This is a genomic window from Rhodococcus sp. BP-316 (assembly GCF_019836105.1).
GTDB lineage: Bacteria > Actinomycetota > Actinomycetes > Mycobacteriales > Mycobacteriaceae > Rhodococcoides.
In genome coordinates this window covers 173,015-288,357 of sequence record NZ_JABUEE010000004.1, presented here as the reverse complement: position 1 = coordinate 288,357, position 115,343 = coordinate 173,015, and the positions used below count along the sequence as shown (strand labels likewise).

The 115,343-nt window shown below is 69.2% G+C and carries 105 protein-coding genes, 3 tRNA genes and 2 pseudogenes (2 of these 110 running past the window's edge); 75 read left to right on the top strand and 35 right to left on the bottom strand.

The window, feature by feature from the left end:
* Positions 1-382, top strand: the 3' end of a protein-coding gene (locus HQ312_RS09895; protein WP_222638471.1) for an acyl-CoA desaturase. 830 nt of this gene lie to the left of the window's left edge; only the last 382 of its 1,212 coding nucleotides appear in the window; the start codon falls outside the window, past its left edge; the stop codon is at positions 380-382.
* An 11-nt stretch (positions 383-393) separates the two neighbouring features.
* Positions 394-642, top strand: coding sequence for a hypothetical protein (locus HQ312_RS09890; protein ID WP_027505620.1), 249 nt, complete (start codon positions 394-396; stop codon positions 640-642).
* A gap of 174 nt (positions 643-816) precedes the next feature.
* Here the strand turns inward: HQ312_RS09890 and HQ312_RS09885 are convergent, their stop codons facing one another.
* Positions 817-1,023, bottom strand: a complete 207-nt coding sequence (locus tag HQ312_RS09885; RefSeq protein WP_261769331.1) for a PASTA domain-containing protein — start codon at positions 1,021-1,023, stop codon at positions 817-819.
* On the opposite strand from HQ312_RS09885, the gene HQ312_RS09880 reads away from it, so the two are divergent.
* Complete coding sequence (locus HQ312_RS09880; protein ID WP_222638609.1) at positions 1,022-1,264, top strand: hypothetical protein; 243 nt, start codon at positions 1,022-1,024, stop codon at positions 1,262-1,264. The two genes, HQ312_RS09885 and HQ312_RS09880, sit on opposite strands and share 2 nt — an antisense overlap.
* Before the next feature lie 34 nt (positions 1,265-1,298).
* On the opposite strand, the gene HQ312_RS09875 is transcribed toward HQ312_RS09880, so the two are convergent.
* The gene (locus HQ312_RS09875) at positions 1,299-1,958 is read right to left on the bottom strand and encodes an excalibur calcium-binding domain-containing protein (RefSeq protein WP_222638470.1); all 660 of its coding nucleotides are present in this window, start codon (positions 1,956-1,958) and stop codon (positions 1,299-1,301) included.
* Positions 1,959-2,199: 241 nt separating this feature from the next.
* Between HQ312_RS09875 and HQ312_RS09870 the strand changes: the two genes are divergently transcribed.
* Entirely contained in the window at positions 2,200-3,378 is a 1,179-nt protein-coding gene (locus tag HQ312_RS09870) for a winged helix DNA-binding domain-containing protein (RefSeq protein ID WP_222638469.1), read from the top strand.
* Here the strand turns inward: HQ312_RS09870 and HQ312_RS09865 are convergent.
* Entirely contained in the window at positions 3,367-4,143 is a 777-nt protein-coding gene (locus HQ312_RS09865; RefSeq protein WP_027505622.1) for a LuxR C-terminal-related transcriptional regulator, read from the bottom strand. The genes HQ312_RS09870 and HQ312_RS09865 overlap by 12 nt on opposite strands.
* A gap of 66 nt (positions 4,144-4,209) precedes the next feature.
* Between HQ312_RS09865 and HQ312_RS09860 the strand changes: the two genes are divergently transcribed.
* On the top strand, positions 4,210-5,775 hold the full coding sequence (locus tag HQ312_RS09860) for an AMP-binding protein (protein WP_222638468.1): 1,566 nt from the start codon (positions 4,210-4,212) through the stop codon (positions 5,773-5,775).
* On the opposite strand, the gene HQ312_RS09855 is transcribed toward HQ312_RS09860, so the two are convergent.
* Positions 5,739-6,158: a DUF732 domain-containing protein gene (locus HQ312_RS09855; protein ID WP_222638467.1), complete on the bottom strand. Its 420-nt coding sequence runs from the start codon at positions 6,156-6,158 to the stop codon at positions 5,739-5,741. The two genes, HQ312_RS09860 and HQ312_RS09855, sit on opposite strands and share 37 nt — an antisense overlap.
* 40 nt (positions 6,159-6,198) lie before the next feature.
* Between HQ312_RS09855 and HQ312_RS09850 the strand changes: the two genes are divergently transcribed.
* Positions 6,199-6,837 carry a YoaK family protein gene (locus tag HQ312_RS09850; protein ID WP_027505624.1) on the top strand — a complete coding sequence of 213 codons (639 nt, stop codon included), beginning with the start codon at positions 6,199-6,201 and terminating at the stop codon, positions 6,835-6,837.
* A 6-nt stretch (positions 6,838-6,843) separates the two neighbouring features.
* Here the strand turns inward: HQ312_RS09850 and HQ312_RS09845 are convergent.
* Positions 6,844-6,919 (bottom strand) — tRNA-Arg (locus HQ312_RS09845).
* A 114-nt stretch (positions 6,920-7,033) separates the two neighbouring features.
* Between HQ312_RS09845 and HQ312_RS09840 the strand changes: the two genes are divergently transcribed.
* Together HQ312_RS09840 and HQ312_RS09835 are read left to right on the top strand one after the other, a co-directional pair.
* Entirely contained in the window at positions 7,034-8,125 is a 1,092-nt protein-coding gene (locus HQ312_RS09840) for an XdhC/CoxI family protein (protein ID WP_261782225.1), read from the top strand.
* Positions 8,126-8,272: 147 nt separating this feature from the next.
* The gene (locus HQ312_RS09835) at positions 8,273-10,309 is read left to right on the top strand and encodes a cytochrome c oxidase assembly protein (RefSeq protein ID WP_056445944.1); all 2,037 of its coding nucleotides are present in this window, start codon (positions 8,273-8,275) and stop codon (positions 10,307-10,309) included.
* Here the strand turns inward: HQ312_RS09835 and HQ312_RS09830 are convergent.
* Positions 10,306-10,707 (bottom strand): GtrA family protein, encoded by a 402-nt coding sequence (locus HQ312_RS09830; protein ID WP_155957030.1) that lies wholly within the window; start codon positions 10,705-10,707, stop codon positions 10,306-10,308. The two genes, HQ312_RS09835 and HQ312_RS09830, sit on opposite strands and share 4 nt — an antisense overlap.
* A gap of 47 nt (positions 10,708-10,754) precedes the next feature.
* A complete protein-coding gene (locus tag HQ312_RS09825) occupies positions 10,755-11,417 on the bottom strand; it encodes a TetR/AcrR family transcriptional regulator (protein ID WP_222630196.1) in 663 nt (220 codons plus the stop codon).
* Between the two features lie 125 nt (positions 11,418-11,542).
* On the opposite strand from HQ312_RS09825, the gene HQ312_RS09820 reads away from it, so the two are divergent.
* Positions 11,543-13,081, top strand: coding sequence for an MFS transporter (locus HQ312_RS09820; RefSeq protein ID WP_056445939.1), 1,539 nt, complete (start codon positions 11,543-11,545; stop codon positions 13,079-13,081).
* Between the two features lie 36 nt (positions 13,082-13,117).
* Here the strand turns inward: HQ312_RS09820 and HQ312_RS09815 are convergent, their stop codons facing one another.
* Positions 13,118-13,558 (bottom strand): MarR family winged helix-turn-helix transcriptional regulator, encoded by a 441-nt coding sequence (locus tag HQ312_RS09815; RefSeq protein WP_027505630.1) that lies wholly within the window; start codon positions 13,556-13,558, stop codon positions 13,118-13,120.
* A 73-nt stretch (positions 13,559-13,631) separates the two neighbouring features.
* On the opposite strand from HQ312_RS09815, the gene HQ312_RS09810 reads away from it, so the two are divergent.
* The 6 genes from HQ312_RS09810 to HQ312_RS09785 all read left to right on the top strand — a co-directional run bounded on the left by HQ312_RS09810 (position 13,632) and on the right by HQ312_RS09785 (position 24,033).
* Entirely contained in the window at positions 13,632-15,446 is a 1,815-nt protein-coding gene (locus HQ312_RS09810; protein WP_222638465.1) for an ABC transporter ATP-binding protein, read from the top strand.
* 137 nt (positions 15,447-15,583) lie between these two features.
* The gene (ssb, locus tag HQ312_RS09805) at positions 15,584-16,030 is read left to right on the top strand and encodes a single-stranded DNA-binding protein (protein WP_222638464.1); all 447 of its coding nucleotides are present in this window, start codon (positions 15,584-15,586) and stop codon (positions 16,028-16,030) included.
* A gap of 142 nt (positions 16,031-16,172) precedes the next feature.
* Positions 16,173-17,852 carry an energy-dependent translational throttle protein EttA gene (gene ettA / locus HQ312_RS09800; RefSeq protein WP_027505632.1) on the top strand — a complete coding sequence of 560 codons (1,680 nt, stop codon included), beginning with the start codon at positions 16,173-16,175 and terminating at the stop codon, positions 17,850-17,852.
* A 154-nt stretch (positions 17,853-18,006) separates the two neighbouring features.
* Entirely contained in the window at positions 18,007-22,872 is a 4,866-nt protein-coding gene (locus HQ312_RS09795; protein ID WP_222638463.1) for an NAD-glutamate dehydrogenase, read from the top strand.
* 61 nt (positions 22,873-22,933) lie between these two features.
* On the top strand, positions 22,934-23,365 hold the full coding sequence (locus HQ312_RS09790; RefSeq protein WP_027505634.1) for a thioesterase family protein: 432 nt from the start codon (positions 22,934-22,936) through the stop codon (positions 23,363-23,365).
* Positions 23,362-24,033 (top strand): hypothetical protein, encoded by a 672-nt coding sequence (locus HQ312_RS09785; RefSeq protein ID WP_374198289.1) that lies wholly within the window; start codon positions 23,362-23,364, stop codon positions 24,031-24,033. Before HQ312_RS09790 ends, HQ312_RS09785 begins: the two co-directional genes overlap by 4 nt.
* Before the next feature lie 21 nt (positions 24,034-24,054).
* Here HQ312_RS09785 and HQ312_RS09780 read toward each other — a convergent pair whose 3' ends face one another.
* Positions 24,055-25,668, bottom strand: coding sequence for a glycoside hydrolase family 13 protein (locus tag HQ312_RS09780; RefSeq protein WP_308123862.1), 1,614 nt, complete (start codon positions 25,666-25,668; stop codon positions 24,055-24,057).
* Positions 25,669-25,915: 247 nt separating this feature from the next.
* Here HQ312_RS09780 and HQ312_RS09775 point away from each other — a divergent pair, with 247 nt between their 5' ends.
* The gene (locus HQ312_RS09775; RefSeq protein ID WP_222630235.1) at positions 25,916-26,347 is read left to right on the top strand and encodes a cupin domain-containing protein; all 432 of its coding nucleotides are present in this window, start codon (positions 25,916-25,918) and stop codon (positions 26,345-26,347) included.
* A gap of 10 nt (positions 26,348-26,357) precedes the next feature.
* On the opposite strand, the gene HQ312_RS09770 is transcribed toward HQ312_RS09775, so the two are convergent.
* Both HQ312_RS09770 and HQ312_RS09765 read right to left on the bottom strand, forming a co-directional pair.
* Positions 26,358-26,753, bottom strand: coding sequence for a globin (locus HQ312_RS09770; protein ID WP_222630239.1), 396 nt, complete (start codon positions 26,751-26,753; stop codon positions 26,358-26,360).
* Between the two features lie 20 nt (positions 26,754-26,773).
* Positions 26,774-27,727, bottom strand: a complete 954-nt coding sequence (locus HQ312_RS09765) for a mechanosensitive ion channel family protein (protein ID WP_222638461.1) — start codon at positions 27,725-27,727, stop codon at positions 26,774-26,776.
* A 236-nt stretch (positions 27,728-27,963) separates the two neighbouring features.
* Between HQ312_RS09765 and HQ312_RS09760 the strand changes: the two genes are divergently transcribed.
* From HQ312_RS09760 to HQ312_RS09750, 3 genes are read left to right on the top strand one after another with little or no spacing between them, the layout of a single operon-like run.
* Positions 27,964-28,686, top strand: a complete 723-nt coding sequence (locus HQ312_RS09760) for an HNH endonuclease (RefSeq protein ID WP_231476311.1) — start codon at positions 27,964-27,966, stop codon at positions 28,684-28,686.
* A 24-nt stretch (positions 28,687-28,710) separates the two neighbouring features.
* On the top strand, positions 28,711-28,980 hold the full coding sequence (locus tag HQ312_RS09755) for a hypothetical protein (RefSeq protein WP_027505641.1): 270 nt from the start codon (positions 28,711-28,713) through the stop codon (positions 28,978-28,980).
* Positions 28,967-29,449: a DUF5130 family protein gene (locus tag HQ312_RS09750; protein WP_222638460.1), complete on the top strand. Its 483-nt coding sequence runs from the start codon at positions 28,967-28,969 to the stop codon at positions 29,447-29,449. The genes HQ312_RS09755 and HQ312_RS09750 overlap by 14 nt, the downstream gene beginning before the upstream one ends.
* Before the next feature lie 82 nt (positions 29,450-29,531).
* Here HQ312_RS09750 and pepN read toward each other — a convergent pair whose 3' ends face one another.
* Positions 29,532-32,114, bottom strand: coding sequence for an aminopeptidase N (gene pepN / locus HQ312_RS09745; RefSeq protein ID WP_222638459.1), 2,583 nt, complete (start codon positions 32,112-32,114; stop codon positions 29,532-29,534).
* 188 nt (positions 32,115-32,302) lie between these two features.
* Here pepN and HQ312_RS09740 point away from each other — a divergent pair, with 188 nt between their 5' ends.
* Positions 32,303-32,914: a DsbA family protein gene (locus HQ312_RS09740; protein ID WP_222638458.1), complete on the top strand. Its 612-nt coding sequence runs from the start codon at positions 32,303-32,305 to the stop codon at positions 32,912-32,914.
* 39 nt (positions 32,915-32,953) lie between these two features.
* Here HQ312_RS09740 and HQ312_RS09735 read toward each other — a convergent pair whose 3' ends face one another.
* Entirely contained in the window at positions 32,954-33,664 is a 711-nt protein-coding gene (locus tag HQ312_RS09735) for a DUF429 domain-containing protein (RefSeq protein ID WP_231476312.1), read from the bottom strand.
* Positions 33,665-33,680: 16 nt separating this feature from the next.
* Between HQ312_RS09735 and HQ312_RS09730 the strand changes: the two genes are divergently transcribed.
* Both HQ312_RS09730 and HQ312_RS09725 read left to right on the top strand, forming a co-directional pair.
* Positions 33,681-34,178, top strand: a complete 498-nt coding sequence (locus HQ312_RS09730; RefSeq protein ID WP_027505646.1) for a ribose-5-phosphate isomerase — start codon at positions 33,681-33,683, stop codon at positions 34,176-34,178.
* A gap of 39 nt (positions 34,179-34,217) precedes the next feature.
* Positions 34,218-35,015: an Fpg/Nei family DNA glycosylase gene (locus HQ312_RS09725; RefSeq protein ID WP_027505647.1), complete on the top strand. Its 798-nt coding sequence runs from the start codon at positions 34,218-34,220 to the stop codon at positions 35,013-35,015.
* 112 nt (positions 35,016-35,127) lie between these two features.
* Here the strand turns inward: HQ312_RS09725 and HQ312_RS09720 are convergent, their stop codons facing one another.
* From HQ312_RS09720 to HQ312_RS09705, 4 genes are all read right to left on the bottom strand, one after another.
* Positions 35,128-35,943, bottom strand: coding sequence for a hypothetical protein (locus HQ312_RS09720; protein ID WP_027505648.1), 816 nt, complete (start codon positions 35,941-35,943; stop codon positions 35,128-35,130).
* Between the two features lie 37 nt (positions 35,944-35,980).
* Positions 35,981-36,997, bottom strand: a complete 1,017-nt coding sequence (locus HQ312_RS09715) for an iron-containing redox enzyme family protein (protein ID WP_056446359.1) — start codon at positions 36,995-36,997, stop codon at positions 35,981-35,983.
* A gap of 18 nt (positions 36,998-37,015) precedes the next feature.
* Positions 37,016-38,350, bottom strand: a complete 1,335-nt coding sequence (locus HQ312_RS09710; RefSeq protein WP_222630268.1) for an EAL domain-containing protein — start codon at positions 38,348-38,350, stop codon at positions 37,016-37,018.
* Between the two features lie 88 nt (positions 38,351-38,438).
* Entirely contained in the window at positions 38,439-39,272 is an 834-nt protein-coding gene (locus HQ312_RS09705) for a universal stress protein (protein WP_222638457.1), read from the bottom strand.
* A gap of 229 nt (positions 39,273-39,501) precedes the next feature.
* Between HQ312_RS09705 and HQ312_RS09700 the strand changes: the two genes are divergently transcribed.
* Complete coding sequence (locus tag HQ312_RS09700; RefSeq protein WP_051613329.1) at positions 39,502-39,918, top strand: STAS domain-containing protein; 417 nt, start codon at positions 39,502-39,504, stop codon at positions 39,916-39,918.
* Between the two features lie 58 nt (positions 39,919-39,976).
* On the opposite strand, the gene HQ312_RS09695 is transcribed toward HQ312_RS09700, so the two are convergent.
* Positions 39,977-40,047: transfer RNA gene (locus HQ312_RS09695), tRNA-Gly, on the bottom strand.
* 192 nt (positions 40,048-40,239) lie between these two features.
* Between HQ312_RS09695 and HQ312_RS09690 the strand changes: the two genes are divergently transcribed.
* From HQ312_RS09690 to HQ312_RS09665, 6 genes are all read left to right on the top strand, one after another.
* Positions 40,240-40,313, top strand: a tRNA-Pro gene (locus tag HQ312_RS09690).
* Positions 40,314-40,428: 115 nt separating this feature from the next.
* The gene (gene tig, locus HQ312_RS09685; protein ID WP_222638456.1) at positions 40,429-41,847 is read left to right on the top strand and encodes a trigger factor; all 1,419 of its coding nucleotides are present in this window, start codon (positions 40,429-40,431) and stop codon (positions 41,845-41,847) included.
* Positions 41,848-42,088: 241 nt separating this feature from the next.
* Complete coding sequence (locus tag HQ312_RS09680) at positions 42,089-42,685, top strand: ATP-dependent Clp protease proteolytic subunit (RefSeq protein ID WP_051613384.1); 597 nt, start codon at positions 42,089-42,091, stop codon at positions 42,683-42,685.
* A 79-nt stretch (positions 42,686-42,764) separates the two neighbouring features.
* Positions 42,765-43,430 carry an ATP-dependent Clp protease proteolytic subunit gene (locus tag HQ312_RS09675; RefSeq protein WP_027505653.1) on the top strand — a complete coding sequence of 222 codons (666 nt, stop codon included), beginning with the start codon at positions 42,765-42,767 and terminating at the stop codon, positions 43,428-43,430.
* 225 nt (positions 43,431-43,655) lie between these two features.
* Entirely contained in the window at positions 43,656-44,936 is a 1,281-nt protein-coding gene (gene clpX, locus HQ312_RS09670; protein WP_222638455.1) for an ATP-dependent Clp protease ATP-binding subunit ClpX, read from the top strand.
* A 76-nt stretch (positions 44,937-45,012) separates the two neighbouring features.
* A complete protein-coding gene (locus tag HQ312_RS09665) occupies positions 45,013-45,282 on the top strand; it encodes a SelT/SelW/SelH family protein (RefSeq protein WP_027505655.1) in 270 nt (89 codons plus the stop codon).
* Here the strand turns inward: HQ312_RS09665 and HQ312_RS09660 are convergent.
* Together HQ312_RS09660 and HQ312_RS09655 are read right to left on the bottom strand one after the other, a co-directional pair.
* A complete protein-coding gene (locus HQ312_RS09660) occupies positions 45,279-46,487 on the bottom strand; it encodes an acetyl-CoA C-acetyltransferase (RefSeq protein WP_222638454.1) in 1,209 nt (402 codons plus the stop codon). The genes HQ312_RS09665 and HQ312_RS09660 overlap by 4 nt on opposite strands.
* A 45-nt stretch (positions 46,488-46,532) precedes the next feature.
* Complete coding sequence (locus tag HQ312_RS09655; protein WP_222638453.1) at positions 46,533-47,354, bottom strand: IclR family transcriptional regulator C-terminal domain-containing protein; 822 nt, start codon at positions 47,352-47,354, stop codon at positions 46,533-46,535.
* Between the two features lie 107 nt (positions 47,355-47,461).
* Here HQ312_RS09655 and HQ312_RS09650 point away from each other — a divergent pair, with 107 nt between their 5' ends.
* The 3 genes and pseudogenes from HQ312_RS09650 to HQ312_RS09640 all read left to right on the top strand — a co-directional run bounded on the left by HQ312_RS09650 (position 47,462) and on the right by HQ312_RS09640 (position 50,253).
* Positions 47,462-48,208 (top strand): CoA transferase subunit A, encoded by a 747-nt coding sequence (locus tag HQ312_RS09650; protein WP_037185784.1) that lies wholly within the window; start codon positions 47,462-47,464, stop codon positions 48,206-48,208.
* The gene (locus HQ312_RS09645; protein WP_056445900.1) at positions 48,205-48,849 is read left to right on the top strand and encodes a CoA transferase subunit B; all 645 of its coding nucleotides are present in this window, start codon (positions 48,205-48,207) and stop codon (positions 48,847-48,849) included. Before HQ312_RS09650 ends, HQ312_RS09645 begins: the two co-directional genes overlap by 4 nt.
* 18 nt (positions 48,850-48,867) lie before the next feature.
* A pseudogene (locus HQ312_RS09640) lies at positions 48,868-50,253 on the top strand (amino acid permease).
* Here HQ312_RS09640 and fdhD read toward each other — a convergent pair.
* Complete coding sequence (fdhD, locus tag HQ312_RS09635) at positions 50,222-51,070, bottom strand: formate dehydrogenase accessory sulfurtransferase FdhD (RefSeq protein WP_027505660.1); 849 nt, start codon at positions 51,068-51,070, stop codon at positions 50,222-50,224. The pseudogene HQ312_RS09640 and the gene fdhD overlap by 32 nt on opposite strands.
* A 164-nt stretch (positions 51,071-51,234) precedes the next feature.
* On the opposite strand from fdhD, the gene HQ312_RS09630 reads away from it, so the two are divergent.
* The 14 genes from HQ312_RS09630 to proB all read left to right on the top strand — a co-directional run bounded on the left by HQ312_RS09630 (position 51,235) and on the right by proB (position 69,072).
* A complete protein-coding gene (locus tag HQ312_RS09630) occupies positions 51,235-52,224 on the top strand; it encodes an iron-siderophore ABC transporter substrate-binding protein (RefSeq protein ID WP_156380558.1) in 990 nt (329 codons plus the stop codon).
* A gap of 40 nt (positions 52,225-52,264) precedes the next feature.
* Positions 52,265-52,645, top strand: coding sequence for a dimethylamine monooxygenase subunit DmmA family protein (locus HQ312_RS09625; protein WP_222638452.1), 381 nt, complete (start codon positions 52,265-52,267; stop codon positions 52,643-52,645).
* Positions 52,642-53,562: a PDR/VanB family oxidoreductase gene (locus HQ312_RS09620; RefSeq protein ID WP_222638451.1), complete on the top strand. Its 921-nt coding sequence runs from the start codon at positions 52,642-52,644 to the stop codon at positions 53,560-53,562. Before HQ312_RS09625 ends, HQ312_RS09620 begins: the two co-directional genes overlap by 4 nt.
* Entirely contained in the window at positions 53,559-54,530 is a 972-nt protein-coding gene (locus HQ312_RS09615) for a DUF3445 domain-containing protein (RefSeq protein WP_222630312.1), read from the top strand. Before HQ312_RS09620 ends, HQ312_RS09615 begins: the two co-directional genes overlap by 4 nt.
* Before the next feature lie 18 nt (positions 54,531-54,548).
* Positions 54,549-56,603, top strand: coding sequence for an alpha/beta fold hydrolase (locus tag HQ312_RS09610; protein WP_222638450.1), 2,055 nt, complete (start codon positions 54,549-54,551; stop codon positions 56,601-56,603).
* 9 nt (positions 56,604-56,612) lie between these two features.
* Entirely contained in the window at positions 56,613-59,264 is a 2,652-nt protein-coding gene (locus HQ312_RS09605; protein ID WP_222638449.1) for a valine--tRNA ligase, read from the top strand.
* 29 nt (positions 59,265-59,293) lie between these two features.
* Entirely contained in the window at positions 59,294-60,697 is a 1,404-nt protein-coding gene (locus HQ312_RS09600) for a glutamate ligase domain-containing protein (protein WP_027505664.1), read from the top strand.
* Positions 60,694-61,092 carry a DUF4233 domain-containing protein gene (locus tag HQ312_RS09595; protein ID WP_027505665.1) on the top strand — a complete coding sequence of 133 codons (399 nt, stop codon included), beginning with the start codon at positions 60,694-60,696 and terminating at the stop codon, positions 61,090-61,092. Before HQ312_RS09600 ends, HQ312_RS09595 begins: the two co-directional genes overlap by 4 nt.
* 46 nt (positions 61,093-61,138) lie before the next feature.
* A complete protein-coding gene (gene ndk, locus HQ312_RS09590) occupies positions 61,139-61,552 on the top strand; it encodes a nucleoside-diphosphate kinase (RefSeq protein WP_056445877.1) in 414 nt (137 codons plus the stop codon).
* 433 nt (positions 61,553-61,985) lie between these two features.
* Positions 61,986-65,387, top strand: a complete 3,402-nt coding sequence (locus HQ312_RS09585) for a translation initiation factor IF-2 N-terminal domain-containing protein (RefSeq protein WP_222638448.1) — start codon at positions 61,986-61,988, stop codon at positions 65,385-65,387.
* 247 nt (positions 65,388-65,634) lie between these two features.
* A complete protein-coding gene (rplU, locus tag HQ312_RS09580; protein WP_027505669.1) occupies positions 65,635-65,946 on the top strand; it encodes a 50S ribosomal protein L21 in 312 nt (103 codons plus the stop codon).
* A 104-nt stretch (positions 65,947-66,050) separates the two neighbouring features.
* Positions 66,051-66,314 carry a 50S ribosomal protein L27 gene (rpmA, locus tag HQ312_RS09575; protein WP_027505670.1) on the top strand — a complete coding sequence of 88 codons (264 nt, stop codon included), beginning with the start codon at positions 66,051-66,053 and terminating at the stop codon, positions 66,312-66,314.
* 188 nt (positions 66,315-66,502) lie between these two features.
* Positions 66,503-67,954, top strand: a complete 1,452-nt coding sequence (obgE, locus tag HQ312_RS09570; RefSeq protein WP_027505671.1) for a GTPase ObgE — start codon at positions 66,503-66,505, stop codon at positions 67,952-67,954.
* Positions 67,951-69,072 carry a glutamate 5-kinase gene (gene proB / locus HQ312_RS09565; protein ID WP_222638447.1) on the top strand — a complete coding sequence of 374 codons (1,122 nt, stop codon included), beginning with the start codon at positions 67,951-67,953 and terminating at the stop codon, positions 69,070-69,072. Before obgE ends, proB begins: the two co-directional genes overlap by 4 nt.
* Before the next feature lie 8 nt (positions 69,073-69,080).
* On the opposite strand, the gene HQ312_RS09560 is transcribed toward proB, so the two are convergent.
* From HQ312_RS09560 to ectA, 5 genes and pseudogenes are all read right to left on the bottom strand, one after another.
* Positions 69,081-70,259, bottom strand: a complete 1,179-nt coding sequence (locus tag HQ312_RS09560) for an MFS transporter (RefSeq protein WP_222638446.1) — start codon at positions 70,257-70,259, stop codon at positions 69,081-69,083.
* The gene (locus HQ312_RS09555; protein WP_027505673.1) at positions 70,256-71,035 is read right to left on the bottom strand and encodes a Sir2 family NAD-dependent protein deacetylase; all 780 of its coding nucleotides are present in this window, start codon (positions 71,033-71,035) and stop codon (positions 70,256-70,258) included. The genes HQ312_RS09560 and HQ312_RS09555 overlap by 4 nt, the downstream gene beginning before the upstream one ends.
* Positions 71,036-71,241: 206 nt before the next feature.
* Positions 71,242-71,640, bottom strand: a complete 399-nt coding sequence (locus tag HQ312_RS09550; RefSeq protein ID WP_027505674.1) for an ectoine synthase — start codon at positions 71,638-71,640, stop codon at positions 71,242-71,244.
* A gap of 43 nt (positions 71,641-71,683) precedes the next feature.
* Positions 71,684-72,964 carry a diaminobutyrate--2-oxoglutarate transaminase gene (gene ectB / locus HQ312_RS09545; protein WP_261782220.1) on the bottom strand — a complete coding sequence of 427 codons (1,281 nt, stop codon included), beginning with the start codon at positions 72,962-72,964 and terminating at the stop codon, positions 71,684-71,686.
* A gap of 60 nt (positions 72,965-73,024) precedes the next feature.
* Positions 73,025-73,528: pseudogene (gene ectA / locus HQ312_RS21885) on the bottom strand (diaminobutyrate acetyltransferase); the annotation flags it as partial.
* A 320-nt stretch (positions 73,529-73,848) separates the two neighbouring features.
* Between ectA and HQ312_RS09540 the strand changes: the two are divergent.
* Positions 73,849-75,390 carry a hypothetical protein gene (locus tag HQ312_RS09540; protein ID WP_222638444.1) on the top strand — a complete coding sequence of 514 codons (1,542 nt, stop codon included), beginning with the start codon at positions 73,849-73,851 and terminating at the stop codon, positions 75,388-75,390.
* 66 nt (positions 75,391-75,456) lie between these two features.
* Positions 75,457-76,101, top strand: coding sequence for an SDR family oxidoreductase (locus HQ312_RS09535; protein ID WP_222638443.1), 645 nt, complete (start codon positions 75,457-75,459; stop codon positions 76,099-76,101).
* On the opposite strand, the gene HQ312_RS09530 is transcribed toward HQ312_RS09535, so the two are convergent.
* From HQ312_RS09530 to HQ312_RS09515, 4 genes are all read right to left on the bottom strand, one after another.
* On the bottom strand, positions 76,084-77,832 hold the full coding sequence (locus HQ312_RS09530) for an ABC transporter ATP-binding protein (protein WP_222638442.1): 1,749 nt from the start codon (positions 77,830-77,832) through the stop codon (positions 76,084-76,086). The genes HQ312_RS09535 and HQ312_RS09530 overlap by 18 nt on opposite strands.
* Before the next feature lie 102 nt (positions 77,833-77,934).
* Complete coding sequence (locus HQ312_RS09525) at positions 77,935-80,022, bottom strand: RecQ family ATP-dependent DNA helicase (protein ID WP_222638441.1); 2,088 nt, start codon at positions 80,020-80,022, stop codon at positions 77,935-77,937.
* Positions 80,019-80,912 (bottom strand): ribokinase, encoded by an 894-nt coding sequence (locus HQ312_RS09520; RefSeq protein WP_222638440.1) that lies wholly within the window; start codon positions 80,910-80,912, stop codon positions 80,019-80,021. The genes HQ312_RS09525 and HQ312_RS09520 overlap by 4 nt, the downstream gene beginning before the upstream one ends.
* A gap of 11 nt (positions 80,913-80,923) precedes the next feature.
* Entirely contained in the window at positions 80,924-81,676 is a 753-nt protein-coding gene (locus HQ312_RS09515) for an aspartate/glutamate racemase family protein (RefSeq protein WP_027505679.1), read from the bottom strand.
* Between the two features lie 139 nt (positions 81,677-81,815).
* Between HQ312_RS09515 and HQ312_RS09510 the strand changes: the two genes are divergently transcribed.
* From HQ312_RS09510 to HQ312_RS09465, 10 genes are all read left to right on the top strand, one after another.
* Positions 81,816-82,229, top strand: coding sequence for a gamma-glutamylcyclotransferase (locus HQ312_RS09510; protein WP_222638439.1), 414 nt, complete (start codon positions 81,816-81,818; stop codon positions 82,227-82,229).
* A 3-nt stretch (positions 82,230-82,232) separates the two neighbouring features.
* Positions 82,233-83,294 carry an allantoicase gene (gene alc / locus HQ312_RS09505; protein ID WP_222638438.1) on the top strand — a complete coding sequence of 354 codons (1,062 nt, stop codon included), beginning with the start codon at positions 82,233-82,235 and terminating at the stop codon, positions 83,292-83,294.
* Positions 83,291-84,640, top strand: coding sequence for an allantoinase AllB (gene allB / locus HQ312_RS09500; protein WP_222638437.1), 1,350 nt, complete (start codon positions 83,291-83,293; stop codon positions 84,638-84,640). Before alc ends, allB begins: the two co-directional genes overlap by 4 nt.
* A gap of 45 nt (positions 84,641-84,685) precedes the next feature.
* Positions 84,686-86,002, top strand: a complete 1,317-nt coding sequence (locus HQ312_RS09495) for an aspartate aminotransferase family protein (RefSeq protein ID WP_222638436.1) — start codon at positions 84,686-84,688, stop codon at positions 86,000-86,002.
* A complete protein-coding gene (locus HQ312_RS09490; protein ID WP_222638435.1) occupies positions 85,999-87,477 on the top strand; it encodes an NAD-dependent succinate-semialdehyde dehydrogenase in 1,479 nt (492 codons plus the stop codon). Before HQ312_RS09495 ends, HQ312_RS09490 begins: the two co-directional genes overlap by 4 nt.
* Positions 87,474-88,160, top strand: coding sequence for a GntR family transcriptional regulator (locus HQ312_RS09485; RefSeq protein ID WP_222638434.1), 687 nt, complete (start codon positions 87,474-87,476; stop codon positions 88,158-88,160). The genes HQ312_RS09490 and HQ312_RS09485 overlap by 4 nt, the downstream gene beginning before the upstream one ends.
* A gap of 82 nt (positions 88,161-88,242) precedes the next feature.
* The gene (locus tag HQ312_RS09480; RefSeq protein WP_027505686.1) at positions 88,243-89,427 is read left to right on the top strand and encodes a Xaa-Pro peptidase family protein; all 1,185 of its coding nucleotides are present in this window, start codon (positions 88,243-88,245) and stop codon (positions 89,425-89,427) included.
* 5 nt (positions 89,428-89,432) lie between these two features.
* Positions 89,433-90,659: a PLP-dependent aminotransferase family protein gene (locus HQ312_RS09475; protein WP_027505687.1), complete on the top strand. Its 1,227-nt coding sequence runs from the start codon at positions 89,433-89,435 to the stop codon at positions 90,657-90,659.
* A complete protein-coding gene (locus tag HQ312_RS09470; RefSeq protein WP_222638433.1) occupies positions 90,656-91,858 on the top strand; it encodes a M20 family metallopeptidase in 1,203 nt (400 codons plus the stop codon). Before HQ312_RS09475 ends, HQ312_RS09470 begins: the two co-directional genes overlap by 4 nt.
* The gene (locus HQ312_RS09465) at positions 91,855-92,841 is read left to right on the top strand and encodes a D-2-hydroxyacid dehydrogenase (protein ID WP_222638432.1); all 987 of its coding nucleotides are present in this window, start codon (positions 91,855-91,857) and stop codon (positions 92,839-92,841) included. Before HQ312_RS09470 ends, HQ312_RS09465 begins: the two co-directional genes overlap by 4 nt.
* On the opposite strand, the gene HQ312_RS09460 is transcribed toward HQ312_RS09465, so the two are convergent.
* The gene (locus HQ312_RS09460; protein ID WP_222638431.1) at positions 92,776-94,122 is read right to left on the bottom strand and encodes a DUF3533 domain-containing protein; all 1,347 of its coding nucleotides are present in this window, start codon (positions 94,120-94,122) and stop codon (positions 92,776-92,778) included. The two genes, HQ312_RS09465 and HQ312_RS09460, sit on opposite strands and share 66 nt — an antisense overlap.
* Positions 94,123-94,197: 75 nt before the next feature.
* Between HQ312_RS09460 and HQ312_RS09455 the strand changes: the two genes are divergently transcribed.
* A complete protein-coding gene (locus HQ312_RS09455) occupies positions 94,198-94,848 on the top strand; it encodes a TetR/AcrR family transcriptional regulator (RefSeq protein ID WP_222631545.1) in 651 nt (216 codons plus the stop codon).
* Positions 94,849-94,882: 34 nt separating this feature from the next.
* Here HQ312_RS09455 and HQ312_RS09450 read toward each other — a convergent pair whose 3' ends face one another.
* Positions 94,883-95,986, bottom strand: a complete 1,104-nt coding sequence (locus HQ312_RS09450; RefSeq protein WP_027505691.1) for an NADH:flavin oxidoreductase/NADH oxidase — start codon at positions 95,984-95,986, stop codon at positions 94,883-94,885.
* Positions 95,987-96,142: 156 nt separating this feature from the next.
* Between HQ312_RS09450 and HQ312_RS09445 the strand changes: the two genes are divergently transcribed.
* The 10 genes from HQ312_RS09445 (at position 96,143) to holA (ending at position 105,726) form a co-directional block, all read left to right on the top strand.
* The gene (locus HQ312_RS09445; protein WP_222638430.1) at positions 96,143-97,420 is read left to right on the top strand and encodes a glutamate-5-semialdehyde dehydrogenase; all 1,278 of its coding nucleotides are present in this window, start codon (positions 96,143-96,145) and stop codon (positions 97,418-97,420) included.
* A 19-nt stretch (positions 97,421-97,439) separates the two neighbouring features.
* Positions 97,440-98,357: a MoxR family ATPase gene (locus HQ312_RS09440; RefSeq protein ID WP_222638596.1), complete on the top strand. Its 918-nt coding sequence runs from the start codon at positions 97,440-97,442 to the stop codon at positions 98,355-98,357.
* Between the two features lie 3 nt (positions 98,358-98,360).
* Entirely contained in the window at positions 98,361-99,803 is a 1,443-nt protein-coding gene (locus HQ312_RS09435; RefSeq protein ID WP_222638429.1) for a VWA domain-containing protein, read from the top strand.
* A 58-nt stretch (positions 99,804-99,861) separates the two neighbouring features.
* Positions 99,862-100,608, top strand: coding sequence for a nicotinate-nucleotide adenylyltransferase (gene nadD, locus HQ312_RS09430; protein ID WP_268788579.1), 747 nt, complete (start codon positions 99,862-99,864; stop codon positions 100,606-100,608).
* Positions 100,605-101,060 carry a ribosome silencing factor gene (gene rsfS / locus HQ312_RS09425; RefSeq protein ID WP_051613344.1) on the top strand — a complete coding sequence of 152 codons (456 nt, stop codon included), beginning with the start codon at positions 100,605-100,607 and terminating at the stop codon, positions 101,058-101,060. Before nadD ends, rsfS begins: the two co-directional genes overlap by 4 nt.
* Positions 101,057-101,698 carry a histidine phosphatase family protein gene (locus HQ312_RS09420; protein ID WP_222630364.1) on the top strand — a complete coding sequence of 214 codons (642 nt, stop codon included), beginning with the start codon at positions 101,057-101,059 and terminating at the stop codon, positions 101,696-101,698. The genes rsfS and HQ312_RS09420 overlap by 4 nt, the downstream gene beginning before the upstream one ends.
* Positions 101,698-102,420, top strand: coding sequence for a diglucosylglycerate octanoyltransferase (gene octT / locus HQ312_RS09415; RefSeq protein WP_027505697.1), 723 nt, complete (start codon positions 101,698-101,700; stop codon positions 102,418-102,420). Before HQ312_RS09420 ends, octT begins: the two co-directional genes overlap by 1 nt.
* Before the next feature lie 77 nt (positions 102,421-102,497).
* Positions 102,498-103,217 (top strand): ComEA family DNA-binding protein, encoded by a 720-nt coding sequence (locus tag HQ312_RS09410; protein ID WP_222638428.1) that lies wholly within the window; start codon positions 102,498-102,500, stop codon positions 103,215-103,217.
* Entirely contained in the window at positions 103,214-104,740 is a 1,527-nt protein-coding gene (locus HQ312_RS22200; RefSeq protein WP_222638427.1) for a ComEC/Rec2 family competence protein, read from the top strand. The genes HQ312_RS09410 and HQ312_RS22200 overlap by 4 nt, the downstream gene beginning before the upstream one ends.
* Entirely contained in the window at positions 104,737-105,726 is a 990-nt protein-coding gene (holA, locus tag HQ312_RS09400) for a DNA polymerase III subunit delta (RefSeq protein WP_027505699.1), read from the top strand. Before HQ312_RS22200 ends, holA begins: the two co-directional genes overlap by 4 nt.
* 137 nt (positions 105,727-105,863) lie before the next feature.
* Here the strand turns inward: holA and rpsT are convergent, their stop codons facing one another.
* The gene (gene rpsT / locus HQ312_RS09395; RefSeq protein ID WP_027505700.1) at positions 105,864-106,124 is read right to left on the bottom strand and encodes a 30S ribosomal protein S20; all 261 of its coding nucleotides are present in this window, start codon (positions 106,122-106,124) and stop codon (positions 105,864-105,866) included.
* 266 nt (positions 106,125-106,390) lie between these two features.
* On the opposite strand from rpsT, the gene HQ312_RS09390 reads away from it, so the two are divergent.
* The 3 genes from HQ312_RS09390 to HQ312_RS09380 are packed head-to-tail and all read left to right on the top strand — an operon-like array spanning position 106,391 to position 109,865.
* A complete protein-coding gene (locus tag HQ312_RS09390; protein WP_197027785.1) occupies positions 106,391-108,055 on the top strand; it encodes a circularly permuted type 2 ATP-grasp protein in 1,665 nt (554 codons plus the stop codon).
* Complete coding sequence (locus HQ312_RS09385) at positions 108,055-109,026, top strand: alpha-E domain-containing protein (protein WP_027505702.1); 972 nt, start codon at positions 108,055-108,057, stop codon at positions 109,024-109,026. Before HQ312_RS09390 ends, HQ312_RS09385 begins: the two co-directional genes overlap by 1 nt.
* 8 nt (positions 109,027-109,034) lie before the next feature.
* Complete coding sequence (locus tag HQ312_RS09380; protein WP_082544533.1) at positions 109,035-109,865, top strand: transglutaminase family protein; 831 nt, start codon at positions 109,035-109,037, stop codon at positions 109,863-109,865.
* On the opposite strand, the gene HQ312_RS22195 is transcribed toward HQ312_RS09380, so the two are convergent.
* Positions 109,849-111,282, bottom strand: coding sequence for an ATP-binding protein (locus HQ312_RS22195; protein ID WP_222638426.1), 1,434 nt, complete (start codon positions 111,280-111,282; stop codon positions 109,849-109,851). The genes HQ312_RS09380 and HQ312_RS22195 overlap by 17 nt on opposite strands.
* A 191-nt stretch (positions 111,283-111,473) precedes the next feature.
* Between HQ312_RS22195 and HQ312_RS09370 the strand changes: the two genes are divergently transcribed.
* Positions 111,474-111,893 (top strand): hypothetical protein, encoded by a 420-nt coding sequence (locus HQ312_RS09370; protein WP_056445809.1) that lies wholly within the window; start codon positions 111,474-111,476, stop codon positions 111,891-111,893.
* Between the two features lie 7 nt (positions 111,894-111,900).
* Here the strand turns inward: HQ312_RS09370 and HQ312_RS09365 are convergent, their stop codons facing one another.
* Entirely contained in the window at positions 111,901-112,482 is a 582-nt protein-coding gene (locus HQ312_RS09365; protein ID WP_222638425.1) for a type II toxin-antitoxin system PemK/MazF family toxin, read from the bottom strand.
* 106 nt (positions 112,483-112,588) lie between these two features.
* On the opposite strand from HQ312_RS09365, the gene HQ312_RS09360 reads away from it, so the two are divergent.
* Positions 112,589-113,617, top strand: coding sequence for an iron-siderophore ABC transporter substrate-binding protein (locus tag HQ312_RS09360; RefSeq protein WP_200933839.1), 1,029 nt, complete (start codon positions 112,589-112,591; stop codon positions 113,615-113,617).
* A gap of 69 nt (positions 113,618-113,686) precedes the next feature.
* Positions 113,687-115,343, top strand: partial view of a translation elongation factor 4 gene (lepA, locus tag HQ312_RS09355; RefSeq protein ID WP_269320095.1) — the 5' portion only. Its footprint extends 230 nt past the window's final position; 1,657 of the gene's 1,887 nt are visible here — the first part of the coding sequence; its start codon is at positions 113,687-113,689; its stop codon lies beyond the right edge, outside the window.

Here is a 115,343-nt window from a genome sequence, read left to right as displayed (position 1 = left end):
CTGCGGCCACTTCCCGACGGGCGTGCAGACGTTCACCGTCGAGGAGACCGCGCAGGAGACCCGCGGCCAGTGGTACGTGCGTCAGATGCTCGGCTCCGCGAACATCGAGGGTGGCGACCTGTTCCACATCATGTCCGGCAACCTCTCGCACCAGATCGAGCACCACCTCTTCCCCGACCTGCCCGCGCACCGCTACCCGCAGATCGCGCCCGAGGTCAAGGCGCTCTGTGAGGAGTACGGCCTTCCGTACAACACTGGTGGCTTCTTCCATCAGATCGGTACTGTGTGGGGCAAGATCTTCCGACTCGCCCTTCCTGACCGTTTCACCGGTGTGGACAAGGTGACCGGTGTGATCATCGAGCGCGAAAAAGCTGCAGCCTGAGAGGTAGTGCCATGGTCGGCAAGTTCGAACGCAACAAGGACACCGTGCAGGAACTGACCGAGTCCGCGGCGACCCACGTCGGACGCATCGCGGTCATCATCGCCACGGCAGTCCGCGACGTCACCCGCGAGATCGGTGACCTCGTCACCGACGGCATCGAGATGAGGGAAGCGTCGCGCCGGGCACAGTCCGACACGCGCACCTTCGAGGTGATCGAGGGGGACTTCGAGGAATCGTCCAGGCGGTCGAACGGTCGCTGACCCGGAGCCTCACAAACGGCGCCGCACCCATGACGGGTGCGGCGCCGTTGTCGTATGGGGTGCCGGCTCGGTCGTTGCCGTTGCGCTCTGCGGTGGCCGGGCGCAGCGCGCGGTGGAGCGCGCAGGGTGTGGAGTGCGCGGAGCGACGGGCGGTGCGCGCGGTGGTGGGTTCCGTCAGGAACAGTCGCCCGGTTCGCCGAGCTTCACCACCGACAACACCGCTTCCCCCTCGGTGACCAGTGCGCCCGGCTCCGGGCTTTGTGCCACCACCGACCAGTTCGCGTCGAGGACCTGATTCCTGCCGGCGCCGGTCGCATCGTCGCTTCTGGAGTAGAAGACCCCGGCGGCTTGGATCAGATCTTGAGCGTCCTGCAAGTTCATGCAGACCACCGCCGGCATGGATGCCGGCGCTGCCACAGGTGCGGGAGCTGGAGCAGATGTGACCACTGCGGGAGGTTCCGCCACCGCTGAAGTAGTGGCCGGTACGCGTGACGCTGTCGCTTCAACGGTGACCGTCTCTGTCGATGTTTCGACCGTGGTGGTGGTTCCGGAGTCGCTTTCGCTGCCGCACGCCGTGATCATCAGTGCCGAAATCGCCGTGAACGCAAGCACTGCCGCGTGACCACGCCTCGAAGGCCGTCTCGTCCTGTCGAGTGTCATCGCGTCGGCTCGCAGCCGACACCGTCGTTGTCGCGATCGAGCCCGGCGCGGTAGCCGGGCTGACCGCGCAGCACGGGTGCTGCGCCACGTGCTCGAGCATCGTCGCAATTCTCGTAGTAGACGCCGCTCGGCTGAGGTGCTGCCTGCGGACGGGGTTGCGGTGCCGGGGTACCGCAGTTCGCCGACCACAAGCCTGCACCGACCTGGCGAGCGCCGTTCTCGGCATCTCGAATTTCCGCGGAGCGCGACACCTCTCCGCTCGCCCTTGCGGCGCCGGCGCGGGTGGCTTCCACGTTGTGATTCCACCCGTCCACGCGAACTATGTAGGCGGGAAGCTCTCCAGAGGCGTCGGCACCGCCGAGTGACGGATCGACGATCACGGCGACGAGCTGCCGCTCGAGTGCGGATCGCGCGAAGTCCCGCGACTGGGGTCCGTAGCATTCGTTCAGCTCGGGAGCGTCAGCTCCTGCGATTCGCACGGTGATCGCACCGCGGGTCACGTCGACGACGCGAACAGAGTCGCCGTCGACGACCTCGGTCACGAACGCGGACGGAAGGGTCGGAGCAGGATCGGCCGACGCGGGCGCGGCTGCTGCAAGGGCGACGACGACGGCGCCGCAGGACACCACGCCGACACCGGCAATAAAGCGCTTCATTGAGGGACCTCGGTCTAAGGGGGTGTTTAAGAACGGCTGATAGTAACCAGACCGCGGGGTTCGAGAGGATGCTTTCGCGAGGTTTGCGACTTTGCCGGGCGCAGCGCGCGGTGGAGCGCGCAGGGTGTGGAGGGCGCGGAGCGACGGGCGGTGCGCGCGGTGAGCACCCCCGGAGCGGAGCCCAAACGGAGCAACGCGCGGCTTGGGTGCGCACGGCGGCGGGGTCGGTCACACTGTCCCGATGAAGGTGACGGACGAGGAGCGGCGCAAGATCCTGGTGCACCGGCATGCCGTGGGTCTGGGGTCGTCGCTGACGCCCGAGGACGTGGTCCAGCGCATCGTCGCGCTCCACGCCACGGATGCGGCGAGCGTGTCGTTGCAGGTTCTGGCGCGATCGACCACCGCGACCCTGGACGACGTGCGCGACGCTCTGTACACCCGCCGCTCGCTGGTGCGGGTCATGGCGATGCGCCGCACCCTTTTCGTCATCGACAAGCAGTTCATGCCCGTCGTGCAGTCCGGTTCGAGCGCCGGGGTGGCCAGAACCCTGAGAACGCGTCTGGCGAAGCAACTCTCGACCCTGCCCACCGACCCGGTGATCGATGATGTGCCGGCGTTCCTCGACCATCTCGAGTCGGGTGTCGATGCGGCACTGGCTGCGTCGGGCACCGCGACGGGAGCCGAGTTGTCCACCGCCGTACCGGAACTGCGCACCGCGTTCCTCCCGACCACGGACAAGAAGTACGACGTCCGTCGCTACGTGACGTCGTCGCTGCTGACGTTGCTGTCGGCGGAGGGGCGCATCGTGCGCGTGGAACCGCGGGGGAACTGGACCTCGCGCCACCACACGTGGGCACCGGTGAGCGCGTGGTGGCCCGACGGTGTGCCGCCGATCGAGGAGGCGGATGCGCGAGTTCGCCTGGCGCGCACCTGGCTGGAGGCGTTCGGTCCGGCGACTCCCGAGGACCTCCAGTGGTGGACCGGATGGAACAAGGGTCACACCGTCAAAGCCCTCGCCGCTCTCGACGTCGAGGAGGTCGAGCTGTCGTCGGGTGGGGGAATCATGCTGCGCGGCAGCGACATCAGCGGTGCCGACGGGGGTGTGGCGCTGCTGCCCGCGCTGGATCCGACGCCGATGGGGTGGAAGGATCGGCGATGGTTCCTGCCGGACGAGTACCGACCGGATCTGTTCGACACGTTCGGCAACGTCGGCCCCACGGTGTGGTCGAACGGCCGGGTGGTCGGCGGTTGGGCCGTACGCGGCGCCGGTGAGGTGGTGTTCCGGTTGTTCGAGAAGGCCGACGAGGAGCAGGTCGCGGCGGAAGCTGTACGTCTCGAGGCCCATCTCGACGGCGCGTCCATCACCCCGACCTTTCCGACTCCGCTCGAGAAGGCGCTGCGGACAGGATCAGGGAACTAGGCCTGCACGCCGGGCGGCGTGCGCGGCTTCGTGTCTGGTCGACGCGTCGAGCTTGGCCATGATCGACTTCATGTAGCTCTTGACTGTGGACACGGTGAGGCCGAGCTCCTCGGCGATGGCGATGTTCGACCGGCCCAGCGCCACCAGCGACAACACGTCCCGTTCGCGGGCCGTCACGTGCGGAGCGGACGGTATCGGTGCGGCGGGTTCCAGGAAGGCGCGCATCGAGTCGAGCACGGACGTGAGCTCGGGTGCGTCCGACCGTGCCGCGACCGCCCGCAGCCGCGTGTACGTCTGACGGACGTCCTCGCGCAGCCGGTCGGCATCGCGCCGCGCCTCGTCGACGGCGAGGTCCTGGCCCAGAACCCCCGCTTCGAGGGTCAGCACGTCGAGCACGCGATCCCCGATGTGGCCGGCCGTGTGCATCGCGCCGTAGAGCACGCCGACGGCTGTCCGCCCGACGACGACGGGGGCGGCGATCATGGCGCGCAGGCCCTCGGCGGAGATGATGGCGTCGTATCGGTGGCTGATCTTCGGAGTCCGCATGTAGTCGTCGAGCGCGACGGTGCGATTGACCTGCAACACCTTGCCGCCGAGACCGTGACCTGCCTCGAGTTCGACACCGTCGAGCGCCCCGACGGACTGCCCGGCGAAATGGCGCAGCGTCAATCGCCGTCCCGCGGTCATGACTCCGCCGAAAGCGAGCGTGACGCCCGAACCGGCGCGCAACCGGTCCACGGCGGCGTCGAAATGTGTGTCGATCATGGTCTCCGTCTTCCTACCCTCTTCGGAGGGTATCGGGCCGCGAGTGTTCCGCGCCACACTCTCACCATGACGACCTTGACCGACGATGTCGCACGCCTGCTGGCGACCTACGGATCCGCCGACGCCGACCTCGCCGCCCTGCTGTGCGACGACCACGACCCGGCGGCGATCGCGTTCACCTTCATCGAAGGCGATCTCACGGCGCGCGACCTCACCTACGGCGAGCTGCACGAGCTGTCGGCGCGATTCGCGACGGGCCTCGCCGAGATGGGCGTCGGCCGGGGTGACCGCGTGGGAGTGTTGATGAGCAAGCGGCTCGAACTGGTCGTCGCCCTGCTCGGGCTCTGGCGACTCGGCGCGGTGCACGTCCCGCTGTTCACCGCCTTCGCTACTCCGGCGATCGCGATGCGCGTCGAGGCCGCGCAGGCGCGCGTCGTCATCACCGAGACCGACCAGCGCGAGAAGCTCGACTCGATCGAGGGCATCACGGTGATCGAGACGGGGGAGGGCTTCGACGCTCTGGTTCGTGAGCACGAGCCGATGGCGGCCTCGGTGGCCGTGGGCGGCGACGGTGTGATGATCCAGCTCTTCACCAGCGGCACGACGGGAAAGCCGAAGGGCGTGCCGGTGCCCGTGTCGGCGCTGGCGTCGTTCGTCGCCTACATGACCTACGGCCTGGACGTGTCCGAGGACGACGTCTTCTGGAACGCCGCCGACCCCGGCTGGGCCTACGGGCTCTACTACGCCATTCTCGGCCCGATGGCGATGGGCCGTCGCAGCCTGATGCTGCATGCCGGCTTCACCCCCGCGCTCACGGTCGCGGTGATGCAGAAGTTCGAGGTCACCAACTTCGCGGCGGCGCCGACGGTGTACCGGAGCCTGAGCAAGGACCCGTCGGTCGGTGGCATCACGTTGCGACGGGCGTCGTCGGCGGGGGAGCCGCTGACGCCGGACGTTCTGGTGTGGTCGGAGTCGGCGCTCGGCGTGCCGGTGCGTGATCACTATGGCCAGACCGAGCACGGGATGGTCATCGTCAACGCCTGGCACGACGCGGTGCGTGAGCCGCTGATCCCGGGGTCGATGGGAAAGCCGTTGCCGGGCTTCACCGCCGGAGTCGTCGAGGATCAGATCGGCTTCGAGGTGGCGGGCAGCCCGCTGATGTGGTTCACCGGATACGTCGACGCTCCCGACAAGACAGCCGAACGGTTCACCGACGACGGGTCCTGGTACCTGACGGGCGATGCCGGACGCATCGAGAACGGCTCCTACTTCTTCTCCGCGCGTAACGACGACGTCATCGTCATGGCCGGCTACCGGATCGGGCCCTTCGACGTCGAAAGCGTTCTCGTGGAACACCCGTCGGTCATGGATGTGGCGGTGGTGGGCCAACCCGACGACATCCGCGGAGAGGTGATCGAGGCGTACGTCGTTCTGGCGGAGGGCGTCTCGGGTACCGCCGAGTTGGAGTCCGAGCTGCAGCAGCTGGTGAAGTCCAACTTCGCCGCGCACGCCTACCCGCGCACGGTGCACTTCGTCGACGCACTGCCCAAGACGCCCAGCGGCAAGGTGCAGCGCTTCCTGCTGCGCCGGAGCCGTCAGCCGGGCAGCAGCGCTCGGAACTCGGGGCAGTAGGCGCCGATCGCGGTACCGACGATGGCGCCCGCGGCGCTCTCGTCCCATTTGCCGCGGCTGCCCGTCGTGACGGCGTCCACCTCGGCGATCACCGGCTGCCCCTGCTGCAGTTCGGCGCAGATGCCGCGTCCGAGAATCTTCATCGTCTCCGGGTCGGTGTACTCGATGGCGCCACTGTCCAACCCTGCGATGAAGAGGTCGTCCGCGGCGACGGCCTCGGGCCCCGTCGGCACGGAGGGACCGGCCACCGACGGCGTGCTGGGCGCCTCGGACGTCGAGGTCGCCGGAGCCGGGTCGTCGGCCGGGGGTGTCGCCGGGTCACCGCCGCACCCCGCCACGCTCAGAGTCGCGAGGAGGAGAAGGGTAGCGGTGCGGCGGGTCACCGGTGCGACGTTACCGCTCTCATGGTGATCCAATGACCGCGTGAAGCGCACCCACGACCGCCGCCGCGATGCCCACGTGGCGCTGGGTCTCGCCGCTGTGGCGGGCTTCGTCGACGCCGTCGGCTTCCTCGCTCTCGGCGGCTTCTTCGTCTCCTTCATGACGGGCAACACCACTCGGGCGGCCGTCGAACTCACTGCGGGACATCTCGGTGCGGCGTCCGTCGGGCTCGTGGTGATCGTGTCGTTCGTGGGCGGGGTCGTCACCGGGTCGCTCGTCGGCGACCTCGCCGGCCGGCGTCGTAAGACCGTCGTCCTCCTGCTCGTCGCGGTACTGCTGGCGGCGGCCGGCGTCGTGCACCTCGGCGGCGGCGCCACCCTGGTGTCCGCACTGATCGTGGCCGCAGCGATGGGCGCCGAGAACGCGGTGTTCGAGCGGGACGGCGGCATCAGCCTCACGTACATGACCGGGACGCTCGTGACCATGGCACGCACGATCGCCGCTCGGATCCAGGGGCGCAGCTCGGAATCCTGGGTCCGCCCGTTGTTGATGTGGGCTGCGCTCGCGGGCGGAGCGATTCTCGGCGCCGCGGCCTTCGCGATCGTCGGACTCGGCGCACCCGTGGTGGCGCTGATCGCGGTGCTCGTGGCTGCCGTCGTCGTCTTCTCGATGGGCGAATGAGCGCCGTGGTGCCCCCGGCAGGATTCGAACCTGCGACCAAGGGATTAGAAGGCCCTTGCTCTATCCCCTGAGCTACGGAGGCGTGCATCGGTGTCCGATGCGCCGTCGAGTGTAGCGAGGCGCTGCGCCCTGCCCGGGCCGGAGGTGCGGCTTAGACTTCTCGCTCCGAGGGAAGGCAGCAGGCGTGCAGGACGTGATGGACCAGGTGCTCGCGGCGTGGCGCGCGGGGGAGTCCGTGGGCGTGGGCACCGTGGTGCGCACGTTCCGATCGGCACCGCGTCCGCCGGGTGCGTCGATGGCTGTGCTCGCGGACGGCAGAGTCGTCGGGTCGGTGTCCGGTGGCTGCGTCGAGGGCGCGGTGTACGAGGCCGCGCAGAACGGTGAGGCGGGTCTGCATCGCTACGGAGTCAGCGACGACGATGCGTTCGCGGTGGGTCTGACCTGCGGGGGCATCCTCGACGTCTTCGTCGAGACCGTGTCCCGATCCTCCTTTCCGGAGCTCGGTGCGGTGGCGTCGGCGATCGCGGAGCACCGGCCGGTCGCGGTGGCCACTGTCATCGAGCACCCCGATGCTGCGCGGGTCGGTTCTCGCCTGGTCGTCGACCCGGTGGCGGCGTCCGGCACGCTCGGGTCGCCCCGCGCGAATGCCGCGGTGATCGACGACGCCCGTGGTCTTCTCGAAGCGGGCCGCACCGATGTCCTGCACTACGGCCCCGACGGTCAGCGGCGTGGCGAGGGAATGACGGTGTTCGTGAACTCCTTCGCTCCCCGTGCTCGCATGATCGTGTTCGGTGCGATCGACTTCGCGTCGGCGGTGGCGCGTCAGGGTGCGCTGCTCGGCTATCGCGTGACCGTCTGCGATGCGCGGCCGGTGTTCACGACACCCGAGCGATTCCCGACGGCCGACGAGGTGGTCGTCGAGTGGCCGCACCGGTATCTCGGGCGACTGCAGGCCGAGGGTGAGATCGACGAGCGCACCGTGATCTGCGTACTGACCCACGACCCCAAGTTCGACGTGCCGCTGCTCGAGGTGGCGTTGCGGCTGCCCCGCGTCGGCTACGTGGGTGCGATGGGGTCGCGGCGAACCCACGACGATCGGGTCGCGAGACTGCGCGAGGTGGGAATCGGCGACGACGAGCTCGCGCGACTGTCGTCCCCGATAGGGCTCGACCTCGGCGCCCGGACACCGGAGGAGACGGCGGTGTCGATCGCGGCGGAGATCGTCGCGAGGCGGTGGGGCGGGAACGGACGGCCGCTGGGGGAGCGCGAGGGACGCATTCACCACTGACGCCCCTCGCGAGTACGTCCGAACTGCTGCTGCAGCACGGAGGATCACGACGTTTCCGGCGTACTCGCCGGAGGGGGTGACGTGTGAGTTGCGCGTCTACTACGTCCCGTAGGTGCTGCGATGCCGGTCACCTCCTACCCTGGAGGTATGGCAACGACTGAGGCACCGCGTTCCGCGACCGCGGAACCGGACGGTGGGGCGCGACGAGCCGGATCGGCAGGCGTGTTCGCGAGTGCCGGACTGATCGCCGCGGTGGTGGCCGGCCTGATCGTCGCGCTGTCCGCATCGCAGGCGTTGGTCCTGCTCGGCATCCCGGATCCGGGTCCGGTGACGACGTACGGTCTGCCCGCTGTGCGCGCGCTCGGGGAGGTCGCCGCCGTCATCGCCGTGGGCTCTCTGCTGCTCGCAGCCTTCCTCGTGCCGCCGCAGAGATCGGGCGTCCTCGACATCGACGGCTATCGCGCGCTGCGCACCGCGTCGTCGGCGGCAATCGTGTGGGCGGCCTGCGCGATCGTGCTGGTGCCGCTGACCCTCTCGGACACGTCCGGTCAGCCGGTGTCCGAGGCGCTGCGTCCCGAGAACCTGTGGTCGGGCCTGTCGCAGATCGAGTTGGCCCGCGCGTGGCAGTGGACCGCGATCATCGCGATCGTGCTCGCACTCGGGACACGTGCCGTGCTGCGGTGGTCGTGGACGCCGATCCTGCTGGTGGTCGCGCTCGGCTCGCTCATGCCTCTCGCACTGTCGGGGCACTCGTCGTCCGGTGGATCGCACGACGTCGCCACCAACAGCCTCATCCTGCATCTTCTCGCCGCGTCGCTCTGGGCGGGCGGACTGTTCGCCGTCCTGGCGCACGCCCGTCGCGCCGGCGCGCACACCGATGTCGCGGCGCGGCGCTTCTCCGCGGTCGCCACGGTGGCGTTCGTGGTCATGGGTGTCAGTGGAGTGGTCAACGCCTTCGTCCGCGTCGAGCCCGCAGATCTGTTCGACACCACCTACGGCCGACTCGTACTCGCCAAGGTCGTCGCCCTGGTCGTCCTCGGCGTGTTCGGCTACACCCAGCGTCGACGCGCCCTGCCCGCGCTCGCCGCGGACCCGACGTCGCGCGCGAATCTCGTGCGTTTCGCCGGTGCCGAGGTACTGGTCTTCGCGGCCACGATCGGGCTCGCGGTCGGACTCTCCCGGACACCGCCCCCGCTGGGGAGCGCTCGGGAGCTGACGCTCACCGAGGCGGAATTGGGATACGACCTCACCGCGCCCCCGAGCCTCGGGCGTTTCCTCTTCGACTGGCGGTTCGACCTGATCTTCGGCACCGCCGCCGTCGTCATGGCCGTCGTCTACCTCCTCGGCGTTCGTCGACTGCGGGCCCGTGGCGACGCGTGGCCGGTGGGTCGCACGATCGCCTGGGTCCTGGGCTGCGCGACGCTGCTGTTCGCGACGTCGTCGGGTGTCTACCGCTACTCGATGGCGATGTTCAGCGTGCACATGGGCTCGCACATGGTGCTGTCGATGCTCACCCCGGTGCTGCTCGCGCTCGGCGGCGGCGTGACCCTGGCCCTACGGGTGCTGCCTGCGGCCGGCCGGGACGGTGTGCCGGGACCGCGCGAGTGGATCCTCGAGGCCCTGCACAGCCCGGTGTCCCGGTTCCTCACCCAGCCACTGGTCGCGGCCGTCATCTTCGTGGGTGGCTTCTACGCGCTCTACCTCGGCGGCATCTACGGCGCGACCGTCGACTCGCACGGCGCCCACCTGCTGATGAACGCTCACTTCCTGCTGAGCGGCTACCTGTTCTACTGGGTCGTCATCGGCGTCGATCCGGCACCGCGTCGACTGTCGCCCGTGACCAAGCTGGCGATGGTGTTCGGATCGCTGCCGTTCCATGCCTTCTTCGGTATCGCGCTGATGAGCACCGAGACGGTGATGGGCCAGACCTTCTTCCGCGGCCTGTCGCTGCCGTGGAACTCCGACCTCCTGGCCGATCAGCGACTCGGCGGCGGCATCGCGTGGGCGACGGGCGAGATCCCGCTGATCCTCGTCATGCTGGCGTTGCTGGTGCAGTGGTCCAACACGGACCGGAAGGAAGCGGTCCGCACGGACCGGGCGGCCGATCGCGACGACGGTGCGGACCTCGCGGCGCACAACGCGATGTTCGCGGAGCTGGCGCGCCGCGAGCGTGAGCGCAGTTAGAAGACCAGACCGCGCAGGGCGAGGAAGCGGAGTCCGCCGACGAGGGCGGTGACTCCGACCAGGATCAGGGCCGACAACGCGGCGCCGGCGGTCGGCAGTGCGACGTCGAGCGCGGTCAGCGCTGCGGTGCTGGCGCCCAGACCGATGAGTGCCAGTCCGCCGCCCTCCCACTGCGCGGTGAACCAGCCCACCCGATCGGCGGCGTGGAACGTGAGACGGCGGTGCAGTTCGTTGGCGAGAACGGTCGACGCCACTGCTCCGACGGCATTGGCCACGATGGAACCCTCGCTGTGCATCGCGACGAACACGGCGACGTAGAGGACGTTGCTGAGCCCGCCGACCAGTGCGAAGCGGACCAACTGGGGGAACGCTCCGTCACTTCGCAGCGCCACCAGCATCGGATGCCCGGGGTGCGAGGGAAGCACGGGGGAGACCACGTTGTCGATCACGACGCCCTCCCGTGCAATCTGCTCTTGACGCTGACGATCTCGTCCGGTGTCAGCGCTCGACCCGGCAGGGGCACCGACCGATCCGGCACCGCCGCGAGGGAATCGATCACCAGGGCGAAATAGCGTCGCCAGTTGTCCTCGTCCACCTCGTCTGCAACCTCGGCGCCGGCCACGATCATCCGCACCAGGGTGAAGAGGTCGCCGGGCTGCACGTCCGGGCGGAGCTTCCCGGCCTTCTGGGCGCGCTGGATGAGAGTGTTGATGGTCGGTTCGAGCTTGGACCGGACTGCCGCGATGCGGTCGAGGCCGTCGTCGCACCCGAGGACGACGTGACCGAGACCACGGTCCGCGGCCATGTGTCGACACATGAATTCGAAGAAATCGACCATCGCAGCCCAGGGATCGTCGGCCTCCGCGGCCACCTCTGCGCGGCTGAGCACGTCGACCAGACGCTGCTCGAGGATGCCGTCGATGAGTTCCTGCTTGTTGGCGAACCGCCGGTACACGGTGCCCACACCCACCCCGGCGCGCGCAGCGACATCGTCGAGCGTGATCTCGAGACCCTTGCGTGCCAACAACTCTCGCGCACAGTCGATGATCTTGAGCTTGTTCCGCTCGGCGTCCGCTCGAAGCGGCTTCGCCGCTGTGGTGGGTTTCACAGTCCGTTTCGTCCTGGTTCGTCGGTTAACCGGAGGGCATACCTCCGCATCGCTGCTATCGTCTTGCTATCCGGAGCGTACGCCTCCGTATAGCTCCATTTCACGCCGTACCGAAGCGAGGATCAATGTCTTCCACCACATCCGACGTCGGAAACGTCCAACCGACGATTCGGTCGAGCGCGCACGACGCGCCCGACCGCACTCGCTGGCTCATCCTGGGCGTACTCGGCCTGGCCCAGCTGATGGTCGTACTCGACGCGACCGTCGTGAACATCGCGCTTCCCGCCGCACAGCTCGATCTCGGCTTCGACAACGCGGACCGCTCGTGGGTGGTCACCTCCTACGCTCTGGCATTCGGCAGCCTCCTGCTGCTCGGTGGTCGACTCAGTGACCTCTTCGGTCGCCGCACCACGTTCCTCGTGGGACTCGTCGGCTTCGCGGTGATGTCCGCCGTCGGCGGCGCAGCCGTCAACTTCGGCATGCTGGTCGCGGCCCGTGCGGGACAGGGTGTCTTCGGCGCCCTGCTCGCTCCCGCAGCGCTGTCCCTGCTGACCACGACGTTCACGGATCCGAAGGAACGTGCGAAGGCGTTCGGCATCTTCGGCGCGGTCGCCGGTGCCGGCGGCGCCATCGGCCTGCTTCTCGGCGGTGTGCTCACGGAGTGGGCGAACTGGCGCTGGAGCCTGTACGTCAACTTGATCTTCGCGGGAATCGCGTTCGTCGGCGGCTTCCTCCTGCTGGCCAAGCACCGCGCCACCGAGCGTCCGGTACTCGACATCCCCGGCACCCTCACCGTGTCCGCGGCGCTGTTTTCCATCGTCTACGGATTCGCGCACGCCGAGTCCGACGGGTGGAGCAACGCGGTGACCATCGGTTTCCTCGCGGTCGGTGTGGTCCTGCTCGGTGTCTTCGTCTACCTGCAGACGCGGGCGACGCATCCGCTTCTCCCGCTGCGCATCGTGCTCGACCGCACCCGCGGCGGCGCGTACCTCGCGGTGTTCGTCATCGGTGCCGGCATGTTCGCGGTGTTCCTGTTCCTCACGTACTACCTGCAGAGCACGCTCGGCTACACGCCCATCACCACCGGGTTCGCGTTCCTGCCGATGATCGCGACCCTCGTGGTCACGGCCACCGTCGCGACGTCGGTCATCCTGCCGCGCTTCGGGCCTCGCGTTCTCATGTCCGCCGGCATGCTGATCGCGTCGGCCGGCATGGCCCTGCTGACCCAGATCTCGATCGACAGTTCCTACGCCGCGCACATCCTGCCGAGCCTGCTCGTCATGGGCGTGGGCATGGGCGCCACGATGGCCCCGGCCATGCAGGGCGCCGTGTCCGGAGTCTCGCCGGACGACGCCGGCGTCGCCTCCGCGACCGTCAACACGATGCAGCAGATCGGCGGATCCATCGGTACTGCGCTGCTCAGCACCATCGCGGCGACGGCAGCGACGAACTACGCGACCGACAACCAGGCGGCCGTGGCTCAGGCCGCGGATCCGCAGGCCGCCGCGACGCTGCTCCGGATGAACGCGGAGATCGCCAGCTACACCACGACGTTCTGGTGGGCGTCGGGCATCTTCCTCGCCGGCTCGGTGATGGCAGCGCTGCTCGTCCGCTCGGGCAAGCTGCCCGACGGACCCGAGGGTGCCACCGTCGTCGCTCACTGACGTACACAGTCACCGGATCCGGTGCAGAGAACCGTGTCAGACGCGGTTCTCTGCACCGGATTCGTCGTGGATGCGGGTGAGCAGGTCGGTGAGGGTCGCTCGGTCGTCCGCGCTCAGGCCGGCGAACATCGCCTCGGACGCGCTGCGCTGCGCCTGTGCGATGGTGTCCGCGAGTGCCCGCCCCTCGTCGGTGAGGTCGAGGAGAACCGCGCGACGATCGGTGGCATCGGCGTGCCGTGCGACGTAGCCGGCCGACTCCAGCGCGTCGACGACATCGGTTGCCGATCGGGGTGCGATGCGCAACCGTTCCGCCAGATCTCCGGGCCGAAGTGGTCCCGCCGCGCCGGACAGCACGCGCAGTGCCCGTCCGTGTGAGGGCGAGAGTCCGAAAGGTTCGAGTGCGGCCATGTGGCGGCGCCGCATCGACCTGGCCACCATCATGACCAGATCGGCCGGGTCCTTCTCGTGGGAATGCACGGGACGATACTAGCGTTGCAGCGGTCGACCTCATAATGAGGTAACCTCAGTTCTACCCGATCAGGGAGGTCATATGCGTTCCTCCACCACACCGGCAAGGCCGGTGCAGTCCCCCGTGACATCTGCGGACCACCAGCCCGCACCGCTCGGGCGCGTCGTCGCCCTCTTCCGGCCCTATCGCGGCCGGGTCGCCGCGGTGAGCGCGGTCATCACCCTCAGCGCCGTCGTGGCACTGGGATCGCCGCTGCTCCTGCGCGACATGCTCGATCACGCCATCCCGAACGCCGACGTCACGCTGGTGACGATCCTCGCGGCCGGCATGATCGCGATCGCCGTCGTCACCAGCTGTCTCGGCGTCGCCCAGACCTGGATGTCCAACAGCATCGGGCAGGCCCTGATGCATCAGCTCCGCGTGCAGGTCTACTCGCACCTGCAGCGTCAGTCTCTCGGCTTCTTCGCGCGCACCCGCACCGGCGAGGTGCAGTCGCGCATCGCCAACGACATCGGCGGCATGCAGTCCGTCGTCACCAACACGGCCACGTCGATCGCTCAGAACGCGACCACCGTCATGGCCACCGTCGTCGCGCTCTTCCTGCTCGACTGGAAACTGGCCCTCTTCTCGCTCGCCATCCTGCCGGTGTTCGTCCGCATCGCTCGGCGGGTCGGCGACGAGCGTCGCCGTATCTCCACCGTGCGGCAACGCCTGCTCAGCGATCTGTCCGTCCAGGTGGAGGAGTCGCTCTCGGTGAGCGGCATCCTGCTGGGCAAGACGACCGGCGCGTCGTCGGTCCTCACGAATCGGTTCACCGAACGCTCGTCCGAGGTGGCCGACGTCGAACTCCGCTCGATGATGGCGGGCAAGTGGCGCATGGCGACCATGTCGATCAGCTTCGCCGCGATGCCGGCCCTGGTCTACTGGTTCGCCGGCGTCACCATCGGCAACGGCAGCGCGTTGACGGTGGGAACGCTGGTCGCGTTCACCACCCTCCAGACACAGCTGTTCCGCCCCACGATGATGCTGCTCAACACCGGCGTCGAGGTGCAGAGCTCCCTGGCTCTGTTCGGCCGGGTCTTCGAATACCTCGATCTCCCGGTGGACATCGACGAACCCGCCGTACCGACGCCGATCGATCCGACGGCCCGACGCGGTGAGGTGCGCTTCCGCCACGTAGGCTTCGACTATCCGGGTGCGGCACATCCGACGCTCACGGACATCGACCTCACGGTCCCCGCCGGGAGCACCCTGGCGATCGTGGGAGCGACCGGCGCCGGCAAGACGACACTCGGGTATCTGACGGCGCGGCTCTACGATCCGACGTCCGGGTCGGTCGAGGTCGACGGTGTCGATCTCCGCGATCTCTCGCTCGCCGACGTGTCCGCGACGGTCGGGGTGGTGTCGCAGGAGACCTATCTCTTCCACGACACGATCCGCGAGAACCTCCGCTTCGCGCGGCCCGACGCCACCGACGCGGACATCGAGAATGCCGCTCGCACAGCGCAGATCCACGATTTCATCGCCTCGCTCGACGACGGCTACGACACGATGGTGGGGGAGCGTGGCTACCGGTTCTCCGGTGGCGAGAAGCAGCGCCTCGCCATCGCGCGCACCGTTCTGCGCAACCCGCCCGTCCTCGTTCTGGACGAGGCCACCAGCGCTCTGGACACCACCACCGAACGTGCTCTGGCCGACGCGATCGACCAGCTCGAGCAGGACCGCACCACCATCGTGGTGGCCCACCGACTCTCCACCGTGCGGTCGGCCGATCGCATCGTGGTGCTCGATCACGGGCACGTCGTCGAATCGGGATCCCACGACGAGCTCGTCGCCCGCGGCGGTGCCTACGCCGCACTGCTGGCGGCGTCCGGCGACTCGCTGGTCACTGCCTGACCACTCCTCCTGTCAACCCCCGCGGCGCTCCTGTGGACGGCCGTCCACAGGTGCTCGCGGGCCCTTCTGTCCGCGGTGCGAGCGGCGCAGAGTCGGGTGCGCGGTCGGTACCGGATCGACCGCGAGAGGGGGGAACGATGTACGAGTCGTATCTGACCGTGGTGGGCACCGTCATCACCGATCCGATCAAGCGGACCACGCCGTCCGGCGACGAGGTGCTCAGCTTCCGCGTGGCCAGCAATTCGCGCCGCATGGACCGCGAGAGCGGGGAGTGGCAGGACGGGGACACGCTCTACGCCTCGGTCAGCTGCTGGCGACGTCTGGTGTCGGGGGTCGGAGCGTCGCTGATGAAGGGCGATTCGGTCATCGTCTTCGGGCAGGCGCACACCAACGAGTACACGACCAAGGAGGGCGTGGGACGAGCCGATCTCGAGATCCGAGCCGCCGCGGTGGGACCCGATCTCGCTCGGTGCCACGTCAAGGTGGACCGGCCGCGTCAGGCGGCCGAGCGGCAGGAGTCCGGCGAGACCGTCGCGGAGGCCGCGGTGGACACGGCCGAGCCCGAGCCGGTGCCGGTGGGCTGACCGCGAACGGTTTCACGGGCACCGGTCGGTCCCGGTAGACTTCCGCGTCGAGCACATCTCCCAGTTGTCGGCCCCGTCGTCGGCATCTCAGCCGGCGCGATCCGCCCGGCACACACGCTGGTGAGCACATCGAGAGGAACTCGTGGCGGAATTCATCTACACCATGAAGAAGGTGCGCAAGGCGCACGGCGACAAGGTCATTCTGGACGACGTGACGATGAGCTTCCTGCCGGGAGCGAAGATCGGCGTCGTCGGCCCCAACGGCGCCGGCAAGTCTTCGATCCTCAAGATCATGGCCGGGATCGACCAGCCCGGAAACGGTGAGGCGTTCCTCGCGCAGGGCGCCACCGTCGGCATCCTCATGCAGGAGCCCGAGCTCGACGAGAACAAGACGGTTCGCGAGAACGTCGAGGACGGTCTCGGCGAGACGATGGTCCAACTCAAGCGGTACAACGAGATCGCCGAGCTGATGGCCACCGACTACTCCGACGAGCTGATGGAGGAAATGGGCGAGCTGCAGGAGAAGCTCGACCACGCCGACGCGTGGGAGATCGACTCGCAGCTCGAGCAGGCCATGGACGCACTGCGCTGCCCGCCGCCGGACGAGGGTGTGACCCACCTGTCCGGTGGTGAGAAGCGTCGTGTGGCGTTGTGCAAGCTGCTGCTGAGCAAGCCGGACCTGCTGCTGCTCGACGAACCCACCAACCACCTCGACGCCGAGTCGGTTCTCTGGCTCGAGCAGCATCTGGCCGCGTACCAGGGTGCCATCCTGGCCGTGACCCACGACCGGTACTTCCTCGATCACGTCGCGCAGTGGATCTGCGAGGTCGACCGTGGTCGCCTCTACCCCTACGAGGGCAACTACTCCACGTACCTGGAGAAGAAGGCCGAGCGTCTCGAGGTCCAGGGCAAGAAGGACCAGAAGCTGCAGAAGCGCCTCAAGGACGAACTCGCCTGGGTCCGCTCCGGCGCCAAGGCTCGCCAGGCCAAGAACAAGGCACGTCTCGATCGCTACGACGAGATGGCGGCCGAGGCCGACAAGATGCGCAAGCTCGACTTCGACGAGATCCAGATCCCCAACCCGCCGCGCCTCGGCGACGTCGTGGTCGAGGTCAAGAGCCTCGACAAGGGCTTCGACGGCCGCGTGCTGATCAAGGACCTGTCGTTCACGCTTCCGCGAAACGGCATCGTCGGTGTCATCGGCCCCAACGGCGTCGGAAAGACCACGCTCTTCAAGACCATCGTCGGTCTCGAGGAGCCGGACGGCGGCGAGGTCAAGATCGGTCAGACGGTCAAGCTGAGCTACGTCGACCAGAACCGCTCGGGCATCGACCCGGCAAAGACGGTCTGGGAGACGGTGTCGGACGGCCTCGACTTCATCACCATCGGTACGCAGGAGTTCCCGTCGCGGGCGTATATCAGCTCGTTCGGGTTCAAGGGCCACGACCAGCAGAAGGCTGCCGGCGTGCTGTCCGGTGGTGAGCGCAACCGCCTGAACCTGGCGATGACGCTCAAGCAGGGCGGCAACCTGATCCTGCTCGACGAGCCCACCAACGACCTGGACGTCGAGACCCTCGGTTCACTGGAGAACGCCCTCGAGGAGTTCCCTGGTTGCGCCGTCGTGATCTCGCACGACCGGTGGTTCCTCGACCGGACGTGCACGCACATCCTGGCGTGGGAAGGTGGCTTCGGCGACAACGAGGCCGCTTGGTACTGGTACGAGGGCAACTTCGAGGGCTACGAGGCCAACAAGGTCGAGCGCCTCGGTCCCGACGCCGCTCGCCCGCACCGCGTGACGCACCGGAAGCTCACGCGCGACTGAAATGTACTGGTAAGTAACCTATTTTCATCGCACGCCACGTCACCGCGGTGTTCGGCTCCCGGCCTCTCGAGGCTAGGGTCGGGAGCCGAACCCCACGGACAACGTCGCCCCGACCGGTGGATCCGCCGCTCGTGGTGATCGAAAGGCGACAGCGATGACTTCAGCGGGAGAGCACTCCGAGGCGGCAACGGCGCCGAACTCGGTGCTCGATCGGGCGGACGACCTCCGCGCGGTGTACTTCGGGCACGTCGATCTGGACGTGTTGCGGACCACCACGGGAGCCGACCCGACCGCGGTGGTGCACCGACATCTCGAGCTCGCCGAGCGTCGTGGTCCCGGCGTCGCCTCTCTCGCCCTGCACCGCGGACCCGACAGCACCGTCGGCGTGGCCCTGCAGATCGTCACCGACGACATGCCGATGCTTGTCGAGTCGGTCACCGCCTGGCTCACCGGAGCCGGCATCGCGGTCGTCGAGGTGGTGCACCCGATCCTGCGCGTCGTGCGCGACGAGTCCGGCACGCTCCTCTCCATCCGAGGCGGAGCCACCCCGTCCGATGTCGAGACCGGCGATCTCGCGGACGGCAGCATCCTCGAATCGTGGATCCACGTGGCTCTGCACCCCGCGGCGAGCGAGGAGGCCTTCGCCTCGCTCGAGAACTCGCTGGCCGACGTGCTCGCCGACGTCCGTCGCGTCGTCGACGACACCGAGGCCATGCAGCGTCGCCAGCTGGAACTGGCCGATCGTCTGGAACGACCACGCCGCGGAGACGCGGACGGAACCGAGTCCGTCACCCCCGAGGCGCGGCACGACGCCGCCCGCCTGCTGCGGTGGTTGTCCGAGGGCAACTTCCGCGTGCTCGGCAGCCGCCGGTACACCGCGACGGAGGCGGGTCTCGAACCCGTCGCCGAGTCCGCGCTGGGCATCCTGCGATCCGACGATCCGGGGGCCGTCGCGGGCTTCGACCTGCCGATCGACCGCGTGGTCGCTCGCGAGGACCTCCTCGTGCTCACCCGCGCATCGAGCTCCACGTCCGTGCACCGCGCCGTGCACCCCTACTTCGTCGGTGTCCACGATCTGGACGACGAGGGAAACACGGTGGGAGAGCACCGGTTCACGGGGCTCTTCACCATCTCCGCACTGCACGGCAACGTCCTCGACATCCCGGTCGTGGGTGACCGCGTGCGCACCGTCATCGAGCGCGCCGGGCACACCCTGTCGTCGTACTCCGGCCAGGCCATGCTCGAGTCGATCCAGTCCTTCCCGCGCACCGAACTCTTCTCGGCGGACAGCAGGTCGCTCTTCGACACCATCTCGGCCGTGGAGCGCAGTGCCCTGCGCCGCGAGGTGCTGCTCTTCCTGCGCCGCGACGGGTACGGCCGGTTCGTGTCGGCGCTGGTCTACCTTCCGCGCGACTCCTACACCACCCGCCTGCGTCTCGAGACCCGCAGGATCCTGCTGCACGAGCTCGGCGGTACCGACGTCGAGTACGAGGCACGCGTCTCGGACAGCCCACTCGCGTTGGTGCACTTCACTGTTCGCTTCGACGGACAGAGCGCGGACGCCGTCGACGTCTCGGACGCCAACCGCGACCGCATCCGGGCCCTGATCGCCGACGCCACCCGCACGTGGGACGACGCTCTGCGTGAGGCGGCCGCGGCCGACCCGTCGGTGTCGCCCGACAACGCGGCGCGCTATGCCGTCGCCTTCCCCGAGGCCTACAAGCAGGACTTCGACGCGGACCGGGCGCTCGTCGACATCGCTCGACTCGACGCGCTCGTCGGCGACGACATCGACATGTGCCTGTACCGCCCGCGCGACGCCGAGGCGGGTCACTGGCGTTTCTCCCTCTACGTGACCGGCAGCGAGGTCTCGCTGAGCCAGGTGCTGCCCGTCCTGCAGAGCCTCGGTGTGGAGGTGGTCGACGAGCGGCCGTACGCCGTGGTGCGCAAGGACGGAACGCGCTGCTGGATCTACGATTTCGGCCTGTCCGCGGAGCCCGAGGTCATCGAGGGCGCCGAGAACCAGACGAGTGTGGTCAGCCGACGATTCACCGACGCGTTCGCTGCCGTGTGGAACGGCCACGCGGAGGCCGACCGCTTCAACGAACTGGTTCTGCGGGCCGGTCTCGAGTGGCGCCGCGCGGTGGTGCTGCGGGCGTACGCGAAGTACCTGCGCCAGGCCGCTTTCCCTTTCAGCCAGACCGGCATCGAGGGTGTTCTCCTCGCCAACCCGGTGACGGCTCGACTGATCGTCGACCTGTTCGACGCGCAGTTCGATCCCGCCTCGGCGTCCGAGGAGCGTGCCGACGAGATCGCGTCGGAGCTCGCCGAACTGATCGATCAGGTGGTCAGCCTCGACGCCGACAGGGTGCTGCGTGCCCTGTTCACCCTCGTGCGAGCGACGCTGCGCACCAACCACTTCGTCGTCGACGAGCAGGGTCGCGAGCGCGATTTCCTGTCCCTGAAGTTCGACCCTCGCGGCATCGACGTGCTGCCCAAGCCGCGCCCGCGTTTCGAGATCTTCGTGTACTCGCCGCGCGTCGAGGGCGTGCACCTGCGCTTCGGCACGGTCGCGCGCGGTGGTCTCCGCTGGTCCGACCGGCGCGAGGACTTCCGCACCGAGGTGCTCGGACTGGCCAAGGCGCAGGCCGTCAAGAACGCGGTCATCGTGCCGGTGGGGGCGAAGGGCGGCTTCGTCGTCAAGCAGCCGCCGTCTCCGACCGGCGATGCTGCGACCGACCGCTCCGCGACCACCGCCGAGGGGAGAGCCTGCTACCGCATGTTCATCGCGGGGCTGCTGGACGTCACCGACAACCTCGACCGTGCCACCCGCGCCGCGATCCCACCGCAGCGCGTGGTGCGACGTGACGACGACGACTCGTACCTCGTGGTCGCGGCGGACAAGGGCACTGCCACGTTCTCCGATCTCGCGAACGAGGTGTCCGCCGAGTACGGCTTCTGGCTCGGCGACGCCTTCGCCTCGGGCGGGTCGGTGGGGTACGACCACAAGGCGATGGGCATCACCGCCAAGGGTGCCTGGGAGAGCGTGAAGCGTCACTTCCGCGAGTACGGCATCGACACGCAGTCCGACGAGATCACCGTGGTCGGTATCGGTGACATGAGTGGCGACGTGTTCGGCAACGGGATGCTGCTCAGTGAACATCTCCGCATCGTCGCCGCGTTCGACCACCGGCACATCTTCCTGGATCCCGCACCCGACGCGGCCGCCTCCTTCGCGGAGCGACGGCGACTGTTCGAACTGCCGCGCTCGTCGTGGGCGGATTACGACACCTCCCTGATCAGCAGGGGTGGCGGAGTACACGAACGCACCGTGAAGTCGGTGCCGGTCAGCGCCGAGGTGCGCGCGGCTCTCGGACTGGCGGACGACGTCACCGCCCTGTCACCGCCCGAACTGATGCGCGCCATCCTCACGGCGCCGGTGGACCTGCTGTGGAACGGCGGCATCGGCACCTACGTGAAGTCGCGCACCGAGAGCGATGCCGACGTGGGCGACAAGGCCAACGACCCGGTGCGCGTGAACGGTGCGGACCTGCGGGCGCGCGTGGTCGGAGAGGGCGGCAACCTCGGGGTGACCGCGCTCGGCCGCATCGAGTACAGCGCCGCGGGCGGCAAGATCAACACCGACGCCGTGGACAACTCCGCCGGCGTCGACTGCTCCGATCACGAGGTCAACATCAAGATCCTGCTCGATTCCACCGTGACGTCGGGTGACCTGGCCGCGGAGGACCGGGAGTCCCTGCTGGCTTCCATGACGGACGAGGTGGGCGCCCTCGTTCTCGAGGACAACGTCGCGCAGAACGAGCTGCTGGGTGTCTCACGGGCACACGCCCCCGAACTGCTGGGCGTCCACGCTCGACTGATCGCCGACCTGGTGGCGTCGGGGCGGGTGGACAGGTCGCTCGACGCGCTGCCGACGAAGTCGGAGATCTCGCGGCGCCTGCAGAACGGGCTGGGTCTCACCTCGCCCGAGCTGTCGACTCTCATGGCTCACGTGAAGTTGGCGCTGCAGGAAGACCTGCTGGCATCGGATCTGCCGGACAACGACGTGTTCGCCCCGCTCATGACGGACTACTTCCCGACGCCGTTGCGCGAACGTTTCGCCGGTGCCATCAAGGCGCATCCGCTGCGCCGGGAGATCGTGGCCACGCGGGTGGCGAACGAGACGGTCGACCACGGCGGCATCACCTACGCCTTCCGCCTCGCGGAGGACTCGGGAGTCGGGAGCACGGACGCGGCGCGAGCGTTCGCGGCGACGAGCGAGATCTTCGGTCTGCACGACATCTGGTCCGCGATCGCCGCGGCCGACATGCCCACGGACGCGTCCGACGAACTGGTGCTCGAGTCTCGTCGCCTCCTCGACCGAGGATCCCGCTGGCTGTTGTCGAACCGGCCGCAGCCCATCGCTGTCGGTGCCGAGATCACGAGGTTCGCGCGCAAGGTGCGGATCCTGGAATCGCAGCTCCCGACCTGGCTGAAGGGTCGGCAGGCACGCAGCGGACTCGACCGTGCCACGTCCGCCATCGAGAAGGGCGCGCCGGAAGAGCTCGCGCACAGAGTGTTCCGGCTCCTCGACGTGTTCTGCCTGCTCGACGTCATCGAGACGGCGGACATCGCCAACGAGGACGACGAGGTGATGGCGAGCCTCTACTACGCCCTCAGCGAGCACCTCGGCATCGACTGGCTGCTGTCTGCGGTGTCCACGCTCGAACGCGGCGACCGCTGGCACTCCCTGGCGCGGTTGGCGTTGCGCGACGACCTGTACTCGTCGCTGCGTGCCCTCACACTCGACGTGACGGGCGGCGGCGAACCGGGGGAGACGGCGGACGAGATGATCGCCGACTGGGAGTCCACCAATGCCTCCCGGCTCGCTCGTGCCCGAGCGGCCCTGACGGAGATCGGCGAGTCCGGAACGCTGGATCTGGCGACGCTCTCGGTGGCGGCACGGCAGATCCGCAGCATGGTGCGAGGGGCGGGTGCGCGGACCGACGTCTCGCGTTGACCACGCCCGGCGACGGACGTGCCCGGCCCGGTGCCGCGCCGGGCCGGATAGGTTGGGGGGCGTGACAGACGACGAGCTCATCGGCTTCCACTGCCCCGTCGAGGTGCGCTGGTCGGACATGGACGTGTACCAGCACATCAACCACGCACGCATGGTGACGCTGCTGGAGGAGGCCCGGATCCCGTGGCTCATGGCCGACGGTGTTCCCACCGCGACCTTGCGGAACAGTGCGGTGATCGCCGACCTGCACGTGCGCTACCGCGGCCAGTTGCGCCACGAGGACACGCCTCTCGACGTGTTCATGTGGGTGGAGCAGTTGCGGGCCGTCGACTTCACGGCGGGATACGAGGTGCGCCCGCACGGCGCACCGATGAGTACTCCGCCGGCCATCGTGGCGTCGACGCAGATCGCAGCCTTCGACATCGACACCCAGCGCCTGCGCCGGCTGTCCGGCGACGAGCGCGAGTACCTGCAGCGCTGGCAGCGGCCGTGACGGGTGCACTGGCCGAGCGGTCGGTGACCGTCCCGGACGCGCGGGACCGGGACGATCTGTCGACCTTCCTGACCCACGCCGCGCGGCTCGACCCGGGCGCGGTGGTGCGCCTCCGGCGCCGCGGTGACAGTCACGTGGTCGCGTGGATCGAGACCGGATTCGACGTCCTCGCCGCCCGCGTGATCCGCGCCCGGGTGCTGCCGTCGGACGTCACCGTGGCCGCGGACGGGCTCCTCTCGGCGATGCGATCCGCCGGACCTGCACCGTTCGATCCCGGCTTCGGCATGGACTCCGCCTGGCGCGGCCCGGTGCCGCCGGACGCCGGGTGGACCCATGTGGACGACGTCCCCGGTCCGGTGTTCGTGGAGCTGGCCGAGCGTGGTGTCGCCCTGGCCCGCGAACACGGAACCGATCACGGCCCGCCCGTGTCGCTGCTCGATCAGGACGTGGTGACCGTCGAGGCCGACGGCGAGGCGGTGCCCGTGTCGATGCGCATGATCTTCGCGCTCAACGCCATGAAGTTCGTGCCCACGGTGTCCGACTCGTCGCGGAGTGCGGACGACGCGCGCGTCCGGGTGCGAATCGCTCGGTCCTGGATCCGGCTCGACGCCCGCTACGGATCGGTGTTCCGCAGCCGGGGCGCCACGATCCCGCTCATGGTGTCCTGACCGACCCGCACCGCGACTCGCTCAGACGAGCCAGGCCGCCGCGTCGGCCGGAAGCAGCCCGTCCTGCAGCGGTGCGCTGGCGAGCAGCAGCGCTCCCGGCGGCAGGGTGATGGGCTCGGACGTGGTGTTCAGAGCGCAGATGACGCCGCCGCGGCGCCGGAACGCCAGACACCCGGGAGGGCTCCCGTACCACTCGACTCCGGGCTCGCTGAACTCCGGACGCGCGGCCCGCAGGCTCAACGCCGTCCGATAGAGGCTCAGCATGGAGTCCACGTCCTCGAGTTGGCTCTCCACGGTCAGCGGGGCCCACTCGGCGGGAATCGGCAACCAGGTCTCCCGCGCCGTCGAGAATCCGAACGGCGGCTCGGTGCCCTCCCACGGCAGCGGGACGCGGCACGCGTCTCGTCCGCGTTCCTGGCCGCCGGATCGGAACCAGGCGGGATCCTGCAGAGCGGAGTCGGGGAGGTCCGCGTTGGGCAGCCCGAGCTCGGAGCCGTTGTAGACGAACACGACACCGGGGAGCGCCAGCAGGACAAGGGCCATCGCGCGTGCGCGCTGCAGACCCTGCTCACCTCCGCCGTACCGGGTGACCTCACGGTCGACGTCGTGGTTGGACAGGGTCCACGTCGGCGTGCCGCCGACACGGTCGACCGCGTCGAGCGAGTTGTCGACGGCATCCCTGATGGCCGAGGCGTCGAACGCGGACTCGGCCAGCCGGAAGTTGAAGCCCAGGGTGAGCTCGTCGGGACGGATGTAGCGACTGAAGCGTTCGTTGTCCTGGACCCACACCTCGCCGACCGTCATCGCGCCGTCGTACTCGTCCACGACCCGGCGGATGGCGCGGTGGATCTCGTGCACCCCGTCGTCGTCGAAACGGGGGTCCCCGTCTTCGTTGCGCATCAGCTCGTTCACGGACAGATCCATGTCCGGGAGATCCGCCGGCTTGGCCATGCCGTGGGCCACGTCGATGCGGAACCCGTCGACACCGCGGTCGAGCCAGAACCGGATCGTCGCCTCCAGGTCGGCGAGCACCTCGGGTTCGGTCCAGTTCAGATCCGGCTGCTCGGGCGCGAAGATGTGGAGGTACCACTGACCGGGCGTGCCGTCCGCCTCGGTGACGCGGTGCCACGCGGGACCGCCGAAGATGCTGGGCCAGTTGTTCGGCGGCTCGGAGCCGTCGCCCTTGCCGTCCCGGAACACGTAGCGGGCCCGCTCCGGGCTCCCGGGCGCCGCGGCCAGAGCGGCCTGGAACCATTCGTGCTGATCGCTCGTGTGGTTCGGCACCAGGTCCATCGTGACCTTCATGCCCCGCGCGTGCGCCTCCGTCACCACGGCGTCCATCGTCTCGAGAGATCCGAACAGCGGATCGATGTCGCGGGGATCGGACACGTCGTATCCGTGGTCGACCATCGGCGACCGCATCACCGGGCTGAGCCAGAGTGCATCGACGCCGAGCAGTTCCAGGTATCCGAGCTTGTCCCGGATGCCACCCAGATCACCGATCCCGTCGCCGTCGGAGTCCGCGAACGAGCGGGGGTAGATCTGGTAGAAGACGGCGTCGGACCACCAGGGGGCCGGGGCGGACGGGCCGTCGGCGCGGGACGGGCCGGCGGACGCGTCGATCGGAGTGCTCACAGGCGCAATAGTGCCAAAGGCCGAGCCGCGAGGGGCGGTGCGCCCGTCACCACGACCCCTCCGGCCTGCCCGGCCTCTCGTGGCGACCGGCCTCCGGCCTGCCCGGCTCCCACGAGAATCACCACGCGTCCGCTGTTCATGCCATGGGGAGGTCAAGAAAATCGGAGCGATCGGCGTGAAAACTACCCAAAGTTTGTTTGGTGGGGTATTTTCAGGCGGAACTTCAAGCGACGGTAAAGGAACCTCCATGACGACTCCTGTTTTCGAAGCCGTGAGTCTCGACTCCGTCGAGCTCCTGCCGGCTCCGATCGATCCTTCGTGGATCCTCGAGGGTGCTCCCGTCGCGCGCAGCGGTCAGTGGTCCTGCAGCCCGGACACCACCACGTCGTCGTGGGTCTGGGACTGCACCGCCGGCACCTTTAACTGGTACTTCGAGCAGGACGAGACCATCCACGTGATCGAGGGCGAGGTCGTCGTCCAGTCCGCGGGCAACGAGCCCCGCGTGCTCCGCGCCGGGGATGCCGCTCTGTTCTACGCCGGCACCTGGGCCGAGTGGCACGTGCCGCACTACGTGCGCAAGCACGCCATCCTGCGCCCCCACATCCCGCGTCCCCTGTGGTTCGCGATGCGTGTCGCCCGCAAGCTGCGGGGCAAGGGCCGCTCCGGCGCCCTCGGCTGAACGCGCAGCGCTACAGCGGCGAGTTCACCATCGAGTTCGCCGCCATCTCGATGTAGTCGACGAACTGCTGTCGATGCACATCGTCCATCGTGTCCGAGTCGATCGACGCCAGGGCCGTGTGCATCGCGCGCAGCCAGGCGTCGCGCTCGAACGGCCCGATGACGAACGGCGAGTGCCGCATCCGCAGACGCGGGTGGCCGCGCTCGTCCGAGTAGGTACGCGGACCACCCCAGTACTGCTCGAGGAACATGCGCATCCGGCGCTCCGCCGGGCCCAGGTCCTCCTCCGGGTACAGCCGCCGCAGAATCTCGTCCCGCTCGACCTCGGCGTAGAAGCGCGCAGTCAGGGTGCGAAACGTCTCCGCACCGCCGACCGCGTCGTAGAAGGTCTGTGCCGGCTCGGTCATGGCTCCATTGTTCTCCACGATCACGTGCTCATACTCGGGGCGGGTCCGAAGGGCCGCCCGTTGGGGTAGGGCGCCGCGATGCCGGACTCGTCGAAGGCGTCCAGGATCTGACGATGCAACTGCCGCTGCACGGCCCACTGCCGGCCGGGTCGGACCTTGATGGTCAGGCGCAGCGTCACCGTGTCCGACGTGACGGCGTCGACGCCGAGCATCTGCGGGGCCTCGAGAATGTCCTCCTGGAACTCGCCACGCTCGATGGACTCGCGCGCCGTGCGCTCGGCCACCTCGCACGCGACGTCGATGTCGGCGGAATGACTGACGGGGAGGTCCAACACCGCGACGGCGTGACCCTGGCTCATGTTGCCGACACGCAGCACCTCGCCGTTGCGGACGTACCAGAGCGTCCCGGAGATGTCGCGGACCGTGGTGACCCGCAGGCCCACGGTCTCGACCGTGCCCGATGCCTCGCCGAGATCGACGATGTCGCCGACTCCGTACTGGTCCTCGAGCAGCATGAAGATGCCGGAGAGGAAGTCGCGGACGAGGTTCTGCGCGCCGAAACCGAGCGCGACACCCACGATGCCTGCGGACGCGATGAAGGGGGCGACGTTCACACCGACGATGGAGAGCGCGCAGAGCACGAACCAGACCAGGATGCCGACGGAGACCGCCGACTTGAGCACCGAACCGATGGTGCGGGCGCGCTGGTTGCGGCGCTCGTTCAGGATGGTGGTGGTGACGCCGGCGGGCGCACGTTCGCGCAGCGGCCTCAGCAGGGGCGGTTTACCCGCAGCGCTGCGACCCGCGCCGGGTGAGCGGCTGGTGAACCGGTCGATCATGCGGTGCAGGACGTAACGCAGAACCACGGCGAGCAGGGCGTACCCCAGAACCTGGAGCGGGCGTTGGATCAGCCAGTCGCGACCGGTGTCGGAGAGCGAGAGGGCGAGGACGTCGTTCGGGTCGAAGGAATACACCCGAAAAGTCTACGGATCTCCTCGGCGCACGCCACCTGTCACCACCCGTCTCGGCACCCACCCCGCCACCCGTGCGGGGAGACACCCGGAGTTCACCGCGTGGCCGTCGGCCGGACCTCGAATGAGCGTGCGAACGGCACCGATTCGTGATGCACTGTGGTTGGTCTTCACGTGCGGGCGGTGGCTGTCGCAAACCAGTGGTAGTCGCGCCGCGCGCAGTGGTCACTGGAGGTGGCATGAAGAAGAGCGGGACTGTCGCGAAGGTTCGGGCCGGGCATCGACAACTGTCGCCCACCGACGCCGTGCAGGGCGGCGCGTCGGGGGCGCGACCCCAGTCCGAACACCCTGTCGTCTTCGGCGGCGCGTCGTTGCACGCCGTCACCGATCACTCCGATCCGGCCGACGTCGACGGACACCTCGATCACGAGGACGCCGTCCCCGCCTGGGTGAAGCGGCGCGTACTCCTCCTGAACGCCACGTTCGAACCACTCACCGCGCTACCCATGCGGCGTGCCGTCGTCCTGCTGGTCTGCGAGAAGGCCGTCGTGGTGCACGACGACGACGACGGTCCCGTCGTCCACTCGGCGGACATCGCTCTGCAGGTGCCGTCGGTCATCCGCCTCCGCTCGTACGTGCGGGTGCCCTACCGGGCGCGCATCCCGATGACGCGGGCGGCTCTGATGCATCGGGACCGTTTCCGGTGCGCGTACTGCGGTTCCAAGGCCGAGACCATCGACCACGTGGTGCCGCGCAGTCGCGGCGGCGGTCACTCCTGGGAGAACTGCGTCGCGTGCTGCGCTTCCTGCAATCACCGCAAGGCGGACAAGATGCTCAGCGAGCTGGGGTGGACCCTGCGCGCCGCGCTGGTCCCGCCGAAGGGTCCGCACTGGCGACTGCTCGCGAGCATCAAGGAACTCGATCCCACCTGGCTGCCGTACCTGGGTGAGGGCGCGGCCTGACACCCGTCCACTAAGGTGATGGGCGTGAGCATCCTCGAAACCGCGCTGATCTTCGGACTGATTCCGTTGGCACTGTTCCTCGCGCTCTTCGTGTTCGCGAAGATCACGTCGACCGATCCCGCGCCGCGTCCCGCCCCCTACCGACTCGGGCAGCAGTGGGACCACGCCCCGGTGCTGTGGTCGGCCACGGACGAGGTGACGCCGTACTCGCAGCACGCTGCGCATTCGACACACGCCGAACTCACCGCGGGTTCGGCTTCGCTGGTAGGAGGCCGGGCAAGTGGCAAGTGGTGAACTCTCGACCCGTCGGATCGACGAGGAGAACCTTCCCGTCGGCCATGTGGTGACCGCGAGCGGTCGAGTCTCCGGTGTGCACCAGGTGGGCACCGTCAACCCCGACCTGTCCCCGTTCGCGACCGACGAGCTGATCCAGCTCGACGAGTCGCTCATCGAGGCCACCCGCCGTACGGGCATCCGCTTCAACGTGCTGGTCGGTGACCTCGGCCCCGACACCGCCGCGGGTGCGGACGCCGCTCTCGCGGGAACGCCCGAGGCCGAGTACTCGGTGCTCATCGCGGTCTCACCGAACCAGCACGCCATCGAGGTTCGTTCCGGTCGAGGCGTCGCCCATCTCGTCGACGACCGCATCGCGCAGCTCGGTATCACCGCGGCCACGGGATCCTTCCGTGACGGCGACCTGATCGACGGCCTCGTCGCCGCCGTGCGCGTCATGAGCGCGGCGATCACCGGCCCGTCCGCCTGACACGGCGCCACCCCGGCACAAAGACAAAGGCCCATCATCCGCGAGGATGATGGGCCCTTGTCCGTGCGCGAGTCAGGTGCGGTCAGGCACCGTCCGCCGCTCGGGCGGCGAGTGACCGCACCACGGACGCGCGACCCTCGACGACGAGGCGCGCGAGGGCCGGCGGGTGGTCGCCCGCGAGGAACTCGTCCGCCGCCGCCACCGACTGCTCAGTGATGGACCAGGTCGGGTACAGACCGACGACGACGGTCTGCGCGACCTCGCTGGAACGACGTGCCCAGACATCGGAAATGGCGTCGAAGTAGCGGGAGACGAACGGCTCCAACAACTCTCCCTGGCCCGCACCGGGAAACGCGCCGATGATGGCACGTGCGGTGATGTTGGGTAGGGAGTCGTTGTCGATGACCGTGGTCCACGCCTCCTCCTTGACCGAGGCCTGCGGGCGGGCAGCTCGTGCCGCCGCCGCGTTGCGGGCACCGGCCGCGGTGTTGTCCTTCTCGGCCTCGGCGTCGATCACGGGTGTGTCGGACCCCGTGTCGATCGCGCCGCTGCGAGCCAGAGCGGTGACGAACCGCCAGCGCAGATCGGTGTCGACGGTGAGGCCGCCCAGATCCTGGCCGTCCACGTCTCCGTCGAGCAGCGCCTGCATCACTGTCGTGTGGCGCTCGGCCAGCACGGACGAGGCCAGCGCGTTGACGTAGGCCAGCTGATGATCCGACCCACCGTCGGCCGCGCGCGCCAGCTCGAGGAGGCGGTCGGCGAACTCGGGCCATCCCGTGGACTGCGCCCACCCCGGCTCGGCGTAGCTGCCGAGCGCGGTCTGCGCCTGCAGCAGGAGCCGCTGCACGACTCCGACCTCGGTCTCGGAGGTGATGCCGCGCTGCACCAGTGCGACGAAGTCGCGTGCCTTCAGATCGGCCTGCCGGGTCATCTCCCACGCCGCCGACCACGCCAGGGTGCGAGGAAGCGACTCGGTGATGTCGCCGATGCGCGCGATGAGCGTCTCGAGCGAGGTCGGATCCAGCTGTAGCGAGCAGTACGTCAGGTCGTCGTCGTTGACGAGCACCAACCGACCGGCGGGCGTGCCCACCAGCGCGGGAACCTCGGTGCGCTCCTGCGGCTCGACGTCGAGCTCGACCCGCTGGGTGCGAGTGAGCGCGCCGGAGTCGTCACCGTCGTAGATGCCGACGGCGATGCGGTGCACGCGGCGCTCACCCTTGCCGGGTGCCGCGGCCCCCTGCACGACGGAGAAGGACGAGTAGTTGCCGTCGTCGTCGATCTCGAATTCCGGTGTCAGGGTGTTCAGGCCGGTGGTGCGCAGCCACTGATCACCCCAGTCCGAGAGGTCGCGACCGGACGAGGCCTCGAGAGCCGACAGCAGATCCGAGAAGGTCGCGTTGCCGAAGGCGTGGTCGCGGAAGTAGCTGCGCAGACCCGCGAGGAAGTCCTCGAGCCCGACGTAGGCGACGAGCTGCTTGAGGACGCTGGCGCCCTTGGCATAGGTGATGCCGTCGAAGTTGACCTCGACTGCGGCGAGATCGGGAATGTCCGCGGCGATGGGGTGCGTCGACGGCAACTGGTCCTGGCGGTAGGCCCAGCTCTTCTCGACGTTCGCGAACGTGGTCCACGCGCTGGTGTACTCGGTGGCCTCCGACTGGCAGAGCACCGACGCGAACGTGGCGAAGGACTCGTTGAGCCACAGGTCGTCCCACCACCGCATGGTCACGAGATCGCCGAACCACATGTGGGCCATCTCGTGCAGCACGGTCTCGGCGCGGCGCTCGTAGGAGTAGCGCGTCACCTTGGACCGGAAGACGTAGTCCTCCAGGAAGGTCACCGCGCCGGCGTTCTCCATGGCGCCCGCGTTGAACTCGGGCACGAACAGCTGGTCGTACTTGCCGAAGGCGTACGGGACACCGAAGTTACGGTGGTAGAACTCGAAGCCCTGCTTGGTCTCGGTGAAGAGGCGATCGGCGTCCATGTACTCCGACAGCGATGCGCGGCAGTAGATTCCGAGCGGAATGGTGCCGTGGTCGTCCGAGTAGGAATCGGTCCACTGCGCGTACGGGCCGGCGATGAGCGCGACGAGGTAGGTGCTCATCACAGGAGTCGTCTCGAACACGTGCGTCGTGGCACCGGACGCCTCGGAGGTCTCCGCGGCAGCCGCGTTGGAGATGACGGCCCAGTCCTTCGGTGCCGTCACCGTCACGTCGAAGGTCGCTTTGAGATCCGGCTGGTCGAAGCACGCGAACATGCGCTTGGCGTCCGCGGTCTCGAACTGGCTGTACAGGTAGACGGAGCCGTCCGACGGATCGACGAAGCGGTGCAGGCCCTCACCGGTATGGGAGTAGACGCATTCCGCGACCACGGTGAGCTCGTTGTGCTCCGCGAGGTCGGTGAGCGCGATGCCCGTCGACTCGTCGTAGGAGGAGACGTCGACGTCGGTTCCGTTGAGCGTCGCGGAGCTCACCGAGGCGGCGACGATGTCGACGACACTGGAGGCTCCGGCAGTCGCGTCGAAGGTGACGGTGGTGGTCGAGGAGAAGGTCTTCTCGCCCGGGCCACCGGCTCCGTCCGTCAGGTCGAGAGTGATGGAGTAGTGCGTGACCGTGAGCAGCGAGGACCGTTCCTCTGCCTGGTCCCTGGTCAAATTGGGGGCAACCACGTGCACCCTTTCTGTCGATTTCTTCTGCCACCGCCGAACTGCGGTCGCGGCTGTGTCCATCCCATCATGACGCCGGTCGCCGCGGGCGGGTAGAACAGGTGTGCAGAGTTCGTGTCACCGGCCCACTGTGCGGGACGCTCCGCAGACCAGCCGAACACCGAGCACTACCCGACGACGAAAGGACCGACGTGAGCGATAGCAAGGACGTGGCAGATTTCTGGTTCGACCCGCTCTGCCCGTGGTGCTGGATCACCTCGCGCTGGATTCTCGAGGTGGCGAAGGTTCGCGACATCGAGACGAACTTCCACGTCATGAGCCTGGCGGTCCTCAACGAAGGACGCGATCTTCCCGACGAGTACCAGGACATGATGAAGAAGGCGTGGGGTCCCGTCCGCGTCGCGATCGCGGCCGCGCAGGAGAAGGGCGACGAGATCCTCGAGCCGCTCTACACCGAGATGGGGACGCGAATCCACAACGAGGGCAACAAGGACTTCCCGGACGTGATCCAGAAGTCGCTCGCTGCACTGGACCTCCCGGCCTCGTTGGCCGAGGCGGCCGCGAGCAGTGAGTTCGACGACGCGCTGCGCAAGAGCCACCACGCGGGAATGGACAAGGTGGGCAAGGACGTCGGCACGCCGACCATCCACGTCAACGGTGTCGCCTTCTTCGGTCCCGTGCTGTCGAGGATCCCGCGCGGCGAGGAGGCCGGCAAGCTGTGGGACGCGTCGGTGATCTTCGCGTCGTACCCGCACTTCTTCGAGCTCAAGCGTTCTCGCAACGAGGACCCGCAGTTCGACTGAGTCGACCGCGCACCCCGTCGGTGATGCCGGCGGGGTGCGTCAGACCACGATGAGGTCGGGACGGCCCCGGCGATCGCGAGTGCCGTCTCCGAACTCCAGTGCCTCGCCGCCGAGCCAGCGACGCGCGGACCAGGCGGCCGCCACCGCGTCGAGCACGTCGTCCATCGCGGGCCCGTCCTCGATCGCACTCGTGGCCTCCAGCAGCGCCGGCACGTCCACCACCACCGAGAGTGCTTGCAGCCGTTGCGCGATGCCGCGGGCTCGTTTCTTCGACGTGAAGCGCGTGGCGGGGGCGAGTGCCCGGAACGACGATTCCGGGTGCACCTCGATCACCCGCGCGATGTCGGGGTCGGCCGCGTCCCAGGCCCGGATGTGGTCGGTGAGGTACCAGGACTGCTTGCTGATGGCCTTGCCCGTGCGGGCGCGGGCGATCACGCAGGCGTCCTCCCAGGAGGCCGCCCACACCGCGTCGCGTACCGGCGTGGGGAAGAGCGACGATCGCGCCGGGCCCAGGAACGTCCGAACCTGGAGTTCGCTCGCCCGCACTCCGGCGTCGGGAACGGTCAGCGGCATGTCGACCCCGACGGCCGCGCAGTCCCGGGTGGTGTCCAGGACGGCCGCGACGGTGTCGACCAGGGTCAACGACACTCGTCCCTCGTGGAGGCGAGCCACCACCCACCGGCCCGCGGCGCCGTCCACCCCGGCGACGGGGCCCCACCCGCACGGTGGCGTCGGGGCGGAGGGGGGCACCTGTCAAACTCTAGCCATGCGCGTATACCTGGGTGCCGATCACGCCGGCTTCGAGTTCAAGAATCAGATCATCGACCACCTGCGGGAATCGGGACACGAGCCGATCGACTGCGGTGCGTTCACGTACGACGCGGTGGACGACTACCCGGCGTTCTGCATCGAGGCGGCTCGCCGCACGGTCGCCGACCCGGAGAGCCTCGGACTGGTGCTAGGTGGCTCCGGCAACGGTGAGCAGATCGCGGCCAACAAGGTCCCCGGCGCGCGGTGTGCTCTCGCCTGGAGCGTCGAGACGGCCCAGCTCGCGCGTCAGCACAACAAGGCGCAGCTGATCGGCATCGGCGGCCGCATGCACACGCTGCCCGAGGCGCTCGCGATCGTGGACGCGTTCCTCGAGACCCCGTGGTCGGGCGAGGAGCGCCACCAGCGCCGCATCGACATCCTGTCCGAGTACGAGCGCACCGGCGACGCGCCGGCCGTTCCCGGTGCACCCTCGGCCGACGGCGGCTCCGAATAAGAGGGTCCGCACCACAGCCCGAGTAGTCAGGTACCACCCATGCCCGAGGGGCACACTCTCCATCGTCTGGCGCGACTGCACCAGAAGCGTTTCGGCGGCCAGGTCATCGAGGTGTCCAGTCCGCAGGGACGTTTCGTCGACGGTGCCGAGTGGGTCTCCGGGCATGTCCTGAAGCGCGCCGACGCCTGGGGCAAGCATCTGCTCCACCGGTACGACAACGGGGCGATCGTCCACGTCCACCTCGGGCTGTACGGCAAGTTCGGCGAGCAGTCCGTTCCCATGAAGGAGCCCGTCGGCCAGGTGCGGATGCGCATGGTGGGGGAGGAGTACGGCACCGACCTGCGCGGCCCCACCCGCTGCGAGATCTTCGACGACACTCAGGTCGACGCGCTGGTGGCGCGCCTGGGTCCCGATCCGCTGCGCAAGGAGTCCGACCCGGAGAAGGCGTTCCACCGGATTCACAAGTCGGCCATGGCGGTCGGCGCGTTGCTGATGGAGCAGGACGTCATCGCCGGCATCGGCAACGTCTACCGGGCCGAGCTGCTGTTCCGGCACCGCGTGAGCCCGTTCCGCACCGGCAAGCACCTCGACCACGAGGAGTGGGACGAGATGTGGACGGATCTCGTCGAGTTGATGAAGGTGGGCGTGCGACGCGGGCGCATCATCACGCTGGACAAGGAACACGACTCGGGCACCGGGTCGCGAGGACCGGGACGCCCGCGTTCCTACGTCTACAAGAGGAACGGCCAGCCGTGCCTGATCTGCGGCACGACGATTCTCACCGCGGACATGAAGGGCCGCAACCTCTTCTGGTGCCCGACGTGTCAGGCGACGTGAGGTCGGTCGAGCACTGATCCGTCCGCACGAGTTCCGGGGGGCGCGCACCCGGTTCCGCTGACTGGACGGGGTGCACGGCACCGGGGGGTGTGCGGACCGGCGCCCGTGGAGGTCAGAAACCTCCGAAGTCGCCGCCGCCCCCGAAGTCGCCACCACCGCCGAAGTCGCCACCACCGCCGAAGTCGCCACCACCGAAGTCGCCCCCGGCATCGCCGCCCATGTCGCCACCACCGTCACCCGTGTCGCCGCCCATGTCGCCGCCGTCGCTCATGTCGGTCCCGTCGCCCTCACCGCTGGCGAAGTTGTCCGCCCCGTAGCCCACGCCGGCCATCCCGGAGAACATCGCGGAGAACAGGAACATGGATCCCATGCCCCACGCGCCGGCCACGAGGGCGGGCTTCCACCACGGCTCGGAGTACCAGCCCGCAGGGACGGGGCGACCCGCCACGCGTCCGCCGGGGTAGTAGTTCGGCGTCTTCTCGGACGGTCCGGGGCTCGCGGTCACGGCCCGACCCTCGTAGTCGACGGTGCGTTCCTCGGTGACCTCGCCCGCGGACTTCTGTCCGTCGATGGTGGGGACCTCGGGGCCGGGGTCCATGCCCATCGCCAGCCGGGCAGCGCGGATGTAGTAGAGCCCTTCCAGCGCAGTCTGTTTGGCCAGACGCGCCTGGGTGGGGGACTGCGCCTGATCGATCTGTGAGCCCGCGGCCGTGTAGCGCTCGGACGCGTCGGCCAGAGCCTGCTTGGAGGCAGTGTCCGAGCCGACCAGGTTGTACACCTGGCCGCCGAGGCGCTCGATGGCCTGACGCGCGTCGGCCTTGGCGTCGTCGAGCGACTCGAGACTCCGTCGGCCGGACCTGCGCTGGGACACGACGACGACGCCGACGACCAGAGCCACGACGACGATGATCAGGAGCAGAGGTTCCATGGTCCCAGTGTACGGAGAGTCCGGTTCCGGTCGCGGATCACGACGCGGGGCGCAGCGACTCCCGGCCGTTGCTCCACGCGTCCATGAGATGGTCCGCCAGGACGTTCTCGACGTGGTCGATGGCGCGCATCCCGAAGACGACGTCCGCCTCGAGTTCCGGTTCGCGCGCGATGAGGTCGCCCACCACGTCGTGTCGCATGACCTGCTCGTGCACCGCGTCCGCCTCGACGTGCTCGGCGTAGAACGCGACGCACTCGGCCGGGAACTCCAACCGCTGCAACGCTTTCACCAGCCGCTGCGATCCGGGTGAGGAGGTGATCTCGGTCGCGGCGAGGTGTCCGACGGCGGCACCCCGCAGCGATCGGTGCAGACCGAACATCGACATCAGGTTGACCGGTGCGAGGGTCGGTGCACCCACCCGGTCGAGGTAACCGAGGTAGGTCGCGTCGAGTCCCGCCGCTGCGAGGAGGTCGCGAAAGAGGTTCTGGTGCATGCGGCTTCCGCGCCCGCCGCCGAACTCGTCGAACTCGACGGCGACGTAGGAGGCCTTGGCCTGACCCTGGAGCCGCGGGATCGTCCACGCGTGGGGGTCGGCCTCCTTGAGGTGGTACAGCGACCGGTGCGCGAGGTACTCCCGCATCTGCTCGGCGGTGCCGGTGTCGCGGAGGTGGAAGGACGGGCCGGACCCGTCGACGTGCTCCGTCGACAACAGGTCCATCTCGTCGGCCGCCGAGCCGCCCACCGTCACGTGCGCACGGACGTCGGCGAGGAAGGCGCTCTCCATCTCGGCACGCAGACGCAGGAGGTCGGGATTCCACTCCCAGGCGTCGTCCACACCGGGGAGCCCGCGGTAGTGCAGTTCGTAGCAGAGGTACAACGCGAGATGAAGGTCGTCGCCGTAGGGATCGGCGTCCGTGACGGGGGCGACGACGCTGCCCGCGTCCGACGGGGACTGCACGAGTGCGGACAGGACGGCGGAGGACAGCGGCCCACGCGCCGTCGGCAGCGCGGCTGCGGTCGGCGGGGTCGAGGTGGTCGGGGTGTCGTTCAGCATCGCGGTCACCTCGTCCGACTACCCGTTTCGACCGTGTCCGAACATGCGCGGCGGTCGCTGGGGTCCGAAGACGGGCAGCGGACCCGATCCGGGTTCGGTCGGTACGGGCGTGGTGCGGCGGAGCAACAGGGTGGCCGCGTCGAGCACCAGTTCGCGGTCGTACGTCAGGCGGTAGTCGAACACCGGGTCCGACTCGGTCGATCCGTCGCCGTCCGTTTCGGCTCCGATGACGGCGGCGGTGAAGTGCGGGCTCACGACGATCACCGACAGTTCCCGCAACAGCGGGTCCGCGGCGGGCAGCCTCATGGTGTGCAGGCCGGGCACCGGCGGTGTGGTCGCGGCGCCGCCTCGTCCGAACAGGGCGACGAGCGTCCCGGACGCGGCGAGGTGCGCGGCCTGATGCATCTGCTCGGCGGACACCTCGAACGAGTGCGGAACCGTGGCCAGCACGATGGTCGACGGTCCGGTGGCCGCCGCGTGGAGCGCGAACTGGTCGATGATCGTGGAGAGCAGGGACAGACGCCCGCGGCGGATGCCACCGGTGGCCGCGGCGAGTGCGAAGGGCGTCGGCGCGGACGGCATGCGGTGGGTGAGCCCGACGGCGAAGGGGGAGTCCGACGGCAGGTCGGCGGCGGTCGGGCCGGCGTGTGGCTCACGGCGCGGCAACGGAGCGGGCGTGCCGAAGAGCCAGCCCTGGCCGAGAGCAGCGCCCATCTCACGCGCGAGATGCAGGTGTTCCTCGGTCTCGATGCCCTCGGCGAGGACCACCGCGCCCGTGCGGTCGGACTCCGCCGAGACCGCCGCGAGCACCCGCGCGGTGTCCGCCGTCGCCCGCTGCTGGGTGAACGTCATGTCCAGCTTGATGATGTCGGGCCGCAGGAACGGCAGCAGGGCCAGGCTCGCCGTCTCGGCTCCCACGTCGTCCACCGCCACGAGCCACCGTCGGTCGCGCACTCGTTCCACTGCCTCGAGCAGCGATGCGGGGTCGGCGAGCAGGTCACGTTCGGTGATCTCCACGACCACCGACAGTCGCGACGCCTCGGCGAGCAGAGCGGCCACCCCCGCGGGAGGCGCGAGGTTCATCGCGCTGGGTTCCATGTTGACGAACAACTGCAACCCGGTCGGCAGATTGGCCTCCAGCGCCCCTCGGAGCGCACTGACTCGGCACATCCAGTCCAGCTGACCGACGGTCCCGTGCGCACGCGCCGACTCGAACAGTGCGGCGGGTGACTCCCAGGGTGTGCCGACGGGGCCGCGGGCGAGGGCCTCGTAGCCGACCAGCGCGCGCGTCGAGAGGTCGACGACGGGTTGGTAGAGGGAGTGGACCGTCAGGCCTGCGGGGATCTCTTCCACGCCCGGTCCTCTCGTCGGCGGACCGAGTCCGCGTGCCTGCAGCATCTGAAACAGTAGGCCGATCACCCCTCGCGAGGGCGAGGACGGATCAGACGGGCGACGGCACGACGGTGACAGGGACGTCCACCGAGTGCATCACGGCTCGGCTGGTCGATCCCAGCAGGAGCGAGGTGAATCCACCCCGCCCGCGGCGACCCACGACGACGAGGTCCGCCTCGGCCGATCTGGCCACGAGTTCCCGCACCGGCCGGTCCTGGACCACCACGCGCTCCACCTCGACGTCGGGGTAGTCCTGCGACCACCCGGCCATCGTCTCCGCGAGGACGGCCTCCTCGTCCTCGGCAGACCGACCGAGGCCGCCGGGAACGTCGATGTCGCTCCACGCGTGCACGGCGATCAGCGATGCCCCACGTGACGAGGCGATCTCGAACGCCCAGCGGACGGCGGGCACGCTGTTGTCCGTGCCGTCGACGCCGACGACGACGGCGTGTCCCGTGCCCTCGTTCGGCGGCGTGTCCAGAGGCACCACGGTGACGGCGCACGAGGCGTGTGTCGCCACCGCCGTGCTCACCGACGCGGAGAGTCCTCCGGTGAACTCGCCGAGCCCCCGCGTCCCCACGACGATCATCGCGGCGTCCGTCGATCGTTCGACCAGTACTCCGGCGGGGGTGCCGTGGTGGGTCTCGGTGGAGACCGACACGTCGGCCGCCACGGCCCGCGCCGCGTCCACTCCGTCGGCGAGAATGCGGTCGAGTGCACTCGCTGCAGTGTCGTCGACGTCCGCGAAGGCCGGCGCGGACACCGCCGTGACCAGCACGAGGGGCAGGCCGCGAGCGGTGCAGAGCCGCGTGGCCCATCGCACGGCCGCGAGCGCTGCGGACGATCCGTCGACTCCGACGACGACGGGGTGGGACACGGGCATGCAGGCCTCCAGCGGTTCGAACGGACGGTGCCGAGATGACCACAGTGTTCCCGACGCGAGGCGATGTCATGCCCGGAACAGGCAGTTGAGTCTGCAACGGCGTTATCTCGATGTGCTGTGAACGTTATCGGATCGTGATGCTCTGCACGCAGCCTCGTCACTCTGGCGGGCGAATCTAAGGCAGACGCCGAGGAACGAGATCGACGCACACGAACCGGGAGACACAGCAATGACCGCACACGGACTCGACACCCACTTCTCTTTCGACGCTGCCGATCTCACCGTCCTCGAATACGAACGCGGCGACGTCGCCGTGGTGTCGGTCGGCGGCGAGATCGACATGAGCACCACGCCCGAACTCCGCGAGGTCCTGGCACGCGTGGCCGCTCGCGGCCACGAGGACGTGGTTCTCGACCTGTCGGACGTCACCTTCCTGGGCAGCGCCGGCGCCGTCCTTCTCCTCGGCGCGGCGTCCTCGCTGTCGGTCCGTCCGATGGTGCTGGTGGCCACCGACCCCGCAGTGCGGCGCCCGCTCGAGCTCCTCGGCGTCTGCTCGCCGATCACCGTGTGCGGAAGCATCTTCGAGGCAGTGTCGCTGGTCACCTCGGCGCGCGACGGCGCCGGAGTCCTGTCCGACGCCGGCTGACCCCCGAACACACGAGAGCCCCCCGATTCGGTGAATCGGGGGGCTCTCGCGTTAGCGGAGCGGGCGACGGGAATCGAACCCGCGTAATCAGTTTGGAAGACTGAGGCTCTACCATTGAGCTACGCCCGCATGCCTGCGGCGGTGCTGGGATCGCCAGCTCCTGCCGCCTGCGTTGAGGAACTGTACCGAACGTCGCGCGCGATCGAGAAATCGGCCCGCCGTCGGCGCCTCCGCGGTACCGCCGTAGGATCGTCGGCGCACGTCGCTGTGGCCTTGCCGGTGCGAATCGCCACGATCGAGGGTGACGGCGTGCACGAGGAACGGGATGTGGCGCAGCTTGGTAGCGCATCCGCTTTGGGAGCGGAGGGTCGCAGGTTCGAATCCTGTCATCCCGACAGACGTCGGTCGCCGCGATCGAATGGTCCAGATCCACCTTCCCACCGGAACCACCCCGCACCACCACAGTCCGACAACGAATCACTGCAGTCGAGCAGATGAAGGAGCACGTTCGTGAAGAGCACTGTCGAGCAGCTGAGCCCGACGCGAGTCCGTATCAACGTCGAGGTGCCCTTCGAGGAGCTGAAGCCTGATTTCGACCGCGCCTACAAGACGCTCGCGCAGCAGATCCGCCTGCCCGGGTTCCGGCCCGGCAAGGCGCCCGCGAAGCTTCTCGAGGCACGCGTCGGCCGCGCGAACGTCCTGAACCAGGTGGTCAACGACGCGTTGCCCGCCAAGTACAACGACGCGCTCAGCTCGACCGAGCTGAAGCCCCTCGGCCAGCCGGACATCGAGATCACCAAGCTCGAGGACGGCGAGGAGATCGTCTTCACCGCCGAGGTCGACGTGCGTCCCGAGATCACGCTGCCCGACTTCTCGAGCGTCACCGTCACCGTCGACCCGGTCGAGATCACCGACGAGGCCGTCGACGAGCAGCTGCTCTCGCTGCGTCAGCGTTTCGGCACCCTCACCGGTGTCGAGCGCGCTGCGCAGACCGGCGACTTCGTCTCCATCGACCTGTCGGCCACGGTCGACGGCGAGGACGTCGCGGAGGCCTCGACCGAGGGCCTGTCCCACGAGGTCGGCTCCGGCCAGCTCATCGAGGGTCTCGACGACGCGATCGTCGGCCTGTCCGTGGGTGACTCCAAGGAGTTCCCGACGACGCTGCTCGCCGGTGAGCACGCCGGCCGGGAAGCGCAGGTCACCGTCACGGTGAAGTCGGTGAAGGAGCGCGAGCTGCCCGAGCCCGACGACGAGTTCGCCCAGCTGGCGAGCCAGTTCGACACGTTCGACGAGCTGATGGCCGATCTGCGCGAGCGCGTGGCCCGCGTCAAGAAGGTCGAGCAGGCCGGGCAGATCCGCGACAAGGTGCTCGAGGCTCTGCTCGAGTCCGTCGAGGTCCCGGTTCCCGAGGCCTTCGTCAAGGCCGAGGTCGATTCCGCGCTGCACGACGCGATCCATCCGCTCGACCACGACGAGGACAAGCTCGCGCAGCAGCTCGAGGCCGCAGGCTCCTCGCGCGAGGAGTTCGACACGAACGCGCGTGAGAGTGCCGAGAAGTCCGTGCGCACCCAGCTGTTGCTCGACACCATCGCCGACGCCGAGTCGGTCCAGGTCGGACAGGAAGAGCTGACCCAGAACATCGTCTTCCAGGCGCAGCGCTACGGCATCGCGCCGGAGGAGTTCATCCAGCAGGTGCAGCAGGCCAACCAGCTGCCCGCACTGTTCGCCGACATCCGACGCAGCAAGGCACTCGCCGCGATCGTCGATCGCGTCTCCGTGACCGACACCGCCGGTGCGAGCGTCGACACCAAGGAGCTCTTCGGAGATCCCGAGGACGAGGCCACCGACGAGACCGAGTCGGCGGAGATCGAGTCGTCCACGGACGAGTCGGTTGCGGACGATTCGTCTGCGGGCGAACAGCAGAAGTAACGCTCACAGCGAACGACGGCGGTTCCGGGACTCCGGGGCCGCCGTCCTTCGTTAGTGTCGGTGACAGAGAACGTGAGCGTTCCGTCCACAGGGAACGTTCGCGCTCACGGCGAGAAACTCGTTCAGGCGAGACCACATCGAGCACGAGAAGGCAGGTACCGTGACCACCACGAACCCGGCGACCAACACCGACCAGGCAGGGCCGTCCCGTCAGGCAGGGTCGATCGTGACCGCTCCGGCCATGACGTCCGCGACCGCCGGACTCAACCTCAGCGACTCCGTCTACGAGCGTCTGCTCCGTGAGCGCATCATCTTCCTCGGCACGCAGGTCGACGACGACATCGCGAACAAGCTGTGCGCCCAGATCCTCCTGCTCTCGGCAGAGGACCCCACTCGCGACATCGCGCTCTACATCAACTCGCCCGGCGGTTCCGTCTCGGCCGGCATGGCGATCTACGACACGATGAACTTCGCCGAGTGCGACGTCGCGACCTACGCGATGGGCCTGGCGGCGTCGATGGGCCAGTTCCTGCTCACCGCCGGGACCAAGGGCAAGCGCTACGCCCTGCCGCACGCCCGCATCATGATGCACCAGCCGTCCGCCGGAATCGGCGGCAGCGCGGCGGACATCGCCATCATGGCCGAGCAGTTCGCCCTCACCAAGCGCGAGATGGCCGAACTGATCGCACAGCACACCGGGCAGTCGTTCGAGCAGGTCACCGAGGATTCCGACCGCGACCGGTGGTTCACGGCGCAGCAGGCCCTCGAGTACGGCATGGTCGATCACGTCATCACACGCGCCGAGCAGGCCGGCGGCACCAGCGGAGCCGACAACTGATCGGACCGGACAGCGTAGCGCGCGACGCGCTCGCTCCTGTCGGTCGTCCGATCTCTTCACCCACACCCTTGGAGTACTGATGTCCCAGCTCTTCGATCCCCGTTCTCTCCCCGGCTCCAGCTCGCCCGCCGGGCCCGATTCCCGCTACATCCTCCCGTCCTTCGTCGAGCACTCCAGCTACGGCGTCAAGGAGTCGAACCCGTACAACAAGCTCTTCGAGGAGCGCATCATCTTCCTCGGCGTGCAGGTCGACGACGCCTCGGCGAACGACATCATGGCGCAGCTGCTCGTGCTCGAGGGTCTCGATCCCGACCGCGACATCACGATGTACATCAACTCGCCCGGTGGCTCGTTCACGTCGCTGATGGCGATCTACGACACGATGCAGTACGTGCGCGCCGATGTCGCGACCGTCTGCCTCGGTCAGGCCGCGTCGGCCGCCGCCGTGCTGCTCGCAGCGGGTGCCCCCGGCAAGCGTGCGGCACTGCCGAACGCTCGCGTCCTCATCCACCAGCCGTCCACCGGCGGTGTGCAGGGCCAGGTGTCGGACCTCGAGATCCAGGCTCGGGAGATCGAGCGCATGCGTCGTCTGATGGAGACCACCCTCGGTCGCCACACCGGCAAGGACGCCGACGTCATCCGCAAGGACACCGATCGCGACAAGATCCTCACGGCCGAGGAGGCCAAGGACTACGGGATCATCGACACCGTCTTCGAATACCGCAAGCTCTCCGCACGCAAGTGACGCCGGCCGGCCGGAGGCCGCTCCCGACACGCCCGGACGACGGGTCGTGAACGGGTGGCTCCGGCCGGTTCCGAGCCCCCGGACTGCATCGATTCACCCACGTCCGAGGGGGTGCGACGCCGCTCCGACATGCCTGCTCGGGTTGCGTCAGAAGTCGACCTCCGACCGCGAAGGCGGGTACGGTCGCACGCAGAGATTCTCTTTCACTAGTGAGGACTAACGCTCATGGCACGCATCGGTGACGGTGGTGATCTGCTCAAGTGCTCTTTCTGCGGAAAGAGCCAGAAGCAGGTCAAGAAGCTCATTGCCGGACCAGGTGTCTACATCTGTGACGAGTGCATCGATCTGTGCAACGAGATCATCGAGGAAGAACTGGCCGAGTCGAGCGAGGTCAAGCTCGACGAGTTGCCCAAGCCCGCGGAGATCCGCGACTTCCTGGAGAACTACGTCATTGGTCAGGACACGGCGAAGCGTCGTCTCGCCGTCGCGGTCTATAACCACTACAAGCGCATCCAGGCCGGCGACAAGGCCCGTGACGGCCGTGGTGAGACCGTGGAACTGGCCAAGTCCAACATCCTGATGCTCGGCCCCACCGGCTGCGGCAAGACCTATCTCGCGCAGACGCTGGCGAAGATGCTGAACGTCCCGTTCGCCATCGCCGACGCCACCGCGTTGACCGAGGCCGGGTACGTCGGTGAGGACGTCGAGAACATCCTCCTCAAGCTGATCCAGGCCGCGGACTACGACGTCAAGCGTGCCGAGACCGGCATCATTTACATCGACGAGGTCGACAAGATCGCTCGCAAGAGCGAGAACCCGTCGATCACGCGCGACGTCTCCGGCGAGGGTGTGCAGCAGGCCCTGCTCAAGATCCTCGAGGGCACGCAGGCCAGTGTCCCGCCGCAGGGTGGACGCAAGCACCCGCACCAGGAGTTCATCCAGATCGACACGACCAACGTGCTCTTCATCGTCGCCGGTGCGTTCGCCGGGCTCGAGAAGATCGTGTCGGACCGCATCGGCAAGCGCGGCCTCGGCTTCGGCGCCGAGGTCCACTCCAAGGCCGAGATCGACACGCAGGACCACTTCGCCGAGGTCATGCCCGAGGATCTGATCAAGTTCGGTCTGATTCCCGAGTTCATCGGTCGCCTGCCGGTCGTCGCGTCGGTCACGCATCTCGACAAGGAGTCCCTCGTGACCATCCTGTCGGAGCCGAAGAACGCTCTGGTGAAGCAGTACACGCGCCTGTTCGACATGGACGGTGTCGAATTGGAGTTCACCCCGGACGCGCTGGACGCGATGGCCGAGCAGGCCATCCATCGCGGCACGGGCGCTCGTGGACTGCGCGCGATCATGGAGGAAGTGCTCAACCCGGTCATGTTCGACATCCCCAGTCGTGACGACGTGGCGAAGGTGGTCGTGACGGCGGAGACCGTGAACGACAACGTGCTCCCCACCATCGTGCCGCGCAAGCCGGACCGGCCGGAACGGCGCGAGAAGAGCGCCTGACCCCCTCAGCTCGATCGAGAGCCCCGACGACCGATGGTCGCCGGGGCTCTCGTGCGTCGGGGGTAGGGTCGCCGCCATGCGCGTCGCGATCACGTACTGCACCCAGTGTCAGTGGCTCCTGCGAGCCGGATGGATGGCGCAGGAACTGCTGCAGACCTTCGGATCCGACCTCACCGAGGTGGCGCTGATTCCCGGCACCGGCGGAGTCTTCCGCGTCGTGGTGGGGGAGTCCGTGGTGTGGGATCGCAAGGAGCGCGGCGGTTTTCCCGAGATCACCGTCCTGAAGCAACTCGTTCGAGACGAGGTCGACCCGGAGCGCGACCTCGGGCACGCGGACCGTCCCTAGACGCGCTCGAACACCGCCGCGAGTCCCTGGCCGCCGCCGATGCACATCGTCTCGAGGCCGTACCGCACGTCTCGTCGCACCATCTCGTGAGCGAGGGTGGTCAGGATGCGTGCGCCGGTCGCGCCGACCGGGTGGCCGAGGGAGATGCCCGAGCCGTGCGGGTTGAGCCGAGGGTCGGCGGGGTCCATCGACCATTCGGTCAGCACCGACAACACCTGGGCGGCGAACGCCTCGTTCAGTTCGACGACGTCCATGTCGTCGAGGGTGAGGCCGAGCCGGCCGAGAACAGCGGCCGTCGCCGGGACCGGGCCGATGCCCATCGTCGCCGGCGCGACACCGGCCACCGCCCATCCGGCGAGTCGGACCAGGGGTGTCAGCCCCAGCGCTGCGGCCCTGTCCGCCGTGGTGACGAGGCAGAGCGCGGCGCCGTCGTTCTGGCCGCTGGCGTTGCCGGCGGTGACCGTCGATTCCGGATCGATCGTTCCGCGGATCGGGCGGAGCCGGGACAGCGACTCGAGGGTGGTGTCGGCTCGGGGGTGCTCGTCGTCGGTGACGACGACGGGATCGCCCCTGCGCCGAGGCACTGTGACGGGCGCGATCTCCTCGGCAAAGACGCCGCTCCGTTGCGCCGCGACGGCGCGCTGGTGGGACTGCACCGCGAAGGCGTCCTGGTCGGCGCGGGACACACCGTACTGCTCGCGGAGGTTCTCGGCCGTCTCGATCATCCCACCGGGCACGGGAAAGTGTGTGCCGCCGGCCGTGATCCGGGCCCGTGCGAGCCTGTCCTGGAGGGGCACGGAGTCGGCGCCGACGCCCCACCGCACACCGTCGGTGTAGAACTCGGTGGAGCTCATCGATTCCACGCCGCCCGCGAGCACGACGTCGCTCACGCCCGTGGAGACCTGCATGCAGGCGTCGAGAACGGCCTGCAGCCCGGACCCGCAGCGGCGGTCGACCTGGCGGCCGGGGACGCCGATGCCGAGCCCCGCATCGAGTGCGGCGACGCGTCCGATCGCCGGTGCCTCGCCGTTCGGTGCGCCCTGCCCGAGGATCACGTCGTCGATGTCGGCGCCGGACAGCCCGGTGCGCGAGAGGATCTCGATGATCACGGCAGACGCGAGGTCCGCTGCGGGAACGGTCTTCAGGGCCCCGCCGAAGCGGCCCACGGGGGTGCGCAGCGGAGCGCAGATGACGGCGTCGAGCATGGCGTGGTCTCGTCTCGTGTGTCGGTGGTCGGGTGGGGGGAGAGGTCAGGAGGTGCGGGCTGCGTCCGACCGCGACGCGACGCGGGCGAGATCGGCGTCGATGGCGGCCGCGGTGCTCAGCAGCGCCGGCACGACGGTGGTTCTCAACTCGTCGAGCGAGTAGCGCGCCGCGGGAGTGCTGATGTTGACCGCGGCGGTGACGGCGCCGCCGTGCCCGTGCAGCGGCGCGGCGATCGAGCGGAGTCCGATCTCGAGTTCCTGGTCGACGATGCAGAAGCCCTGTGTCCGAACGAGATCGAGTTCGGCGCGCAGGCTCGACTCCGTCGTCACCGTCCGTCCCGTGAGGTCGCGGAGGTCGGTGCGCGCGAGAAGGTTCGCGAGAGCGTTCTCGTCGACACCGGCCCACAGGACTCTGCCCATCGAGGTGGCGTAGGCGGGGAAACGGGTGCCGATGGTGATGGACACGGTCATGATGCGACTCACCGGGACCCGGGCGACGTAGACGACGTCGAGGTCGTCCAGGACGGACACCGACGAGGACTCGTGCACGCGCGCGGTCAAGGCCTCGAGATGCGGTCCGGCGATCTCGGGGAGCGAGAGCGACGAGAGGTACGAGTAGCCGAGATCGAGGACCCTCGGAGTCGGCGCGAAGGTGGTGCCGTCGGTGCGGACGTACCCGAGTTCGACCAGGGTGAGCAGGAAGCGACGGGCAGTGGCGCGGGTGAGATCGGTGGCTCGGGCGACCTCGGACAGCGTGCGACGGGGATGGTCCGCGTCGAAGGCCCGGATCACCGCGAGTCCGCGGGCGAGGGACTGCACGTGATCCGCGGCGGCAGCGCGGGTCTGCGGCGGTGCGGGCTCGGTCATGGGGTCCTCTCCTCGTCGGCTCGGATGCGCGTGTCTCATTGAAGCACAGTGTTCGCATCGCGGACTTCTGTTCACCTGTCGAACGGTGCGTTAGGGTCACGGTCATGATGAACAAGGTGGTGGCCTCGGCCGCCGAGGCGGTGGCCGACATCCCGAGCGGATCGTCGATCGCGGTGGGCGGATTCGGTCTGGTCGGTGTGCCGGAGCTGTTGATCGCTGCGCTGCTCGACCAGGGTGCGACCGATCTCGAGACCATCAGCAACAACTGCGGGACCGACGGCTTCGGGTTGGGAATCCTGTTGGAGCAGGGCCGGATCCGCAGGACCGTCAGCTCGTACGTCGGGTCGAACAAGGAGTTCGCCCGCCAGTACCTCGGCGGTGAACTCGAAGTGGAGCTGACACCGCAGGGCACGCTCGCCGAGCGGCTGCGAGCGGGCGGCGCCGGAGTCCCGGCGTTCTTCACCCCCGCGGGGGTGGGGACACAGGTCGCCGAGGGCGGGCTGCCACAGCGGTACGACGGCGCCGGCGGGGTCGCTCTCGCCTCGGCCCCGAAGGAGACGCGCGAGTTCGACGGCGTCACCCATGTCCTCGAGCGCGGGATCGCCGCCGACTTCGCACTGGTGCACGCCTGGAAGGGTGATCGGTACGGCAATCTCGTCTACCGGGCCAGCGCCCGCAACTTCAATCCACCGGCAGCGGAGTCGGGGCGCATCACCATCGCCCAGGTAGAGCATCTGGTCGAGCCGGGGGAGCTGACGCCCGAGGACGTGCACACGCCCGGTATCCACGTTCAGCGCGTCGTCGTCGTCGGGCCCGTGACGGTCGGGATCGAGCGCAGGACGGTGCGGTCATGACCCCGACTCCGCGCACACGGGACGAGATGGCGGCACGGGTGGCCGCCGAACTCGAGGACGGGCAGTACGTGAACCTGGGCATCGGTATGCCCACGTTGATCCCGGCCCACATTCCCCCCGACAGGACCGTGATCCTGCACTCGGAGAACGGAGTTCTGGGCGTGGGCCCGTACCCCACCGAGGACGAACTCGATCCCGAGCTGATCAATGCCGGCAAGGAGACCGTCACCGTGCTCCCGGGGGCCTCGTTCTTCGACTCGGCACAGTCCTTCGGCATGATCCGCGGCGGCGCCGTGGACGTCGCCGTCCTCGGCGCGATGCAGGTGGACAGCCGCGGTGATCTCGCCAACTGGATGATCCCCGGCCACATGGTCAAGGGGATGGGCGGCGCGATGGACCTGGTCCACGGAGCGCGACGCGTCATCGTGATGATGGAACACGTCTCCCGCAGCGGGGAGCCCAAGATCGTCGAGAGGTGCACGCTCCCGCTCACCGGTCGCGGCTGCGTGCACCGCATCATCACCGATCTGGCGGTCCTCGACGTCACGGCGGACGGGCTCGAACTGATCGAGACCGCACCCGGTGTGGGGGTCGACGACGTCCTTGCGGCGACGGGCGCCGAGGTCCGCGTCCGGACGTAGCGTTACCGTTTCCTTCTCATGGTCGACTCACTCACCGACGGACTGAAGGTCCGCCATCTGACGATGATGGGCCTCGGCTCCGCGATCGGCGCCGGGCTGTTCCTGGGCACCGGCGCCGGCATCGCCGCCGCGGGACCCGCCGTCCTCCTGTCCTACGCCCTCGCCGGCTTCCTCGTGATCCTCGTCATGCGCATGCTCGGCGAGATGGCCGCCGCCTCGCCGTCGTCGGGATCGTTCTCGACCTACGCCGAGATGGCGTTCGGCCGCACCGCCGGCTTCGTCACCGGCTGGCTGTACTGGTTCACCCTCGTCATGGTCATGGGCGCCGAGATGACCGGCGCCGCAGCCTTCATGGGTGCATGGTTCGGTGTGGATCCGTGGATCCCCGCCCTCGTGGCCATGGTCGTCTTCGCCGCGATCAACCTCGCGAAGGTGTCGAACTTCGGCGAGTTCGAGTTCTGGTTCGCCGCCATCAAGGTCACCGTCATCATCGGGTTCCTCGTCGTCGGGACGTTGCTGGTGTTCGGCCTGCTCCCCGGTTCGGACCCTGTCGGCGCCGCCAACTTCACCGGTCTCGGTGGGTTCGCGCCCAATGGCGTCTCGGGCATCGCCGCGGGGCTGCTGGTCGTGGCGTTCGCCTTCGGCGGCATCGAGATCGTGACCATCGCGGCGGCCGAGTCGAAGGACCCGGCCCTGTCGGTGGGGCGCGCGGTGCGCAGCGTCGTGTGGCGCATCAGCGTCTTCTACCTCGGGTCGATCCTGGTGATCACGTTGCTGCTGCCGTGGAACCGCCTCGACGAGGCGCAGTCGGCCGCGGAGAGCCCGTTCACGCTGGTGCTGCAGCAGGCGAACCTCTCCGGGGTGGTCGGCTTCATGGAGGCCATCATCGTGCTGTCACTGCTCAGTGCCTTCAACGCGCAGATCTACGCGACCAGCCGGATGATGTACTCGCTGGCGTTGCGGGAAGGCCGGAGGCCGGCCGGTGGTGGGCGGGACGGGCATGGCTAGTTGGCGCGGGTGGATGCGTCGGGGGTCCCGCGTGCCGCGCTGCTCGTCTCGGTGTTCTTCGGCTTCGTGACCGTGCTGCTGAACTATCTCGACCTCGACGGTCTGCTGACGTTCCTGCTGAACGCCGTGGGCGCGTCCCTGTTGGCGATCTGGGCGGTGACGGTGGCGTCGCAGCTACGACTACGACGCCGTCTGGAGGCGGCAGGTCCACTGCCCGTTCGCATGTGGGCGTTCCCGTACCTCAGCTGGGTGGCGCTCGCGCTCCTCGTGGGCCTGACCGTGCTCATGCTGACGGACGCGTCGTCCCGTCGTCAGGTACTCGCCACCCTCGCGGTGGTCGTGCTGTTGACCGTCGTCGGTCTGATCACCGGGCGTCGTCGGGCGGCGGCTCGCTGATCACACGGTGGGCGTGGGTGTAGACGTTCATACCGTCTCCGCGGAGGAAGCCGACGACAGTCAGGCCGGATTCGTCGGCGAGGTCGACGGCGAGCGACGACGGCGCGGACACCGCGGCGAGGATCGGGATCCCGGCCATGACGGCCTTCTGCGCGAGCTCGAAGGACGCGCGTCCGCTGACCATGAGCACCGTTCCCGTGAGGGGAACCCGTCCCTCGAGCACCGCCCACCCGATCACCTTGTCCACGGCGTTGTGTCGGCCGACGTCCTCCCGCACCGCGAGAAGCGTGCCGTCCGTGTCGAAGAGCGCGGCCGCGTGCAGCCCGCCCGTGGACGCGAAGATGCGCTGGTGCTCGCGGAGGGTGTCCGGGAGCGTGGTCAGGACGGTCGTCGTGACTGTCGCGCCGTCGGCTCCGGGGGAGTGGCGGGTCTTGAGCCGCACCGCATCGAGTGACGCCTTGCCGCAGACGCCGCAGGACGATGTCGTGTAGAAGTTCCGTTCGACCCCGGGGTCGGGTGGTGGGACGTGCGCTGCCAGAGCGAGATCGAGCACGTTGTAGGTGTTGAGCCCCTCGTCGTCGACACCGTCGCAGTACCGTGCGGCCAGAATGTCGTCGCGGCCGCCGATGACGCCCTCGGTGGCGAGGAACCCGTGCGCGAGTTCGACGTCGTGTCCGGGCGTACGCATGGTGACGGCCAACGCCTTGCCGCCGACGCGTAACTCCAACGGTTCCTCGGCGACCACGGTGTCGGGCCGTGACGAGCGGTGCGGTCCGCGGATGCGGACGACCGGTCGGCGGACGGTGGCGCGGCCCATCAGTGGTGGCTCTCGTGCGACGTGCTCATCACTCCATAGTGGACCCGCGTCGGCTCGGCGCGCGGACGGACCCGTGTCCGAGGCGGCGGTGCATAAGTTAGCCTTGCCTACACCAGGGGGGCTGGGTCCCCGCCGTCCATCGAAGGGACCACCTCACCATGGCCATGTCGGCCGGCGTCTCACGTCGTTCTTTCCTCCTCGGTGCCACCGGCGCGATCGTCGCGGTGGCCGCTGCGTGCAGCAGTTCCGACTCCGGCGGATCGCAGGACTCCGGCGCGACCGTGTCCACGAAGTACGGCGAGGTCAGCGTGCCGTCGGATCCGCAGCGCGTCGTCAGCGTCGGGTACAACGACCAGGACACCCTGCTCGCGCTGGGTGTCGTTCCGGTCGGAGTGTTCGACTGGTACGGCGACTACCCGTCCGCGACCTGGCCCTGGGCGCAGTCTGCGCTGGGGGGCGCCGCACCGGCGATCGTCGGGACCGCGTCCGAGGGCATCGACGTGGAGAAGGTGGCGTCGGCAGGCCCCGATCTCATCGTCGGTACCTATGCGGGTATCACGCAGTCGGAGTTCGACTCGCTGTCCCAGCTCGCCCCGACCGTCACCCAGCCGACCGGTTTCGTCGACTACGGCATTCCGTGGCGCGACCAGACCACACTGCTCGGCCAGGCGCTCGGTCGGGCCGATCAGGCGAGCACGCTGATCACCGATCTCGAGCGCGAGTTCGCCGACACGGCTGCCGCCAACCCGTCGTTCGCCGGCAAGACGGTGCTGCTCGGAGCGCTGCAGGGCCCCGGACAGTTCGGTGTCTACGGCGCGCAGGACCCGAAGGTGCGCTTCCTCAACGAACTGGGCTTCGTGAATCCGCCGGTCGTCGACCAGGTGGGCGAGCGCAACTTCGCCACCGTGAGCACCGAGCAGTTGTCTCTCGCCGATGTCGACGTGCTCGTCTGGTACGCCGGTGGCGGCTTCGGTGACAAGCTCCGTGCCGAGCTGGCGGCCACTCCCGTCTACCAGCAGCTGACCGCCGTCCAGGAGAATCGCGTGATCATTCTCGAGGACGAGGCCGCCGAGGCCATGGCGTGGAGCACCGTGCTCAGCCTGCCGTTCGCGTTGCAGGAGATCCCCGGCCGGCTGGCACCTCTCGTGCGCTGACAGGCCCGACGGTGGATCGGCCGGCGGTACTGTCGGCGGCGTGACCGTGCTGATCATCGGCGACGCCGACCGTCCGGACTCGGCCGGTGAGAGCCCGGGCCGATTCGCGGTGCGAGGTCCGGAGTCGGACGCGTGGTTCGACGCCGAGACGGACCGTGCGGTGGTCGGCTGGCGCTGTGTGCTGATCGGTTCCGCAGCCCATGTCGCGGTCTACCGCGAGCGAGCGCTGCGGGCGGGCGCAGAACCCGACGAGATCTCCGTCGTCGTCACGCAGGACGGCAGTGTCGACGTCTACTGCCCGGTGTGCCGAACGGTCGGACCGGCACCGCCCTGTGGGTCCTGCGGTGCGAATCTCGTGGTGACCGACCATGTCTCGAGCCGTCTCGCTGCTCGCCTCGGCGTTCCGGACGCCGCGTCGTGACACTGCGGGTGGTCCACTCGACCGCGGTCACTCCGGACGGTGCGGTGCGGCGCATCGACCTCGCGCCGCTGCGCTCGGGGGACGCGCTGCCGTCGTTCGTGCCCGGAAGCCACGTGGTGGTGCGCTGCGGCGACGACGCGTCCGCCCCGTACAACGCCTATTCCCTGATCGGGCCGCCGCACGCCCCGTCCCTCTTCTCGTGCGCGGTACTCGCCGTCGGCGCCGGGTCGCGATGGCTGCAGAGCCGGCGCCCGGGTGACCTCGTCGAGGTCGACACTCCGCGCAGCACCTTCGCTCCGGTTCTCCGTGCGCGGAGGCACCTGCTGGTGGCCGGCGGGATCGGCATCACGCCGATCCTGTCCCTGGCGCGGTGGCTCGGGTCGACCGCCGAGGTGCACTACGTCCACCGGCCGGAACGCGGCGCGTTCGCCGAGGACGTGGCCACGTCGTGCGATGCGCGGATCAGCACCACCCGCGAGGACTTCACGAGCGGACTGGCGGACGCGCTCACCCGGCAGCCACTGGGAACTCACCTGTTCGTCTGCGGGCCACCCTCTCTCGTCGAAGCGACGCTGACTGCCGCGCGTGCGGTGGGCTGGCCGGAGAGCCGTCTGCACACCGAGGCGTTCATCCGCCCCGATACTCCTCGCCGGTCGTTCGTGCTCGAACTCGCGCGCAGCGGTCGCACCCTGCCGGTGTCGGCCGACGAGTCGGTGCTGGACGTCCTCGACACTGCCGCCGTGTCCGTCGACCGGCAGTGTCGTCACGGTGTCTGCGGTCGGTGTCGGACGCCCGTGCTCGCGGGCGCCGTCGATCATCGCGACCTGTTCCTGTCCGACGACGAACGCACACGGTCGGATTCGATGATGGTCTGCGTGTCCCGCGCCGCGGGGGACCGTCTGGTGGTGGACCTGTGACCGACCTACGGGCCTTCCCGTTCCCCTTCGACGGTGACACGTACCGGTACAGCACGAATCTCGAACCGGCGCGCACGGCTCATCGGACCGCCGCGGGCGGCTGGGGTGAGCACGTCGTCGAACCGGGCACCGACTATCGGGGCGCGCTGGCCGAACGCGCCCGCATCCTCGCACGGGACCCCCGGCGAGCGGTGTCGTTGCCGCACATGGCGCCGGCCGGGTGGGACGCGCTCGAGACGGTGCTGACCGAACTGCACCGCAGCATGCCCGACGAGACGACGCTCGATCTCGACGACGGGCGTGTCCGTTTCTCGAACAGATTGTCCGGCACCAGCATCGACGTCGCCAGAGGTGACCCGAGCGTCGACCCACTGCTGCTGGCGGCGGGGGAGACCCCGGACGATCTCGTCCTGCTCGACACCCGCAGGGGCGAGCTGTTCGCCGACGCGGGCGTGGTGACGTTCGCGTCGGGGTGGTCCGTGAACTTCGCTCTGGGTGCGAGCTTCGAGGACATCCACGGTCCCGTCCCGCGTGTGCGGGAGGAAGGGGTCGTGGCGCGGGCGCGCGCGTTCCTCCTCGGGCTGGGTGCGGGAGCGATCGTGCGGCGCACCAACTGGTCGCTCGGGGTCGATCATCGGCTCGACGCCTCTCTGGAGACGCGCGGGGAGTGGGCACCCGCGCGACGGCACCTCGAGACCGCGTCCGTCGACGAGGTCGGCCGGCGCCTCTGCCTGCGGGTCGAGGTGCAGCACCTGACGCGCCTCGCTCCGTCCGGTGCGATCCTCTTCCTCATCCGCACCCATCAGGCCTCGCTCGACGAACTCGCGGCGGTGCCCGGCTGGGCGGAGCGCGTCGTCGCGGTCACCGCGGAGCTGCCGCGTGACATGGCCGACTACAAGGGGCTGACCGCGCTGCGACCGGCGATCGACCGCTGGTGGCGGAGCAGACGTCGCGCGGTGCTCGGGTGATCGCCTAGGTTCGGGGGCATGACCGACGCGAGCGCTTTCCGGACTCCCGACGCCTACCTCGACCTTCCCCGCATCGCGGGGCTCGCACTGTCCGTCGACGGAGCGTCGCTCGTCACCACGATGTCCGAGCTGAATGCCGCACGGACGAAGTACGTCTCGAGTCTGTGGTCCATCGCGACGGACGGCACGTCGGCGCCGCGCCGGCTCACCCGGTCCGCCACAGGTGACTCCGCACCGACCTTCGCCGCGAACGGCGACCTGCTCTTCGTGCGAGCGGCGTCCGGTGACGACGACGCACCGTCCGCGGTGTGGGCGCTGTCCTCGCGGGGCGGAGAGGCCCGCAGAGTCGCGCACCGCGGCGGAGGGGTCGGGGGAGTCGTGGCCGCGACCGACGCGCCGGTGTTCGCTGTCTCCGGTGAGGTTCTGGGCGACGTCGACCGTGACGAGACGCTGCGCGCGCTGCGGAAGGACAAGGCCGTCTCCGCGATCCTGCACAGCGGATATCCGATGCGGCACTGGGACAGCGACCTCGGTCCGGCGTCCACGCACGTCTTCGTGGGGAACCTCGGCGACACTGAGGACACCGACGTCGCACTGCGGACGGTGACGCCGCGACCCGGCGGTTCGGCGGGCGGCGGCGCGTACCGCGACACCTCCGTCGCGGTGGCTCCCGACGGCTCGTGGCTGGTGGCCACACGCAGGGTCGCGGGAGCCGATGCCACCACACGGCACGTGCTCGTCCGGATCGACACCTCGGACGGTGCCGACGCCGTGCTGGTCGACGACCCGGTGGCCGACGTCGGAGCCCCTGCCGTCTCGCCGGACGGAACGCGCGTCGCCTTTGTGCGCGAGACGCATCCGGAACCGGATGCGGCGCCGCGGACCACGCTGCACGTCCTCGACCTGACGACCGGGCTGCCGGAGCAGTGGGCGGCCGGGTGGGACCGGTGGCCGTCGTCGCCGGTGTGGTCCGCCGACGGGCGCAGCATCCTGGTGACGGCGGACGACGACGGCCGGGCACCGATCTTCGTCGTGACGCGCGACGCGGCCCGCCGCCTGACGCAGGACGACCACGCCTACACCGACCTGCGCCCGGCTCCGGACGGTGATGTCGTCCACGCGCTGCGCTCGTCGTATCTCGTTCCGCCGCATCCGGTCCGGATCACGCTCGTCGACGGTGCGGTGACCGAGCTGCGATCACCGGCCGCCACGCCGGCACTGCCGGGCACCCTCGAGGACATCGAGACCACCGCCGAGGACGGTGTGCGGGTGCGCGCCTGGTTGGCTCTCCCCACGGGCACGTCCGCCGACTGGCCCGCGCCGCTGGTGCTGTGGGCGCACGGCGGACCGCTCGGATCGTGGAACGCCTGGTCGTGGCGCTGGAATCCGTGGATGCTGGTGGCCCAGGGATTCGCCGTCCTGCTCCCCGATCCGGCACTGTCCACCGGGTACGGGCAGGCGTTCGTGCAGCGCGGCTGGGGCCGATGGGGGACGGAGCCCTACACGGACCTGATGGCCGTCACCGACGCCGTCGAGCAACGCGAGGACATCGACTCCACGCGCACGGCGATGATGGGCGGCTCGTTCGGCGGCTACATGGCCAACTGGGTCGCAGGTCACACCGACCGCTTCCGGGCGATCGTCTCGCACGCCGGTCTGTGGGCGCTGGACCAGTTCGGTCCCACCACCGACGAGGCGTCGTACTGGGCGCACGAGATGACGCCGGAGATGGCGTTCGAGAACTCACCGCACCTGGCCGTCGCGGACATCGTCACCCCGATGCTGGTGATCCACGGCGACAAGGACTATCGCGTGCCCGTGGGCGAAGCGCTGCGGTTGTGGTGGGAGCTGTTGTCCGAGTCCGGTTCTCCCGCCGACGAGAACGGGGAGACCGTGCACCGGTTCCTGTACTTCCCCGACGAGAACCACTGGATCCTCTCGCCGCAGCACACCGCCGTCTGGTATGGCGCCGTGCACGCCTTCCTGGCCGAGCACGTACTCGGACAATCCACTCCGATGCCCGAGATCCTCGCGGCGCGACCGGGCCGGACCGTCGATCCCGACGCGCACTAGAATCACCCGGTGACCAGATCGACGACAGCGCCCGACGAGAACCCTGCCGACCGCCTGCCCAAGGCCTGGAATCCCGGTGACGTGGAAGCAGGCCTCTACCAGGGATGGGTCGACTCCGGGTACTTCGTCGCCGATCCGGACAGCGCGAAGCCGGGGTACTCGATCGTGCTCCCGCCGCCCAACGTCACCGGCAGCCTGCACATGGGCCATGCCCTCGATCACACACTGATGGACGTCCTGTCCCGTCGCAAGCGGATGCAGGGCTACGAGGTGCTGTGGCTTCCCGGCATGGACCACGCGGGCATCGCCACGCAGTCGCTCGTGGAGAAGCAACTCGTCGCCGAGGGAACGTCCAAGGACGAACTGGGTCGGGACGCTTTCATCGAGAAGGTGTGGGAGTGGAAGCGTGAGTCCGGCGGCACCATCGGCGAGCAGATGCGCCGGATCGGTGACGGCGTCGACTGGAGCCGCGAGCGGTTCACGATGGACAAGGGCCTCTCGCGTGCCGTCCAGACCATGTTCAAGCTGCTCCATGATCGTGGCCTGATCTACCGCGCCGAGCGCCTCGTCAACTGGTCGCCGGTGCTGAAGACGGCGATCTCCGACATCGAGGTCAAGTACGAGGACGTCGAGGGCGAACTGGTCTCGCTGCGCTACGGATCGTTGAACGACGACGAACCGCACGTGGTGGTCGCCACCACTCGTGTCGAGACGATGCTCGGCGACACCGCCGTCGCCGTTCACCCCGACGACGAGCGCTACCGGGACCTGGTGGGAACGACGCTTCCGCACCCGTTCCTCGACCGGGAGATCCCGGTCGTCGCCGACGACTACGTCGACCCCGAGTTCGGCACCGGCGCCGTGAAGATCACGCCGGCACACGACCCCAACGACTTCGAGATGGGTCTCCGGCACAGCTTGCCGATGCCGTCGATCATGGACACCTCGGGCCGGATCGCCGACACCGGAACGCAGTTCGACGGTATGGACCGCTTCGAGGCTCGTGTCGCCGTGCGCGAGGCACTCGCGGAGCAGGGCCGCGTCGTCGCCGAGAAGCGTCCGTACGTCCACAGTGTCGGCCACTCCGAGCGCAGCGGCGAGCCCATCGAGCCGCGACTCTCCCTCCAGTGGTGGGTGAACGTCACCACGTTGGCGGCCTCCGCCGGCGACGCCGTGCGCGACGGGCGCACCGTGGTGCACCCGAAGAGTCAGGAACCGCGGTGGTTCGCCTGGGTGGACGACATGCACGACTGGTGCATCTCGCGCCAGCTGTGGTGGGGGCACCGCATCCCCATCTGGTACGGACCCGACGGTGAGACGGTCTGCCTGGGCCCCGACGAGACGCCGCCCGAGGGCTGGGTGCAGGACCCGGACGTGTTGGACACGTGGTTCTCGTCCGGCCTGTGGCCCTTCTCGACGATGGGCTGGCCCGACCGCACTCCCGACCTCGAGAAGTTCTATCCCACCAGCGTTCTCGTCACGGGTTACGACATCCTGTTCTTCTGGGTCGCCCGCATGATGATGTTCGGCACCACCGTCGGCGACGAGCTGCCCGGTCCGGTGCCGTTCCGCGACGTGTTCCTGCACGGGCTGGTGCGTGACGAGTTCGGCCGCAAGATGTCGAAGTCGAAGGGCAACGGCATCGACCCTCTCGACTGGGTCGACCGATTCGGTGCGGATGCACTGCGTTTCACGCTGGCGCGCGGCGCGCATCCCGGCGGTGACCTCTCGGTGGGCGAGGACAACGCGCAGAGTTCGCGCAACTTCGCCACCAAGCTGTTCAACGCCACCAAGTTCGCGTTGATGAACGGCGCTGTGGTGCAGGATCTCCCGGCCCGCGAGACGCTCACGGACGCCGACCGCTGGATCCTCGACCGGCTGGCGACGGTACGCGCCGAGGTGGACGACGCGCTGGACCGCTACGAGTTCGGCAAGGCGTGCGAGGCGCTGTACCACTTCGCCTGGGACGAGGTCTGCGACTGGTACCTCGAACTGGCCAAGGTGCAGTTCTCGTCGGAGAGCGCGGCGGAACCCACTCGTATCGTCCTCGGTGTCGTGCTCGACTCCATTCTCCGCCTGCTGCATCCGGTCGTCCCGTTCGTCACCGAGACGCTCTGGAAGGCGCTCACGGGCGGCGAGAGCATCGTGGTCGCACCGTGGCCGAAGGAGACCGGGGTCGGAGCCGATCCCGTCGCGTTGCAACGCGTGTCCGACATGCAGAAGCTCATCACCGAGGTGCGCCGCTTCCGCAGCGACCAGGGCGTGAAGCCGAAGCAGAAGGTCCCGGCGCGGCTGCTCGGGGTCGAGGAGGCGGACCTCACGGCACAGATCCCCGCGACCCGTGCGCTCGCCTTCCTGACGGAGCCGGAGGAGGACTTCGCCGAGACGGCGTCCATCGAGGTTCGACTCTCGCTCGGTACCGTCGTCGTCTCCGTCGACACGTCCGGCACCGTCGACGTGGCGGCCGAGCGCAAGCGCGCCGAGAAGGATCTCGCGGCCGCGGAGAAGGAACTCGCCGCCACCACGGCCAAGCTGGGCAACGAGGCCTTCATCGGCAAGGCCCCCGAGGCGGTCGTGGACAAGATCCGCGCACGGCAGCAGATCGCCCGCGAGGACGTCGAGCGCATCACCGCACGTCTGCGTGAGATGGGGCCGGCGTGAGCTATCCGGGAAACTCCGGGCCGGAGGGGGTGACGGGACCCTCCCCGGTCGATCTCGCCGAGTTCACGCTGGTGGAGTCCGAACTGGACCAGCGCTGGGGCGAGACGACCATCGAGCCGTCGCTCACGCGCATCAGTGCGCTGATGGACCTGCTCGGGTCCCCGCAGGCGAGCTACCCGTCCATCCACGTCGCGGGCACCAACGGCAAGACGTCGGTCACCCGGATGATCGAGTCGCTGCTGCGGGCGTTCCACCGGCGCACCGGTCGCACCACCAGCCCCCACCTGCAGTTGGCCACCGAGCGGATCGCGGTCGACGGGGTGCCGCTGACCCCTCGCCAGTACGTCGACACGTACCGCGACATCCTGCCGTACGTCGAGATGATCGACGCGCAGTCGGAGGCCGCGGGCGGGCCCAGAATGAGCAAGTTCGAGGTGGTGACCGCGATGGCGTTCGCGGCGTTCGCGGAGGCCCCGGTCGACGTCGCCGTCGTCGAGGTGGGTCTCGGCGGGCGGTGGGACGCCACCAACGTGGTGGACGCGCAGGTCTCCGTCATCACCCCGATCGGTATCGACCACATCGAGTACCTCGGTACCGATCTGGCCGGTATCGCCGAGGAGAAGGCCGGCATCATCAAGAAGGCCCCCGAACGGCTCGATCCGGTCGACACGGTGGCGGTTCTCGACGAGCAGCAACCCGAGGTCACCGACGTCCTGTTGCGGCGTGCCGTGGAGATGGACGCGGCGGTGGCCCGCGCCGGGTCCGAGTTCGTGGTCCTGGCCCGTCGCGTCGCGGTCGGCGGTCAGCAGCTCGAGCTCCGCGGCCTCGGCGGCGTGTACGACGACATCTTCCTTCCGCTCCACGGTGAACACCAGGCGCGCAACGCCTCGCTGGCCCTCGCGGCGGTCGAGGCGTTCTTCGGCGCGGGTGCCGACCACGGACTCGACGTCGAGACTGTGCGCGAGGGTTTCGCCTCGGTGGTGAACCCGGGCCGACTCGAGCGGGTGCGCAACGCACCGACGGTCTTCGTCGACGCCGCGCACAACCCGCACGGCGCCGCCGCACTCGCCGCGACGCTGACGGCCGAGTTCGACTTCCGCAAGCTCGTCGGCGTCGTGTCCGTGATGAAGGACAAGGACGTCGACGGCATTCTGCAGGCACTCGAACCCGTACTCGACGAGATCGTCGTGACCCACAACGGCTCCCCGCGCGGGCTCGACGTCGAGGCACTCGCCGACGCCGCCGTGGCCAAGTTCGGCGACGAGCGTGTCGTCGTCGCGGAGACGCTCCCGGACGCACTCGAGATCGCGATCGGCATCGCGGAGGACGTCGCGGACGAGGGTGAGGCCGTCTCCGGTGCCGGCGTCGTCGTCACGGGATCCGTGGTGACCGCCGGTGCGGCACGCACTCTCTTCGGGAAGGACCCGGTATGACAGTCCCCGAGGCGGGCCAGGTCCCGCCGCCCGCACGCGATCCGTGGAAGGGGTTCCGCGGCGTCTGCGCCGGCACCCTCGTCCTCGAGGCGATCGTCGTCTTCCTGTCCCTCCCGGTCGTCGCGACCGTCGGCGGCGGACTCACGTGGATCAGTGGGACGTACATCATCGCGCTGGGCGTGGTCATGCTGCTCGGTGCAGGACTGCAGGGTCGGTCGTGGGCTCTGTCCTTCGATCTCGCGCTGCAGGTCCTGGTGATCCTCGGCTTCTTCGCGCACCCGTCGATCGCCGTCGTGGGCGTGCTGTTCCTCGCCGTGTGGGTGTACCTGCTGTATCTGCGCCGCGATCTCCGCAAGCGCATCGCCGAGGGCCGGTTGCCGAGCCAGCGAGAATGACGCCGGTGCTCCGGGGCCGATCGAGGGTCCTCTAGGCTCAGCGCTCGTGACCGAACGCACTCTCGTACTGATCAAGCCGGACGGCGTCGAACGTCGCTACGTCGGCGACATCCTCGGCCGTATCGAGCGCAAGGGGCTCGACCTCGTCGCCCTGAAGCTCCTGACGGTGGACCGCGAGGTGGCGGAGAAGCACTACGCCGAGCACGCCGAGCGGCCGTTCTTCCCCGACCTCATCGAGTTCATCACCTCGGGACCGCTCGTCGCGGCGGTGCTCGAGGGTCCTCGTTCCATCGAGGCCTTCCGTCAGATCGCCGGTGGCACCGACCCCGTGGCCAAGGCGACGCCCGGCACCATCCGCGCCGACCTCGCGCTGGACGGACAGAAGAACCTGGTCCACGGCTCCGACTCGCCCGAGTCCGCTGCTCGTGAGATCGCGCTCTGGTTCCCCGAGCTCGGCTGACGCTCCACCTCGAGTCCCACCCCCGACCGCCGGGCCGCACCGCGAACCCCGCAGTGGCACGCGGCGGTCGGGGAGTGTGGGATACTGGCCTAGGTCGCGACGCGCACCACGCGAACGTGACCGGATGACAATCACGGACCGAAGCCCGTCATCGCGAACACGCGCAGGCATCGATGCGAGTCTCCTTCTCGCACCGCCGACGCGTCCCGCTGAAGATCAGGTGCTCGGATCGGCCATCCGCCCAGGCAGTGCGGTGACAGTCGCCGACCGTTCCGGTCGACGACCTGACGCAGTGCGAACCCGCTTTTTCGTCGGATCGTCCGATCCCGCGAACGAACCATGACTCCCGCGTGGCCGCGTGCCATTCGACGGACGACGCCCGATCGGGCACCTCGGCCGTGGATGTTCGCGCCCGGGAGCCCGAGGAGAACACGTGGCCGACACCGTGCCGCCCCAGGAGCCGCTCGATCAGGGCGCCCCCACCTTCCCCGAGCGCATCCGCGTTCACGCGCTCGCCAAGCTGCTGGGAGTGACCAGCAAGCAGGTCGTCGCCCAGCTGGCCGAGATGGGCGTGGACGTCCGCAGCGTCCAGTCCAGCGTCGTTCGTGACGACGCGCAGACCGTCGCCTCCGCACTGGGTGCTCCGGCGCTCGACGCCGCCGACGTGGCAGATCTGCCCGCTGCCGAGAGCACACCTCCCGCCGCCGAGGAGACCAGCTCGGCGTCCACGGCCGACGAGAGTCCGGCCTCTCCCACCGAGCCGGACCTCTTCACGAACATCGAGACGGCCGAGGCGACGGCCCCGTCGTCCGCCGACCCCGCCACCGCGCCGCTGTTCCTGCAGCCCGAGGTCACCGAGGCGCCGAAGGCTCCCCGGACGCGGGCACGTCGCGCTCGATCCGCGCCGAAGAAGGCGGAGGTCGACGAGACCACGACAGCGGACGCACCCGAGGCCGACGGCACTGCCGACGTGTCCACCCCTGTCGAGGTGTCCGCCCCCGCCGAGAGCACCCCTGTCGTCGAGACGGCGACCGAGTCCGACACCTCCTCGTCCGATGCCTCCGCGTCCGACGAGGGCACCGACGACGACGCGAACGAGCAGGACGGATCGTCCGGTCCTCGCCGCCGCCGCCGTGGCCGTCGTGGCCGTGGTCGCGGACGCGGTGACAACCAGAACGACGACAACCAGAACGACGATCAGAACGACGACGACGAGTCGGACGAGTCCGCCGCGGATCGCTCCGATGCGCCTGCCGCCGAGGACGCGACGGCGGAACCGGAGACCACGGACACGGACGACGCCGCGGAGGGCGACGACGCGCCGAAGCGCTCCTCGAGCCGCCGCTCGCGCAGCCGTCGTGGGTCGCGGGCGGACACGTCCGCCGACTCGGACGCGCCCGAGACCACCGATTCGAGCGACGCGTCGAGCACGAGCGACACCACTGCCGGCGAGACGGAACCGTCCGCGGAGGACACCGACGGTGTTTCCGGGGAGAACGACGGCGCCTCCGGGGACAACGACGACGACTCGACCGGGGACAGCGCGAGCCGTCGCCGGCGCCGCCGTCGTCGCCGGAAGAGCGGTGGCGAGAGCGCGGACGCCGAGACCACGACCGACGACGATCCGCCCAACACGGTGGTGCACGAACGCGAGCCACGTCAGCGCGCGGCCAAGTCCAAGGACGAGGTCCAGGGCATCACCGGGTCGACCCGGCTCGAGGCGAAGCGTCAGCGTCGCCGCGACGGTCGTGACGCCGGCCGTCGCCGTCCGCCGATCCTGACCGAGTCCGAGTTCCTCGCGCGCCGCGAGTCGGTGGACCGGACGATGGTCGTGCGCGAGAAGTCGCTGGCCGGGCACCCGGACCTGACCCAGGTCGCGGTGCTCGAGGACGGCGTTCTCGTCGAACACTTCGTCACCAGCACGGCCTCGGGCTCCATCGTGGGCAACGTCTACCTCGGCCGCGTGCAGAACGTGCTGCCCAGCATGGAAGCCGCGTTCATCGACATCGGCAAGGGCCGCAACGGTGTGCTGTACGCCGGCGAGGTCGACTGGGACGCCGCTGGTCTGGGCGGCAACAGCCGCAAGATCGAGCAGGCGCTCAAGCCCGGTGACCAGGTGCTCGTGCAGGTCAGCAAGGATCCCGTCGGGCACAAGGGCGCCCGGTTGACCACGCAGATCTCGCTCGCCGGCCGCTTCCTGGTCTACGTGCCCGGTGGCTCGTCCACCGGCATCAGCCGCAAGCTGCCCGACAACGAGCGCAAGCGTCTCAAGGACATCCTGCGCGACATCGTCCCGTCCGAGGCCGGGGTCATCATCCGGACCGCGTCGGAGGGCGTCAGCGCCGAGGAGCTCGAGCGCGACGTCACCCGTCTGCAGGCGCAGTGGGCCACCGTCTCGGAGCGCTCGACGGGTGCCGAGGCGTCCAAGTCGTCGGCTCCGGTCACGCTGTACGAGGAGCCCGACCTCCTGGTCAAGGTGGTCCGCGATCTCTTCAACGAGGATTTCTCCAAGCTGGTCATCGAGGGCGACCGTGCCTGGTCGACGGTGCAGAACTACATCGAGACCGTCGCCCCCGACATGCTGCCCCGCGTCGAGCGGTACACCTCGGCGCCCAAGGACGTCGATGTCTTCGGCGCCTTCCGCATCGACGAGCAGCTGGCCAAGGCGCTCGACCGCAAGGTGTGGTTGCCGTCCGGCGGCACGCTGGTGATCGACCGCACCGAGGCCATGACCGTGGTCGACGTCAACACCGGCAAGTTCACCGGTGAGGGCGGCAACCTCGAGGAGACCGTCACCCGGAACAACCTCGAGGCGGCCGAGGAGGTCGTGCGGCAGATGCGCTTGCGCGACATCGGCGGCATGATCGTCGTCGACTTCATCGACATGGTGCTCGAGTCCAACCGCGACCTGGTGCTCCGTCGCCTGACCGAGGCCCTGGGCCGCGATCGCACACGGCACCAGGTGTCCGAGGTCACGTCGCTCGGACTGGTCCAGATGACGCGCAAGCGCATGGGTACCGGTCTCATCGAGGCGTTCTCCACGACGTGCGAGCACTGCCACGGGCGTGGGCTGATCATGCATCAGTTCCCCGTCGAGCCGGCCAAGGACGAGGGTGGGCGCTCCCACTCCCGCTCCGATCGGTCGCGGTCCGACAACTCCCGTTCGGACACCACCTCCCGCTCCGACAGCCAGGCCTCCGAGGGCGGCTCGCGTCGCAAGCGCGGCGGCCGGGACCGTTCGGAGAATCGAGTCGACGAGACGACGACGGCCGAGACCACCGAGTCCGAGTCGGGAAGCGACACGGCTGTGCGTCGTGCTCATCCCGTCGCTCTGGCCATGGCGGCGCACCTGCATCCGGACGATGTCGCCGAGGTCGCGGACACCGTGTCGGATCCGATCGAGGACGCGACGGCCGCCGTGGCAGCGGTGCGCGACGCCGCCGGCCGCAACGGCCGATCGGACTCGGCCGCCGAGGTGACCGAGACGTCGGACACGCCGTCGACACCCGAATCCGCCACACCCGAACCCGCGGCGCCGGAGCCTGTCGCTCCCGAACCCACCGCCGCGACGCGTCCGCGCCGCAGTCGTCGGGTGTCCCGAGCGGCGTCCGCGCCGGCCGGGGACTCCGCCGGCACGGTCATCGTGGTGCCCTCGGCACCCGAGACGTCCACGGCAGCACCGACTTCCGACAGCGGCGACGAGGGCGGCGCTGCCGGACCCGTTGCAGTGACCGTCGGGGGCGGCGCCTCCGTGGAGCCCGTCGCACCGGTCCGGCGTCCGCGCCGTCGGGCAGCGGGTCGGCCGGCCGGACCGCCGGTGGACGACGAGGCCTGAGCTGCGGCCGAGCACCGGGCCCGGCGGTTTGACCGGGCCACGGGCTCTACCGTAATCTTGGACAGTCGCTGCCGGCGACGTGGCTCCGTCCTGTCCTCCGCGAGGTGAGCGGGCGCAGCCACCCGAACTTCGGTTCGCCGGCGCAAGAGTGTGACCAGCAGGGGCTGCGGAACCGCAGCCACGAGACCAGTCACGTCCCCGACCAGGGACGTGAGAACGCATCAAAGAAGCAAGGGGTAGCCCTCCGATGGCAACGTACGCGATCGTCAAGACCGGCGGAAAGCAGTACAAGGTCGCTGTAGGTGACCTCGTCAAGGTCGAGAAGATCGAGGGAGCGCCCGGAACGGCTGTCTCGCTTGCTCCTGTTCTCGTCGTCGACGGGTCCGAGCTGACCACCGGGGCCGACAAGCTGGCCGGCATCACCGTCACCGGTGAGGTCGTCGAGCACACCAAGGGCCCGAAGATCCGCATTCACAAGTTCAAGAACAAGACCGGGTACCACAAGCGTCAGGGACACCGGCAGAAGCTGACCGTCCTGAAGGTCACCGGCATCAAGTAAGTCCTGATACCGGTCTCCATCCGGCGTCTCTGCGTCACCACGGCTCGTTCCACCAGGGCTCGTCCATCACGGCACCGGCTCCACCAACCCCGGGAGGGTTTCTCATGGCACACAAGAAGGGCGCGTCCAGCTCACGCAACGGTCGCGATTCCAATGCTCAGCGTCTCGGCGTCAAGCGCTTCGGCGGACAGTCGGTCAGCGCGGGCGAGATCCTCGTCCGTCAGCGCGGCACCCACTTCCACCCGGGTGTGAACGTCGGCCGTGGCGGCGACGACACGCTCTTCGCCCTCTCGGCGGGTGCAGTTCTCTTCGGCACCAAGCGTGGCCGCAAGACCGTCAACATCGTCCCGGCCGCCGCGGAGGCCTGATTCTCCTGCGGCGCCCGCGAGGTCCGGCTTCGGCCGTTCGCGCGACGTCAGTGCACGTTCCCGTCAGGGGCGGTTCGGAGGGCTCGTCCTCCGTCCGCCCCTGACGGCGTTTCACCCCTCGGCGCCCTGTCGGCCGCCGATCTCTCAGCAGTTCAGCATCATCTGCCTTTCGGAAGGACCCTCCACCCATGTCGCGTTTCGTCGACCGTGTCACCCTGCACGTCAGTGCGGGAAAGGGCGGTAACGGGTGCTCTTCCGTCCACCGGGAGAAGTTCAAGCCCCTCGGTGGTCCGGACGGTGGCAACGGCGGCCGCGGCGGCGACGTGGTCCTCGTGGTGGATCCGAGCGTGCACACCCTTCTCGACTTCCACTTCCACTCCCATGCGAAGGCAGGAAACGGCACGCAGGGAGCCGGCAGCAATCGCGACGGCGCCGTCGGCGAGGACCTGATCCTGGGTGTCCCGGACGGCACCATGGTTCTCGACAGCGACGGCCGGATCCTCGCCGACCTGGTGGGCGAGGGCACGCGTTTCGACGCGGCGGCCGGCGGTCGCGGCGGCCTGGGCAACGCCGCCCTCGCATCACGAGCACGCAAGGCGCCCGGCTTCGCGCTGCTCGGCGAGGACGGGGTCGAGCGCGACCTGGTCCTGGAGCTCAAGTCCGTGGCCGACGTCGGTCTGGTGGGCTTCCCGAGCGCCGGAAAGTCGTCTCTCGTCTCCGTGCTCTCGGCCGCCAAGCCGAAGATCGCCGACTACCCGTTCACGACACTGGTCCCGAACCTCGGCGTCGTCTCGAGCGGCGACACCACGTTCACCGTCGCCGACGTCCCCGGCCTCATCCCCGGCGCCAGCCAGGGCAAGGGGCTGGGCCTGGACTTCCTGCGTCACCTCGAGCGCTGTGCCGTGCTCGCCCACGTCGTCGACTGCGCGACCCTCGATCCGGGTCGTGATCCCGTGTCCGACGTCGACGCTCTCGAGGCCGAACTGGCCGCGTACACGCCCGCCCTGTCGAGCGACGCCGGCCTGGGCGAGTTGGCCGATCGCCCGCGCATCGTCGTGCTCAACAAGGTGGACGTTCCCGAGGCGCAGGAACTGGCCGACATGGTACGCGAGGACTTCGAGGCCCGCGGCTGGCCCGTCTTCGCCATCTCCGCGGTGAGCCGTGAAGGTCTGCGCCCCTTGACCTTCGCCCTCGCGGAGCTGGTCGCGCAGTACCGCATCGATCATCCCAAGGCCGTCGCGCGTCGGCAGGTCATCCGGCCCGTCGCCACCGACAAGGCGGGCTTCAGCGTCATCTCCGATCCTGACGAGCCGGGCGGCTTCATCGTGCGCGGCGAGCGCCCGGAGCGGTGGGTCATGCAGACGGCCTTCGACAACGACGAGGCCGTCGGTTACCTCGCCGACCGACTCGCTCGTCTCGGTGTCGAGGCGGAACTGGTCAAGCAGGGCGCGCAGCCCGGGGCGTCCGTGACCATCGGCGACGTCAGCTTCGAGTGGGAGCCGCAGACCCCCGCCGGTGTCGACGTCACCATGACCGGCCGCGGTACCGACTCGCGTATCGACCAGGTCGAGCGCATCGGCGCGCCCGAGCGCAAGCACGCCCGCCGTGTCCGTCGAGGGCTGGAGAGCGACGAGCAGTGACCGCGACGCAGCCGCACGGGAGTACGCGGGAGATCATCGCGTCGGCGCGCAGCATCGTCGTGAAGATCGGGTCGTCGGCTCTCACCAGCATGGAGGCCGGACTCGACCTCGCCCGGCTGGACGCGTTGGCGGATGCGATCGAGGCGCGGATGCGTGCCGGGTCCGACGTCGTCGTCGTGTCGTCCGGAGCGATCGGTGCCGGTATGGCGCCGTTGGGTCTCAAGCAGCGGCCTCGTGACCTGGCGACGAAGCAGGCCGCGGCCAGTGTCGGCCAGTTGGCGCTGGCGCACGCGTGGGGCACCTCCTTCGGCCGCTACGGTCGGACCGTCGGTCAGGTGCTGTTGACGGCGGACGACATCGCCCGTCGGTCGAATCACCGCAACGCTCAGCGCACCTTCGACCGACTGCGCTCACTCGGCGCCGTGGCCGTCGTCAACGAGAACGACACCGTCGCGACGGCCGAGATCCGCTTCGGCGACAACGACCGTCTCGCAGCCCTGGTCGCGCACCTCGTCGGCGCGGACGCGTTGCTGCTGCTGTCCGATGTCGACGGCCTCTACGACGGCGACCCCCGCAAGGACCCCGACGCGACCTTCGTCCGCGAGGTCGCGAGTCCCGAGGATCTCGACGGCGTCGTCGCCGGATCGGGCGGCTCCCTAGGCACCGGCGGCATGGCGTCCAAGTTGTCCGCGGCCCGTCTGGCAGCGGACGCGGGTGTTCCCGTCCTGCTGGCGGCGGCGTCCGAGGCGGCTTCCGCGCTCAGTGGCGGACCGGTGGGGACCACGTTCACCGCGCGCCCGAACAGGTTGTCGGCCCGCCGATTCTGGGTCCGTCATGCCGCGGACACCGCCGGCGCCCTCACGCTCGACGACGGCGCCGTCACCGCGGTGATCGGCCGACGACGCTCGCTGCTGTCGGCAGGAATCGTCTCGGTCAGTGGCTCGTTCGACGCCGGCGACGTGGTGACCCTGCACGGCGTCGACGGCGCCGTGGTCGCGCGCGGAGTCGTCGCGTACGACGCGGCGGAGCTCGCCGGCATGATCGGTCGCTCGACGGGCGATCTCGCCCCCGAGGCCCGACGCCCCGTGGTGCACGCGGACGACCTCGTCCCGGGCTGAGCGACCGGTCAGGCCGGAGCCGAGGCGGCGAGCACGCGCCGGAGTGCGAGGGCCAGCAGCGCCACCGCGACACCGGCCGCGACCATCGACCACAACGCCCAGCCGAAGCCGGTCAGCTCTGCGAGAGAGCCGAACGCGACGGGTGCCAGCAGCACCCCGATCCGGGCGATCAGCGACACCACTGTGAGGGCCGTGCCCGCGGTGATGCCGGGGAGTCGTCCGGCCAACCCGAACGCGGCCGGAAAGATCGGTGCCGCACCGAATCCCGCGACGGCGAACATCACCGGGGCGATCACGGGCGAGCTCACCACGGGTGCCGCCAGGAACGCGGCCGCGATGAGCAGTGCGCCGCCCATCAGCACGGCGTGGCGTCCGACGCGGTCCACCACGGCGTCACCGACGAGGCGTCCGACGAACATCGCGGACGAGAAGGCCACGACGGTGAGTCCCGCCAGTCCCGGCCCGGCCCCGAGATCGGTGGAGTAGATCGCACCCCAGGACTGCGGCACGTCCTCGACCAGGGCGCACACCAACACGAGCCCCCCGAGCAACGCCAGGGCGCCGGAGAACACGCGCCGTGACCCTCGGCCGGACGGTCGAGGGACGGTGTCGGGCACGGCGCGTCCGTCGGGAACCAGCGAGCGGTGAGCCACCAGCGCGAGCGCCAGCAGGACCCCACCGACGAGAGCGAAGTGGACGAGCACGGCGAGTCCGATCCCGGCCGCGGCGGCGCCCGTGAGGCCGCCGGTGACGGCCCCTGCGCTCCACGCCGCGTGGAATCGGTTGAGAAGCGAACGCCGCCGGTTCTTCTCGACGATCACCCCCTGCGCGTTCATCGCCACGTCCATGACGGCGTCGGCCCCGCCCAGGACGGCGAGAGCGAGTGCCAGTGCCCACCACGTCCCGGCGAGTGCCGGGAGTACGAACGCCAGGCACAGCACCGTCGCGGAGAGCAGGACGACTCGGCGACTGCCGAGCCGCCGGATACCGACGGCGGCGAGGGGAGTGGCGAGAAGGCCGCCGGTGCCGACTCCCGCGAGCGCCAGACCGAGCACCGACGCGTCGAGTTCGAGAGCATCGCGGATCGCAGGCAGGCGCGGCGCCCAGTTACCGAGCACCGCACCGTTGACGAAGAAGATCGCCGCGACGGCCCACGGGGCACCGCCGACGGTCCTGCCGTCCGTCACAGAAAGGACGCCAGGACCTCGGAGCAGCCGGCCTCGATCTTCTGGGCGGCGAACTCGTCCCCGCGGGTGCGTCCTCGGTTGACGATGAACACCGGGATGTCGTTCTTCCACGCGTGCCGGACGAAGCGCAGTCCGGACATGACGGTGAGCGAGGACCCCAGCACCACGAGCGAGCGCGCGGCGTCGACCATGTCGTAGGCGCTCCGGACGCGCGGCTTGGGCACGCTCTCACCGAAGTAGACGATGTCGGGTTTGAGGATGCCGCCGCACACCTCGCAGCCGACCATGCGGAAGTGGGCGGTGCTCTCGATGATCGCGTCGGCGTCCGGGGCGATCTCGACGCCGTCGGCACCGACGACGGACTCGATGAAGCCGGGATTGGCAGCGGTCAGACGTTCGTCGAGAGCCACGCGGGAGACGAGGCGATCACAGTCGAGGCAACGGACCCGGCCGTACACACCGTGCAGGTCGATCACCGAGCGGGAGCCGGCCTTGGTGTGCAGCATGTCGACGTTCTGCGTGATGACGCCGGAGACGGTACCCACGCGCTCGAGCTCGGCGAGGGCGCGGTGCCCGGCGTTGGGGCGGGTGGCGTCCATGTGGCGCCAGCCGACGTGGTTGCGAGCCCAGTAGTGACGTCGGAAATCGTCGTCGCCGATGAACTGCTGGAACGTCATCGGGTTGCGCGGCGGAGAGTCCGGGCCCCGGTAGTCGGGAATTCCCGAGTCCGTGGACATCCCGGCACCGGTCAGCGCGACGACGCGGCCGTCGGCCATCGCGTCCTGCAGAGAGAGGGCGCTGCGCGGCGACCGATCGAGAGAGCGTGGGGAAACCGAGGTCACGTCTCCAGAGTAGGTCGCCGCGCGGGCTGGGGTGGGGCGGCGGGGTGGGATGTGCACACCTGCCGCAGAGCGAACACACCCCGCAGCATCCTGAAGGGTGTCGTCGCCCGCGGCAGGGTGTGTTCGGTCGGCCCGTGGCGTCAGGCAGGAACCTCGATCAACGGGTAGACGCCGTTCTCGTCGTGACGCTCGTTGCCGACGACGGGCGGGTTGAACACGCACAGCATCCGCATGCGGGTCCGCGTCTCCACCGTGTGACGCTCGTGCCCGTTCAGCAGGTACATCGACCCCGGACCCAGGTCGTACGTCTCACCGGTCTCGCGGTCGGTGAGCGTGCCCTCGCCCTCGATGAGCCAGACGGCCTCGACGTGGTTGGCGTAATGGAAGTTGTTGACGGTGTTCGGCTCGATGGTGGTCTCGTGGAACGAGAACCCGACCTTGTCACCGCCCAGGACGATCCGCTTGGACCGCCACTGGCCGTCCTCGCTCGCGATGTCGCGCTCGGTTCCGGTGATGGCCTCGGTGGTGCGAACGATCATGTGGTCCTCCTCGTGCTGTGCAGACGTGCGGAACGCGATTCGGTCAGGAGCAGACGGTCGCGGTGGCGTCGGCCAGGATGCCGAGGCCGTGATCGAGATCCTCCTCGGTGATGGTGAGCGGCGGAAGCAGCTTCACCACCTCGTCGGAGGGTCCGGACGTCTCGGCGAGCAGGCCCTTGTCGTAGGCGAGCGCGGTGACCTTCGACGCCTTCTCCGCGTCGTCGAACACGAGACCCTGGACCATGCCGCGACCGCGGGTGCTCAGACCCTCGAAGCGGGCCGAGAGATCGATGAACGCGTCCTGGATCCGCTCGCCCTTGGCCAGGATCGACGCCTCGAACGCGCCGTCGGCCCAGTAGTGGTCGAGCGCGGCCTTGCTGGTGACGAAGGCCGGGCTGTTGCCGCGGAACGTGCCGTTGTGCTCGCCGGGACCCCAGACGTCGAGTTCCGGGCGCATGAGCGTCAGTGCCATCGGCATGCCGTAGCCGCCGATCGACTTCGACAGCGTGACGATGTCCGGCACGATGCCGGCGTCCTCGAAGGAGAAGAACGGCCCGGTGCGGCCGACGCCCATCTGCACGTCGTCCACGATGAGCAGGATGTCGCGGCGCTTCAGCAGATCTGCGAGCCCGCGCAGCCACTCGGCACGGGCGACGTTGACGCCGCCCTCACCCTGGACCGTCTCGACGATGACGGCCGCGGGGCGGTTGATGCCGCTTCCCGAGTCGTCCAGCACTCGTTCCATCCACTGGAAGTCGTCCGTGGCACCGCCGAAGTAGTTGTCGAACGGCATCGGGGTCGCGTGGACCAGCGGGATGCCGGCGCCGGCGCGCTTCATGGAGTTGCCGGTGACGGACAGAGCGCCGAGCGTCATGCCGTGGAACGCGTTCGTGAAGTTGATGACCGAGGAACGGCCGGTGACCTTTCGCGCCAATTTGAGCGCGGCTTCCACGGTGTTCGTTCCGGTGGGTCCGGGGAATTGCACCTTGTAATCCAACCCGCGGGGCTCGAGAATGCGCGTGGTGAACGACTCGAGGAATTCGCGTTTCGCGACGGTGGACATGTCGAGACCGTGCGTGATGCCGTCCCGCATGATGTAGTCGACCAGTGCCTGCTTGAGCACGGGATTGTTGTGGCCGTAATTGAGCGCACCGGCTCCGGCGAAGAAGTCGAGGTAGCGGCGGCCGTTCTCGTCGGTGATCCACGAACCCTGCGCGGTGTCGAACACTGCGGGCCACTGTCGGCTGTAGCTGCGGACCTGCGACTCGCGGGCCTCGAAGATGTCGGTGGTGGTGGTGTCGGTCGGGGTGATGCTGGTGGTCATCGAGGTCCTTCGGGTGTGGTCGTCGGAAGTGTCGGCGAGCGTGCCGTCGAACGGGCCGACCGTGTAGAGGTCCTCCGGCTCGTGGCTGTCGGGAAAGTCGTTCGCTGCGAACAGATCTCGTCGGGTGATGGTGGTGTCGCGTCGTCGCGCCAAAGATGCGAAGAGGGCGATCGACGCGTCGTTGTCGGGGCTGATGGTGGTCTCGAGGAGGCGTGCTCCGCGTGGGGTGGTGCGGTCGACGAGGCCCTGCAGCATGCGCACGGCCAGGCCGTGCCCGCGCTGGTCGGAGTCGACCGCCACCTGCCAGACGAACAGGGTGTCGTCGGCGTCGGGACGGATGTATCCGGTGACGAAGCCGACCGGACGGTCGTCGGCGTCCACTGCCACGATCGAGGTGTCGGAGAAATCGCGGCACCACAGCACGTACGAGTAACTGGAATTGACGTCCAGTACTCGGGAGTCCCTCGCGATCTCCCACAATCGCGTCCCGTCGGCCACGCGTGGTGGGCGGAACGAGAAATCGATGTCGTCGGTCGGGGCGGCTCTCTGTAACACTGGCGTCATATTGCAGACGAACGTAACAAGGCTGACCGGACATGTCAGGCGCCCTGGTCGTCAGGCACGAGAATGGCACGCCTATCGCCAGTACGTTCGCCCCTTGTGAGTGTGGTCACACGACGATGCGTTCGTCGGCGACTCGGGGGCCTGCCGTGGCCCGCGGGAGGCGCGGGAACCCTCGCAGCGGCACCGCGGCGTGGGGCTGCTGTGACCAGTGTGAACAGCGTGATCAAGACTGAATGGTCTCGACGACGGTGAAATAAATGGTCAGAGCCCGGCGAGGCACCCACCGTTCCCGTTCGGTGATGGCTAATGTCCGGCACACTATGACTCCCACGGTCAGACTTCCCCGGCCCGCCCGACTGCGAGGCGCCGCTGCACGTGTCGGTGCAGCCAGCTCGACCCCCGTCGCGATGGTGCTCGCCGTTCTGCTCCCCACCGTGGCGGCCGGAGTGTTCTGGGTCTCGCAGACCGATCGCCCCGCCACCACCGGCACCGTTTCCGTCGCCGCCACTGCGGGCGGGTCCACGACGGACCCGCTCGCGTCGAGTAGGGCCGCCCTGACCAACACGGTCCTGCCGCTGCAGATCCTGAGTGGCGGTATGGCCGAGCTGTCCGACGGCAGCGTGGAGCTGGACGACGGCGCTCACCAGATGTCCGACGGCCTGCACCAGGCCCGCGACGGCTCGGCCGAACTCGCTGACGGCATGACCCAGCTCCGAGCCGGCCTCTGGCAGCTCGGTGACGGCTCGTCGCAGGTGAGCGGAGGAGTCGATCGCGTGGTGGGTGCGCTCACCGGCGTCGGAGCCGCGCAGGGCCAGATCGAACTGATCGTGCAGCAGACTCTCGACTCGCTCGCCGCGTCCACCGATCCGGGCGCCGCCGCGTCCGCGGATCAGCTGCGGCCGGTCCTCGACCTGCTGCGCACCCAGGGACTGAACGCCGGGGTGATGACCGACCTGCAGACGCTGCGCGACGGTGCGCGCACCGTGGCGTACCAACTCGACGACCCGTCCTCGGAGTTCGTCGACGGCATGGTGCGTGCCACCGACGGATCCGCGCAGCTGCGCGACGGCCTCGTCCTGCTCGACGACGGCGGGGTACGCCTCGTCGACGGCACCACGCGCCTGGTCGGGGGAGTCGGCCCGATGGAGACCATGTTCTCCACTCTGCGTACCAACGTGGAGAAAGCGTCCACCTCGCTGCCGGCAGTCGAGCGGATCGAACCCGACCCGGCCGGCGGCGGTACCTCGTACGTGGTGCGGTCCGCCTCGGACGCGTGGCCGTACCTCGCGGCGGCGTTCGCGCTCGTCGCAGCAGCGCTCGTCGGATTCTTCGTCCCGCGCGCCCGCGCCGCGGTCCTGGGGGCGGTGGCCACCGCGTCGACGATGGTGCTGGCCCTGACGTTCGCCGACACCGGCGCGAGTCTCTCGGGCTCGATGGTCTCGACCGTCCTGATCGGAGTCTGGGTCGCCGCGGTGGCCACTGCGGCCCGTGCATTGCGCACCGCACTCGGAGCCGTCCGTGCCGGAGTGGTGCTCGGGGTCCTCGGGCTCGTCCAGGTGGTGCTCGGCGGGCTGGTCCTGCGCGGGGTCGGTGGTCTGCCCGACACGGTCGGACTCTTCACCCCCCTCGGCCAACTGGTCCGGTCGTTGGAGAACGCCGCCGCGGGCGGAAGCATCGTCACCTCGCTCGTGTCGGTGATCGCCGCACTGGTCACGGTGGCTGTATCGGTGGCCGTCCTGGCCGCGCATCGCACGATCGACGACGCGGAACCGGTCGACCACGGCGCCGATGCGGCTGTCGAGAACGACGCCGACGAGGCCGACCGAACCGAGGACGACAGCGTCTCGTCCTCCGTACGCTAGGACCACCGGCCGGACGATCCCGCGGCAGGAATACCTGTCGGCGCCGGGTGGGCGGAGGAGCGTGACGTGCTGCTCGACGGAGCCAACGCACTGATCTACGGGGGCGGCGGTGTCGTCGGGAGCCGGCTGGCCGTCGCCCTGGCCCGCGACGGAGCGCGCGTGCACCTCGCGGGCCGCTCTCGGACGAAGATGCAGCACGTCGTCGACATCATCCGCGCGGACGGTGGCCACGCCGAGGCGGCCGTCATCGACGTGCTGGACGAGGTCGATGTCGACGAGTACGTGGACGTCGTCGCCGCCTGTTCCGGAAGCATCGACGTGTCGATCGACGTCATCATCTCTGGCCGGGCGTCGCGTGCGACCCCCTCCGAAGCGTCGGCGCGTCGGCTCGATCGCACCGAGGTCGCGGATCTCGAACGTCCGGTCCTGGACGCGCTGCGTGCCCACTTCATCACCGCGCGGGCGGCCGCACGGCACATGGTGTGCCAGCACTCCGGTCTCATCCTCGTTCCGCGCTGCCTGCCGACCGCAGGCGACGCGGGGCTGGACGCGTCGTCGCTGGCCTCCGTCGTCATCGATCGGCTCGCCGCGCAACTTGCCGGCGACCTGGTCGGCACCGGGGTGCGCGTCACCGCCGTCGACACCGATCCGACGTCGGCCGACGAGACGGCCCGACGGCTGGTGGCCGCGGCGTCAGACGGCGATACGTAGCGCCTCGACGAGATCCCGGTACAGGGTGTCGGTGTCGAGCAGCTCGCGGTGCGTTCCCTTCGACCGGACACGTCCGCGCTCGAGCACGAAGATGGTGTCCGCGTCGATGACCGTCGACAGGCGGTGCGCGATGGTCACCACGGCACCGTGCACCGACAGGTCGCGGATGGCGTCGTGGATGGCGGCCTCGGTGATGCCGTCCACCTGCGCGGTGGCCTCGTCCAACAGCAGGATGTCCGGTGGGCGAACGATGGCACGGGCCAACGCGATGCGCTGACGCTCGCCGCCCGAGACCGCCGAGTCGCGCAACTCGGTGGCGAGACCGGCCGGCAACAGCTCGATCTTCTCGGCCAGCCGCACGCGTTCGAGTGCCGCCCACAGCTCGGCGTCGGTCGCGTCCGGGTGGGTGAGCCGGAGATTGTCGGCGATCGTGCCCGGCAGTGTGGGTGTGGCCTGCTCGACGTAACCGATGCGCGCGCGGATCTGACTGTGGGACAAAGCCGAGTACGGGACACCGTTCAGGGCGAGTTCGCCGGTCCGCGGTTCGAGGAAGCGCAGGATCAACGAGAACAGCGTCGTCTTGCCGGCGCCCGACGGCCCGACGACGGCGGTGTGGCCGCGCGACGGAATGCTCATGTCGATCGCGTTCACCGCGGCGCCCTCGTCGCCGTACCCGGCCGTGACCCGGTTGAGGGTGAGCGCCGAGACCTCCGCGCTCGCCGGCAGGTCCGCGACCGCGGTGGGCGCCTCCTTCTCGAGGTCCATCACCTGCACCTCACGAATGCGGGCCGCGGCGGCGATGCCGCGCTGCAGCTGCGAGACGTAGAGCGTGAGCTGGGCGACCGGGCCCACCAACTGGAACGCGTAGAGCAGGAACGCGACCAGGCTGGAGACGGCCAGCGCTCCCGAGCTCACCCGATACGCGCCCACGCCGAGCACCGCGATGATGGTGAGCTGGATCCCGGAACCGGTGATGGTCCACGCCCAGGCCTCGAGACGCACTGCCCGGATACCGTAGGACGCCGAGACGCGGGCCTCCTCGATGACCAGCTCGCTCGAACGACTCTCCGCCCGACTGGCCTTGACCGTGCGAACGGCGCGCAACGCGCCCTCCAGGATGCCGCCGAGCCGACCCATCGCCTCCTGTGCATTGCGTTGAGCGCGAGCCACCTTCGGCATGAGGAACCCGGCGGCGACACCGATGAGACCGATGCCGAGCAGAGCCGTCCCGAGGAGGGGGAGGTCGAGGGTCGCCATGAGCACGATGACACCCACGATCGCGATGCTGCCGTTGACGATCTCGACCAGCGCCCAGGACGACGCCTCGCGGAGCAGCATCGTGTCGGACGTGACCCGCGTGAGCATCTCGCCCGCGGGACGAGCGGTGACCGCCGGGATGGTGGCGCCGAAGAACCGCCGCACCATCGATGATCGCGCCTCGAGCACGACGCGTTCTGCCATGGTTCCCAGGAGCAGACGTTGAGCCAGACCCACGATGATCCCCACGACGAGGAGCCCGACCAACAGGACGATGGCCGACCGCGTGGCGCCCGGGACGTCGAAGGAGTCCAGCAGTCGCTTGGTGACCAGCGGAGTGGCCAGGGACGACGCGGTGACCAGCAGACCGAGGAGCAGACCGAACCGGAACAACCGGCGATGCGGGCGGATGAAGGTCCAGAGGAGGCGGAGATTGGGGAGCCGACCTGGTGCATCGGGAGTAGCTGTCGTCACCTCGTCACACTAGTCGCGCGCCGACAGACACCCCTTCTGTCGATCCTCCGGCCTACCCGGCCGGCCTCCGGCCTACCCGACCACCCGCGGCCGGCCTCCGGCCTACCCGCGACCGATCAACGCGAACGGAAGCACCGCATCGGCCCCCGCCTGCCGGAGCGCCCGCGCCGCCACGGTGAGCGTCCACCCGGTGTCGGTGGAGAGATCGAGCAGCAGGACGGGTCCGTGATGCGCCGTCAGATCGGGTGCCTCGAAGGCGTCCACCAACGAGGCGACGCGGAACGCGGAGTTCGCGCCCGAGACGGGCCGGGCATCGGGCCGACGGTGCAGAACGCCCAGTGGCTCCAGCCTGCCGACCCTCGCCAGACGCTCCCCGAGGTCGTTCAACAGCGCCGGTCGGGAGTCGCTCTCCATGACCATCAGCCCGGTGGGCCGCTCGTCCCACGTCCACTCTGCGAGGACCTTGATGCACGCGGCCTCCAACCCGTCGGGTGCCGGACCGTCCTCGCCGTCCGTCAGCGCGCGCAGGCGTGGTCCCCACACCGGGTCGGTGAGGCGGCCGAGGATGCGGCCGGTCTCCGGGCCGTCGCTGATCTTCCCCGACAGCTCGACGCCGACCTTCTTCAGTCCTGTCGGCCACTGCTTGCGGATGGCGAGGTCCAGCCCGGGTCGATCGAGACGGCGACGGGTCGACTCCACGTGATCGGCCGACACGTCCGCGGAGAGGTGCTGCCCGGTGCAGTTGTCGCAGCGCCCGCACCGGTCCGCCTCCGCATCCCCGGTGAGGGACGGATCGTCGAGTTGCCGGCGCAGGAACGCCATCCGGCACTCGTCGGTGCTCTGGTACTCGATCATCGCGCGCTGCTCGGACAGCCGTGCCTCGTCGAGTCGTTCGTAGCGCTCCCGGTCGTAGTGCCAGTGTTCCCCGGTGCCGAGCCAACCCCCCTTGACCCGCCGGACGGCACCGTCGACGTCGAGGACCTTGAGCACCATCTCGAGCCGAGTGCGTCCGAGCTCGACGAGCGGTTCGAGAGCCTGGGTGGACTGGGCGCGCTCGGTGTCCAGCACCTCGAGCACCCGACGTACGACGTGTTCGCGAGGGAAGGCGACGGACGCGAAGTAGCTCCAGATCTCCCGGTCCTCCGGACCGGGCAGGAGGACGACGTCGGCGCGCTCGGTGGCGCGACCCGCGCGGCCCACCTGCTGGTAGTAGGAGATGGGCGACGACGGTGCACCCACGTGCACGACGAACCCCAGATCGGGTTTGTCGAAACCCATGCCCAACGCCGAGGTCGCGACGAGCGCCTTCACACGGTTCTGCAGCAGATCCTGTTCCGCCGCTTCGCGTTCCGTCGGATCGGTCTGGCCGGTGTAGGCGGCCACCTCCATTCCTCGATCGCGCAGCAGCGCCGCGAGGTCGTTGGCTCCCGCGACCGTCAGCGAGTAGACGATGCCCGAGCCGGGCAGGGTCTCGAGATGGTCGGCGAGCCAGGCGATGCGCGCCGTCGGATCGGGGATGGTGACCACGGACAGGTGCAGCGACTCGCGCTGGAGACCGCCACGCAGGACGGTGGTGTCGGCCCCGCCGACACCGAGCTGTGCCGCGACGTCCTCGACCACCCGATCGTTCGCGGTGGCCGTGGTGGCGAGAACGGGGACCCCCTCGCGCAACTCGGCGATGAGCGACCTGATGCGGCGATAGTCCGGCCGGAAGTCGTGACCCCAGTCGGAGACGCAGTGCGCTTCGTCCACCACGACGAGCCCCGCGTCCGCGGAGAGCGAGGGCAGCACCTGATCGCGGAAGTCCGGATTGTTCAGCCGCTCCGGGCTCACCAGCAGCACATCCAGTTCACCGGCCGCGACGCGTGCGTGGACGTCGTCCCACTCGGTGACGTTGCCCGAGTTGATGGTGGCGGCGGTGACCCCGGCGCGCTCGGCCGCAGCGACCTGGTTGCGCATGAGCGCGAGCAGAGGCGACACGATGACGGTCGGTCCGAGCCCCTGCTCGCGCAACAGGCGTGCGGCGATGAAGTACACGGCCGACTTTCCCCACCCGGTGCGCTGCACGACGAGTGCGCGTCGATGATGGACGACGAGCGCCTCGATCGCCGTCCACTGGTCCTCACGGAGAACGGCATCGGGGCCGGCGAGGTCGGTCAGCAGCTCCTGTGCGCGCTCACGGGTACTCATGCGTCACGCGTCCCGGCGAGAGCCCGGTCGACCTCGGTGACGGTGGGAGCCGAGGACCCCGCGCCGTCGCGCGTGGTGGCCACGGCCCCTGCCGCACACGCGCGCCGAACCGCGGTGGCGGGGCCGTCGCGCCACGCGGCGGCCAGCGTGCCGGCGAAGACGTCGCCGGCGCCCGTGGTGTCGACGGCCTCGACGGCGGGCGAGGGATGGGCGGTGACGACGCCGTCGGCGCTGCGATGGCGGGCACCGTCGGCCCCCAGCGTGGTGACCACGTGCGGAATGCGGGCGAGTGCGTCGACCCCCAGGGCGTTCTCCTCGTCGCGGTTGACGATCGCGACGTCGACGAGACCCAGCAGATCGTCGGAGAGCGGTTGCACCGGTGAGGGATTGAGGAACACGAGCGTGCCGTTGGCCCGCGCGTGTCGCGCCGCCGCGACGACCGTCGCGACGGGCGTCTCGAGTTGGCACAGCAGGACGTCGGCTTCGGCGACGGCAGCCAGTTCATCCGCCGTGAGCTCGGTCAGGGTCTCGTTGGCACCGCCCACGACGACGATGGAGTTCTCCGCGGCGTCGTCGACCGTGATGACCGCGACGCCACTCGCGCCCTCGACCTCGCGCAGCAGCGACGCGTCGACCTCGGCCCCGACGAGGGTCTCGCGCAGTTCGAGCGCGAAGGTGTCGGAGCCGACTGCTCCGACGAAGACGACCTCGGCGCCGGCCCGAGCGGCGGCGACCGCCTGATTGGCGCCCTTGCCGCCGGGGGAGGTGCGGAACGCGCTGCCGAGGACCGTCTCACCCGGTGCGGGCAGCGTGGGGGTGCGGGCGACGAGGTCCATGTTGATGCTGCCGACGATGGTGATGCGGGGACGAGCGGTGTCAGGATCGGCCATGGTGCACGACACTAACGGGTGGTTCGGACACCCGAGCCGTCTCGACGAGCGGGCGGCCAGTCCACGAACGACTTGCTCCGCGGCGGCGCGAACGTGCGCACCTTGGACGTGCGGAGACCCTGCCGGACCAGCCCCTCGGCGACGGTGATCGCCGCGGTCACCCCGTCGACGACGGGAACGTCGACCCTGGCCCGCACGGCGGCGTCGAGACCGGACATTCCGCCGCACCCCAGGACGATCACCTCGGCTCGGTCGTCGCGCACCGCGCGCTCCGCCTCGTCGACGACGGCGCGCACCGCCGCGTCGGGATCACGGTCGAGGTCGAGCACCCCGAGGCCGCTGGCGCGGACCGACGCGCAGCGGGTGTGCAGGCCCGCGACGAGCAGTCGGTCCTCGATCAGCGGGACCGTGCGATCGAGGGTGGTCACCACCGAGTACGACCGCCCCAGGAACATCGCGGTGCTCGCCGCGGCCTCGGTGATGTCGACGACGGGAACGTCGAGCAGCTCCTGCAGGCCCTCGCGGCCGTGCTCGCCGTAGCCGGCCTGCACGACGGCGTCGAACGGTTCCGCGTACGCGCGAACGGTCTCCATGACCGCGACGGCGGCGAGGTACGACTCGTAGTTGCCCTCCACCGACTCGGCCCCGAACGCCGGCGTCAGCGCGACCACGGTGGTGCCCGGCGACGCGATCTCGCGGGCGCGCGCACCGATGGCCTCGGTCATGGATCGCGTCGTGTTGACGTTGACGACGAGGATGCGCACGGCAGCTCCGGAGTTCGACGGGAACGGGGTTCGGCGTCGCTCAGAGTAGACCCGCTCCGCAGGCCCGAAGATATATCGCGAACTCGGTTACGTTGGCAGCGCACGAGCGTGAACCGAACGAGAGGACCGGACCCACACCATGGCCGAACTGTTCTGCAACGGAGGCGCCATGCGTGGCGGCAACCTGCACCACAACGTCTCCAGTCACACCTTCCTCGGCTCGGTGCGGACGGCGCCGAACTACCGGTTCTTCGCGGTGCGCGACGAGTTCCCCGGCCTGCTGCTGACCGAGACCGGTGGCGCCTCCATCGCCGGTGAGCTGTACGACGTCCCGATGGAGAACATCCGCACCGACTTCCTGCCGGAGGAGCCCGTCGAACTCGAACTCTCGGTCATCGAGCTCGCCGACGGACGGTCGGTGATGGCCGTGGTGCTGCGACCGGGCCTGGTCGACTCGCTGTCCTCAGAGCTCACCGAGATCACGGATCTCGGTGGGTGGCGTGCCTATCGCGGGCTTCCCGATCCGGACGAGACCGTCTCCGCGGGAGCATGAGTCGTGTCCGCCGCTGCTGACTTCCTCCTCTTTCCCGATCTCGCCTCGCGCGCTCTGGGCGGGTCGGTGAGCGCCGCCAACGACGAGTTGTTCGCCCAGCGCGAGAACCTGATCAAGCCGACGGCGCCGTTCTTCGATCCGTCGGAGTTCGGCCACAAGGGCAAGGTGTACGACGGCTGGGAGACCCGCCGCCGACGCGACGACGGGCACGACTGGGCTCTCGTGCGGCTGGGTGCGGCGGGCATCGTGCACGGCGTCGTCGTGGACACCGCGTTCTTCCGCGGCAACTATCCGCCGTTCGTGTCGGTCGAGGCCGCGTCCGTCGAGGGCTACCCCTCCGCCGAGGAACTGTCGACGGTGCAGTGGCACACCATCGTCGAGAAGTCGCCGGCCGACGGCGACACGGCGAATCTGTATCCCGTGACCGACACCCGTCGCTGGACCCACGTCCGGTTGTCGATCTATCCGGACGGGGGAGTGGCGCGGTTGCGGGTGCACGGCGAGGTGGTGCCAGACCCGCGGTTCCTGACCGGAACGGTCGATCTGCTGGCGGCGGAACACGGTGGGCGGCTCGTGGAGTGCTCGGACGCGTTCTACGCGTCTCCGGCCAACATCATCCTGCCCGGCCGTGCCCGGAACATGGGTGAGGGGTGGGAGAACTCGCGTCGGCGAGGCGGCGGAAACGACCACGCGACGTTCGCTCTCGCTGTCGCCGGGGCGCCGCGGCACGTGGAGGTGGACACGTCGTACTACGTCGGCAACGCCCCGGGCTGGGTGCGACTGAGCACCGTCGACGATCGGGTCGCCGACGTGGCGGATCCGTCCGCGTGGGCCGAGGTCCTGCCGCGCACGGCGGTCCAGCCCGACACGCGGCACCTGTTCCTTCTCGACGGCGCCCCTGCCGCAACACATCTGCGCCTCGACGTCTACCCGGACGGGGGTCTGTCCCGGCTGCGGTTGTTCGGCGATCCGGACGAGCGTGGCCGCGTCGACGCGCGCGCCGCCTGGTGGGACGGGCTTCCCGCCGAACACCGCGCACTCCTCGCCGAGCAGGCCCCGGCATGAGCGCGTGGGATCTCGCGTTCCGCGCGCGCCGTGCGGTCGTGACCGCGGCCGACGGTTCCCGTACCGAGACGGCGTGCACGGTGGGGGTGCGGGACGGCCGCATCGTCGCCGTCGTGGGTCACGACGATCCCGTCGATGCGGACGTCGTCGTGGACCTGGCCGACGACGAGGTACTGCTCCCGGGCCTGGTGGACACCCACGTGCACGTGAACGAGCCCGGTCGCACCGAGTGGGAGGGTTTCGCGAGTGCGACGGCCGCCGCGGCCGCCGGGGGCATCACGACCCTGATCGACATGCCGCTCAACAGTATTCCGTCGACGGTCTCCACCGACGCACTCGACGTCAAACGAGCGGTGGCCGAGCCCGAGACTCGCATCGACGTCGGCTTCTGGGGTGGCGCCGTACCCGGCAACGTCCCGGACCTGCGCGCGATGCACGAGGCCGGTGTCTTCGGCTTCAAGTGCTTCCTGTTGCACTCGGGTGTCGACGAGTTCCCGCCTCTCTCGCCCGACGAGCTCGAGGAGGCGATGCGGGAGATCGCCTCGTTCGACGGACTGCTGATCGTGCACGCCGAGGACGCGCAGATCATCGCCGACTCCGAGAACGCCGGCGGCCGGGACTACGCAGGTTTCCTCGCGTCGCGACCGCGCGCCGCGGAGAACACGGCCATCGCCGACGTGATCGCGGCGTCGCGGCGGACGGGATGCCGCGTCCACATCCTGCACCTGTCGAGTGCCGACGCCGTGCCGCTCGTGGCGGCGGCGAAGAAGGACGGTGTGCGGATCACTGCCGAGACCTGCCCCCACTACCTGTCGTTCGCGGCGGAGGAGATCGCGGACGGGGCGACCCAGTTCAAGTGCTGCCCGCCCATCAGGGAGGCCGACAACCGAGACGCGTTGTGGCAGGCGTTGTCCGACGGCGTGATCGACACGGTGGTCACCGATCACTCGCCGTGCACCACGGAGCTCAAGCGGTTCGACATCGGCGACTTCGGTGTCGCGTGGGGCGGCATCGCCTCGCTGCAGGTGTCCTTGGCCGCCGTGTGGTCCGAGGCCCGTCGGCGTGGGCACTCTCTCGCCGACGTCGTCGGGTGGATGTCCGCGGCGACGGCTGCTCAGGTCGGACTGGAGAGCAAGGGCGCGATCGCGGTGGGCAAGGACGCCGACCTGGCGGTGTTCGCACCGGACCAGGAGTTCGTGGTGCACGCGGAGGAACTGAGGCACAGGAATCCGGTGAGTGCGTACGACGACCGCACGGTGACGGGCTGTGTGCGCTCGACCTGGCTCGCCGGACGACGCATCGATCTCGACGGTCCACCGCAGGGAAGGCTGCTGACGCGCGGCTGATTGCAGATTGTTGACAATCGGACGATCGTCCTCGACAGTGAGGGCATGACTGCAGCAGCATTCGTGCCTCGAACAGCCGACGCCTCCACCGGTGCTCACACCGCTCGGCTGTCGCCCGCCCTGAAGCAGGCCACACCCATCGTCGTGGATCACGCGTCGGGAAGTTGGATCACCGGGACCGACGGGCGCCGCTACCTCGACTTCACCACGGGTATCGGCGTGACCAGCACCGGACACTGCCATCCGCGCGTGGTCGCGGCGGCGCGCGAGCAGGTCGGCAAGATCATCCACGCGCAGTACACGACCGTCATGCACACGCCTCTGCTCGAGTTGACCGAGAAGCTCGGCACCGTCCTGCCGGTCGGCCTGGACAGCGTGTTCTACGCCAACTCGGGGTCCGAGGCCGTCGAGGCGTCGATTCGTCTGGCGCGCATGGCCACCGGCCGCCCGAACATCATCGCGTTCCACGGCGGCTTCCACGGTCGCACCGTCGCCGCGGCGACACTCACCACAGCCGGGACCAAGTTCCGGTCCGGCTTCGCTCCGATGATGGGCGGCGTCCACATCGCGCCGTTCCCGTACGCGTTCCGGTACGGCTGGGACCTCGACACCGCGGTGACCTTCGCCTTGCGCGAGCTCGACTACCTGCTGCAGACCGTGTCCGCCGTCGCCGACACCGCGGCGTTCATCATCGAGCCGGTCCTGGGCGACGGTGGTTACCTTCCCACCCCGCCGGCGTTCCTGGACGGACTCCGAGAGCGAGCCGATCGGCACGGCATCGTGCTCATCGTGGACGAGGTCCAGGCGGGAGTGGGCCGCACGGGGAAGTTCTGGGGTCACCAGTTCTCCGATTCCACCCCGGACGTTCTCATCACGGCCAAGGGTCTCGCCAGCGGCTTCCCGATCTCCGCGATCGCCGCCTCGACCGCCCTCATGAGTACCGCCCTGCCGGGATCGCAGGGCGGCACCTACGGCGGGAACGCGGTGGCCGCGGCGGCCGCCGTCGCCACGCTCGACGTGGTCGAGGACGAGGGCCTGGTGGAGAACGCCCGTCTGCGCGGGGAGCAGCTTCTCGGTGGACTGCGTGAGATCGCGGCTCGGCACGACGAGATCGGAGATGCCCGCGGGCTCGGTCTGATGGCGGCATTCGAGTTCGTCGACGACGCCGGGGACGCCGATCCGGGCGCCGCGCTCGCTCTGCAGAAGGCAGCTCTGGACCGCGATCTCCTGTTGTTGACGTGCGGTGCGCTGGGCAACGTGGTGCGCATCATCCCGCCCCTCGTGGTGACGCGGGACGAGGTCGAGCTGGGACTCGAGCGCATCGCGGAGGCGTGCGACGCGGCGCTGGGAGTTCGGTCGTGACGACGACGGTCGACCGACCCGTGCCGGTGGCCGATCGCAGCATTCTGATCGGTGGTCGTTGGCGGGACGCGGTGGACGGCCGCACGTTCGACGTCGAGAACCCTGCCACCGGCGAGACCATCGCGCGCGTCGCCGACGGGGGGCCTGCCGACGCCGCTCTGGCGCTCGATGCCGCGAGCGCCGCCCAGTCTGCGTGGGCGGCGACGTCGCCGCGGGAGCGGAGCGTCGTGCTGCGCCGTGCGTTCGACCTCGTGGTCGAGCGGACGGAGGACCTCGCCGCCGTGATGACCGCCGAGATGGGCAAGCCGCTCGCCGAGGCGCGCGGCGAGGTCGCCTACGCAGCCGAGTTCCTTCGCTGGTTCTCCGAGGAGGCCGTCCGCATCGCCGGCGATCACACCCTGACCGGCGACGGGTCGACGCGCATGGTGGTCACACGAGTACCGGTGGGACCGTGTGTGCTGGTGACGCCCTGGAACTTTCCGCTGGCCATGGGTGCCCGCAAGATCGGGCCCGCTGTGGCAGCCGGATGCACCATGGTGTTCAAGCCGGCCGAACAGACACCGCTCACCTCGCTCGCTCTGGCCCGCATCTTTCAGGAGGCCGGACTGCCGGACGGCGTCCTCAACATCGTCACGACCTCGGACGCGGGTGGCGTCGTCGAACCGTGGTTGCGCAGCGGCGTGGCTCGGAAGCTGAGTTTCACGGGCTCCACCGCCGTCGGCAGGCTGTTGCTCGGCCAGGCGGCGTCCACCGTCATGCGGACGTCGATGGAACTGGGCGGGAACGCGCCCCTCGTCGTCTGTGCGGACGCCGATCTGGGGACGGCGCTCGACGGAGCCTTGATCGCCAAGATGCGCAACATGGGGGAGGCCTGCACCGCCGCCAACCGGTTGTTCGTCCATCGGTCCGTCGTCGACACCTTCGCGGAGCAGCTGACCGCGCGGATGGCCGAGCTGACCGTGGGAGACGGTGCGCACGAGGGTGTCCGGGTCGGCCCGCTGATCGACGCGGAGGGCCGCGCGAAGGTGCAGCGCCTCGTCGACGACGCGGTGAGACTCGGCGCGCGGATCCTGACCGGCGGTGCCACGCCGGAGGGGCCGGGATACTTCTACCCTCCGACGGTCCTGGTGGACGTCCCACCCGACGCCGAGATCGTGCACACCGAGATCTTCGGGCCGGTCGCCGCGATCATCACCTTCGACGACGAGGACGAGGTGGTGCGCATCGCCAACGACACCGAGTGGGGTCTCGTGGGCTACGTGTTCACTCGCGACGTCGACCGGGCCTTCGATCTGGGCGAGCGTCTCGAGGTGGGCATGGTCGGCCTCAACACCGGGCTGGTGTCCAACCCCGCGGCACCCTTCGGCGGGGTCAAGCAGTCCGGACTGGGACGTGAGGGCGGGCGTCTCGGCATCGACGAGTTCCTCGAGGTGAAGTACTTCGCCGTGCCGCGTCGGCCGGGGCGGACGCTGTGACGGCCACTCGACGGCTGACGCCCCTCGACGCCCGCACCACGTCGACCGTCATCGCGGACCAGTTGCGCGAGCGCATCATCGACGGATCGTTCGCACCGGGGGAGCAGGTCCACGAGGCGACGGTCGCGACCGAACTCGCCGTCTCCCGCGGACCCGTTCGTGAGGCGCTGCAACGGCTGAGTCAGGAGGGGCTGCTCGTCTCCTTCCGCAATCGCGGCGTCTTCGTCGTCGAGCTGGGTGAGTCCGACGTCGCCGAGATCTACCAGGCGCGCGCGGCCATCGAGATCGGTGCCGCGTTCACCGTTCTGCAGCGTGGTGACTCCGGACGCGTCGCGGACGCGTTGTCGCGCATCGTGGTCGAGATGCAGCCGGCCATCGACCGGGGCGACTGGCGGTCGGTGGCGGAGCGGGATCTCGCGTTCCACACCGCACTGGTCGCGGCGACGGGCAACAGCCGGATGGGCCGGATGTACGCGACGCTCGCCGCCGAGGCCCGCATCTGTATGGCCAACCTCGAGACCGCGTACCACCGGCCCGACGCGTTGATCGAGGAGCACACGCTGCTCGTCGATCTGCTGCGAACGCAGGACTGGGCCCGGCTCGAACCTGCTCTGCGCGAACACATGGACACCGCCGTGCACGATCTGACGGCGTCGCTACGTGAGTCGGCGGAGACCGCGTAGTCACTCGCGCTGCGCCCGTGGGTGCGAGCACCTACGCTCGCTCCAAGAACCCGGATACTCTCGAAAATGTCAGGGGTACAGCATGATCGACACGATCAGTACGGCCGAACACAGCTCCCGCCTCGCTGCCGTGCGTGCCGTCATGGCCGAGCGGGGTCTCGCGGCGCTCATGATCACCGATCCGTCGAACATCTACTATCTGACGGCCTACAACGCCCTGTCGTTCTACACCCCGCAGGTGCTCTTCGTGCCGGCCGAGGGCGACATGTTGTTCTTCGCCCGCGCCATGGACGCGCACGGCGCCTCACGCACGTCGTGGCTTCCCGACGACCAGGTGTTCGGCTATCCGGAGACCCTGGTGCAACGGCCGGACACCCATCCCTTCGTCTGGGTGGCCGACACGCTGCGCGGACTGAGCCTGGTCTCGAACTTCGAGCACGGCCAGGTGGGGCTCGAGATGGACTCCTACTACTTCAGCCCGAAGGCGTTCGAAGCACTCGTGAAGTGCCTGCCGGAGTACCGGTTCGTCGATTCGCGTGAGCTGGTGAACTGGGTGCGATCGGTGAAGTCGGACACCGAGATCGAGCTGATGCGCGGGGCGGCGGCGATCTGCGAGAGCGCCATGGCGACCGCGATGGACGCGATCGCCGTCGGTGTGCGCCAGTGTGACGCCGCCGCGGCGATCTCCGCGGCGCAGGTACGCGGCACGGACGACTTCGGCGGCGACCACCCGGCCATCGTTCCGATGCTGCCCACCGGTGAGGGTGCGGACACCCCGCATCTCACCTGGACCGACCGGCCGTTCCGGGACGGGGAGTCGACCGTGGTGGAACTGACCGGGGTGTTCCGCCGCTACCACGTCCCGATGGCGCGGACGGTCTCGCTCGGGCGACCGGACCCGCGCATGGCCGGTCTCGCCGCCGCCACCGACGACGCACTCGGAGCCGTGCTCGCGGAGATGAGGCCCGGAGTGCAGACCAGTGACCTCGCGGCGACGTGGAACCGTGAACTGGGCCGGGCGGGATTTCACAAGCCTTCCCGCATCGGGTACTCGATCGGCATCGCGTACGCGCCGGACTGGGGCGAGCGCACCATCAGCCTGCGCAGCGACGACGCCACGATCCTGCAGCGCAACATGACGTTCCACGTCATCGGCGGTATGTGGCTCGACGGTTACGGATACGAGGTGTCCGAGTCCGTGGTGGTCACCGACACCGGTATCGACACCTTCACCGCCTACCCGCGATGCCTGACAGTCAAGGAGTGACGGACATGCACGCACAGACGTACGAGACGACCACGCTTCCGTGGGCGCTGCGCACCGATCACCTCGTCGGGTCGATGATCGACTCGTCGACCTCGCTGCTCGCCGCGCAGAAGCACGACATCGTGCGCTTCGCCATGGGATCGCCAGCCGCCGAGGCGGTTCCGCACGCGGCGATGGCAGAGATCGCGGGCCGGGTCCTGACCGCAGATGCCTTCGACTACGGTGCGACAGAGGGTGATCCGGCTCTGATCGAGCAGCTGGTGGCCTTCTGCGACGCCTTCGGTGAACCGACGTCTCCCGATCGGTTGGTCATCACGTCGGGTGGCATGCAGGGGCTCGATCTCGCGTGCACGCTGTTCGTCGACCCCGGCGATCTGGTGATCGTCGAGAGCCCGACGTACACGAACGGCACCGCGACCGTGCTCAGCTACGGTGGCGACATCCTCGAGGCGCCGATGGATTCCGACGGGCTGATCGTCGAGGCGCTTCCCGAGTCGGTCGCCCGCGCGGGCCGACTGCCCACGATGATCTACACCATCCCGACGTTCCAGAATCCGTCCGGGACGACCATGTCGCTGCCGCGCCGACTGGCGCTCCTGGAACTCGCCCGCGAGTGGGGCGCCGTGGTGCTCGACGACGACCCCTACGGCCACCTCCGCTTCCAGGGAGATCCGGTTCCGAGCCTGCGAGCGCTCGCTCCCGACGACCCGCTCGTGTTCTCCGTACGCACGTTCTCGAAGCTCATCGCCCCCGGTCTGCGCGTCGGGTGGGTGGACGCGGACCCCGCCGCTCGCCGGTTGATCATCAACGCGAAGCAGGCGATGGACACGTGCACCAACGTGCCGAACCAGCGGATCGTGGCCGAGTTCCTGCGACAGGGACTGCTCACCGAGCACCTGGCGTCCCTCGCGGACATCTACCTGCCCCGCAAGATCGCGATGCAGACGAGCCTGGAGCGGCACCTCGGTGGGAGGGTGCGCACCACCGATCCCGAGGGCGGCTTCTTCCTGTGGGTCACGCTGGTGGGTGACGATGCCGCAGTGGACACGCGGCGGCTGTTCGAGATCGCACTCGCGCACGGTGTCGCCTTCATCCCGGGTCCGGCGCTGTCCGCGAACGGCCTCTTCGGCGATGCGATGCGACTGTGCTTCGCGTCCTCGACGCCCGAGCGCATCGACGTCGGGGTGCAGCGGTTGGCGGGTGCGCTGGACGCGGCCCGAGCCGAACTGTGACGGCGGCCGACCTCCAGCAGGATCGCGCGTCGACCGACGTCGCGACGGTCGAGCGGATCACGAGAGCGCTGATCGACGCCGGTCCCGACGAGTCCGCCGTGGTGGCCGAGATCTGCCGCATCGCAGAGAGTCTCGGTCTGCAGACCGTCGTCACCGACGCGTCGCCGGAGCGGCCGAACGTCGAGGTGGTCCTTCCCGGCGAGCCCGGCCCGGGCCTGCTGTTCCTCGGACACTCGGACGTGGTGCCCGCCGGGGAGGGCTGGACCGGGGACCCGTTCCGCTCGCGGGTGCACGACGGTCGGATCGTGGGACGCGGCGCCTGCGACATGAAAGGTGGTCTCGCCGCGGTACTCGCCGCGATGGGGTCACTGGCCCGGCGCGGTGTGGTCCCGGCGCGCACCGTGACACTCGCCTGCGTGGTGGACGAGGAGGACACGGGCCTGGGCATCCGGGCATGGGTGTCCGACCGTACCGACCAGACCGGCCGGCCTCCGGCCTTCAGGGTCGATGACGGCCGGCCTCCGGCCTTCACGGGATGCGTCGTGGCGGAACCCACGGCCGGCACCGTGATCGTCGGGTGCCGCGGAGCGGCGAACATCGTGCTCACCGTCACCGGTCGGAGCGCGCATGCCGGCCGGCCCGAGAACGGTCGCAGTGCCGTGGTCGCGGCGGCCCGCCTCGTGGGCGAGATCGACGGGCTGCACGCGGAACTGGCCACCGTGCCGCACCCGGTGCTCGGCGCCGCGTCGTGGAACGTCGGCCGGATCGACGGTGGGACCGGACCGTCGATCGTCGCGGGCCGCTGCCGGCTGGAGATCGATCGTCGCCTGCTGCCGGACGACGACGTGGACGCCGTCGTCGCGGACCTGCTCCGCCGGGCCGGCCTCGTCACGGATCTGGACGTCGACGCGTACGTCGAGATGGAGATGCCGGGATTCCTCACCGACGAGTCGAGCCCGCTCGTCGAGTCGGCGCTGGCGGCGCTGCGATCCACGGGTGCGCCGGACCCGTCGACCGCGGTGTGGACGGCGTCCTGCGACGGGGGGTTCGTCGCCCGTGACCTCGGAGTGCCCACCATCGTGCTGGGTCCCGGTGATCTCGAGGCGCAGGCCCATCAGCCCGACGAGTCCGTGGACCTGCTCGAGGTCGCTCGCCTCTCCCGGGCCTACGCTCGACTGATGACGGAGCAGCGACCGTGAGCCCCTCCCGCACGAACGGCGGAGCGAGGCCGATCATCACAGTCCTGCACGACGGACTCCTTCCCGACCGGGTGCAGGAACTCGACACCTCGTTCGAGGTGCGGCATGCCACCGCCGACACGTTCGGCGATGCGGTCGACGGCGCGCAGGCGGTCCTGCTGTGGGACTTCTTCTCGTCGGCGCTCCGGGACCAGTGGTCGCGCTGCTCCGCACTCGAATGGGTGCACGTCGCCGCAGCAGGGGTGGACAAGCTGTTGTTCGACGACCTCGCGGCGTCCGACGTCGTGGTGACCAACGCGCGCGGGGTGTTCGACGTGCCGATCGCCGAGTTCGTGCTCGCGTCCGTGCTCGCTCTGGCGAAGGACGTGCGCGGCACCGTCGAACTCGGCCGGCAGGCGCGATGGTTGCGCCGGGAGACCGAGAACATCGCGGGGAGTCGAGCTCTGGTGATCGGCACGGGCAGTATCGGCCGGGCCACGGCGCGCATGTTGCGTGCCGTCGGTATGGATGTCGCCGGGGTCGGACGGACGGCTCGCACGGGTGATGCGGATTTCGGAACCGTCCACGCCAGTGCGGATCTCGCGTCGGTGGTACCCGGCGCCGACTACCTCGTTCTCATCGCACCGCTGACACCGTCGACACGGGGCATGGTCGGCCGCGACGTACTCGCGGCGGCCGATCCCGGCGTGCGCGTGATCAACGTGGGTCGTGGCGAACTGCTCGACACCGACGCGCTGGTCGACGCTCTGCGCAGCGGCCACGTCGGGGGAGCTGCCCTCGACGTGTTCGACACCGAGCCGTTGCCACCCGAGCACGTGCTGTGGACCCTCGACCACGTGCTGCTGACCGCACACATGAGCGGTGACACCGTGGGGTGGCGCGACCGGCTCTACTCCGGCTTCGCCGACAACGCAGAACTATTCGCCGCCGGCCGACCGCTCCGCAACGTCGTCGACAAGTCCCTCGGGTTCGTCGCCGGGTGACCCGGTGACCGCGGGCGTCCGGTCGTATCCCTTGCGGTCGTAGATCGCGATCACCAGAGCGCCGAGGACCAGGCCGATGACGAGCCCGAGCAGCGTCATGCCGAGTCCGTGGGCGAGACCCGAGTTCCAGCGTGAGTCGAAGTACAGGATCGAGCGCACGGCGAGATACACCTGATGCATCGGTTCGAATTGCGCGAGCCACCCGAAGAGCGCAGGTGACGCCTGGATCGGGATGGTGGCGCCGGCGGACGGCAGTCCCAGGATCACGAAGACGACGAGGTTGAGGATCAGCCCCGGAGTGCCGAAGATCGACAGCACCGACACCGCGGTGATCCCGACGGCCGAGATCGCCAGCACTCCGAAGAGCCACAGGCCCAGCGCATTCGGGATCGGCATGCCCAGTGCGGTGGCGATCGCGACGTAGAGACCGGACACCACGAACCCGATCACCACCATCGTGAGCCATTTCGCGGCGAGCACGCGCAGGCGACTGTCGGTGGATCGGCGACGCTGCAGGAAGGTGGGGCCGAACTCGAGCGGCACGAAGCCGAGTGCGCTGTCGACGAGAGCGCTGGCGATCATCGCGCCGGTGAAGCCGGCGAGCACGAGCAGCAGGGCGTAGTAGAAGGCGGACAGCCCGAGCCCCGTGCCGTCCGGAAGTGGGTCGTAGGGAGTGACGACGATGTCGACCGGCGCAGCCAGTGTGAGGGCCGCGGCCCCGGAGAGGGTGGCGCCCGCGGGCAGTGCCTCGGTCACTTGCGTCGTGAGTCGTTCTCCCAGAGTGCCGTTCGCGGAGTCGAGCGCCGTGTCGCCGATGGTGGTCATGAGGGAGGAACCGAGTGTGCCGGCACGCGGATTGGTCATGATCGTCACGATGGGTCGCTCGATGTCGCCCGCCACGACGGAGGCCTGCGTCAGGATCGACACTCGTTTGGTGAAGTCGCTCGGCACGACGATCGCGCCGTAGACGTCGCCGTTCGCGAGGAGGTTCTGCGCCTCCGCGATACCGACCTGCTTCAGATCGATCTTCTCCGCGTCGATGCCGTCCGCGATGCCCTGGCCGATCTGCTGCCCCAGGTTCGCCTGCTCACCGTTCGGCAGCACGTCGCCCTCGTCGCTGACCACCAGTGCCACCGGGAAGTGGCGGAGGTTCTCCTTGGGGTCGAGGATGCCGCCGAGGTACAGCGCCGCGAGCAGCGACATGACGACGGAGACCGCGACGACCGGCAGCACCCAGGTGGTGGGGCGCCGGAATGCGGGCGCAGCGGCTTCGGGGGACATGGCGGGCCTTCCGTCGGCAAGTTCTCGGGTGACCGATACACATCTGTATCGTCTCGTTCGATACGATAGTGCATCATGGCGGCGACTTCAGGCAACGTGACCGCGAGAACAGGCAGGACCGCCACTCGCAGCAGAGCGCAGACTCGGGAGCGAGTGCTGGACGGCGCCCTCGAGGTGTTCGTCGAACGGGGTTTCGGGCGATCGACCCCGGAACAGATCTGCGAGCGAGCGGGATTCACTCGCGGAGCGTTCTACTCGAACTTCTCGTCGATGGACGAGGTCTTCCTCGAACTGTGGACGCGACAGGCGTCGGGACTGATCACGCGGGTACGCGGAGTGGTCGACGCCCTGGAGTACGACGCGTCCGACGGGCGGTCCTTCGAGGAGATCGTCGTGGCAGCGCTGAGCGGACTGGTCGGCGACGTGTCGTGGCACGTACTCATGGCGGAGTTCGGCGCCCACGCGGCGCGGAACCCGGGGCTGGCGGCCGTGGTGACCGGGCACCGGGCCGCGCTCCGTGACGCCCTGCGTCCCATGATCGTTCACGGTCTCGCGATCCACGGGCGCGAGGTGGCGGTGGACGACGACACCCTCGGTCGGGGTGTCGTCGCCGCCTACGAAGGAGCGATGGCCCAGGCGATGATCGAGCCGGCCAACCCGGTACCCGCGCGACTCGCCCTCGAGCTCGTGGCCGCGGTCATATGGTCGTTCTCGCGCGAGCGCTGACTCCGCACATGGTCGTTCTCGCGCGAGCGCTGACTCAGAACGCCCGCTCGTACTGCGGAGGTGTGGCCGGGGTGATGTCCGCGCCGAGCTCGCGTGCCGCACGACGGGCCCAGTAGGGGTCGCGCAGCAGTTCGCGCGCCAGGAACACGGCCACGGCCTCGCCGGACCCGATGATGTCCTCGGCCTGCTTGGGCTCGGTGATCAGTCCGACAGCGGCCGCGGGGATGCGCGTCTCGCTCTGGATGCGCCGGGCGAACGGCACCTGGTAGCCGGGTTCGACGGGGATGGACGCCTTCGCGACGTTGCCACCCGTGGAGACGTCGACGAGGTCGACACCGTGATCCTCGAGCTGCTGGGTGAGCAGAACGGTCTGGTCGGGCGTCCAGGCCTCGGAGTCGACGCCGCGCTCCTCGCCGGTCCAGTCGGTCGCGGACACGCGCACGAAGACGGGCTTGTCGGCCGGCCACACCTCGCGGATCGCGTCGACCACGCGCAGGGTCAGGCGGATACGACCCTCGAAGCTGCCGCCGTACTCGTCGGTCCGGTGGTTGCTGGCCGGGGACAGGAACTGGTGCAGCAGGTAACCGTGCGCCGCGTGCACCTCGGCCACGTCGAAACCGGCGGCCAGCGCGCGTACCGCGGCGGAGCGGAAGTCGTCGACGACCTTGTCGATGTCCGCGGTCGTCATCTCGCGCGGAGCCGGGTAGTGGCCGAACTCGACAGCGCTGGGTCCGACCGTCTCCCACGCGAGGGAGTCGTCCGCCGCCAGCGGCTTTCCGCCACGCCACGGTGCGTCGGTGGACGCCTTGCGACCTGCGTGGGCCAACTGGATCGCGGGCACACTGCCGTGCTGCCGGATCTCGGTGACCACCTCGGCCAACGCGTTCGCCTGCTGGTCGTTCCAGATGCCGAGGTCCCACGGCGTGATGCGGCCCTCTGGGCTCACCGACGCCGCCTCGGTCATCACCAGGCCGACGCCGCCGACGGCACGCGAGACGAGGTGAGTCCGGTGCCACGGTGTGACCGCGCCCGTCGAGGGTCCCTCCGCGTCCGCCGAGTACTGGCACATCGGCGACATCCACACCCGGTTGGGGAAGGTGACCTCACGCAGGGTCAAGGGCTCGAACAGCAGGCTCACAGTCATCTCCTCGTCTCGTCCGACACGCGCGCCGTCCACGACGACAGCGCTCAGGATGAACGAACAATTCGGCCGGGCGATCATTCCCGTCGGCCGGATCGTCCCGGGTGCGCTCGGGCGTACGGGCTGGTGGGAGCGTGACCTACCCTGGACGGCGTGACTGCCACCACCAGCGCCGAGGTGTCCACCCCCGATGCTCTCGAAGCGGACGTGCACGCCGCTGCTGCCCGCGCCCGGGTCGCCGCGCGCGCGCTCGCTCTGCTGACGACCGCGCGCAAGGACGACGCGCTGCACGCCGCGGCGGACGCCGTCCTGGCCTCCGCCGACGCGATCCTCGCCGCCAACAGCGAGGACCTCGCACTCGCCGAGGCGTCCGGCACTCCGCCCTCGCAGCTCGACCGACTGCGGCTGACCCCCGACCGCATCGACGGCATCGCCGCCGGACTGCGCCAGGTGGCGTCTCTGCCGGATCCCGTGGGGGAGCTCCTCGAGGGTCGGACCCTGCCCAACGGACTCGAGATCCGGCAGCTCGCGGTGCCGCTCGGCGTCGTCGGCATGATCTACGAAGCCCGGCCCAACGTCACGGTCGACGCGTTCGGGCTCACTCTGAAGTCGGGCAACGCCGTCCTCCTGCGGGGGTCGTCCTCCGCCGCGCGATCGAACGCCGCGCTGGTGGGCGTTCTGCGGGCGGCCCTGTCGGCGCTGGACCTTCCCGCCGACGCCGTCCAACTCCTGTCCAGCGAGGATCGCGCGACGGTCACGCACCTCATCCGGGCTCGCGGACTCGTCGACGTCGTCATCCCGCGCGGTGGGGCCGGCCTCATCTCGGCGGTGGTGCGCGACGCGACGGTGCCCACCATCGAGACCGGTGTCGGCAACTGCCACGTCTACGTGCACGCGTCCGCGGACCTCGACATGGCCGAGCGCATCCTGCTCAACGCGAAGACACGTCGAGTGAGCGTGTGCAACGCCGCGGAGACGGTGCTGATCGACGCCGCCGTGGCCGACGTGGCGGTGCCGCGTCTGGTGCAGGCGTTGTCGGACAACGGCGTACGTGTCCACGGCGATCTGCCCGGTCTCGTTCCGGCCACCGAGAACGACTGGGCCGACGAGTACCTCTCCGACGACATCGCCCTCGCCGTCGTCGACGACCTGGATGCCGCCGTCGCGCACATCGACAGGTACGGCACGGGACACACCGAGGCGATCGTGGCATCGGATCTCGCTGCCACCCGGGCGTTCTCGGCTCGGGTGGACGCAGCGGCCGTCATGGTCAACGCCTCCACCGCGTTCACCGACGGTGAGCAGTTCGGCTTCGGAGCCGAGATCGGCATCTCCACCCAGAAACTCCACGCCCGCGGCCCGATGGGGCTGCGGGAACTCACCTCGACCAAGTGGATCGTGCAGGGCGACGGGCACATTCGTCCGGCCTGACCCGCTCCACCACACTCGAATCACCGACTGTCTCGAACCATCCGAAGGGCCCGGCGTGACGCAGACGTACTCCGACATCGTTCCGTTCTTCTCCGACGTCGACGACGTGGCGACCCGCCTCGCCGCCACGGGGTACCTCGCCGACAAGGCGACCGCCACGGCGGTGTTCCTCGCCGATCGTCTGGGCAAGCCGCTGCTCATCGAGGGCCCAGCAGGCGTCGGCAAGACGGAGCTGGCTCGCGCCGTCTCGCAGGCCGCGGGAGCCGAACTGGTCCGCCTGCAGTGCTACGAGGGCGTCGACGAGGCGCGGGCACTGTACGAGTGGAACCACGCGAAGCAGATCCTGCGCATCCAGTCGAGTTCCGGCGCGGGGTGGGACGAGACACGCCACGACGTGTTCTCCGAGGAGTTCCTGCTGTCGCGGCCCCTGCTCACGGCGATCCGTCGATCGGATCCCACCGTGCTGCTGATCGACGAGACCGACAAGGCGGACATCGAGATCGAGGGCCTGCTCCTCGAGGTGCTCAGCGACTTCGCGATCACCGTGCCGGAGCTCGGCACCATCTCGGCGACCCGACGGCCGTTCACGGTGCTGACCTCCAACGCGACACGCGAGTTGTCGGAGGCGCTGAAGCGTCGCTGCCTGTTCCTGCATCTCGACTTCCCGGACGCCGACCTGGAGCGGCGCATCCTGGCCAGCCGGGTCCCGGAGCTGCCGGAGGCGATGGCCGAGCAGATGGTGCGCATCGTGCAGGTGCTGCGGGACATGCAGTTGCAGAAGCTGCCGTCGGTCGCCGAGACCATCGACTGGGGCCGCACCCTGTTGGCTCTGGGCATGGACGAGGTGAGCGACGCGGCCGTGCGGTCGACGCTCGGCGTCATTCTCAAGCACCGCTCCGATCAGGACCGCGCCGTCGCCGAACTCCGACTCGGCTGACCCGTGACCGGGACGGTGGACATCTCCGGCATCCCCGCACACCTGGTGGGGTTCGTGGAGGCGCTGCGTCGCCGCGGTATCGACGTCGGCCCGTCGGAGACGGTCGACGCGGGCGCGGTGCTGGCCGTTCTCGACATCCTCGATCGGGAGGTGGTGCGGGAGGGTCTCGCGTGCGCGCTGGTGCGCCGACCCGGCCATCGACCCGCGTTCGACGCGCTCTTCGATCTGTGGTTCCCGGCCGCGATCGGTGCGCGGACCGACGACGAGGAGAACACGGTCGGCCCGCCTCTCGCCGAGGACGGCACCGTCGATCTCGACGCTCTGAAACACGTGCTGGCGGAGCTGCTCGCGGACGGTTCGGCGGAGGCCATGGCGCAGGTCGAGCGCCTGGTGGGCGACATCGTCGAGACCTACGGCAAGTACAGCTCCAGCCGCGGCGAGTCGTTCTCGGAATACCAGACGCTGCGCACGGTGGAGCCGTCGACGCTGCTGGCGAAGATTCTCGACGGACTGATCGGCCGCTCCAGCGGTCCCGGTGCACCCACGACCGGCGAGTTCGAGTCCGAACTGGCCCGTCGGACGGCCGCGGTCCGCATCGCGGAGTTCCGGTCGATGATCGAGAAGGAGACCCGTCGCCGCACGGCCGAGGTGCTGGGCAAGGAACGGGTGGCGTCCTACGGCGTCCCGCGCCTGGCCGAGGACGTCGACTTCCTCCGCGCGTCCGAGTCGGAACTGGCGGCCCTCCGCAAGAACGTCGCTCCGTTGGCGCGGCTCCTGGCGAGCCGACTGGCGGCCCGTCGACGGCGGTCGCGAGCGGGGTCGATCGACCTGCGGCGCACCCTGCGCAAGTCCTTGTCCACGGGCGGCGTCCCCATCGACCTGGTCAACCGCAAGCCCCGCACCGCGCGGCCCGAACTGGTGATCTTCTGCGACGTCTCGGGATCGGTTGCCGGCTTCAGCCAGTTCACCCTGCTGCTCGTGCACACGTTGCGCGAACAGTTCTCCCGAGTGCGTGTCTTCGCGTTCATCGACACCGCCGACGAGGTGACCCGGTTCTTCGACGCCTCGGCCGGACGCGCGTCGCTCGCCGAGTCGATGTCGCGCATGATCGCGGAGTCGGAGCTGATCACCTACGACGGCCATTCCGACTACGGACACTCCTTCGAGACCTTCACCGCGCATCACCTCGATGCCATCGGTCCTCGGGCGTCGTTGTTGATCCTGGGCGATGCCCGCACCAACTACCGCGATCCGCGCACCGAGTCCCTCGCCCGAATGGTCACCGTCGCCCGGCACGCGCACTGGCTCAACCCCGAGCCGAAGGCGCAGTGGGGGACCGGCGACTCGGCCGCCGACGTCTATCGGCGGGTGATCTCGATGCACGAGTGCCGGTCGGCGGCGCAACTGGCCGAGGTCGTGTCGCGGCTCCTGCCCACGGGATCCTGACGTCTCTCGGTTCGGCCGAATCCTCTGTTCGGGGCAGGTCCACGTAGAGTCGTCACTCGTGCAGGAACCGACGACGCCGCCCGAGGGCCGACGCCCGCGACGTCTCGGCGTCATGGGTGGCACGTTCGACCCCATTCACCATGGGCACCTCGTGGCCGCCAGTGAGGTCGCCGACCGGTTCCAGCTCGACGAGGTCGTCTTCGTTCCCACCGGCCAGCCCTGGCAGAAGCAGGACCGGACGGTGAGCCCGGCGGAGGACCGCTACCTCATGACGGTCGTCGCCACCGCGTCGAACCCTCGCTTCTCGGTCAGCCGCGTCGACCTCGACCGTGCCAAGCCGACGTACACCGTCGACACGCTTCGCGATCTCGCCGACCAGCATCCCGGTGACCAGTTGTTCTTCATCACCGGGGCCGATGCTCTCAGCAGCATCATCGGGTGGCAGAACTGGCAGGAACTGTTCGAGCTGGCCCGCTTCGTCGGCGTGTCCCGCCCCGGGTACGAACTGGGTGCCGACCATCTGGCCGAGTACCTCGATCGGTTGCCGAAGGACGTCCTGACCCTCGTGGAGATCCCGGCTCTGGCCATCTCGTCCACGGAATGTCGACGGCGTGCCGCCGAGAACCGTCCCGTCTGGTACCTCGTGCCGGACGGCGTCGTCCAGTACATCTCGAAGCGGGACCTGTACCGACCCGCCGGGGAGGAGCGTCACGACGGCATCGCGACCGTCTCCGAGCCCGCACCCCAGCACACCGGCACTTCCGCCACCACCGCATCAGCCCTACCAGGAGAGAACACCACGTGAGCGCTACACCCGAGGCCATCAGGGTCGCCAGCATCGCCGCACTCGCGGCGGACGAGAAGCTCGCCGCCGACGTCATGGCCCTCGACGTCTCCGACCAGCTGGTCATCACCGACTGCTTCGTCATCGCGTCGGCACCCAACGAGCGCCAGGTCAACGCCATCGTCGAGAACATCGAGGAGAAGCTCCGCGAGGCGGGCAGCCAGCCCGTTCGTCGTGAGGGCACCCGCGAGGGCCGATGGGCACTGCTCGACTACGTCGACGTGGTCGTCCACGTGCTCCACAACGACGAGCGTCACTTCTACGCCCTCGAGCGTCTGTGGAAGGACTGCCCGGTCCTCGAGATCGAGGGTCTCGGAGCCACGGACACCTCGACGCAGTACGGCACCGACGATCACGGTGTCGACGACGCCCTGGACCACGGTGTCGATCGCGTCACCGAACCGGACGAGTGACGTCCGTTCGTCGGTTGGTGCTGCTCCGGCACGGTCAGACCGAGTACAACGCGGCCTCGCGCATGCAGGGTCATCTCGACACCGACCTGACCGAGCTGGGTCGCACACAGGCCGAGGTCGCCGCTCGAGCGTTGGCATTGCTGCAGCCACACCGCATCGTCTCGTCCGATCTGCGACGGGCACACGACACGGCGACCGCGCTCTCGACGGCCACGGGTGTTCCCGTCGAGCTCGACGAGCGGCTCCGCGAGACGCACCTCGGTGACTGGCAGGGGCTGACGCACCTCGACGTCGACGACGTCTCACCCGGCGTCCGCGAATCGTGGCGCGCCGACGCCGCGTTCCGTCCGCCGGGCGGCGAGTCGCGCGTGGACGTCGCCGAGCGCTCTATGCCGCTGATCCAGGAGCTGCTGAAGGACCCGGAGTGGACCACGGCGCCCGTCGTCGTGGTCGCCCACGGTGGAACCATCGCCGCGCTCACGGCCGCACTGCTCGATCTGCCGGTCGACCGGTGGCCGGTGCTCGGGGGACTGGGCAACGCCAGCTGGGTGCAGGTCGCCGGACACGGAACGGACGACGTCTCCTGGCGCCTGGACGTGTGGAACGCGACGGCCGCCGTGGCGGGTGACGTTCTCTGATGTCCGCCGCGGATCGCCCGGTCCTGCTCGTCCTCGCGGACTCGCTCGCGTACTACGGTCCCGAGGGCGGACTGCCGGCCGACCATCCCCGCATCTGGCCCACCCTCGTCGCGCGCGAACTGGGCTGGGACGTCGAGCTCGTCGGCCGCATCGGCTGGACCTGCCGCGACGCCTGGTGGGCACTCACCCAGGATCCCCGTGTGTGGGCGTCGATACCGCGTGCCGGGGCGGTGGTCCTCGCGACCGGCGGGATGGACTCGTTGCCGTCACCTCTGCCGACGGCCCTGCGGGAGCAGATCCGCTACGTCCGACCGCCCATCCTGCGGCGCGGTGTGCGCGCCGCCTACGGGTGGCTGCAGCCGCGGCTCTCACACCTGGGCCGTCCGGTGGCCCTGCCGCCGCATCTGAGTGTCGACTACCTCGAGCAGATCCGCGCCGCCCTCGCGGCAGTGCGTCCGGAGATACCCGTCATCGCGACGCTCCCGTCGGTGCATCGATGCGACGCCTACGGACGAGTGCACACCGGCCGCGAACCAGCGGTGCGCGCGACTACGGCGTGGGCGGTGGGACACGATCTCCCGCTCGTCGACCTCAAGGCGGCCGTCGAGGAGAACATCGTGTCCGGGAACGCGAATCCCGATGGTATTCACTGGGGTTGGGACGCACACGTGCGCGTGGCCGAGTCCGTCGTCGCTGCCGTGCGCGCCTCCGCCCGCATCTGATCCACAGGGTCGTGGCGGTCCACAGATGAGCCCGGCGGCGGCTCGTCTCGTCCTGGCCCGGGCCTACCGTCGCGGGCATGGCACCCGAGATCGCTGCTCCCGAGCCGGCCGACCCCGACGGCGGCCGGTCCGACGCGGTGCATCGCCGCGCGGGTCTCGTCGGCTCGCGCTTCCGGATCGATCCGGGGTCCCGCGGCGTCCGTGCCCTCGCCGTGGCCGCCGTCCTTCTCGTGGCCGCCGTGGGGGCGGTGGTGATGCGAGATTCTCCGCAGGTCACCGCGGTGCCGCCGCTTCCCACTCTGATCACCGAGTCCGAGACGCCGACGACGTCGGCACCGGAATCCGCGGGAGTCGTGGTCAGCGTGCTCGGCGCTGTGATGCGCCCGGGACTCGTCACCGTTCCCGCCGAGTCCCGCATCGCCGATGTCGTCGCGGCCGCGGGTGGGCGCCGGGACGACGCGGACCTCTTCGGGCTCAACTGGGCGGCGAAGGTGTCGGACGGTGACCAGGTGGTGGTGGGGTCGACGACGGGGTCGGTACCGCTCGCTCCGGCGCCCGTGTCCGTGGCCGGTGAGGGGTCGTCCGATGCCGGCGGGAAGGCCCCGGGTCTGGTGTCGCTGAACGAGGCGACGGAGGCGGAGCTCGATGCCCTGCCCGGTGTCGGTCCGGTGACCGCGGGCGCGATCGTGCAGTGGCGCACCGAGAACGGCGGCTTCACGTCCGTCGATCAGCTGTCCGAGGTGAGCGGCGTCGGCCCCGCTCGGCTCGAGAAGCTGACGCCCCTGGTCACGGTGTGACCGACGTACCGGCCGTGGATCTGCGGCTCGTCCCGAGTGCGGTGGGGGCCTGGGCTGCGACCGTGGTGGCCGTCGGCGCGGGGTGGCGGCCCGCGGCAGTGCTGGCCGCGGTGTGCGTTCTCGTGGCGGTCGTCGGCTGGTGGTGCCGGCGTCGGCACGGCTGGGGATCGGTGGTGATGCTCGTCGTCGTGGCGGCCTGCTGCGTCACCGCGGCGTTCGCGGCGATGTCGTCCCTGCGGATGCACGAGGTGACGACGGGCCCGGTCCGCGAGGGCGCGCTGCGCGGTGCGTACGCGACGGTCGAGGGCGTCGTCACGGACGATCCACGTCCGATCACGGGCTCGTTCGCGGATCAGGTGCTCGTGCCGATACGAGCGAGCCGAGTGACGCTGCGCGGCACCGTCGTCGATGGGTCGGCCCGGATCACCGTGTTCGCGCCCCCGGATCCGTGGCGGGCACTGGAACCGGGTGTGTCGGTGACGTTTCGGGCGCGGCTCGCGGCTCCCGATCGTGTGGGCGCGGTGGATGCCGTCGCACGTGCCACCGGGCCACCCGAGGTGGGGAGCGCGCCGGCCCTGCTCCGGTGGTCGGGCGTGGTGCGACGTGCTCTCGCGGAGGCCGCTGCCATCGCTCTGCCACGTGAGGAGGAGGGGCTGCTCCCGGGGATGGTGGTGGGGGACAGGTCGGGACTCGACGTCTCTGTCCAGGACTCGTTCACGGCGGCCGGAATGTCCCACTTGACCGCTGTGTCGGGTGCGAACTTCACCTTCGTCGTCGGGTGTGTCGTCCTCGGCTCTCGGCTGCTCTCGGCCGGGCCTCGAACCACCGCGGCGCTCGCGGGAATCGTCCTCGTCGCGTTCGTCGTGGTGGCGAGACCGTCACCCAGCGTCCTGCGTGCGGCGGTCATGGGTGTGCTGGGTCTGCTGGCGGTGATGACCGGCCGCCGTCGCCATGTGATGCCGGCCCTGTGCACCGCGGTGCTGGTGCTGCTGGCCGTCGATCCGGGACTGGCGGTGTCGTGGGGGTTCGCGCTGTCGGTGACCGCGACGGTCGCTCTCGTGCTGCTCGCCCCGGTGCTGACGGCGATGGTGAGCCGCGCCGACGCACCGCCCGGTCGCCGACGTCCGGTGCTCGACGCCGTGGCCGTGGCGCTGGCGGCGCACCTGGTGACCGCGCCGCTGGTCGCCGCCATGGCCGGAACGTTCTCCGTCTACTCGGTGGCGGCGAACGTGCTCGCCGCACCCGTCGTCGGGCCGGTCACCGTGATCGGAGCGCTGGCGGCCGTGGTGGCCGTCGTGAGCGTGGAGGCCGGGGCCGTCGTCGCCGGGGTGGCGTGGGTGCCGCTGCGGTGGTTGCTGGCCGTGGCCGCGTACACGGCGGACGCTCCCGGTGCGACGGTGCTCACTCCGACCGGGCCTCGGGGCGCCGCCGTCGTCGGGGGATGTGTCCTCGTCGCGGCGGGCGCGGCGGTGATGGTCCGGCGTCGGTGGCTGTCGGCGCACCGTGGCACCATCGACCGGTGAGTTCGACAGCGAGCAGCACCCGTCCCGAGCCCCTGCACCTCGTCCTGGGCGACGAGGAGCTCCTCGTCGAGCGTGCGGTGTCGTCCATCGTGGCCGCGATGCGCGCGGCAACGGTGGGGGCCGGGGCCGAGGTGCCGGTCGACCGTCTGCGGGCGGGGGACACGACGGTCGCCGAGCTCGCGGAACTGCTCAGCCCCTCCCTCTTCGCCGAGGATCGCGTGGTCGTCTTCGAGGCGGCCGCGGAGGCCGGTAAGGACGCGATGACGCTGGTTCTCGACGCCGCGGCGACGCCGGTGGACGGTGTGGTCCTGGTCGTTCTGCACTCCGGTGGAGGCCGGGCCAAGGCCATGGTGGGGGCGCTGCAGAAGTCCGGTGCCGTGGTCCACGAGTGCGCGAAGCTGTCCAAGGCGTCGGAGCGCGTCGACTTCGTGCGGGCCGAGTTCCGCTCCCACTCGGAGACACGCGTCGCTCCCGATGCGATCGCCGCGCTCGTCGACGCGGTGGGGTCCGATCTCCGCGAACTGGCCGCCGCGTGCTCGCAACTGGTGTCGGACACGGCGGGGAAGGTCGATGTCGCGGCGGTCCGCCGCTATTACTCGGGCCGTGCGGAGGTCACGGGCTTCGACATCGCCGACAAGGCCGTGTCGGGTGACCGTGCCGGCGCCCTCGAGGCACTGCGGTGGGCGATGTTGGGCGGCACACCGCACGTGCTGCTCGCGGACGCACTGGCCGAGGCCGTCCACACGGTGGCGCGGGTCGGTTCGGCGGGCCGCGGCGATCCGTTCCGGATGGCGTCCGAACTGGGGATGCCGCCGTGGAAGATCAAGAAGGCGCAGGCGCAGGCCCGCATGTGGGATCCGCAGCGCATCGCCGAGGCACTGCAGGTGGTGGCCGCGCTCAACGCGGACGTCAAGGGCCAGGCCGCCGATGCGGACTACGCGGTGGAACGCGCCGTGAACGTGGTGGCGGGGCTGAGTTCGCGCTGACAGCGCCGCCCGGGCACACGACTACGCCCCGGGCATCGTGCTCGCCCGGGGCGTAGTGCTGACAAGCTACTGCACAGGAACTCTCGAGAAGAACTGCACAGGGACTCTCGAGAGGAGCCGCGAGGGCTCGGGAGAGATCAGAGCTTGTTGAAGGCCAGCGACAGTGCCGACTTCTTGTTGGCAGCCTGGTTCTTGTGGATGACGCCCTTGCTGGCTGCCTTGTCGAGCTTGCGGCTCGCAGTCAGCAGGATCTCCTCGGCCTTGGCCTTGTCGCCGGCTTCGGTCGCCTCACGGAAGGAGCGAATCACGGTGCGGAGCGACGACTTCACCGACTGGTTGCGCAGGCGCTGACGCTCGTTGGTAGCGATTCGCTTCACCTGGGACTTGATGTTGGCCACGCGTAGTTATCCTTCGTCTCTTCTCGGTCCGGGACGGCTGACTCCGGGGAACACTCTCGAGCCGTACGTGCAGTGCTTGTGAAAGCTGGTGACGGTGGGTGCGCACGAGCGTGCCCACGTCCGACGTACGAGACTACCAGCGTCGGTCCGGTAACCCAATTCGGTGATCTCGCTGCAGGGAGTCGGTGTGCACGTGACTCGTGAGGTTGCATGGAATTAACGTGTCCACCGTGCTCCAGGGGTACCTGTGAGGCAGCATGGCGACCATGAGTCCCCGATCAAGCGCTGCACCACAGGCGAAGAAGAGCCGTTCGCAGTCGCAGTCCTCGTCCGGGCCGAGCGTCTTCGACGGTTACCGGGACATCGGGAAGTACGGACTGGCGTTCGACGAGATGTTCGACGGCGACGGCGGGCTGCGTGGACCGTACAAGGGAATCCACAAGGCGCTCGCGCCGTCGGACGCCGCGGAACTGGACGCCCGCTCGGACGCCCTCGGCCGCGCCTTCGTCGATCAGGGCATCACGTTCGCGCTCGAGGGGCAGGAGCGTCCGTTCCCTCTCGACCAGGTGCCCCGGGTCATCGCGGCGTCCGAGTGGAACAAGCTCGAGCGCGGGATCAAGCAGCGGGTCAAGGCACTCGAGTTCTTCCTGGCGGACATCTACGGGGAGCAGGAGATCCTGCGTGACGGCGTGGTCCCGAAATCTCTGGTGACGTCGTGCGAACACTTCCACCGCGAGGCGTTCGGCATCGTGCCGCCCAATGGTGTGCGCATCCACGTCGCCGGTATCGACCTGATCCGGGACGCCGAGGGCACGTTCCGTGTCCTCGAGGACAACCTGCGCTCGCCGTCGGGGGTCTCGTACGTGATGGAGAACCGCCGCACCATGGCGCGCGTGTTCCCCGACCTGTTCGCCAGCCACCGGGTGCGTGCGGTCGGTGACTACGCCACGCACCTGCTGCGCGCCCTGCGTGCCGCTGCCGCGATCAACGAGGCGGACCCCACCGTCGTCGTCCTCACACCCGGCGTCGCGAACTCTGCGTACTTCGAGCACTCCCTCCTCGCCCGGCTGATGGGCGTCGAGCTGGTCGAGGGCCGCGACCTCTTCTGCCGCGACAACGTCGTCTACATGCGCACCACCGAGGGCGAGCGCCAGGTCGACGTGATCTACCGCCGCATCGACGACGACTACCTCGACCCCATGCAGTTCCGACCCGACTCCGTTCTCGGTGTGGCCGGACTGGTCAACGCCGCACGTGCCGGCAACGTCGTCATCTCCAGCGCCATCGGCAACGGTGTCGGCGACGACAAGCTCACCTACACGTACGTGCCGACCATCATCGAGTACTACCTCGGCGAGAAGCCGCTCCTGGCCAATGTCGACACGTACCGGTGCTGGCTGCCGGACGAGTGCGAAGAGGTGCTCGACCGTGTCGACGAACTGGTGATCAAGCCCGTCGAGGGCTCCGGCGGATACGGCATCGTGTTCGGTCCGGACGCGTCGCCCAAGGAACTGGCCACGATCAGCAAGAAGATCCGGGCCGATCCGCGCGGATGGATCGCGCAGCCGGTGGTGCAGCTGTCGACGGTGCCCACCAAGATCGGTGACCAGCTCGCACCGCGGCACGTCGATCTGCGGCCCTTCGCCGTGAACGACGGCGACGACGTGTGGGTGTTGCCCGGCGGTCTGACCCGCGTGGCGCTGCCCGAAGGCTCCCTGGTGGTCAACTCGAGCCAGGGCGGCGGCAGCAAGGACACGTGGGTGCTGGCCGGCCGCGCCACCAAGGAGGACGAGCGTGAGCTCGGCGGGGCGGAGATCGTGTCCGAACCCCCGTCGTCACCCACCGCGGAGCAGGGCCCCGAGCTCAACAGCCAGCAGATTCAACAGCAGCAGCAACAGCTGACCCACTCCCCGAAGGACGGTGCCCGCTGATGTTGGCTCGTAACGCCGAATCGCTGTACTGGATCGGCCGCTACGTCGAACGCGCCGACGACACCGCGCGCATCCTCGACGTCACGGTGCACCAGCTGCTCGAGGACGCGACCGTCGATCCCGACCACACCTCCCGAGTCTTGCTGCGAGTGTTGGGATTCGAGCTTCCCGACGAGCGCCTGGACGTGTGGTCGCTGACGGAACTCGTCGCGTTCTCCCGCGAGGGCAACGGCTCCATCGTCGACTCGTTGTCGAGCGCCCGCGAGAACGCTCGCGGCGCACGCGAGGTCACCTCGAGCGAGATGTGGGAATGTCTCAACACGACGTACAACGCACTGGGTGAACGCATTCGAGCGTCGAAGCGTCTGGGCCCCCACGAGTTCCTGGGGTTCATCGAGGAGCGCGCCGCGATGTTCGCCGGGCTCGCCGACTCGACGCTCAGCCGCGACGACGGCTACCGGTTCCTGCTGCTCGGTCGCTCCGTGGAACGCATCGACATGACCGTCCGCCTGCTGCTCGCCCGTGCCGGCGACCGACCGTCGTCGCCGGCGTGGGTCACGGTGCTGCGGTCGGCCGGTGCACACGACACGTATCTGCGTACCTACCGTGGCGCTCTCGACGCTCAACGCGTCCTGGAGTTCATGCTCCTCGACCGGCTGTTCCCGCGCTCGGTGTTCTACGCACTGAGCGAGGCCGAACACTCGCTCGACAGCCTCGACCATCACCCCGACATGCGCGTCGGATCCCGTGCCGAGGCGCAGCGACTTCTCGGCCGCGCTCGCAGTGAACTCGAGTTCCTGCAGCCGGGTGTTCTGCTGGAGGACCTGCAGGACCGTCTGATGTCGTTGCAGGAGACCTGCCGCGAGGTGGGTGAGGCGATCTCCAAGCAGTACTTCCACGCAGCGCCCTGGGTCGCCTGGACGGACGCCGGAAGCCGAACGGACGAAGCACAATTGGAGGGTGAACTGTGAGCTGGCGGATGCGCGTCGTGCACACCACGGGGTACAACTACGACGCACCGGTCACGTCCTCGTACAACGAGGCGCGACTGACGCCGCGGAGCGACACCCGGCAGAACGTCATTCTGAACCGCGTCGAGACCGATCCGGCGACGAGGTCGTACCGGTACACCGACTACTGGGGCACCGCGGTCACGGCGTTCGATCTGCACGCTCCGCACACGTCCCTCGAGGTGGCCGGGTCCTCCGTCGTCGAGACGGACGCGTTCGTCCCGCCGGACGAGACCCTCGACTGGGAGGACCTGGCCGCAGACCCCGTGGTGGACAGGTTCAACGAGCTGCTCGGCCACAGCACCTACGTCCCTCGGAACCGTCAGCTGACGTCCGTCGCGAAGAAGTTGGCGAAGGATCTGGGGCCGTACGACGCCGTGGTGGCCGTCTGCGACTGGGTGAACCAGGAGATGTCCTACGTTCCCGGCACCACCGGGGTGCACACGTCCGCGGTGGAGGCGTGGGCCGAGAAGAAGGGCGTCTGCCAGGACTACGCACACCTCACGCTGGTGTTGCTCCGCAGTATCGGCATTCCTGCCCGCTACGTCTCGGGCTACCTGCACCCGAATGCCGAAGCGGTGGTGGGTGACTCGGTCGAGGGTCAGTCACACGCGTGGATCGAGGCGTGGACCGGATCGTGGTGGGGCTACGACCCGACCAACGGTGTGCCGGTGAACGAACAGCACGTCTCGGTGGGTATCGGACGCGACTACGCCGACGTGCCACCCCTCAAGGGAATCTTCTCCGGTGGCGGGTCCACGGAACTGGACGTCGTCGTGGAGATCACCCGGCTGGCCTGACGCCGGATCCGCCCAACAGCGAGCGCGTCAGTCTCTGACGCTCGTCCACGCAGGCGGTGAGCACCGCGGCGACGTCGTCGTCGGTGATCACCGTCGTGTGCCCGTCGGCGCCATGGTCGTCGCGTTCGATCGCGGCCACCACGGTGCGGCGCACGAGTTCTCGGACGTACGAGGCGGTTCCACCCTCGGTCGCCTCCACCAGCGGTGTGAGATCGGCTGCCACGTTCACGGCCGACAGGTAGAGCCGTGCCAACCGTTCGCGACCGCGGGTGTCGGGCAACGGGATCTCGACCGCGAGGTCGATACGGCCGGGCCTGTCCCGGACCGCTCGCTCGATGGAGTCCGGTCTGTTGGTGGTCAGGACGAACGTGACGTCCGCGTCGCCGTCCATGCCGTCCATCGCGTCGAGCAGTGCGAACAGCAGCGAGTGCGCCCCGGACTCCTCGCGTTCACGCGCGATGAGATCGACGTCCTCGACGACCACGACCGACGGGGTGAGTCGACGCGCGAGCGCGGCGGCTTCCGAGATGTGCCGCATCGCGGACCCGGTCAGTACGATCACCGTGCTGGTCGGCACCAGTCCCAGCAGGTGACGGACGGTGTGGGTCTTGCCGGTTCCGGGTGGGCCGTACAGGAGTATGCCGCGACCCACGTGTTGGCCCGCTTCACGTAGTCGTGCTGCCGAGGACCCGACGGTGACGAGATGGCGAGTCATCGCCTCGAGGGTGCCGTCGGGAAGGATCAAGTCCTTGCCCGCGACGGTGGGCCTCGCCATGAACCTCACGAGGCCGTTGCCGCGTCCACCGCTCCCTCCCAGGGTCAGGACCTGCCCGCGCATGACGTCGTGGTCGGTCATGAGCGAGAGGAGGGCGTCCAGCGTGCTCGCACCGGCGTCTCGATCGCCGGACAGCACCTCGATCTGGAGTGGGGCCTGGTGGGCCGGGTCTGGAATGTGGAGCGCGACCGCCACGGGAATACCGCCGGGAGAGTGGGTGTCGAGCAACCCGAACACCGGGACGGACATCGTCGACGCGGGACCGACGTCCACCGACCGGTACTCGACCGATGCGCCGCGACAACTGCCACCGCGACGGCAGGAACTCAGCATGGCGACGAGATCGTCGTGGTACCGCTCGTGGCCACGAACCGACGACCACCGTTGTGCCGCAGATGATGTCGACTCCTCCGGGCGGTCATCGGCATAGGCCTCGACGGCGAGGACGAGGGTCGCGGCCTGATAGGCGGGGAGTGAGCGGCGATGCGAGATCACCGCATCCGGAGGCGCCGCCAGGTGCGAGAAGATGTGCAGCGCAGGCTCTTCGAGCGGACCGGTGTCGAGTGTCCGGGCGCGATGGGAGAGATGGGACAGGGCTCCGCTGACGATGTCGAGGGAGTCCGGGGAATGCGTGAGGGTCACAGTGAACGCACTACCAGTGCGGATGGTTCGAAGGAATGTGACGCAGGATGTGGCGCCCGTGAGAATGGGGAAGAAGGGGGCGGAAATCGCATCCGCACAGAGACGGTAGCACCGCGGCATGGATGTGCGCCAGAGTCGACCGGAGCTGTCGACCCTCGCGGCGTCCGGGCGGAGGTGATTCACTGGAGATTATGTCGGCCTCCGGATGGTTCCTCGTCGCCCTGATCGTTCTCGTCGCCGCCGTGCTCGCGTTCCGACTTCTCGGACGCGCCGCGTCCGGCAGGCCCACGACCTCCGGCGAGGTCGGAACGGTCGGGTTGGACGACGGTGCTCGCGCCGAGATTCATCGACTGCTGGCCGCCGACAAGAAGATTCAGGCGATCAAGGTCTATCGGGAACGAACTGGCGCCGGACTGCGCGACGCGAAGGTGGCGGTCGAGTCCCTCGAACGCGGTGAGTCCCTCACGCCGGGCCCGGCGCGGTGGGACGACCTCGTTCCACGCCTCACGGCACTGAAGAACGAGGGACAGGCGATCGCCGCGATCAAGTTGCTCCGCGAGCGGACCGGGTTGTCGCTGCTCGAGGCCAAGAACGCCGTCGATCGACTGTGATCCGAGTTCAGTGCCAGGAGAAGTCGGAGCGCAGGCGCTGTGCCACCAGGTCGAAACGATCACGGGGGAGGACGGCTCCCTCTCGTCGGATCCCGCCCTCGGGAACGTCGAGCACGCGGTCGAGACGGACCCAACTCGGGCGTCCCTGCGCATCCCACGGCCCGCCGCCGAGGCCGAGCCAGTCGCGGTCGCCGTCGTGCTTGCTCTGACTCGAGAGCATGAGGCCGAGCAGAGTGGAACCGTCGCGGCCGACCACGAGCACCGGTCGATCCTTGCCCTGCGACGGATCCTCCTCGTAGGCCACCCACGTCCACACGACCTCGCCCGGGTCCGCGGCGCCGTCCAGCGCGGGGGAGTACTCGATGCGCCGTGCGCGCATGGCGGTGGGAACCGAGGTCGACGTCACGGGCCGTCCCGACGGTGCTCCGGTGGGTGACGTGTCACCGGCACCGGACGCGCCGATGCGTGAACCCAACGACTGCGTCACCTTGTCGAGGGCGCCGGACCGCTGCAGCTGCCGGAACAGGCGTGGGCCTTCCGCTACTGCGAGTCGTCCCAGTTTCTTGCCGATCGACGCCAGAGTTGCCATGCCGACCAGGCTACCGAGAACCGAGGACGTAGCTCACCACCCGTGAGTGAGGTTCGGCTACCCTAAGTCCGATTTCGGGAGATTCCCGATGTGAAAGAGGGTTGTCGTGAGGCGTGGAAGTGTCGGACGTGTGGGTCGCCGCACGGTGGTGGCCGTCGGACTGAGTGTCCTGGCGCTGGTGTCGGCGTGCTCGTCCGACACCGAGAGCGGATCGACCGAGGGGTCGGTGACCGTGACTCACGCCTACGGCGAGACCGTCGTGCCGGCCGATCCGCAGCGTGTGGTCTCGGTCGGACTGACCGAGCAGGACACCCTGCTGGCTCTCGGCGTCGTTCCCGTCGGTGTCACGGAGTGGTACGGAGAGCAGCCGGACGCGACGTGGCCCTGGGCTCACGATCTGCTGGGTGACGCCCGGCCCGAGGTGCTCACCCAGGACGACGGCATCCAGTTCGAGAAGGTCACCGCCCTCGAACCCGACCTCATCATCGGCACCAACGCCGGCATGACGCAGGACGACTACACCCGGTTGAGCGCCATCGCCCCGACCATCGCCCACAGCGACGTCGATTCCCCCTACTTCGAGCCGTGGGATCAGCAGACCCGCACCATCGGAGCCGCGCTCGGCAAGCCCGACGAGGCGGAGGCGCTCGTCGAGAACGTCCGCACCCGGTACCGAGAGGCTGCCGAGGCCCACCCCGAGTTCGCGGGGAAGAAGGCCGTCCTCCTGCAGAACGCGATCTACGACGGCAACGCCATCGCCTATCAGGACGGTCTGAGCACGGACTTCCTCACCTCGCTCGGGTTCGAGATCCCGTCCGAGCTCGACGCCTTCGTCCAGGAGGAGGACGCCCAGGCGTACATCCCGTTGGAGAACCTCTCCGTGCTCGACACCGCCGACGTGCTGCTCTGGGCCACCGAGTCCCCGGAGGACCGCGCGACCCTCGAGGCCGACCCGGTGTACTCGTCGTTGCAGGAGGTGCGGGAGAACAGGCTCGTCTTCACCGACGCGATCACGGCCGGCGCCATCTACTTCACCTCGCCGCTGAGCCTGCCGTACCTGCTCGACTCGCTCGTACCGGCATTCGAGAGCACCCTCGCGGGTGCCGGAGCGGCCACCACCACGGCCCCCGCCTGACCCCTCCGGCCTGCCCGCCCCACCTGCACGACCGGCCTCCGGCCTGCCCGGGACCCCGGCCGTGGTGACGTGCAGATATTCTGTACGTCACCACGGCCGTCTCGTCAGGAGTACCCCATCACCAATTTTGCGGACACGACGTTCACGGATCCCACCAGGATCCGTAACTTCTGCATCATCGCCCACATCGACCATGGCAAGTCGACGCTGGCCGACCGCATGCTGCAGCTCACCGGTGTCATCGACGACCGGTCGATGCGCGCGCAGTACCTCGATCGCATGGACATCGAGCGTGAGCGCGGCATCACCATCAAGGCGCAGAACGTCCGCCTGCCGTGGAAGGTGGGGGACACCGAGCACGTCCTGCACCTGATCGACACCCCCGGGCACGTCGACTTCACCTACGAGGTGTCGCGTGCACTCGAGGCGTGCGAGGGTGCCGTGCTCCTCGTCGACGCTGCACAGGGCATCGAGGCGCAGACGCTCGCGAACCTCTACCTGGCACTCGAGAAGGATCTGACGATCATTCCGGTGCTGAACAAGATCGACCTGCCCGCGGCCGACCCCGACCGCTACGCCGCGGAGATCGCCCACATCGTCGGCTGCGAGGCGGACGACGTGCTGCGCGTCTCGGGCAAGACCGGCATGGGCGTCGAGGCATTGCTCGACGAGGTGGTCCGTCTGGTCCCCGCGCCCGTCGGCGACGCCGACGGCCCCGCACGGGCCATGATCTTCGACTCCGTCTACGACGCGTACCGCGGCGTGGTGACGTACGTGCGCGTGGTGGACGGCAAGATCCTGCCGCGCGAGAAGGTCACCATGATGTCGACCGGTTCGACGCACGAGCTCGTCGAGGTGGGCATCGTCTCGCCGGACCCCAAGGCGACTAAGGGCCTCGGCGTCGGTGAGGTGGGCTATCTCATCACCGGCGTCAAGGACGTGCGTCAGTCGAAGGTGGGAGACACCGTCACCAGCGCCCGCAACGGCGCGACCGAAGCGCTCACCGGATACCGCGAGCCACGGCCGATGGTCTACTCGGGTCTCTACCCGGTGGACGGGTCCGATTACCCCGATCTGCGCGACGCCCTCGAGAAGTTGCAACTCAACGACGCCGCCCTCACCTACGAACCGGAGACGTCCGTCGCTCTCGGGTTCGGGTTCCGCTGCGGATTCCTCGGTCTGCTGCACATGGAGATCACCCGCGAGCGCCTCGAGCGCGAGTTCGGGCTCGACCTGATCTCGACCTCGCCCAACGTCGTGTACCGGGTGGAGATGAACGACGGCGCCGAGCACATCGTCACCAACCCGTCGTACTGGCCGGAAGGCAAGGCGCGCGCGGTGTTCGAGCCGATGGTCAAGTGCACCATCATCTCGCCGAGCGAGTTCATCGGGTCCATCATGGAGCTGTGCCAGAGCCGCCGCGGTGAGCTCGGCGGCATGGACTACCTGTCGGAGACCCGCGTCGAGCTGCGCTACACCATCCCGATGGCCGAGATCATCTTCGACTTCTTCGACATCCTCAAGTCACGCACCCGCGGCTACGCGAGCCTCGACTACGAGGAGATCGGCGAGGAGTCGGCCAACCTGGTGAAGGTGGACATCCTGCTGCAGGGCGAAGCCGTCGACGCGTTCTCGGCCATCGTGCACGCCGACGCGGCCGGTGCCTACGGCAACAAGATGACCACCCGACTCAAGGACCTGATCCCGCGCCAGCAGTACGAGATCC

What these genes read in the sequence shown, in the direction of transcription:
- HQ312_RS09595 (WP_027505665.1), top strand. Translation starts at nt 60,694, where the DNA reads ATGACAGTCCCCGAGGCGGGCCAGGTCCCGCCGCCCGCACGCGATCCG.
- octT (WP_027505697.1), top strand. Translation starts at nt 101,698, where the DNA reads ATGTCCGCCGCGGATCGCCCGGTCCTGCTCGTCCTCGCGGACTCGCTC.
- HQ312_RS09495 (WP_222638436.1), top strand. Translation starts at nt 84,686, where the DNA reads ATGACTGCAGCAGCATTCGTGCCTCGAACAGCCGACGCCTCCACCGGT.
- HQ312_RS09480 (WP_027505686.1), top strand. Translation starts at nt 88,243, where the DNA reads ATGATCGACACGATCAGTACGGCCGAACACAGCTCCCGCCTCGCTGCC.
- rpmA (WP_027505670.1), top strand. Translation starts at nt 66,051, where the DNA reads ATGGCACACAAGAAGGGCGCGTCCAGCTCACGCAACGGTCGCGATTCC.
- HQ312_RS09555 (WP_027505673.1), bottom strand. Translation starts at nt 71,035, where the DNA reads ATGGCCGACGGCCGCGTCGTCGCGCTGACCGGTGCCGGGATGTCCACG.
- HQ312_RS09665 (WP_027505655.1), top strand. Translation starts at nt 45,013, where the DNA reads ATGCGCGTCGCGATCACGTACTGCACCCAGTGTCAGTGGCTCCTGCGA.
- HQ312_RS09650 (WP_037185784.1), top strand. Translation starts at nt 47,462, where the DNA reads ATGAACAAGGTGGTGGCCTCGGCCGCCGAGGCGGTGGCCGACATCCCG.
- allB (WP_222638437.1), top strand. Translation starts at nt 83,291, where the DNA reads ATGAGCGCGTGGGATCTCGCGTTCCGCGCGCGCCGTGCGGTCGTGACC.
- HQ312_RS09810 (WP_222638465.1), top strand. Translation starts at nt 13,632, where the DNA reads ATGCGTTCCTCCACCACACCGGCAAGGCCGGTGCAGTCCCCCGTGACA.
- HQ312_RS09830 (WP_155957030.1), bottom strand. Translation starts at nt 10,707, where the DNA reads ATGCTGGTGGCGCTGCGAAGTGACGGAGCGTTCCCCCAGTTGGTCCGC.
- HQ312_RS09370 (WP_056445809.1), top strand. Translation starts at nt 111,474, where the DNA reads ATGTCGGCCTCCGGATGGTTCCTCGTCGCCCTGATCGTTCTCGTCGCC.
- HQ312_RS09365 (WP_222638425.1), bottom strand. Translation starts at nt 112,482, where the DNA reads ATGGCAACTCTGGCGTCGATCGGCAAGAAACTGGGACGACTCGCAGTA.
- HQ312_RS09715 (WP_056446359.1), bottom strand. Translation starts at nt 36,997, where the DNA reads ATGCTGAACGACACCCCGACCACCTCGACCCCGCCGACCGCAGCCGCG.
- HQ312_RS09675 (WP_027505653.1), top strand. Translation starts at nt 42,765, where the DNA reads ATGTCCCAGCTCTTCGATCCCCGTTCTCTCCCCGGCTCCAGCTCGCCC.
- HQ312_RS09540 (WP_222638444.1), top strand. Translation starts at nt 73,849, where the DNA reads ATGACTCCCACGGTCAGACTTCCCCGGCCCGCCCGACTGCGAGGCGCC.
- HQ312_RS09725 (WP_027505647.1), top strand. Translation starts at nt 34,218, where the DNA reads ATGCCCGAGGGGCACACTCTCCATCGTCTGGCGCGACTGCACCAGAAG.
- clpX (WP_222638455.1), top strand. Translation starts at nt 43,656, where the DNA reads ATGGCACGCATCGGTGACGGTGGTGATCTGCTCAAGTGCTCTTTCTGC.
- HQ312_RS09660 (WP_222638454.1), bottom strand. Translation starts at nt 46,487, where the DNA reads ATGCTCGACGCCGTCATCTGCGCTCCGCTGCGCACCCCCGTGGGCCGC.
- HQ312_RS09795 (WP_222638463.1), top strand. Translation starts at nt 18,007, where the DNA reads ATGACTTCAGCGGGAGAGCACTCCGAGGCGGCAACGGCGCCGAACTCG.
- HQ312_RS09460 (WP_222638431.1), bottom strand. Translation starts at nt 94,122, where the DNA reads ATGTCCCCCGAAGCCGCTGCGCCCGCATTCCGGCGCCCCACCACCTGG.
- HQ312_RS09380 (WP_082544533.1), top strand. Translation starts at nt 109,035, where the DNA reads ATGCGCGTCGTGCACACCACGGGGTACAACTACGACGCACCGGTCACG.
- ssb (WP_222638464.1), top strand. Translation starts at nt 15,584, where the DNA reads ATGTACGAGTCGTATCTGACCGTGGTGGGCACCGTCATCACCGATCCG.
- HQ312_RS09680 (WP_051613384.1), top strand. Translation starts at nt 42,089, where the DNA reads ATGACGTCCGCGACCGCCGGACTCAACCTCAGCGACTCCGTCTACGAG.
- HQ312_RS09875 (WP_222638470.1), bottom strand. Translation starts at nt 1,958, where the DNA reads ATGAAGCGCTTTATTGCCGGTGTCGGCGTGGTGTCCTGCGGCGCCGTC.
- HQ312_RS09510 (WP_222638439.1), top strand. Translation starts at nt 81,816, where the DNA reads ATGGCCGAACTGTTCTGCAACGGAGGCGCCATGCGTGGCGGCAACCTG.
- rplU (WP_027505669.1), top strand. Translation starts at nt 65,635, where the DNA reads ATGGCAACGTACGCGATCGTCAAGACCGGCGGAAAGCAGTACAAGGTC.
- HQ312_RS09705 (WP_222638457.1), bottom strand. Translation starts at nt 39,272, where the DNA reads ATGCCCGTGTCCCACCCCGTCGTCGTCGGAGTCGACGGATCGTCCGCA.
- obgE (WP_027505671.1), top strand. Translation starts at nt 66,503, where the DNA reads ATGTCGCGTTTCGTCGACCGTGTCACCCTGCACGTCAGTGCGGGAAAG.
- HQ312_RS09730 (WP_027505646.1), top strand. Translation starts at nt 33,681, where the DNA reads ATGCGCGTATACCTGGGTGCCGATCACGCCGGCTTCGAGTTCAAGAAT.
- HQ312_RS09390 (WP_197027785.1), top strand. Translation starts at nt 106,391, where the DNA reads ATGAGTCCCCGATCAAGCGCTGCACCACAGGCGAAGAAGAGCCGTTCG.
- HQ312_RS09520 (WP_222638440.1), bottom strand. Translation starts at nt 80,912, where the DNA reads ATGGCCGATCCTGACACCGCTCGTCCCCGCATCACCATCGTCGGCAGC.
- HQ312_RS09630 (WP_156380558.1), top strand. Translation starts at nt 51,235, where the DNA reads ATGTCGGCCGGCGTCTCACGTCGTTCTTTCCTCCTCGGTGCCACCGGC.
- HQ312_RS09700 (WP_051613329.1), top strand. Translation starts at nt 39,502, where the DNA reads ATGACCGCACACGGACTCGACACCCACTTCTCTTTCGACGCTGCCGAT.
- HQ312_RS09865 (WP_027505622.1), bottom strand. Translation starts at nt 4,143, where the DNA reads ATGATCGACACACATTTCGACGCCGCCGTGGACCGGTTGCGCGCCGGT.
- HQ312_RS09385 (WP_027505702.1), top strand. Translation starts at nt 108,055, where the DNA reads ATGTTGGCTCGTAACGCCGAATCGCTGTACTGGATCGGCCGCTACGTC.
- HQ312_RS09610 (WP_222638450.1), top strand. Translation starts at nt 54,549, where the DNA reads ATGACCGACGCGAGCGCTTTCCGGACTCCCGACGCCTACCTCGACCTT.
- HQ312_RS09870 (WP_222638469.1), top strand. Translation starts at nt 2,200, where the DNA reads ATGAAGGTGACGGACGAGGAGCGGCGCAAGATCCTGGTGCACCGGCAT.
- HQ312_RS09880 (WP_222638609.1), top strand. Translation starts at nt 1,022, where the DNA reads ATGCAGACCACCGCCGGCATGGATGCCGGCGCTGCCACAGGTGCGGGA.
- HQ312_RS09550 (WP_027505674.1), bottom strand. Translation starts at nt 71,640, where the DNA reads ATGATCGTTCGCACCACCGAGGCCATCACCGGAACCGAGCGCGACATC.
- ectB (WP_261782220.1), bottom strand. Translation starts at nt 72,964, where the DNA reads ATGACCACCAGCATCACCCCGACCGACACCACCACCACCGACATCTTC.
- HQ312_RS09820 (WP_056445939.1), top strand. Translation starts at nt 11,543, where the DNA reads ATGTCTTCCACCACATCCGACGTCGGAAACGTCCAACCGACGATTCGG.
- HQ312_RS09645 (WP_056445900.1), top strand. Translation starts at nt 48,205, where the DNA reads ATGACCCCGACTCCGCGCACACGGGACGAGATGGCGGCACGGGTGGCC.
- HQ312_RS09720 (WP_027505648.1), bottom strand. Translation starts at nt 35,943, where the DNA reads ATGGAACCTCTGCTCCTGATCATCGTCGTCGTGGCTCTGGTCGTCGGC.
- HQ312_RS09775 (WP_222630235.1), top strand. Translation starts at nt 25,916, where the DNA reads ATGACGACTCCTGTTTTCGAAGCCGTGAGTCTCGACTCCGTCGAGCTC.
- HQ312_RS09770 (WP_222630239.1), bottom strand. Translation starts at nt 26,753, where the DNA reads ATGACCGAGCCGGCACAGACCTTCTACGACGCGGTCGGCGGTGCGGAG.
- HQ312_RS09655 (WP_222638453.1), bottom strand. Translation starts at nt 47,354, where the DNA reads ATGACCGAGCCCGCACCGCCGCAGACCCGCGCTGCCGCCGCGGATCAC.
- HQ312_RS09840 (WP_261782225.1), top strand. Translation starts at nt 7,034, where the DNA reads ATGGACCAGGTGCTCGCGGCGTGGCGCGCGGGGGAGTCCGTGGGCGTG.
- HQ312_RS09860 (WP_222638468.1), top strand. Translation starts at nt 4,210, where the DNA reads ATGACGACCTTGACCGACGATGTCGCACGCCTGCTGGCGACCTACGGA.
- HQ312_RS09760 (WP_231476311.1), top strand. Translation starts at nt 27,964, where the DNA reads ATGAAGAAGAGCGGGACTGTCGCGAAGGTTCGGGCCGGGCATCGACAA.
- HQ312_RS09410 (WP_222638428.1), top strand. Translation starts at nt 102,498, where the DNA reads ATGGCACCCGAGATCGCTGCTCCCGAGCCGGCCGACCCCGACGGCGGC.
- HQ312_RS09475 (WP_027505687.1), top strand. Translation starts at nt 89,433, where the DNA reads ATGCACGCACAGACGTACGAGACGACCACGCTTCCGTGGGCGCTGCGC.
- fdhD (WP_027505660.1), bottom strand. Translation starts at nt 51,070, where the DNA reads ATGGGCCGCGCCACCGTCCGCCGACCGGTCGTCCGCATCCGCGGACCG.
- HQ312_RS09455 (WP_222631545.1), top strand. Translation starts at nt 94,198, where the DNA reads ATGGCGGCGACTTCAGGCAACGTGACCGCGAGAACAGGCAGGACCGCC.
- HQ312_RS09885 (WP_261769331.1), bottom strand. Translation starts at nt 1,023, where the DNA reads ATGAACTTGCAGGACGCTCAAGATCTGATCCAAGCCGCCGGGGTCTTC.
- HQ312_RS09835 (WP_056445944.1), top strand. Translation starts at nt 8,273, where the DNA reads ATGGCAACGACTGAGGCACCGCGTTCCGCGACCGCGGAACCGGACGGT.
- HQ312_RS09525 (WP_222638441.1), bottom strand. Translation starts at nt 80,022, where the DNA reads ATGAGTACCCGTGAGCGCGCACAGGAGCTGCTGACCGACCTCGCCGGC.
- HQ312_RS09890 (WP_027505620.1), top strand. Translation starts at nt 394, where the DNA reads ATGGTCGGCAAGTTCGAACGCAACAAGGACACCGTGCAGGAACTGACC.